This is a genomic window from Acidihalobacter yilgarnensis (assembly GCF_001753245.1).
Taxonomy (GTDB): domain Bacteria; phylum Pseudomonadota; class Gammaproteobacteria; order DSM-5130; family Acidihalobacteraceae; genus Acidihalobacter; species Acidihalobacter yilgarnensis.
Genome location: NZ_CP017415.1, coordinates 450,248 through 565,256 on the forward strand (window position 1 = coordinate 450,248; position 115,009 = coordinate 565,256).

Consider the following 115,009-nt stretch of genomic DNA (forward strand, 5'->3'; position numbering starts at 1 on the left):
CCAACATCCAGTCCAAGGTGCAGCAGGTGGTCAACCAGCTGCCCGGCGGCTCGCAGCTGCCGATCGTCAATGTGACCGTCGGCGATCCCACGGCCTTGATGTACATCGCCTTCTACGGCGACAAGTACAGTCAGCAGCAGATCACCGACTACCTATTGCGCGTGGTGCAGCCACAGCTTGCCTCGGTGGCGGGTGTCAGTCAGGCGCAGATCCTGCCGGCCGGTCACGGCAACGGCAATACCTTCGCCATGCGCGTATGGCTCAACCCGAGCGAGATGGCGGCCCTCGGCGTGACCGCTGCTGAAGTTACAAAGGCTTTGACCGCGAACGATTACATTTCCGCGGTAGGGCGCACGCACGGCAAGAACGTCGCGACGATGATCACCGCGACCACCAGCCTGCACGACGCGGCTTCTTTCCGTAACCTCGTGGTCAAGCAGTCCGGCAACACCCTGGTACGCCTCAAGGACGTGGCCAAGGTGCAGCTCGGTGCGGAGAACTACGACTCGGAGGCATTCTTCGACGGCAAGACCGGGTCCTTCATCGGTATCCAGCCCTCGCCCTCGGCCAATTCGCTTGATGTCGCACGCGGCGTGAAGGCGGCGCTCAAGCAGATCGACGCCCAGCTGCCGCCTGGCATGCATACCGCCATTCCCTACGATGCCAGCACCTACATCTCGACCTCGATCGACGAGGTGCTGATGACCGTAGGCATCACGCTCGGCGTGGTGGTGCTGGTGATTTTCCTGTCGCTGGGCTCGGTGCGCGCGGTGATGATTCCAGTGGTCGCCATACCGCTGGCGATCATCGGCGGCGGCTTCATCATGTGGGTGATGGGTTTTTCGGTGAACCTGCTCACGCTGCTCGCCATCGTGCTCGCCATCGGATTAGTGGTCGACGATGCCATCATCGTGGTCGAGAACGTGCATCGACATATCGACGAAGGCAAGACGCCCTACGAAGCCGCACTGATGACCGGCCGCGAACTGGGCGGGCCGATCGTGGTCATGTCCACGACGCTGATCGCGGTGTTCGCGCCGATCGGCTTCATGGGTGGCTTCACCGGAAGCCTGTTTTCCGAGTTCGCCTTCACCCTGGTGGCGACCGTGCTGGTGTCGATGATCGTGGCGCTGACGCTGTCGCCGATGCTCAGCGGCAAGGTGTTGCGACCGAGTAGCGATCACGGTCTGGTGCACTTCATCGATACGCGTTTCAACGCCTTCAGGGGGCTCTACGACCGTCTGTTGCACGGCAGTCTCACGTATGTGCCGGTCACGCTGTTGTTCGCTGCCGGTATTCTGGTGAGCATTTACTTCCTGTTCACGACGACACCCAAGGAGTTGGCGCCGCAGGAAGATCAGGGCGTGGTCTTCGCCATGGGCACGGCACAGCCGACGGCGACCGCAGGTTACCTGCGCCGCTACGGCATGATGATCCTGCACGACTTTTCGAGTCTGCCGGTGTTCTCCAAGAGCTTCATGGTGACCGGCTTCGTGCCCGGTGGCGGCGGCACCAACGGCCTGTTCGCCGGTATGCTGCTCAAGCCCTGGGGGCAGCGCAGCGAAACCGCGATGCAGGTCGTGCCGCAGGTGCAGCGGATGCTGGGCGGTATACCCGGCTTGCAGATCGCGGCCTTCCAGAAGCCAGCCCTGCCGGGTTCCGCAGGCGGCTTGCCGATCCAGTTCGTGGTGCAGTCGAGTTCGAGTTACCACAAGATTGACGAGGTCACTAACGAGCTGATCAAGCGTGCCTACGGCAGCGGCCTGTTCATGTACGTGACCAAAGATCTCAAGATCGACAACCCGGAGATCGTGCTCAAAATCCACCGCAACATCGCCGCCAGCCTCGGCTTGACCATGCAGGCGATCACCCAGGATCTGCAACCGCTGCTCGGCGGCAACCTGGTCAATCGCTTCGACATGCAGGGCCGCAGCTACGAGGTGATTCCACAGGTGCCGGACAAGTTCCGCGAGAACCCCTCGTTGCTCAAGCAGTACTATCTGCAGACGGCCTCGGGCAAGCTGGTGCCGGCCTCCACCGTGGTCTCGATTCAGCGTAGCGTGCAGCCAGAGTATCTGCCGCAGTTCCAGCAGCAGAACTCGGCGACCATACAGGCGATCCCGCGCCCCGGCGTGACCCAGGGCGAGGCGCTCGGCTTCCTGCGCACCACCGCCAAGCAAGTGTTCCCGGCCGGCTTCAGCGTTAACTACGCGAGTCAATCGCGCCAGTTCATGCAGGAGAAGGGCGGATTGATGGTGACCTTCGTGCTGGCGATACTGCTGATCTATCTGCTGCTCGCCGCCCAGTTCGAGAGCTTCCGCGATCCGCTGATCGTGCTGATCACGGTGCCGATGTCGATCAGCGGTGCGCTGATCTTCATGAGCCTGGGATTAGCCACGATCAATATCTATACCGAGGTGGGACTGATCACGCTGATCGGACTGATCGCCAAGCAGGGTATTCTGATCGTGCAGTTCGCCAACGATATCCAGCGCCAAGAGGGACTCAACAAGCGCGCGGCGGTCGAAAAGGCCTCCAGCATTCGACTGCGCCCGATCCTGATGACCACCGGTGCGATGGTCTTCGGCGTGGTGCCGTTGCTGATGGCAACCGGACCCGGTGCCGTGAGTCGTTTCGATATGGGCCTGGTGATCGCGGCCGGCCTGTCGATCGGCTCGCTGTTCTCGCTGTTCGTGGTGCCGGCGGTATACACGTTGCTGGCCAAGGACGTCACCGGGGAATATCGCGCTCGCCAAGAGGCGGGTGGTGACCCTGGCCCCTCGGCTTCGGCCTGAATCGACTGAGATGGCCACCTCCGGGCGGCCATTTTTTTTGGGTCGTCGGAGATCAGCGGTTGGGGTCGGCGCACACGCGATTCGGTAAATCGGCGTTTCCTATGCGCTTAGCCAACTGCGGTTGATGGTGCAGTGAGTGGAATCGGCGGGATGGGTTCACACGCCTAGAGCTGCAGTGTCCTTTATCGGGCTTGGGTGCAGGCGGGCGAACCCCGTTGCTCGGCCCATCCCTGCGCCTCACCCCTCCGGCGCTGATGCTCAAAATCACTCCTAGTGTCCTATGGCGTCTTCTGGCCAGGCGCTAGCGGTCATGGCGGTATGGTTTCACACGCCATCAACGACGGAGTGCTTGTGTGGCCCCGGTGCAGGCGTGCGAGTAACTTTCTTTGGACGAACAAAGAAAGTCACCCAAGAAATTCGCCCCGGATCGCCTTGGCCCTACGGGCGACCTCGCGTGAATACGTCTGGCCGGGGTCGCAGCCAAGCGCCATCCGGGCGCAGGCTGCTCGGCCCGGGTCCGCCGGGCCGAGCCCGTCCAGCCGCATCCCCGCGAGGCAAGGCGATAAGGGGGTAGGAAAAGACACAAGCGCAGCGCGTCACGGTCGCGCAGCGGCTTCGCCTTTGATCTTGATACCCGGTTACGCCTTGCCTCGCCCGTGCGCGCCGACGCGGTTTCGGGCGGCAGGACGCAGCGCGAGCAGGCTTCGCCCTGACGGCGATTGCCTGCGTGCCCCTCGGCGGTGTGTGCGGGCGCGGTCTGCCCGCAGAGACAAAGCGTTTCGGGCGCGTTTCTTTCGTCAATTTCTTTACGCAAATAAAGAAAAAATCGTCGGGGGCGACTATCGCGCAAGCCCCGGAGGGGTGAGGCGCATGGATGCGCCGAGCAAACCGGGTCGGGCGCGCCGCCGAGTCAGATCAAAGGCGAAAAACCGATTCGCGCCCGAAACCCTGCGCCGGGGCTTGGTAATTTTGGTGAGTGAGTTTTGTAGATGGAAAGAAAATGTTGGGTCGCAAGACTATGGCTATGAGCGTGGCGCTGAATCAATGCAACAATACGAGAACAGACCCCGAATCACGAGACCCCGAATCACGCTGCGTTTTTTCACGCTTGGCCATCGCTCAGCGGCGGAACTTATCAACCGCCCGCGGCTCTACTTTATTAACCCGCTGTCTATCGTGGTCATTCGCTTGGCGCGTAGGGGCGATGGTGCTCGATACCGTGGAATCTCACATGTAGGGAAACAGGCTCGGCTATTGCGGTGTGACCGCGCCAGTTCCTAATTTTTTTGCGTGAGTGGGTATTGGACCGCGGACGCAGCCATTCGATCTCAGCTGTGCGCAGAGGTGTACTTGTTGTCAGCTATAGGGTGTATTTGATGGCTTGATGTGATGTATAAGCCTTAATAAGACGAGCATGATTGTAGTTTAGACACCTGCTAGGTGTGGTTCAACGCACCCTTTTAGGGTGTCTACTTTTAGTTATGCACTACGGTGATTCGGGGTGTTTTCTATCAGCAGTCTGGTAGCCAAATCAAGCTGCAAACAACCCCAAATTCCGGCTCGCGCATCGTCGGGGCTTGGTGCATAGTGGCAAACAAGGGTGTCGCTTACAGGGAGGTTCCGCACATCATGCGTTCGCAGTCTTATCATCATTCCGTGCCTAACATCACGCTCAACCCGACCGCCCACCGTCTACGCCGCTGGGTTCCCTCCGCGCGTCGCGCTCCGGCGGCGGGTTAGCTCAAACGTTATGCATCAATAGGAAAGCGTGTGTGGAAGAAATAACGTTACACTCTATAGAAAGAGCATCTGAAGAAGCTGTAAAACTTTGGTCTCTTTCGAGTGCACAATACCCGTTTCAGAATAGGCTCATTCAAGAACATGCAAATGCAGCAATTATCGAAGTTATAAGTTCATTTGCGCTAAACGCACGTAGAGCCATGGAAGTCTTATCACCAAATGTAAAGTACCCACTCAACGCGGCAAGATGGAAATGGGAACCTACTACGAAAGGAGACAAAGTAGCGGATCTATGGGATGCCCTGAATAGAATTATCCATGCCCAGAAGTTGTATGTTGGGTTTGAGCGGTTGCCAGATAATGTTTCAGTTATTGATGGTGGCGCAATAATCGTTCCATATATTCGAGCGGAAACAGATCGTAAAGAATTGGCGTTTATTGATCCCTTTTCTTTAGCATATGCATTTTTGTATGGTGCATTACCAGCACTCATTGAGGCAAGAAATTCTCAATTCGAGGGTGTACCAAGTAATGCATAACAAGGCGCTCGTTCGGACGCAAACTACGCTGCGCTTCGTTTGCGCCACACAGCTTGGTCGTTAGGCACTCGGGCGATTCTTGGTGTTTTCTGTCAGCAGTTTGGTAGCCCAATTTGGCTGCAAAAACGCCCTTCAAATTCCGGGTCGCGCACCGTCGGGGCTTGGTGCATAGTGGCAGGGAAGGGCGTCATCCACAGTGAGGTACCGCACGTCATGCGTTCGGAGTTTTTGCATTACATCGTGCCTAACAACACGCTCAATCCGACCGCCCATCGGCTACGCCGCTGGGTTCCCTCCGCGCGCTGCGCTCCGGCGGCGGGTTAGCTTTAACGTTGGGCGGCAAGTGGGGTTGATGAGTGTCGCTAAGCAACAAATTGAGGATATTGTCCTGCAGGACAGAGGAATCGCTAAGTGCTCGTATACGCAAATGAAATCGAAATTGTTGGCAACAATCCAGCATTGCAAGTGTTGCGGGGTATCGCTGTTTGGCTATCCGAGAAGTTGGATGAGCGTTTTACTATTCGAGATGTCACTTTGCCAAACGAAAGAACGGGGGGGAATCCAAAGGTTTGGTTACGCATTGATAGAGCAATAGGTGACGATTTCAAACTTTACTCTTGGGTATTAAAGCACTCTGATTCACAGGTATCAGGTAGGCAGTGGGTAACGGAGCTTGGCCTCAAAGATGAGGATGGAGGGCCTTCTCACTTTTCATGTGTTGTGTATACCGAAGAACAAAGTATTTTGGTTTCAGAACCCGTGCAGGCTAGTCGCCCGAGAGTCGTTAGATTTATTTTTAACAATGTCCAAAATGAAACTGATGTGCAATTCGCCCTAGGCAGCATTGGTTCTGGAGTCAAGTGGGTTGGAAGCGATATCGATTCTTATCGCGGTTTGCTCGCCGATATCAATAATGAAACTCGCAGCTATCCATTAGTTCTTGTTAGTCCAGATAACGAAGGAAAATATGTCGTTGATCCGAAAAAACTTCAAGGCACATTATTTGGGTTAGCCCAAGTCGTGGGGGTTGATAAAGACTTTAATAGCTACGACATGGAAGAAGTGCTAGGTCGCGAATATTCGGCATGGGCTGGGGCATTAAATATCATCCGTACTCCGCATCGTGACGGCCGAGTATTCACACACCTTATCTTTCCCAGAGACTTTCCAGTTGATCTGGATACCCCGCATAAGAAGGAATGCTTTATTTTAGGGCGCGTAAGCCACAATACAAATATACCGAGACAACGAAACAGAATTAGGCCTGAGGGAGTTCGCGCGTTTGCTTCGAGGAAACGACTTGAAAAGAGAATTGCTGATTTGGCGGAAAAGCCAGATGATGCACTCCGTGATGAACTTGGAATGGTTTACGAAGAACTGTCGTCCCTGAATACTCAGCTTGAGCAATCACAACAGGAGAAGGAAAGTTTAGAATTCAGCTTGCTTGAAAGTGAGGAACTTATTCACGAACTCGAGAAAAAAGCCAAAACCAGCGCCTATCTTCACAGCCAACGAGGTGACACATCGGAAGCCCTACCTGCGGATGATGCTATATTCACGGAACTTATTGGTGTAGCTACCGATCCGAAAGGACCCACACCCGAGGAGTGTCTAGTCCTGCTTGCAAAGTTATATCCCCAGCGATTGGTGGTGTTGCCAACTGCTTTAGAAAGTGCGAGGGGAGTTAGTACGTTCTCTCAAAGTCGTCGGTTACTTGATATGTTGAACCGTCTTGTAACCGAATACTTGCCTAAATTTATAAAAAGTGGTGATACTGCCGCACGTACGACGTTCACCAATAATGAGTTCGCGGCGCGTGAATCAGATAAAGTTGTAAACAATAAGCAATTCTTGGCGTACAGAATATTTGCAGTTGAAGGAATGCAAGTTGAGATGCTCAAGCACCTCAAAGTAGGTGTTGCCGACGATCCAAAATCAACCATTCGAGTTCATTTCGAGATCGATCAAACATCGAAACGCGTGATAATCGGTCACTGTGGTTTACATTTGCCACTCCCTGGACGGTAACTGTCGGAGTGTTGCCGCCCAACAAGGCGCTCGTGTGGGACGCTGCGCGCTAACGCGCTTGCTCCCCACAGCTTAAACGTTGGGCCCCATCATTTTAGGGAGTATTTTGAATGACACTCACAAATGCATACGTGCAGGTTTATGGTCAGTTGCCTGAGATATTTCAGCGCATCTCGGAAGCCGCTGCCCCCGAGAAGTTCACAACTCAGCATCTGAAGGATTGGGGATATACATCATCCAATTTCCGTGCCGTAATTCCAATCTTAAAGGCGCTCGGTTTCCTGTCTGCGGATGGTACACCGACTACTCGATATCACGACTATCGGGGTGCTCACCCACGGCAGGTAATGGCAGAAGCAATCAAAGAAGCATACGGTGATCTTTTTACGATCAAAGCAAAGCCCACTACCGCTGACCGCGACCTAATTGAAGGAAAATTCAAAAGTTCCCATAACGCAAGTCCCAATACCGCAAAGCTAATGGCGGCAACGTTTTTCGCGTTGTTGGATCTCGCTGACATGAATGCGAAACCACCAGTTCCAGCCGAGGCGAAGGTCGTACCACAAGAGACACCAGCGCCAAAGGAAGCAGAGGAAGTATTGCCAAAGGTGCACGGCCGTCCATCCCTGCACTACAACATCCAAATACACTTACCTGCAACAAAAGACATCGAGGTATTCAACGCAATCTTCAAGTCATTGAAGGAGCACCTCCTTGACTAACTTCCGGAAGGATCTCCGTGACTACATGTTTCGCGGCCTGATGTTTGAATCAGAGGCGGGGCAATTCCAGGCTGCCGGTATTCAGGTCGGTGCAGATCATGGCCAAGCCGAAGAACGGTTGCTGTCGGAAGCGCTAACACCCTTTGGTGTTTCACGCCGAAATGGCGCTCTTGAAATGGCCCGCCTGTATGCCGTTCTTCATTGCTTCGAGAACGAAGTTCGCTCCCTAATCCGCGAAACGCTTGAAGAGAAAGAAGGACCGGAGTGGGCCAACAAACTTCCCGCCAAAGTAAAGCAGCATGCCGAGTCTCGACAAAAGACAGCGTTCTCGGATTCGTGGCTTGAAGGGGAGAAGTCCGACATCCTCGGCTTTGTCGATTTCGGCCAACTGGCGTCAATCATTCTCGAAAATTGGAAACACTTTGAAGCCCTGATGCCATCTCAGCATTGGCTCAAACAACGGATGGATGAATTGGAGAAGGCCCGCAATTTTATCGCCCACAACCGCACGCTTCTCCCAAGCGAATTCCAGCGCATTTACATGTATGTCGCCGACTGGAACAGGGTTATCGGACTTTAACCATGTTGCCCAACCCGTCATTCCAGCGGACCGTCAAAAAGCTGCGCTTTTCGCCGTCCGCTGAATTCAAACGTTAGGCCTACGCAATGGACCTGCCAGACACCATCACCATCCAAATCAATGACCAAACCGGACAGCCGGTGCCGGACATTATTGTTCAGCTTACAGTTAAGTCTGGAAACCGGAACGCGTACCAGATACTGAGCCCTAAGACTGGGAGTGACGGCCATGCCCAGATCACGAAGCCAGACTTCATCGGCCAGTTCGAAGATCATTGGGAAATGGGCCTTATGGATTACAACGGCACAGTTGAGTCAGCGAGCCCAGATGTTCAGGTGAGCCTATTCGATCCCTCCTGGCACATAGCAAACCCAGAGGCTTGTTTGGCTTGGCCGCTGTTCAAAAATGAGCAGGGGCACTGGGCATCGCGCCAGGCACAATACGAGCACCTCGTTTCATGCGCAAACCCTCACTACTTAGCCACGCCGAAGCCGGTAAACCTTGAAACAAACAACAAAATTTCTCTTACTGTGAGCAAGCCGTGAGGGAAGGCCTAACCAGCAGCCCAAGCCGACGCCGTACCGGCGCGGCTTACCTTGAACGTTAGGGCCACAAAGAATCAGGTGAAGGAGTGGTTTTGTGATAGTTACGGGAATTTTTCTTAAAGCCAATCAAGCTAGAATCATTACTTTATCTGGCTCACGCGCATCACATGAACTGCTAGCTGAGAAGTTTACGAAACTTGATCTGCCAAAGAATCCGACACAGGATGATGTAGAGGTGTTTGTGCAGGCATTTAGAGCTCATTGCACGAGCAACAGCATTGATAAGGTAATAATCAACAGGCGCGCCACTAACGGTCAAGGTGCTGGCGGTGCAGGAACTTTTCTCCTGGAGGGTGTTTTTCTAGCTACTTCGCAAGCTCCAGTGGAGTTTGTTCATTCAGCAACAATTCGCGCGACAGATCGGCGTGAACCTGATTTGAAAATCGAACGACCAAGCACCGTGGATTTGGGGAAAGCATACGATTTAGCATTTGAGGGCTTAAATTGAACCCAAAGAGCTTCAGCACTGACGATTTGCCCGAAGAGGCACAGCAAGCTCTTGCACAGTTCCCGGAGTTTGAAGCTCTCGAATACAATGCCTCAGGTGCTAATGGTGATGTATTGCTAGGGCATCATCGTGTCTTGAAACGGCGTGTTGCTCTTAAAATTTACTTTCACGAAGATAGTGAGATTGATCAAGAACCAGCCATTTTAGCAAGAGTAAATCATGAAAATGTTTTAAAGGTTTACGACGCGCGAAAACTCGAAGCTAATTGCTCGTTTTACATGACGCCCGCTGCCGATGAAGGAGATTTGGCGAAATTCCTAGATAAGTATTACCTGTCCACTAGTTTATCTCATAGCTTGCTATGCCAGCTTTTGTCGGGTTTGTCAGCATTACATGATCCAACAATTGGGATAGTTCACCGGGATCTGAAGCCTGAAAACTTATTGGTTAACAATGATAAGCTTGTAATCGCCGATTTTGGCTCAGCTCGAAAGTTCGATTCGGCAACAGGTCAAGCTCCTGCATCAAAGCACAGCATTCTTTTCAGACCCCCTGAAGCTTTTGGGTCTGGCGCATTTTTCGATAGAAGTTCGGATGTCTATCAATCCGGAATAATAGGATATATGCTTTTTGGCGGCAGTCTTAGCAACGACTTATTAACGCATTTAAGTCAAAGAGACATGAAAGCCTTTAGGGAAATCAATCAAAATGATGACTTCGCTACTTCGCAGTTTATCGACGGTTGCTTAGAACAGCGAATTAGCAAGCAACGTCTTCTCGACTGGTCTAGCATCCCTTGCTTCATACCCGCGCCATTGAAGCGAGTTTTGCGCAAAGCTGTCCAAAGTCATGGTGAAAGATATGATTCCGTTAGTGAGTTTCTGGCAGAACTAGCCAGGGTCAGAAATGGTATGCCTGAATGGATTCAAACCAAGGCAGGACCGAAGCTAGAGAATTGGAAAGGAACCGATTTCCTTCTAGAGCGCGATGGCGGGTTTTTTCAGGTAAAGAAAAAGAGGCACACGAGCAACAATTTTAGAGCAGATAAAAACTATACTCCTGGAAAGTTAGATGCAGTATTTAAACAACTTCGAGCTAATACTGGGCTCCCATAGCCCTAACAATGCCATTAACTCGTAAAATAGAAAAGGGGTCAGGTCTCGTATTGTAGCGTGCTGCGGTAATCCGCCCGAAAAGTAGTAGCGTTCAGAAGTGGAATTTTCCGATACTCACCGGTAAGGAGATTCCGCATGAAGAAATCGCGATACACGGACAGCCAGATCATCAGCATTCTCAAGCAGGCCGAGGCCGGCACGCCCGTGCCTGAGCTGTGCCGCGAGCACGACATGAGCAGCGCCACGTTCTACAAGTGGCGGGCCAAGTACGGCGGCATGGACGCTTCGCTGATGGCCCGCCTGAAGGAGCTGGAGGACGAGAACCGGCGGCTGAAGAAGATGTACGCCGAAGAGCGTCTGGTTTCGGAGATTCGCAAGGAAGCCCTTGAGGGAAAATGGTAAGGCCCTCTTCGCGCCGGGAGAGGGCCCAAGACTGTGTGGCGCAACGGGGTATCAGCATCGGCCTGGCCTGCCGTGCGTTTGGGATGGTAATCCGCCCGAAAAGTAGTAGCGTTCAGAAGTGGAATTTTCCGATACTCACCGGTAAGGAGATTCCGCATGAAGAAATCGCGATACACGGACAGCCAGATCATCAGCATTCTCAAGCAGGCCGAGGCCGGCACGCCCGTGCCTGAGCTGTGCCGCGAGCACGACATGAGCAGCGCCACGTTCTACAAGTGGCGGGCCAAGTACGGCGGCATGGACGCTTCGCTGATGGCCCGCCTGAAGGAGCTGGAGGACGAGAACCGGCGGCTGAAGAAGATGTACGCCGAAGAGCGTCTGGTTTCGGAGATTCGCAAGGAAGCCCTTGAGGGAAAATGGTAAGGCCCTCTTCGCGCCGGGAGAGGGCCCAAGACTGTGTGGCGCAACGGGGTATCAGCATCGGCCTGGCCTGCCGTGCGTTTGGGATCAGTCAGACATGCTATCGGTATCAAGCGAAGCTGTCGGAAGAGAACGCGCGCATCGCCGACTGGCTGGTTCGGCTGACGCACAAGCAGCGCAACTGGGGCTTTGGGCTGTGCTTTTTGCACTTGCGCAACGTCAAGGGCTTTGGCTGGAATCACAAGCGCGTGTACCGCATCTACCGGGCGCTGGAACTGAACCTGCGGATCAAGCCCAAGCGACGGATCGTGCGCGACAAGCCCGAGCCATTGGCCGTGCCCGAGGCGCTCAACCAGAGCTGGTCGATGGATTTTATGCACGACAGCTTACAGGATGGGCGCCCGTATCGGCTGTTCAACGTCATTGACGACTACAACCGCGAAGGATTGTGCATCGAGGCCGACTTCTCGCTACCGGCCGAACGGGTTGTGCGCGCACTGGATCGGGTCATCGAATGGCGCGGCAAGCCGCAGGCGATCCGCTGCGACAACGTGCTAACTGTAGAGTCAAGCGCTGAGGTACAGGCGAAAGCAGCCTAGGCCGTGCTGGACGTCCTTGAATGGCTGTATCCGCCGCTATCGAACGATGCCCGTGGGCTTCCACGATCGAAAAGATCCCCTGATCTAACCATAGTGAACACGAGGTCCGCCAAGCGGCCTCGACCGTGCTTAAAACAGCATGGGGTCCCGTGGAAGGCCCGAACATTATCTACGGGATCCTAATCGGTCCCAACGGCCCTACAGAGAGGGGTCGATCCACGGGGCAAACTCGTTTCGAAATAACAGCGGTACGTGGTTCGATGCTTGACCAGGCTGTAAGCGACCCGCGCCATCTTGGCCGCGACCGCCGTCAACGCTTTGCGTTTGCGATCGGCGTTGAGCGGGTCGGGTTGCACATAACGCTCGTACTTTTGCCGGAAGCTGTTCTCACGCATGCGCACGGCGATGGTGGCGGCGAACCAGAAGGCGAAGCGCAGTCTGGCGTTGCCGCGCTTGGACAACTTCTCCTGGCCACGGAACTGGCCTGATTGCGACTTGGACAAGTCCAGGCCGCAGTACTTGAGAAACTGCCGGTGATGGGAAAAACGGCGCAAATCGCCTGCCTCGGCCAAGATAGTGAGGGCGAGCACAGGCCCTATACCGGGAATGGATCGCAACGACTCGTAATCGGGGCGTCCCTGCAGCAGGCGATGCGCGGTCTCGGCCAGGGCCTCGCGTTGTTCGATCAGTTGCTGATAACGGCGCAGTTGGAGCCGAAACGTCTCGATGGCCACATCGTCGCCAGCGATCGGCAAGCCAACGCTGGTACACGCCGTATCGTACAGTTCCCGAATCCACGAGCGTTTGTTGACCTTGCGCCCAACCACGTTCCAGGCCTCGCGCTCGAACGCCTCAAAGGACAACGCACGCACTGAGGCCGCCGTCGGGAAACGGATCAGGAAGCGTGCAAACCACTCCGCCTGCGTGGAGTGGAAGTAGCGTTCGCTCTCCGGGAAATACAGCGGCAAATAGTGTGTCATCAGGCTGTGCTGGAGCCGCGTTCGGGCCAGACTGATCTGGTAGTGGGTTTTGGACAGCTCCTGCAGCCCATGGTGGCCGGCGATTAGCGGATCGACATAGCGCTGAGTAACGCCCTGCTTGAGCAGGGCGAGGATCACTGCGGCATCCTTCGGGTCGTTCTTATCCCACGAGTTGAACAGCGCCTCGCGGTAACGAGCGCCAGCGATCGAGGAAACCAGGCAGACATCGAAACCCTCCTTGAGCAAACGGTACGCCAGTGTCCGGTGGCAATCCCCGGTCGGTTCAAAGGCGATACGAACCGGAGCAGGGCACAAATGCAGCAGATCGACCAACCGCTGATGGTCTTCCTGCAAGCTGTTCATCCGGAAGCGCCGATGCTTGCCATCAGGCGTTTCGATGAGAACGGCATGGGTACGCTTGGCAATATCGATCGCCACCCAGGTGGCCGCTGGCGTAGCATCATTGCGGGTAGTCATCATCGCGAATCTCCTGTGGTGTGTGAGAACCCTCAGGATGCTCTTCTCGATGATGGCTGCCCAACGGCTCATGCTTCGATATGTACTACGGGCCAGAATACGTCAGCACGACCCTGGCCGCCTGGGCAGCCAAGCAACGGCATTGCGCTCAACTTCATCCAACCCGGCAAACCGCAGCAGAACGCCTATATCGAGCGCTACAATCGCACCGTGCGCTACGACTGGTTGAACCAATACCTGTTCGAGTCGATCCACGAGGTCCAAAACTTCGCCACCCGCTGGCTCTGGACCTACAACCACGAACGGCCAAACATGGCCCTCGGAGGCATCACCCCAAAACAGAAGCTCGCCCTGGTGGCTTAACCCTTCCATTTCTGAACATCGCTAATAATGGGGGGATTACCCTGCCTCAATGGTGACTTGCTCAGGTCTCGTTTTGTCACATGTAACTGGTAGACTACGAACAGCGTTACCAAGAACGGCTGGACCGTGTCTAGAGAACTGGTGGCGATTCACATCTCGGTTTCTTTTGACCCATACCCACCGGTCGGGCGGCAGTGCAGGCAACTGCCGGGACGCCGAGCTGCAGCGCGTGGTAAACGCGCGTGCCAGATGATCGGGCAGTGAATGAGGGTCAGCTTGCTGCTGACCCCGGTCAAGTGGCCACTTGTTCTTCTTATACCCGTCGCTGTGATCAGATTCTCACCAACAATACGACCCCGATGAAAATCGAGGCTGCGACGAGTATCGCGCGCCACGGCGTCACGAAGTACGGAGTCTCACCTGATGCTCGGTGCGATTTATAGCCATGGATCATGGCCGACACCAGATTTTCCCCGCGGACAAGGCGGTAGAAGACAATCGCGGTGAGGTGCAGCCCAATGAGGAGCAAAAGGAGATTGAAATTGGCGGCGTGCAAATGTGCGAAGCGCCGTCCGGTCTCGTAGGAAACCCACTGCGACAGGGGGCCTGAGGCGCCGCCGTCGTCATTGACCGCGAATAGGCCGAGGATGGTTTGCAGCAGCAAAAGGCTTAGCATGACGATAATGCTGAGTGCGCCCAGCGGATTGTGACCGAGCGATTCATCGCCATCGCGCTTGAGGAGCTTGCGGACATAGCGCCAAACGCCCGCGGGACCGCGAACGAAACTACTGAACCGGGCAGTCTGTCCGCCACAAAAACCCCACACGATCCGAAACGTCACAAGGCCGAGGACACCGTAGCCGGCGAGCAGGTGCCATCGCATGTGGTCGGTGTCCGCGGTCCACCAGCAGATCGCGAACAGGATCAGGACGCTCCAGTGCCAGATCCTCGTCGGCAGATCCCAGACCCGAACGCGCTTTCGAACTGCACTCTTCGTATTGGCCATGCATCACCACCAGCTGCTGCGCGTGCGGAAAACTCGATGGCAACTGTCGCAGGACTGACCGAGTTTCCTGGCATTGAATGCGAGCGCGTTAAGGTCGTGCTTGGCGGCGTCGCGTGTGAGGTTATCAGCACTGATTTTCATCCTCTGAGCGGCCCGGGCGAACGCGGTGGGTTTTTCCCAGATTTCCCGGCTCGCTTGGGTGGCGACTCCATGTCCTTTCCCACTGCCCGCAGGGAACCATGTGGGCAGAGCATTGGAGAGTGCGGCAATCTGCTTCGCGTACACTCCGATCCAGTGCCAATCCGGGTGCGAGCGATGCATCTCATCCCGCAGAAACTTGTCGTTCCTGCCGAGTGTTTTGAAGTGCGCCTTGCGTGCGTGGACGATTTGCGTGATGTCGGCGGCATTGGCGCCACCCGCCAGACTCATCAGCAGCGCGGCGCTTATGCATACGAGCGGAACGCGGCGGCGGCAGGAGCGAAAGCTGTTAAAACCCATGGAGATTAACCCTTGATGTGGAGTAGGCAGGCGGGCGGCATAGCCACCCGGTGAATTATCTTCGAAACGTCGTCCCAACGTTCAGACGCGGATGATATACGCGTCATTGGACTGGCATCGGCAAGATGCCGACGAGAGGTGTGCAATGACACGCGGGGAATCGACCTCAATGTCATCTGGTCTGTGGAGTCGAGTGCCGCATGATCGCAGTGACTGGCAGGCGCCTCCCCCGTATGCACGATGTGGTCTTCACCTTTCTGGGCGCGCTGCGGTGCAACGTGCGTAGCGGTGCGGCGTGCGCCAGCCGCTCGCCATGACCCTTGACGTTGCGGATCGTGATCGGCAGCCTCTGGCACCTCAGTGACGCGCGCAGGTTGTGGATCTGAGAGGTGCGTACGCGCATTCGGCTTGCCCGCCCACATCAGTGTTTCCAGGCGTTCATGGGAAACGGCCCGCGTGCCGCGACCGTGCAGGGCCTGCAGCCGTTCGATTTTTTTGGCGCGCAAGGCGATGGACCAGCCGTTGAGAAAAGCTTGATGGGTGAATGGATCGAGACCCAGGGGGCGATATAACGGTGCTTCGGATGGCCAGATGCGCGTCTGAGCAGCGCGCGGATGCGCAGCAGTATTGCCTCTCTCGTCGTTTGGACTGGGTGTAAAAGACCAGCGCCCAGACGGCATGAGCAAAATCGCCATAAACAAATGCATTAATTAGAAGAGAATTTCTGAATGTGGTTTCTTCAACCATGTCATCGCTAATGGACTTTTCAGGCGTAATGAGTGATTGATGAAAATCACAGAGGGATGCTGTGGGACGATACTATGCCATAGAAATTAGTTGTGAATTATTACCGGTCAGTAAGGAATTGTGACTCAATCCATTCATGTAAATTATTGCCCTGAGATCTGGGTGGGGTAATTGGGAAAATAATGCCATATAAAACAAGGTATATTAATGGTTTTGCAATAAGTCAGTAATAAATTTGAAACAATTGCACCTGAGAAAGGTTACGAATAGTGATTCGACGCCACTCATTTATTGCGATATGAGTGACTACGGCGCTATTTTAACCTGGATATAAAGCGGTCATGCCGAGAGCTGCCTCCGGTTTTCAGTGCTGCCTACGGAGTTTGTTGGCGAAATGAATCGCGTCGCACATTGAACCTCCATCATTGCCGCATGAGAATATGCGTCCCCTGAGTTCACGGGTTTCAACCCACAGCCGTCCGGTAGGTTCGCATGACACTCGTAACACGCAAGGTGGGTGATTTTGGAATATATCGATGCGGCTTAATAACTAGGCGGCTTCGGGTTGAATTAGGCTTTCAATGTCACCGTAATTCACGGTCCAGCCATAGCTTATACAGATGCTCCATGGCCTACTGAATCGCCGCTAGCTACTTGCGGATTTGGCCATTGAACCGCTTGATGCGGAAAGAGCATGAACGACCGGAAGTGATCCGGGCTGTGTCAAAACAAAAGACATCGCGCGATGATTCAATAAATTCCCCACCCAGGCGGAATAATATCAAATGATTCTGCGCCATCACTCCATAAGCACAGAAAATCAGACGGCGCTTGATATCAGGTGTGCCACTCAATATTCAGAATGCATGTTTTGACACAGCTTAGGACGATAGCCGCCTCGCAGAATACGCCTTCGAGATCACAACAGTGCAAACATGAGCGCTTGGAACGGCTGCTTTCACACGCGCGAACGCGGCCTCGATCTCGACGGTTTCGTCCGGTGTCGCGTTGGGGGACCGGGATGATGCCCTCGATCTGTACCACGTGCACGTCGACGGGATCGTCGGTGGCCAGCTCGCGCATCCGTTCGCGGACCACGCGTGCGGTCTCTTCGATCATCGGGCGATAACCGATTTCCCGAGGTCCGAAGGCGCGGGTATGACCTGTGGCGATGGCCAGACGCTTGTCGGTGCGGGGTGTGATCAATGCTTCGCCGCTTCGCCGAGTCCCGTTAGGGTTTGGTCGTGGACCCGCACCGTCCGGTACATCGCCTGTCCGTCAGCAAGGTATTGACCGATAATGACTTGCTAGGTCTGTAATGGCTCATCAAGGGTGTCGAGGGGCAGTCGAGCTGAGTCCGGCGCCCGCCCACCGTGGAATACCGCACATAAAACATGAGGAGTGAAATGGATACCGGAGCCCTGATCGAACGCCTGCCCAAGGTGGAGTTGCACGTACACATCGAGGGTACGCTCGAACCCGAGCAGTTGTTCGAATTCGCCCGTCGCAACGACGTGCGTGTACGCTATCCCGACGTGGAATCACTGCGCGCGGCTTACCGGTTTCACGACCTTCAGTCCTTTCTCGATTTGTACTACGAGGGCTGTGCGGTGCTGCTCACCGAGCAGGATTTCTACGAGCTGACGCTCGCCTATCTCCGGCGGGCGTCGGTGCAGGGCGTGGTCCATACCGAGATTTTCTTCGATCCGCAAAGCCACACCCACCGGGGTGTGGCCTTTTCTGCCGTGTTCAACGGCATCAGTCGGGCGCTGGCCGAGGGCGAACGCAGCCTCGGTATTACCTCCCGACTGATCCTGTGTTTCCTGCGCCACCTCGACGAGACCGATGCCTTCGATACCCTGCGCCAGGCCGAGCCTTACCTCGACCGCATCATCGCCGTGGGCCTCGACTCCAGCGAGGTGGGGCATCCGCCGTCTAAATTCGAGCGGGTGTTTGCCGCCGCGCGCGAGCACGGCCTGCTGATCGTCGCCCATGCCGGTGAAGAAGGGCCGCCAGAATACATTTGGGAGGCGCTGGACCTGCTCAAGGTTTCACGTATCGATCACGGCGTGCGCTGCCTGGAGGACGATGCTCTGGTCGCGCGGCTGGTGGCTGAGCGCGTGCCGCTGACCGTGTGCCCGCTATCCAACGTGCGCCTGGGCGGCTTTGCCGAGATGCGCGAGCACCCGCTCAAGCGCCTGCTCGACCACGGTCTGTGCGCGACGGTTAATTCCGACGACCCGGCCTATTTCGGCGGCTACATGACCGAGAATTTCGCCGCCACCGAGGCTGCCCTGCACCTGGGCGCGGAGGGTATCTTGACGCTAGGCCGCAACGCCGTCGAGGCGGCCTTTTTGGATGCGGCGACCCGCGAAACGCTGCTCGCACGCGTGGCGCAGGCGGCCGTTTGAGGTCATGAAATGAGTCTTACGCCCATCGTCTCCGGCGAATCGGACGATTTGGATATCACCCGCCTGTGCCACCGTTATGCCACCGGCGAGGCCACGCCCGAGCGGGTGCTGCGCGAGGTGCTCGCACGCATCGCCGACTGCCCGACGCGCCATATCTGGATCGAAAGATTGTCCGATGACGATTTGCTGCTGCGCGCGCGGGCGCTGGGCGCATTGACGGCTGCCGAGCGGAATGCCCTGCCACTCTACGGCGTGCCCTTCGCGGTCAAGGACAATATCGACGTGGCCAGCTATCCGACCACCGCGGCTTGTCCCGATTTCGCCTATGTGGCCACGCGTACCGCAACCGTGGTCGCGCGCCTGGAGGCCGCGGGTGCCATGCTGATCGGCAAGACCAACCTGGATCAGTTTGCCACGGGGTTGGTGGGGACGCGCTCGCCCTACGGCGCCTGCGACAATGCTATCGACCCCGCCTATGTGGCCGGCGGGTCGAGTTCTGGTTCCGCAGTTGCGGTGGCGCGTGGATTGGTCAGTTTTTCGCTCGGTACGGATACCGCCGGTTCCGGACGTGTGCCGGCTGCGTGCAACGGCGTGATTGGATTCAAGCCGACGCGGGGCCTGGTCAGCACCGCGGGGGTGGTGCCCGCCTGCCGTTCACTGGATTGCATTGCCGTATTCACGCATAGCGTGACGGATGCCGAGCGGGTTTTGAACGTCGCCCTAGGAGAGGATGCACGCGACCCGTACAGCCGCAGCCAGCATCCAAGACCCGCGCGCCCTGCGTTGACCGAGGGCGAATTCCGTTTTGGTGTGCCGGCTGCGGAGTTTCTGCGTTTTTATGGTGACACGGAATCCCGCGATCTCTTCGCTGCTGCGGTCGAGCACCTGGAAGCCCTGGGTGGTAGGCGGATCGAGATCGATTTTGCTTCCTTTCTGGCTGCCGGCAGTCTGCTCTACGACGGCCCTTGGGTGGCCGAGCGCCTGGCCGCGATCGGTCACTTCATGCATCAACACCCGGAAGCCCTGCTGCCGATCACGCGGCGGATACTGGAGGACGGTATGGCCTATGACGCCGCCGAAACCTTCACCGCGCAATACCGGCTTGCCGCCCTGCGTCGTTCGGCCGAAATGGAAATGGCGCGGGTCGACGTGCTGATCACGCCGACTATCGGCACCCAAGTCCTGCGCACCGCAGTCGAGGCCGAACCGATGGCCACCAACCGGCAGCTCGGCTATTACACCCAGTTCGTCAACTTACTCGACCAGTGCGCCATTGCCGTACCCGCCGGACAGCGCGCAGACGGCATGCCGTTCGGACTCTCATTAATCGCGCCCGGCATGGGCGACTGCGATCTGCTGACGTTGGCCGCGCGTTTTATGGGCGAGCTCCCGGCGCTTGCCGCTGCGAACGACATGCCCGACGAGATCCATCTGGCGGTGGTCGGTGCACACCTTAGCGGACAACCGCTCAATCATCAGCTGCTAACCTGCGGCGCCCATTTGCTGCGCCGTTGCCGAACCGCACCGGCCTACCGGCTGTATGCCTTGCGGGCGACGAAACCGCCCAAACCCGGCTTGGTGCGCAGTTTTCCCTCCGGTGCCGGCGAGTCCATCGAAGTCGAGGTTTGGGCCATGCCGGCGGATGCCTTCGGCGGGTTCATTCGTGAGATACCGCCGCCGCTGTGCATCGGCTCGGTGGAGTTGGAGAGTGGCGAGTGGGTCCAGGGTTTTCTCTGCGAGCCGCACGCCCTGGTTAACGGCGATGACATCACGGCTCACGGTGGCTGGCGAGCCTATTTGCGCGCGAAAGAAGCCTGAGTTAAAGCGCCTCGCCGTGGCTGCGTTGTGACTAGGTCGCATGGGGACACGGTCTTGGGTGGCTACTGATCGGCCAGCCCCGTTATTGCCAGATGAATTCCCGCGCACATCCCTCAAGAGATTGACGATGACAAACGAAACGCAACGCCAGATCATGAGTCGACTGCGTATCGACAGCCAGCGTCTGTGGAATTCACTTGAGGCGAATCTTTAGAGACATCGGTAGCTCGGGTGGGCCGCGCTGATTTTTACGCGCTTGGCACACTGGTTTAGAATGCGGTCACAGGCGCACGTACGATCCAGTCGTAACCGACGTCGTATGCGCAAATTCTCACGACCCGCCTGCGCAACCTTCCGTGCAGCGACGGGGCAGACTGTGAACAGCATGGACGATTGCATCATTGTGGGCGGCGGCCTGATCGGTATGCTTGCCGCTCGTGAACTCAGCGCCACGGGTTTGGCGGTGCGCCTGATCGAGCGCGGTGAGCTTGGCCATGAGGCCTCGTGGGCGGGTGGCGGCATCCTCTCTCCGCTGTATCCCTGGCGTTATCCAGCGGCCGTGACGCGACTCGCGCGCTACGGTCAGGCCCGCTATCCCGCGCTGGCCCGATGCCTATACGAAGAGAGCGGCGTCGATCCCGAATGGGAACCGAGTGGCCTGCTGGTGCCCAGCGCGTCGGAATACGACGCAGCGCGTGCCTGGGCCGAGCAGCAGCACGTTGAACTGGAGCACCTGGATGCCGACGGTATGCGGCGGTGCGAGCCGGCGCTGGCGCCAATGGGCGAGGGCGGTCTGTGGCTGCCCGGTATTGCGCAGATGCGCAACCCGCGCCTGGTGCGTGCATTGCGTGTAGGCCTTGCCGGCAGTCGCGTCGTGGTCGAAACGGGTAATCCCGTTCAGGGGCTGCGGGTGAACGCTGGACGCATCTGCGGCGTAGACACCGCGCGCGGTCCACGCGCAGCCGGGCAGGTTGTGGTCGCCGGAGGTGCCTGGAGTGCCGGCTTGTTAGCCGCACTAGGACCGCCCCCGCCGATCCGCCCGGTACGCGGGCAAATGGTTGTTTTTCGGGCAATGCCGGGTCAGCTGCAGCGTATCGTCCTACACGGTGACCGCTATCTCATCCCGCGTCGCGACGGACGCATTGTCGTCGGCAGCACGCTGGAGGAGGTTGGTTTCGACAAGTCCACCACGGGCGAGGCTTGCACCTCGCTGACGCAGGCTGCCTGCGCGCTGATGCCCGCATTGTCTGACCTGGCGGTCGAACACCAGTGGTCCGGCTTGCGCCCAGGTTCGCCCGAGGGCATTCCCGTCGTCGCCGAGCATCCGCGTGTGCGCGGGCTTTTCATCAATGCGGGGCATTATCGCAATGGCGTCATCATGGGCCTGGGTTCCGTGCGGGTGATGGTCGATCTTATGCTCGCGCGTCCGCCGGTGATCGATCCCACGCCCTACGATTACCCCGTGATGTGAGCGGTAGCGTAATGCGATTCATTATAGTTCTAGACCCCGTCTAAATATTGCGATAGCATTTCAGTATGACCAACTCCGTCCATCAGCCGAAGATCGAGCGTGCCGCGGTGATTGCACTACTGCGCGAGCACGGCATCACGCCGACGCAACAACGCGTGGAGATCGGCTGCTTGCTGTTCGGTGGTCATCAGCATATTTCCGCCGATCAGGTACTCACGCGTTTGAGCGGTGGCCGGCGTGGTGTGTCCAAGGCCACGGTGTACAATACGCTCGGGTTGTTCGCTGAGAAGGGCCTGCTACGCGAAGTAGTGGTCGACCCGACCAAGATGTTCTTCGATACGAATCTGGATCCGCATCACCACCTGTACCACATAGAATCCGGTGTGCTGGAGGACATAGAGGCAGCGGACGTTACCATCAACCGCATGCCGACCTTGCCCGATGCGTTCGATGTTGCCGGGGTGGACGTCATTATCCGCGTCAAGCCCGCAGCCCGCTGAATCCGCACCACGTTGGCGTTGAGCTTTGCTCTAGCTTTGTCTATCCTTACGCCCCTTGCCGTTGTAGCTCAGTTGGTAGAGCAACTGATTCGTAATCAGTAGGTCGGAGGTTCGACTCCTCTCAACGGCACCATAGAATTGCATATCGAAGCGAAGCCAGCCGAGTGCTGGCTTTTTTTATGCTCGGCGGTTGGGCCGGTATGGGTATCCAAGATGCGATACTGCCGGGAAAGGAGCCACCGATGCCAGATGTGCTGAATACCGAACACCCTTACGACAGGCTGACGCCGGATACGGTACTGGACGCGATGGAGGTGGCCGGCTGTCAGCCGACGGGGTCGGTGCTGGCGCTGAACAGCTATGAGAATCGTGTCTATCAGATCGGCGACGAGGCGGCCGGATTCCTGGTTGCCAAGTTCTATCGCCCCGGACGCTGGAGCGATGCGCAGATCCATGAGGAACATGATTTTGCGCGGACATTGGCGGAGCTGGAAATCCCGGTGGTTGCGCCGATCACGGATGCTCGGGGCGAGTCGCTGTTGTGCCATGCGGGGTTTCGCTTCGCATTGTTTCCCCGGCGGGGCGGCCGCGCACCAGAGCTGGATGACCCGGACACGCAGTATCGGCTGGGTCAGTTCATCGGGCGTCTCCATGCCGTGGGTGCCGCGCGGGCGTTCCGCGAGCGGCCGACATTGACGCCAACGCACTTTGGCCACGCGAGCGTTGATTATCTGTTGGCCCATGATGCGGTGCCGCGCGAATACGTCGGGCAGTATCACGACCTTGCAAATGAGCTGATGGCGGTGGTCGATGCGCAGTTTGCGGCGACGCCGTGTCGCGCGATCCGCTTACACGGCGATCTGCATGCCGGTAATGTGTTGTGGACCGACCATGGCGCGCATCTGGTAGACCTCGACGACAGCCGGATGGGGCCGGCGGTACAGGACATCTGGCTGCTGCTTAGTGGTGAGCGGGCTGACATGCAGCGCCAGCTTGGCGAAATTCTGGCCGGTTATGAGGAATTTTTTGAGTTCGACCGGCGCGAGCTGGCGTTGGTAGAGCCATTGCGTACGCTGCGACTGCTGCATTATGCGGCGTGGCTTGCGCGGCGCTGGATCGATCCTGCCTTTCCTCAGGCGTTTCCCTGGTTCGGTACGCTCAATTATTGGGAGGAGCAAATCCTCACCTTGCGCGAGCAGCGTCTGCGTCTGCAGGAACCGCCGCTGCGGGCCGCCTGAGTCTGCCGGTTTGGCATGTCTGCTGGTCCGATGTTCCCATGCGCCTGAGCGCGCATTACGGAGCCCGCGCGGTCCGCCCTTGTCCCTTTGCGTCGTCACCCCGTTCAGGTTTGCCAAGTGCGAGCAGTGCCTTGGCCGTGTCGGCAGGGAGGTGGTAGTCGATGTCGAGTCCTTCGCGTCGAAGCACGAGTTCGGGCTGGGTGGAAATGAGCGTGAAGCGATAGGTCTTGCCGTTGTCCAAGGTGATGGCAATGGGCTGTGCGGGTTTGCCGTCGGTAGGCGCTTTGGGTCCGGTGGTGACGCGGTAGGCTGAGGCGAGCGACCAATTCTGCAGCAGGCGCACGATCTGATCCGACATCAGGTGAGTAGGGCGGGGGGTGACGGTCCAGCCGCTTGGCGATTTGGCGCGGATGTTCAGATTGGGGAGGGCGAGGTCTCGGATGTGCGCGTCGGGTGGCAACAGATCGAGGCTGATCCAGCGCAAGGCGGGCGATTCAGGCAGATCGGCAAGGGCATTCTGGATGAGATATAGGTGTTTGCCGGCGAGCGCATAACGCAGGTTGTTGACGGGATTGAGGTTGCCGAGGCGGAGTGCATGGTCGTTGCCATAGTGGATCGTGACTCGGGGCGGGGCGAGGCCGTAGTGCTCAAGATCCAGGCCCTTCAGAGTGTAACGGCGTGGGCTGCGCGATTCGGGCAACGCGAGCAGGGATTGCACCAGCATGCGATTGGCACGGGCCTGCAGCGGGGCGACGATCCGCCAAATACCTGCTTTGCGGGCGAATTCCAGTTTCGGCTCGCCCTGGCGGGTGAGCGTGATATGCCGGATATCGGAAGCGTGCAGATCGGGGACGAGGACGTGTCCGGCGGGTGCAGTGGGTCGGCTGACTCGCCACACGGTGGCGGCAAGGAGCACGACTACAACCAACAGGCCGAGGTTGAGCAGCCCTCGTCGCTGACTACCTTCGTTGGCCATCATCAGCGTGCGGCGCGCCGTCGGCGCATCCAGATCAGCGTGCCAGCGAGTAGGAGCCCGATGGGAAGTAGGATCAGGAAGCCGGCGGCGATGGCATAGCCTTCACCGCGACTCAGCACCAGTCGGGTGTCGGGCGCGGACGGCAGGTGGATCTGCACAAGGTTGTCGTCGTGACTGAGCCAGTTGAGAGTGGCGGTTGCGAGATTGAGGTTGGCACCCAGTCCGATGAAGGCGTTGCTGGCGAAGGCGCTGGTGCCGAAGACGACGATGCGCTGCTGATGGCCATCCGCCAGATTGCGACTGAGGGCTTCGCCCAGTACCAGAGGACCTAGGGTGTCGCCGCGTGCGGCGTCGTACTTGACGTCGCCCTTGAGCGGGCCGGTTTCGCTCCAGCTCTTGGGCAGCGAGCGCAGCAGCGCGCTGGCTTGCCACGTCTTGCCGCCTGTGGGCTGGGCGATGGCGGCGGTGAAAGGCATCAGGGTCTGCACCTGCAGATGGTTGGTGATCGGCGACTGGCCATAGTCGAGGACCGGCACCACGGCTGGATTCTGGATGCCGATCATGGCGCGCAGTTCGGGATTGGCATCCACTACCGTGCCCGGCAGGAAATGCAGGTCTAGCGCTTGGGCGAGCGGTGCCAGGCCGTGCAGTGGGCCGGGGTCGTGCAGCCAGAGGAGGTCGCCGCCGTGGTCGATGTAGTGTGTGATGGCGGCGGTTTCGCCGGGCGTGAAGTCGGTCTCGGGGCCGGCGATGACCAGGACCGCGGTATTTTCCGGGATATTCGGGGTGCGCAGCAGGTTGAGCGGTTGGATGTGCAGACCGGTCTGCGCCAGGCTGTCAGCGAGTCGACTCAGGCCGTGACTGCTGCTATCCAACGGGCTGCGCTCCTTCTGTCCCTCGAGGAAGACGACCCAACGGTTGCCGGTCCGGGCGAGCTGCATGAGGGCGTTGGCAATGGTCTGTTGTCCCAGGTTGTCCACGACGCGGCTATGGTCACCGATCTCGATCACCATCTGGCCGGTGTGACTGACGCCGAATTGTTGCGCCCGCTTGGGTGAGAGATCGGGATTGACGAAGCTCAGGCTTACGTCGTGACCGGCATGGCGGTATTGCGCTAGCTGCCGGCGGATGCGTTCGTGCAGTGATGCGTCGTCGCTGACAAAGGCGATGAAGTGGATCGGCTTGCGAATGCCGGCGACCAGCTGGCGTGTAACCGGGGCGAGGCTGTTGCGATGGGTGTAGGTCCAGTCCTGATCGAAGCGATAGCGATGGCTTAGCCAGGCGAGCAGACCGACGGCGATCAAAAAAAGCGAGATGAAGATCAGGGAGTTGATCCTGAGGTGCCAGCGTGTGGTGCGGGAGATATGCATGCGATACCTCAGCGGGGCAGCCGCAGGCCGTCGAGCTGGCGGACGGTGAGAACCAGGAAGGTCAGGATGAACAACAGGTAGTAGGCGAGATCACTGCTCCTGAATTCTCCGCGCAAAAACGACAGGAAATGACTGAATTGCGAGAGGTAGATGAATAGCTGGCTGGCGGTGTTCTGCGAGGTGCCGGAGATGTACAGAACGACCAGGAACAGTAATAGGCCGAAGGTGCCGACCGCAGCCAGCGTCGGCTGCCCAGTGAGGCTGGAGATATAGAGCCCGGCAGCCGAGAAGGAGGCGAGTAATAACACCAGCCCAAGCACTGCCGCCGCCAGGTGTCCCCAGTCGAGATGGGTGCCGAGCGAAAGCGATAGTGGCATCAGCGAGACCATGAGAATCATCAGTAGCATGAAGCTCATGAGCCCGAGATATTTGCCGAGTACGATCTCGGTCACCGAGACTGGCGCCGAGGTGAGTAAAGGCAGGGTGCGACTTTGGAGCTCCTCGCTGAAGCTTCGCATGGTGAGCAACGGGGAGACTGCCAGCATGATGATACCGGACCACATGAACAGCGGCGAGACGACCAGTTCGGTCACGCCCGGTGCGCCGGAGATGCCGGTTAGCCGGGGTTCAATCGTATCGATGAAATTTTGCAGCGTGCTCAGGAAGATCAGGGCGAGGACAAACTGGACGATGGCGAGCACAACCCAAGCCAGTGGCGAGTAGAACATGCGCCTAAATTCGAGTCGGGCGATCGTCAGAATCATGCCGACAGCTCCTCAATATCCTCGTGTTCATGGTAGATCGTGTTCAGGAAGGCCTGTTCCAGGCTGGCGCGTTCGGGGTGAGTTCGCGAAGTCCCCAGTCGCGCGCGACTGCTTGCTCGGCGATACGTTCGGCGGGACTGTATTCGGCGGCATGTTCTATGCGAAAGCGCCCATCTGCCTGCGCCTGAACGGAGATGACGCCTTCGATTGCGTTCAGCTCGTGGGCGCTCGGCGGGGTGGAGAAGGCGACCTTCAGGGTGGTGCTGGGCCGTTGCTCGGCCAGATGCTGCAGGGTGTCGGTGAACACGGTATGTCCACGGTTGATGATCATGACGCGGTGGCAGGTGGCTTGCACCTCGGCAAGTATGTGCGTCGACAGGATTACGCCGTGTTCGCAGCACAGCTCACGGATCAAATCCCGGATTTCGCGGATCTGCAACGGATCGAGACCCACGGTGGGTTCGTCGAGAATGATCACGGCGGGTTGGTGGACGATGGCCTGGGCGATGCCGACCCGCTGTTGAAAACCCTTGGAGAGGATCGCGATCAGCGCGCGTCCGGCATCCTCTAGCCCTGTGCGCGACTTGGCCAATTCGACTGCTTCGGTCGTTTCCCTACGAGGGATGCCGTGTAGGCGCGCGGCATAGCGCAGGTATTCGTCGACGGTCAGGTCGTGATAGAGGGGGGGGTGCTCGGGCAGATAGCCGATGTGGCGCTTGGCCTTGCGCGGTGCGTCTAGCAGGTCGATGCCCTTAATGTGAATACGTCCGGCGCTGGGCGCGAGGTTGCCGCTGATCATGGACAGCGTGGTGGATTTGCCGGCACCGTTGGGGCCGAGCAGGCCAAGCACCTCGCCGGATCGTAATTCCAGGGAAATACCTTGCACCGCGCAGTGGTTACCGTAATAACGGGCGAGCCCGCGTGCCTCGATCAGGGGCGTGTCGGTCATGGGGCGGTGTGTTGTCCGTCGGTTGATTGATGATGCATGGCCATGTGACGTCCGTGCAGTAGGCGCTGAGCCTTTGTCCAAGAACACGGTGCGATGGTTCCCCAAGATCATTTTTAGGGCCATCGAATATGAATTCGTATTGCTTATGGTACGCGTGCCCACCCCATCGGGCAGGCTTACCCTACTCCGAGGGGGTGAGGGTGTGTCAATGGACGCTGATCGGTGCCTCCGATATAGTGAACATACTGGTTCAAAGGGGATTCGAACATGACTTTTTCGTTATCCATGCTGTATGGATATCTTCAGTTGCCGTGGTGGGGTTACGTGCTGGTCGCACTCGCGCTGACCCATGCGACGATCGTGACGGTGACGCTGTTTCTGCACCGCTGTCAGACCCATCGCGCACTCGACATGCACCCGTTGCTGCAACACTTCTTCCGTTTCTGGCTGTGGCTGACTACCGGCATGGTGACCCAGGAATGGGTGGCGATCCATCGTAAGCACCACGCCAAATGCGAGACCCTGGAAGATCCCCACAGCCCGCACGTCTACGGTATCAAGAAGGTTATGCTGGAAGGCGCTGAGTTGTATCACGCCGAGTCCATGCATCCGGAGACCATGGCGCACTACGGACACGGTACACCGGACGATTGGCTGGAGCGTCACGTCTACTCGCGACACAATCTCATGGGCGTCACGCTGATGGCGATCATCGATGCGGCGCTGTTCGGCGTTTACGGTATTGCCATCTGGGCGGTACAGATGATCTGGATACCGTTCTGGGCGGCAGGCGTGATCAATGGCCTGGGGCATTATCGTGGTTACCGCAACTACGAAACGACCGACGGCTCCACCAATGTTTCGCCGATCGGCATCATCATTGGTGGTGAGGAAATGCACAACAATCACCATGCCTTCCCCAGTTCAGCCAAATTTTCGATGCGGCCGTGGGAGTTCGATATCGGCTGGATGTACATCCGCATGTTGCAGGCCTTGCGCTTGGTGCGGATCAAAAAAGTGGCACCTCGCCCGCTGTTCGTGGCGAACAAGGATAAGCTGGACGTGGATACAGCCCGTGCAGTGGTCGTTGGCCGGCTGCACCTGATGGCCAATTATGCCCGCCAGGTCATGCTGCCGGTGTTGCAGGAAGAACTGCACAAGGCTGACGACTCCTGCCGTCGACTGCTCAAGCAGGGACGCCGGGCGCTGGTGCGCGAGGAATCCCGTATGGATGAGCGCGCGCGTATGCGTCTCGCCAGTGCGCTGGAGAGCTGTGAGTCATTGAACACGGTCTACCAGTTCCGGTTGCGTCTGCAAGCGCTGTGGAGCCGTACGCAGGCCACCGACAAGCTGCTGGGGTCTTTGCAGGAATGGTGCGTGCAGGCCGAGGCGAGCGGGATTCGCGCGTTGCAGGAGTTCGCCCGCGACCTGCGCGGGTACTCACTGGACAAGACCGCGGTTTCCCGTTAGCGGGGGAGACGATGAGGAACCAGGCCCGGCCCTGCGTGTTTGTGGGGACGGGCCTTTTTGCATGCGCAGAGCGAATGCGTGGAGACGGCAAATCGTACGAACCCGGGAACGCATAAGGCCCGGCAGTTGCCTGCCGGGCCTTATGCGTTCGATCCGACCTTGTCGGCCGGATGGATATGCTGTTACTTGATCTTGCCTTCCTTGTAAGACACATGCTTACGGACGACGGGATCGTATTTCATGATCTCCATCTTTTCTGGCATGTTCCGCTTGTTCTTGGTCGTGGTATAGAAGTGACCCGTCCCGGCGGAGGAGATCAGTCGAATCTTTTCGCGAGCACCCTTGGCCATCGTTCTGCTCCTTAAACCTTTTCACCGCGGTTGCGGATTTCCGACAGAACGGTTTCGATACCTTTCTTGTCGATGATGCGCATACCGTGCGAGGAGACGCGCAGGTTCACCCAGCGCTGTTCGCCCTCAACCCAAAAACGGTGGCTATGCAGATTGGGCAAAAAGCGGCGGCGGGTCTTGTTATGGGCGTGGGAAACATTGTTCCCACTAAGAGGGCGTTTGCCCGTCACCTGACAAACTCTGGCCATGCGCGACTCCAAAACTCAGTATTCCTAAGAGGGCCGGAATGTTATGCCATCGACCGTGCGATGGCAAGCTCGGCGCTCGCTGGCGGGGGCGTCGGTCGGCCGTTATAGTGATGGGCTGGCTGGGAGCGAGACAAATGGATCGTATTTTCATACAAGGTTTGAAGGTGGCCGCCGTCATTGGGGTGCATGAATGGGAGCGGCGCATCACGCAAACCCTGTGCGTGGACCTGAGTTTCGCGGCGGACGTCCGCCGCGCGGCGGCCAGTGATGCGCTGGAAGACACGGTTGACTATGCCGCAGTGGCGGCCCGTTTGCGTGCTCTGGGCGAGGAGGCGGCTTTCGGGTTGGTCGAAACCTTCGCGGAGCGCTGCGCCGAGCGCGTGATGACGGAATTCGATGTGTCGTGGGTGCGTGTCGGCGTGACCAAGGATGTGGCCTTGCCGGGGCGTACGGAGGTGGGCGTGGTGATCGAACGCGGCGTACCGCCCGAGTCTGCGCCGTGAGCACGCGCCGTCTTCGTTTTTTGGGCACTGGCGATTCCGAGTCGATGCGCTTCTGGAATACCAATCTGTTGCTTGAGAGCGAGGGGCGGCGCCTGCTGATCGATTGCGGCTACACAGTCAAATATGCCCTGCGCGATGTTGGTCTGACGCTGGCGGATATCGACGCGATTATGATCACCCATGTGCATGCCGATCATGCCTTCGGTCTTGAGCGCGCAGGGTACGAGACACGCTACACCCTTGGGCGACGCATTCCGCTGATCCTCGAACCGGACATCCTGCCGGCGCTGTGGGAGCACACGCTCAAGGGCAGCATGGGGTTGAGCAGCGACGGGGAAAACCGACTGGAGGACTTTTTTGACGTACAGCCAGTCGTTGGGCATTGCTTCGAGTTTGCCGGTTGTGCGCTGCGCACCTTCCCGACCGAACACACCCCCGGCATGGCCACCTATGGCTTGATCTTCGATGATGACGTGATCTTCACTGCCGACAGCAAGCCGTTGGACTGGTTAGCAGCGGATCGTAGCGCGCGGCGCATACTCCATGACTGCAGTCTGCAGTCATGGAATCCCGTACATGCGACGCTGGGCGAGTTGATTGAGGCTTATCCCCGCACGGTGCGTGAACGGTTACTTGCGATCCACTACGGCGACACGCTGGAGGCGCATCGGGGTCTGATCGAACGCGAGCTGGGCGGGGTGGCCGATCAAGGTGGGGAGATCGCCTGGGGATGAATGCCCAGTATCCGCGCGTGGCAGGCTATGTGATCGGCATCGGCAGCAATATCGATCCCGAAGCCAACGTGCCGCGGATACTCGATGCGCTGCTGCGGCATTTCGGCCACCTGAGCATGAGTCGGATTTTGCGCACACAGCCGGTCGACATGGCTTCGGCACGGGAGTTTTTCAATCTGGCGGTGTTTGTGGAGACGCAGATCGCGCCTGCCGCCCTCAAGAATATCTGCAACGGGATTGAATGTGCCTTGGGGCGTGATCGGGGTGATCCGTCACGGGCACTCAAGGACCGGGTGGCCGATCTCGATATTTTGTTCGCACTCGACCCCGGCGAGCCGCTACCAGCGCTCGCGCAAGTTGACGGCGTCTATTTTCAGCCGGTCGTCGCCGATATCTATGGCCTACTGGGTCTGCCGGTGACAGCAGGAGGGGTAGCGGGTGTGACGATTCGCCTGGGCGAGGTTTCAGCGGGCGAGGTGCCGGCCACCATCCACCGGGATGGACGTACCGGTCAGATAGTCGTTGTCGAGCAGCGCCCTTAGTGCGCGATAAACCGCTTCAGGACCACCTTCGCGGCCTAGTGGCGTTTCCGCGAGTACGCGGCGACGCATTTCCGGGGTATGGCTGTCCTTGAACAGGATCGGCCCTGGTTGCAGGCAGTTGACCTTGATCCGGGGCGCATAGCGCTTGGCGAAGGATTGGCTGAGGTTTTCGAGTCCGGCCTTGGTCGCGCAATAGAGGTCGAACTCGGGTTTGGGGCTCAAGGCGAAAATATCAGTGATGTGCACGATATCGGTGGGCGAGTCGTTGGCATCGGCACCCGCGTGGAGCAGCTCGACCAGGCCCGTATTGATCAGATAGGGTGCGAGCATATGGATCGCGCAGAAGGTCTCGAACATCGCAGCGGCGGCGCTGGGTTCGGGGGGGTGGGTGTGAAGGCCGAGGCGTTGTGCACGATCGCGCGTAGCGCTGGCGTACCTGCGCGCACGGCCTCAACCAGCCCGAGGACACCGTCCGTCCGGTCGAAGGCCGCCTGGATCGTGATGGCTCCGCGTGCGGCCAGGGCTTCGAGCGAAGCGTTCGGTCGATGGTAGTGCGCGATGACCGCGTGACCGTCGTCCAATAGGCGATTGGCTAGATGCAGGCCGACGCGGCGGCCCGCGCCGGTGACGAGTATGGGAAGGTTGTCGCTGGTGGCCACGATGCTGAGTCGGTCGCGTGTGTAGAATGACGAAAGCCAGACTGTACCTCATCCATGCGAACATGTGGCCGGCCGATGCGGGCCGATCCTGGAACCCACGATGAATCAGCACCAGACCGACCGATTGCCGACCCCGACGCCCGAGGCCGCCGCGCTCAGCGAGACGCTGGTTGCCGAGATTGCCGACGAGGTCGCTGCCAGCGGGAGTTGGATCGGTTTTGACCGCTACATGGCACGTGCCCTGTATGCGCCGGGCAAGGGGTATTACAGCGCGGGGCTTGCAAACTTTGGCGCGGCCGGCGATTTCGTCACTGCTCCGGAATTGGGCGAGCTTTTCGCGCGCACCTTGGCTCGGCAGGTCGCAACCGTATTCGCGGCACTGGGCGGTGGCGAGCTGTTGGAATTTGGCGCAGGCAGCGGTGCACTCGCCGCCGCGTTGCTGGACGAATTGGGGCGCCTGGGCGCACTGCCGACGCGTTATGCCATTCTGGAACTCAGTGCCGATCTGCGCGAACGGCAGCGCGAAGCCATCGCCGCGCGTGCGCCGGAGGCCTTGGCGCGCGTGACCTGGCTGACGCACTGGCCCGAGACGCCACTGCGTGGCGTCGTAATCGCGAACGAGGTACTGGATGCCATGCCGGTACGCAGCTTCGGTCTGGCCGGGGGGCGGGTCTGGGAGCATGGCGTTGAGCTTACTCACGAGGGGCTGGGCTGGGCATCGCGCCTAGCAGACTCCGAGTTCGAAGCCGCGGTGCGCCGTTGTCTATTCTTGCCGATCGATGAATACCCCGAGGGTTATCGCGGCGAGATCAATGACCAATTGTTGCCTTGGTTCGAGGGTTTGTCCGCATCGCTGGAGCAAGGCGTGGCGCTGCTGATCGATTACGGCGGTGTAGGCGCGGAAGTCTATCGGCCGGGACGTGTCGACGGCACGCTACGCGCTTATTATCGGCATCGGTTGCTGGATAGCCCGTTCTGGTGGCCCGGTCTGTGCGATCTGACCGCCGATGTCGACTTCACGGCAGCGGCCGTGGCCGCAGAAAACGCGGGTTTGCGCGTGGCTGGCTTCGCGCCTCAGTCGCAGATGTTGTTGACCGGCGGGCTGGAGGTTGTATTTGGCGAGGCCTTCGCGGCCGCGCCGGATGAGCGTGCGCGGTTAAGGCTGGCTCAGGAAGTTAAGCGTCTGACCTTGCCGGACGAAATGGGGGAGCGCTTTTGGGGATTGGCGCTCACGAGGGACTATGACGGTCCACTGCCGGGTTTCGAGGCGCGCGATTTTCGCTATCGATTGATGCGTGACTAGGATGGCAAGGTCGCCCATTGGGTGACCGGATTGATGGGGGGAGCATGCCGCTGACACATTTGTTGGCTCTGGCTGTGTTACAGGGACTGACCGAATTCCTGCCGATCTCAAGCTCGGCACACCTGATTTTGTTACCGCGCCTGCTGGACTGGCCGGATCAGGGGCTGGCATTCGACGTGGCTGTGCATCTCGGTACCTTGAGCGCGGTGGTGATCTACTTCCGGGGCGAGTTGTGGCGTATGGGCCGCGACTGGCTGGCCTCGCTCGCCGGACGGGGCACGACGTCGGAGGCGCGGCTCGCCTGGGCGGTACTGCTGGCGACGGTGCCGGTGGGACTTGCCGGCCTGCTGTTCAAGGGCTGGATCGAGCATGCGCTGCGCACGCCGCTGGTGATTGCAGCCGCGACGCTGGGCTTCGGGCTGCTGCTGGGGCTCTCGGATTGGGCTGGGCGGCGGCAACGCGACGAATACACCTTGGGCTGGCGCGGCGTGCTGGCGGTCGGTTTGGCTCAGGCGCTGGCGCTGATTCCGGGCACTTCGCGCTCAGGCGTCACCATGACCGCAGGTCTGGCGCTCGGGCTTACACGCGAGGCGGCGGCGCGCTTTTCATTCCTGCTTTCGATTCCAGTCATTGTCCTTGCCGGTGGTTTGGAGGTGCGCGATCTGGCGACAGCCGGGGTCGCGGTGGACTGGGCGACCCTATGGCTCGGGGCACTGGTTTCCGGGGCCAGCGCATTGGCTTGTATCCACATCTTCCTGCGACTGATCGCACGTCTGTCGATGTGGCCCTTCGTGTTCTATCGACTGGTACTCGGGTTGGCACTGCTCGTGATCTACAGTTCGTGAACGTTGTCGCCGGGGTGGATGCGCCAGACGCGATTGCGCCCCGAACGCTTGGCTCGATACAAGGCGTCATCGGCTGAGAGCATCAGTTTTTCGGGGTCGCTCAGATCGTCGGGCCAGCAGGCCATGCCGATGCTCATGGTCGGCGACATGGCGTCAAGCGGATCTTCCCAGGCGTGTGTCGCGATGTCGTGGCATAACCGGCCGGCGATCGAGAACGCCTCCTCGGGTTCGGTTTCGGGCAGCAGGCAGAGAAATTCCTCACCACCCCAACGTGCCAACCAGTCGCCCCGACGCATCAGCTGTCTCAGACGTAGGGCGACGGTTTGCAGGACGTGATCCCCCGTCGCATGGCCGTGCAGGTCATTGACGCGCTTGAATTCGTCGAGATCGCAGATCAGCAGAGCGTAGGGTCTGCCCGTACGCAGCGCATTGGCGTGCTCGCGCCCCAGGATGTCATGCATGGCGTGGCGATTGATGAGATCGGTCAGTGCGTCGTGCTCTGCCTGATAGCGCAGTCTTTCGAGTAGCGATTGCTCGGCGCTGATGTCGCGCAAGACCAGTACGCCGCCGTTGGGTGCGGGTGTCTGGTCGAGCGGTACCAATCGTAGCTCTACCCAACGGGGGGCGCTGATGAGCTTGAGTGGGCGCTCATGTCGATAGGGAAGCCCGGTACCGAGTTGATTGAGAAGATGAGTAATCCAGTGTGGGTCTTCGATTTTCAGGGTGGCGGATAATGCTTCGTCGATGCGTGCGCCGACGATCCAGCCGGTGATGTCGCGGGCGGTCGGATTCAGGTAACGGATGTGTCCTGCGAGGTCGAGCGATACCACGCCCTCTTGAAGGGCGCTGAGCACAGCTTCGTGGCGTTGCCGCTCGGCGCTGATGCGCGCCTCCATCTCGACCCGCTCGGTAATATCGCGAATCGTGCCGACACTGACCCGGCCCTCGTGTTCGTCGCCATGGGTGATGCTCACGTCGACCTCGACGTGGATGATGCGGCCATCCTTGCATAGCATGCGCTTGGTGTGGCGCGAAGAGTTGCACTGGCCGACTTCCAGGCTCTGTTTGACCTTGAGATTCATATCGCGGTCGTCGGGATGGACGGTGTCGATCAGGTGGCGGCCGATGGATTCCTCCACGCTGTAGCCGGTCAGTTGCTCCCAGGCGGGGCTCAGGTAGCACCAATACCCATTGCGATGGGTGCGAAAGACCACGTCGCGCAGATGGGCGGTAATGTCCGCAAGTTTTGGCTGCTCATCCAGCATCCGCGTATCGCCTTCTGCAGTTGGAAATGACCGTGAAGGGATGAGAATAGATCAAGTCGTTGGATATGTTCGATGTTGTGTGCGGTTATTCGGTGTTCGGCCGGGGCAGCAAGGTGATGGCTGCTGCGCGCGCGCGGTGCAGGTGTTCGGCCAGTTGGCTGCCCGCGTGGCCTTGAACGATCAGGGGTTGAACGGGCACGGCGCGTGCGGCGGCGAGGGCGGCACGCAGGAAATCAGGCTGCGGATAAGCCTTGGCTTCGAAACCCGGTCGTCCGCGGGCATCGGCCTCACAAGCGAGCAGGAACTGTTCGAACCGTTCGGGACGGCGGAAGGCGTCGACACCTTCGAGCAGTTTGAGAATGGTGTCGGCGCGCATCACCAGTACCTTGTGTACGTTGCCGTGTTCGCGTGCCGTCAGTCGCGCGAGGTCGCGGAAGTCGTTGGGTACCTTGAGGCGGGCGCAGAGCGCGGTGACCAGGCGCTCGCCGCGTGCCTCGTGTCCGCGGTGACTGGGCCATTCTCCGGGGGGCGTCAGGCCCTTGCCCAGGTCATGCACCAGTGCCGCGAAGCGGACCAACGGTTCCGACGACAAACGAGCGGCTTGCTGCAGCACCAGCATGGTGTGCACGCCGGTGTCGATCTCGGGGTGCCACTGTGGTGGTTGCGGTACGCCCCAGAGGCGATCCAGTTCGGGGACCAGCTTCGCCAGCGCACCGCAGGTGCGCAGGGTCTCGAAGAAGCTTTCGGGTGCGGGCGCGGCAAGCGCGCGTACCAGTTCCTGCCAGACGCGCTCGGGCACCAGGGCATCGACCTCGCCGGCGGCGGTCATGTCGCGCATTAGGGCGAGCGTCTCGTCGGCGATACGAAAGCCCAGCGGCACGAGGCGCGCGGCGAAGCGGGCCACGCGCAGAATGCGCACCGGATCCTCTGCGAAGGCAGGAGAGACGTGCCTGAGCACTCGCTGGTCGAGGTCTTGGCGTCCGCCGTAGGGATCGACGAGGCTGCCGTCTGCACGGCGTGCGATGGCGTTGATCGTCAGATCGCGCCGGCGCAGGTCTTCCTCCAGCGTCACATCCGGGGCCGCATGCACCGCAAAGCCGTGATAACCCGCGGCGGTCTTGCGCTCAGTCCGCGCCAGTGCATATTCCTCACCGGTATCCGGGTGCAGGAAGACGGGGAAGTCCTTGCCGACCTGCTTGAAACCCAGGCGCAGCATCTGCTCGGTGGTGCTCCCGACCACGACCCAGTCGCGCTCCTTGATCGGCAGGCCGAGCAGGCCGTCGCGCACGGCACCGCCCACCAGGTAAATTTCGTCGGGCATCGGGCGCGTCGCCATGAACGGCCTAATACTGGCTGAGATCACGCAGGCGGTCGTAGTGTCGCTGCGGGGTCTGGTTGCCGAGATATTGCGGGGCGATGCCCTCCAGTGCGGTGGGGCAATGCGCTACGTTGGGTGGGCATATGCTGTCGATGGCCAGCGAGCGGTAATTGTCCATCGTGAATAATTTGCCAGGCAGCCGCTCCAGGACCAATGCCTGGACGCGAGCGGCCCAGTCGGGGAGCCCTACAATGCGTCGACGCAGGCCCTTCACACGAGCCACGTAGATGACCAGCTCGCGCAGGGTATAGCGCTTGGGGCCGCACAGATCGATGCGCGCGCCATGATTGCGAGTGTCGCTGAGGGCCGTCGCGAAGGCGTCGGCGACGTCACCGACGTAGACCGGCTGCAAGCGGGCCTCCGGGCAGGCGAGCGGGAACACGGCAGGGATGGTGTCGAGCAGCATGGCGAAGTGACTGAGGAAGTCGCCGCCGGGTCCAAAGATCACCGAGGGCCGTAGACTGGTGACAGCGAGCGCGGGACCGCTGAGTGTGTGCACCAGGGTCTCGGCCTTGGCTTTGGTACGTAGGTAGTGGCTGGTGCCGGGCGTGTTTTCCGCGCCCAGGGCGCCCATATGGAGTAGGCGACTGACGCCCTTGCCCTGGCAGGCATTGACGACCTTGTTGGCGAGCTCGACGTGCGCGTGCTCGAACCCGCGTCCGTCGCGACCGCGCTCGTTGAGGATACCGACCAGATTGACGACGGCCTGGCAGCCCTCGAAAACGCGTGCGAGGCATTCGGGGTCATGCACATCGGCCTCGACGAGCTGTATACCGTCGAGCAGTTGCAGATCCCGATGGCGTTGCGGGTGCCGGGTGGGTATGCGTAGCTGGAGTCCGTGGGCACTGAGGCGTGCGGCGAGATGGCGTCCGACGAAGCCGGTACCGCCGAGTATGCAGACGCGGGTCAACTTCATGGGCTAAGTTCGTTCCTGATGGAAAGTTCGCTCGTGCAGGGTTTTAACCACTGTTTTATAGTGGAAACGCGCTCTGTTTTGGAGGGATGGCGCAGGCTAAATCATACCGGTATCCAGTCGGGCCTGCCAAAATGGTGTGCGGTGTGGATGAGGGTGTGGCCGCTGGCATGATTTGAGGGCGAGGCATGACGCGATCGGGAGCGGTCACGCACTGGCGACGGAGGTTGTTCTGGTGGGTGCGCGCGTTGTCGCTGGCGGTCTGTGTCGGTCCGCTTGTGGTCTTGGCGGCACCGGTTGGAGCGGCGCCGGTGATCGGAGCGATACGCTTCGAGGGTAACCGAGTGACACGCGATGTTGTGTTGCGCCAGCAGTTGCTCATTCGCGTCGGTGAGCCTCTGATGCCGTCAGCAGTCGAGACCTCGCGTCAAGCCATCATGAATCTGGGATTGTTCGTGCGGGTCCAAGATCGCGTATCACCAATGCCAGATGGCCGGGTGGCGGTGATCTTCACCGTCAAGGAAAAAACCTATACCTGGGTGCTGCCGCGTCTTGGTCGTACCGCCGACGGTGACATTAGTTATGGCGGGCAGTTGGAGTTCGACAACGTGTTCGGGCTGGATCAGCGACTCAAGCTGATTGCCGAACAGAAGCAAATTGCAGGTGGCGGCACCTCCGATCAGCAAAGCGTGGAGTACGCCGCCGCGCGCCTACCCGGTAGCGCCTACGGCTTCAGTGCAAAGCTCGGCGCTACCGAGCAGCGTGAACTGCTATACGCTCCCGATGGGGCGGAGGGCGTGTACCGCAACCGGGTGTCGACGCTAAATGTATCGCTGACGCGTTGGTTGAATCGAGATGGCCTCAACAGCGGTTGGAGCACCGGATTGGGTCTCGGGGTGAGCGAGATTGGCTACCGGTATCTCTCGGGGAGGCCGGGCCTTGCCGCCTCGGGCCGCGAGGTCGGTGTGAATACAAATATCGGCTACACGCGTGTGCGGCTGGGTCGCTACGGTTACCGGCAGGGTGTGGAGTACGGCTTGAGTCTGGGTGCGGGTGGGCGGCTCATCGGCAGTCATTACAGTCAGCTTGGCGTAGGCGGTTATTACCGTCGTTACCGACGGTCGGAAGGTGGGGCGGAAAACCTCAATTACCAACTGCGCTTCGGCTTCAGCAGTCGGACGTCGAGTCTGGGGCCGGCTTATACCCTGGGTGGCGCCGATACCTTGCGTGGCTACGTCCGCGATTCGCTGGAGGGCAACGCCTACGTGCTGGCCAACGTCGAATATCTGCACCCGATGTTCGGGCGCCCGCTGCTGCGTGGCGTGCTGTTTACCGATCTGGGTAATGCTTGGTATCGCGGAGACAGTGCCCCGTGGCGGCTTGATCCGGCGTTCGGAGTGGGGGTGCGCTGGCATATCGACTGGCTGGTAAACGTGGACCTGCGCGTGGATATGGCCTATGCGGTCGGCCAGAGGCGCTACCAGGTTTACGCGGGGTCGCGCTCGATGTTCTGAATTCAGCCGCCGGTCATGGACATGAAGCGCACGACCTTGGTCGGTTGCTCACGGAATTCGTGCCGTTCGGGTTTGAGGTCGATGGCCTGGCGCAGGGCGCCTTCCAGACCGGCATCGTCGATACCGGCACGTAGCAAGGGGCGCAGTTCCAGTTTGTCCTCCTGTCCGAGGCAGAGGTAGAGCGTACCTTCCACGGACAGGCGTACGCGGTTGCAAGTCTCGCAGAAGTGCTGAGAAATGGGTGTGATGAAGCCGATGCGCAGTCGGGTGCCGGCGACCTGGACGTAGCGGGCAGGACCGCCGCCAGGCATGACGCCAGGAATCAACTCGAAGCGTCGGGCAAGGCGCGCCTTGACGGTCTGGAGGTCGAGGTATTGATCGCCTGCATTGCGCCCGGTATCACCCATAGGCATGGTCTCGATGAAGCGCAGAGTGAAATCGTGGTCGATGCAGAACTGCACCATGTCCTCTATTTCGTCGTCGTTCACCCCGCGCATGGCCACCATGTTGATTTTGATGGGGCCGAATCCGGCGGTCTTCGCAGCCATCAGGCCGGAAAGGACCTTGTCCAGCTTGCCACCGGTGATTGACTTGAAGCGTTCCGGCTTCAGTGTGTCGAGGCTGACGTTGATGCGCGAAATACCAGCCTCGCGCAGCGCTACTGCAGACTTCGACAGGCGTGTGGCATTGGTGGACAGCGATAGATCCTCGATACCTGGGAGGTCCGCCAAGCGGCGGGCCAGGAGCGGCAGGTCTTTGCGAACCAAGGGCTCGCCGCCGGTCAGGCGTACGCGACGCACGCCCAGTCGTCCGAAGGCCGCGATAACGCGCTCGATTTCGTCGAAGTCGAGCCATTCCGCCGGTTCGCTGAAGTCTTTGAATCCACGTGGCATGCAGTAGCTGCAGCGGAGATCGCACTGGTCGGTGACCGATAGGCGGACGTATTCGATAGGGCGGTTGAAGCGATCGATCAAAGTCGTCATGGCGGGCAGTATACGCCCGGCGGCTGGGCTCGAATACTTGACAAAACTGCGGGTTATCGGGTTTTCGATGTGAACAATAAGTATTTTTTTTGTTCCATTAATTTTTTCGATTAGAAAATAAAAAAGACTAGTTTGAGTCTGGCCGCTGCGAGGGTCAGACTGCACTGTCTATGTTGTCGGACACAGTAGCCAGAGGTTCTGCATGAGCGCGATCCCCGAATTCGAAAACCACGAGAAACAGGAAGTCAAATACACCACCTGTTACATGTGTGCCTGCCGCTGCGGAATCAAGGTCACCGTGGAGGACAATCAGGTTCGCTTCATCCAGGGCAACCGCAACCATCCGATCAATAAAGGCGTGCTCTGTGCCAAGGGCAATGCCGGTATCATGAAGCAGAATTCGCCAGCCAAGCTGCGTTCCCCGTTGCTGCGTAAGCAGGGTAGCGAGCGCGGGAGCGGCGAATTTGAGGAAATCTCGATGGAGCGCGCGCTCGATATTCTGACCGAGCGCCTGCAGAAGATCCGCGAGACCGATCCCAAGAAGCTGGCCTATTTCACCGGTCGTGACCAGATGCAGGCACTGACCGGCCTGTGGGCCAGCCAGTTCGGCACCATCAACTGGGCGGCCCACGGTGGCTTCTGCTCGGTGAACATGGCCGCGGGTGGTCTGTACACGATGGGGCATGCCTTTTGGGAGTTCGGTGATCCCGATTGGGATCGCACGAAGTATTTCATGATGTGGGGCGTGGCCGAGGATCATGCCTCCAACCCGATCAAGATCGGTCTGGAAAAAATCAAGCGTCGTGGTGCCAAGTTCGTGGGCGTCAATCCCGTACGCACGGGTTACCAGGCGATCGCTGACGAATGGGTGCCGATACGTCCGGGTAGCGACGCGATGTTCGCCCTGTCGATGGCGCATGTGCTGCTCAAGCACGAGCAGTTCGACTGGGAATTTTTGATTCGCTATACCAACACCCCGTGGCTGGTGATCAATACCCCTGGCGAACAGGGTGATGGCCTGTTCGTCCGTGATGCCGATGGCAAGCCGATGGCCTGGGACATGGTCAGTGAGGCCTTCGTCGACGCCACGCGAGCAGACATTCAGCCGGCATTGTTCTGGGAAGGTAAGGGTCCGGATGGACGGCCTGTCAAGAGTGCGATGTCGCTTCTGGCCGAGAAATATCTCGACGAGCAATACGCCCCGAAGAATGCGGAGCAGGTGACGGGTATCCCGGCCGAGACCATCGAGCGTCTGGCGCTGGAGATGGCGCATGTCGCATTCAAGGAAACCATCGAGGTCGAGGCTGAGTGGACCGACTGGGCCGGGCGCAAGCACGACAAGTTCATTGGACGCCCCGTGTCCATGCACGCGATGCGCGGTATTTCGGCGCATTCCAACGGCTTCCAGGCTTGCCGCGCGATTCATCTGGTGCAGGTGCTGCTGGGCTCCATTGACTGCCCCGGCGGCCATCTGGCCAAGCCGCCTTACCCCAAGCACATCCCGCCGTCGATCAAGCCGGCCAAGGAAATGGCGCCGAATACGCCGCTCAAGAGCCCGCCACTGGGCTTCCCCAAGGCGCCGGAGGATCTGGTCATCGACGCCGACGGCAACCCGCTGCGCATCGACAAGGCATTCTCCTGGGATGCGCCGATTTCCAATCACGGTTTAATGCATATGGTCATCACCAATGCCGTGAAGGGCGATCCCTACCCGATCGACACGCTGATGTTCTTCATGGCGAACATGGCCTGGAATTCCAGCATGAATACCAAGGAGATGCAGGATCTGCTGCGCACACGCGGCGAGGATGGTGAATACAAAATCCCCTTCCTGGTCGTGTCCGATGCCTTCCACTCAGAGATGGTCAACTTCGCCGATCTGGTGATTCCGGACACCACCTACCTCGAGCGCTATGACACCATTTCGATGCTCGATCGTCCGATTTCTGAGGCGGATCTGGCCGCCGACGCGATCCGTCAGCCGATCATTAAGTCCGATCGGGACGTGATGGCCTGGCAGGAGGTTCAGGTCGAGTTGGCCGGTCGCCTCAAGTTCCCGGCCTTCACTAACTCGGACGGCACGCGCAAGTTCAAGGACTACAAGGATTTCATCGTCAACTACGAGAAGGAGCCGGGCATCGGTTTCCTGTCGGGTTGGCGTCTGGACGAAGATGGGAACGAAGTCCATCTTCGCGGCAAGCCGAATCCGAAGCAATGGGAACGCTATATCGAGAACCAGTCGTTCTTCGCCTATCACCTGCCGGAGCACACGCGCTACTACCGCTTTGCCAACAAGGATTACTTGGCGTTGGCCAAACATGCCGGCTGGGTGGGCTCGACAGACCCGATCATCATGGAGCTGTATTCCGAGACGTTGCAGAAATTCCGTCTTGCCGGGCAAGGGCTGTACGATGGTCCGCAGCCGAGCAAGCCGGAACACAAGGAGCGGATGGTGAAATATTTCTCGCCGCTGCCTGAGTACTACAAGCCGTTGGAGCAGTGTCGGATCGATGAGGATGAATACCCCTTCCACGCCGTCAACCAGCGCCCCATGTTCATGTACCACTCGTGGGATTCTCAGAACGCGTGGCTGAGGCAGATCATGTCGCAGAACTACTTGTTCATGAGCCGCCAGCGGGCCGTCGAGATGGGTATCGCGGACAAGTCCTGGGTCTGGCTGGAGTCGCACAATGGACGGGTTCGCGTGCAGGTCAAGCTGATGGAAGGCGTCGAGCGCAACACCGTGTGGACCTGGAATGCCATCGGCAAGCAGGCCGGCGCCTGGGGTCTCAAGCCTGAGGCCAACGAGGCGACCAAGGGCTTTCTGATGAACCACCTGATTCGTGAGCTGCTGCCGCGCAAGGGCGATGCGGTGGATAACATCACCAATTCAGATCCGGTGACCGGGCAGGCGGCCTGGTATGACCTGCGCGTGAAGATCACGCCGGCCGCACCGGGAGAGACCGGTAGCTGGCCGACCTTCGATACCATCAAGCGGCTGCCGAATGTGGCGGAATCACCGGATGTGCTGCGCTATCACTCGCACGAGCCAGTGGGCATACGGCGCGATCTTAGCGATGTGCTGACCCGCGGCCAGAAATAACGAAATAAGGAGCTAGGACCATGCGACTCGGTCTCGTCATCGATCTGGATACCTGCGTTGGCTGTCACGCCTGCGCGGTGGCCTGCAAACAGTGGAACACCTCGGGCACAACCGGCCCGCTGACCGACTACCGCCCGTATGGGGCCGACCCGAGCGGCGTCTGGTTCAATCGTATCCGCCATTACGAAGTGGGCGAGTATCCCAACAGCAAGACGATCAATTTTCCGATGTCCTGCATGCACTGCGAGGACGCAGACTGCGTGACGGTATGCCCGACAGGGGCGTCCTACAAGCGAAAGGAAGACGGGGTGGTCCTGATCGACCAGACCAAGTGCATGGGCTGCAACTACTGTTCGTGGGCCTGTCCCTACGGTGCCCGCGAGCTGGATCGCGAGTCCGGCACGATGAAAAAATGCACCCTGTGCATCGACCGTATTTACGACGAGACGCTCGCGGAGATAGACCGTCAGCCAGCCTGCGTGATCACCTGTCCGGCGCACGCACGCTTCTTCGGTGACTTCGACGACCAGAATTCCGAGGTCAGCCGCTTGGTGCGCGAGCGCGACGGAATGCAACTGATGCCCGAGTTGGGGTACAACCCGACCAACCGTTACCTGCCGCCGCGCATCAACACGCCGATCCCCACCGAGGATGTACGTCGCGACAGCCTCGCCGGCAAGGTCAAGGAATGGGTCAACAAGGCGGTGGCGCGCTGAGCCGCGCCGGTCCACTGCACGTAAGCTTGAGGTAAGTCACCATGCATCCGGCATTGTCAGTCATTTTTTTCACCGTCGTTTCCGGCGCGGGTTTCGGGCTGTATTCGCTCACCGCAATCCTGCAGCTATTTCGTCTCGGGCCGGCGATGGACCGCTCCGAGCTACTCACCGCGCTGATCACCGCCTTCGTGCTGATCGTGGCCGGCCTGATCTCTTCCACCGGCCATCTGGCCAATCCGAAGAACGCTTGGCGTTCCTTTATGCGGGTCAAGACCTCGTGGCTGTCGCGTGAGGCGGTGTTGGCCGTGATCTTCTTCCCCTTTGGCTTTCTCTACTTGCTGGGTGTTTACCTTTATGGCGCCCATGTCCCGGCGTTTTTCGGGCTGATGGGGTTGATTGGTATCGTGCTCGGTTTTATGACCGTCTTCGCGACGGGCATGATCTACGCGTGCCTCAAGACTATGCGCCAGTGGAACACCCCGCTGGTACCGGCCAATTACCTGCTCATGGGGTTGACGTTGGGTGCGTTGTTCCACTTGGCGATCGAGGCCTATTACGGGGCGAATCTTCAGTTCATCACCGGTGTGGCCGGTACGGCACTGGTCATGACCGGGGTGATGAAGGGCATCTACTACTACTGGATTATCAAGACCAGCGGGCCGAGCATCAATACCGCCACGACCTTCACGCGCGCGACGGTGCGCCTGTTGGATGTGGGGCATACGGCAGGTACCTTTCTGACGGAAGAATTCGGTTATCAGGTGGAGGCCGGTCGCCTGCTCATGCTGAAGGCGCTGGTATTCGGATTCGGGTTCATTTTGCCCTTGATCCTGATCGTAGCCGCGGCGGCGTCTCAGGGCGCTGGCTTTTTGCTGGCAACGTTGGCTGTATTGTCGTCACTTGCGGGTAAGGGCATTGAACGCTGGCTGTTCTTCGCGGAGGCGCGCCACGTGGTTAATCTGTACCACGGAGCACAGCACACCTAATTTTGGCTCCGTGTCGTATCACGCAAGACGCCCGCATACAGCGGGCGTCTTGCGTTTTAGCGTACATACCTACCGGATGTGAGTTGTCTCTGCATCTTGGCATCTGCGGGGCGCGTCGAGGCTGCGTTGTTCGATCGTAACGCTTTCGCTATGTGAGGTTTCGAGCTTTATAAGAGGGCGGCGGCGAGGTGTTCGTATGCCGCTTTTGACTGTAAGGGTACCTACCCGCAGGTGTCCTGGACGCTCTCGTACGCGATGTTTTCACGAGCCTGTGCGCAATGGCTGGGCCAGCATGACTGGGTCAGCGGTGGGGGCGCGATCCTAGTGTCGGTGGTGTCGCCACTGCAGCAACTGCTGGATCAGGGAGCCGACGCCGATCAGCATCACCACGATCATGACCAGAATGAAGGCGAGTCCAAGGTGGGCTAGGTTATGGATGTGTAGCCCCGTTGCGATGCTCAGGTCTGCCCAATGAGGCGCGAGCAGGCCAAAGAGCCCACCGGCGATGAAGACGATGCCACCCCAGCTCAGTGTGCGCCCTGCGGTGATCAGCGCAATGCGCCGTATCGCTTCTGCGGGCAGCCCGATGCGCTGCGCCGTCAGGCCGATGAGCGCACCCGAAATTGCCTGTACGAGGGTCGTGCCCAGGCCGAATAGGGCGCCTGGCAGCCAACCGAGTGCCGGACCTGGCATGGCAGGCGCGAGTACGGTGTAAATGATGAGTGCGAAGGCACCGACGCCCCAACCAGCGATAAATCCGTGTATCAGCGGCATCCACGGACGAGGTGTGCGTAACGCGTCTGTCGCGAGAGGTGTCTGGCGTGGACGCCATAAATGGAAATGATGGCCTCCGCGGACATAACGCCCACCTAGCCACATCGCCGTACCTACGATGAGGTAAACGTAGTAATTGAGGTGCGCGGATGCCGTGAACCAGTGGTCCAGTGTGAGATAGGCCAGTTCGCTGGCGAGCGCGCGCTGGACGGTGAACGCCAGTGAGAAGCTCAGGCCTGCGATGAGGCCGCGTCGCGTGGAGTAGCCGCCGATGGCATAGCTGTACGTGATCGGCCAGGTATGTTCGTCGGGTGTGATCCCGTGCACGATACCGAGCACGAATGCGGTGGTGAGCGCGGTGCCAAGGCCGAGGTCGGCGGAAGGTGCCCAGAGGTCGATCACGTGGCGATTCGTTAACTCAAAGTGTCCAGGTCAACCGGGATTGGGTGTCGGTTTGCGGCGTCGTCGTCGATGGGCGCCGTCCGTGCGTGGTTTGTCTTCGCTGACCTTGCCTGCATGTGGCGGCTTCGATTCGCTACGCCCTGGACCGCGAACCGGGTGGCGCTTGCGCTCGTGGCGTATCTGCGCCCTCGGTTCCTTCAGGAGCGCGGGCTCGACGACCTGCGATTGGATCTTCATCCCGATATAGGCCTCAATCTCCGGTAGATAGAAGGCGGTATCCTCGCAGGCGAAGCTAATGGCGTCGCCTTCTGCGCCGGCACGCGCGGTTCGTCCAATACGGTGGACGTAGTCTTCTGGAGATTGCGGAAGGTCGTAATTGAAGACATGGGAGACGTCAGGTATGTGCAGGCCGCGTGCCGCCACGTCGGTTGCCACCATGATTGACATTTCGCCGCTGGTGAAAGACTTGAGTAGGTTTTGGCGCTTGTTCTGCGGTACATCACCGGAGAGCAGGGCGGTTGGGTAGCCATTGTCCTCAAGGTATGCGGTGATTTCCTCAGCCGCACGCTTGGTGTTCGTGAAGACGATGCTGCGTTCCGGTTGTTCGCGCTCCAGCAGGCCGAGTAACAAGGGAATCTTTTCGCGGTTGGACGGGAAGTACACTTCCTGCCTCACGCGCTCGGCCGTGACCTGCTCCGGTTCGATACGCACGGTTTGCGGGTTGTTCATGTGTTCGTAGGCCAGTTCCATGACACGATACGACAGTGTGGCCGAAAACAGCATGGACAGGCGGTGTTCCGGGGTCGGCATGCGGCGGAGCAGGAAGCGGATGTCTTTGATGAAACCGAGATCGAACATGCGGTCCGCTTCGTCGAGCACCATAACCTGGAGTGCGCGCAGGTCGAAGACGTGCTGCTTGAAATAATCGATGATGCGTCCGGGCGTACCGATCAGTACGTCTACGCCTTCTTCCAGGCTGCGACGCTGCTTGTCGTAATCAACGCCACCGTAGATCAATCCCAGACGCAGGCCTGTATGGTGCCCCAGGGCTTCGGCATCCTTGTGGATCTGGATGGCGAGTTCACGCGTGGGCGCCAATACCAGCGCACGTGGCTGATTGGCCTTACGTGGCTCGGCGGACGGGTGGCTGAGCAGACGATTGAAGGTGGCGATGAGGAAGGCGGCGGTCTTTCCGGTGCCGGTCTGCGCTTGCCCCGCCGCGTCTGCCCCGCCCAAGGCGATGGGCATGATCGCGGCCTGGATCGGCGTCATCTTCGAAAAACCGCAGTCCAGAATGCCTTGGCGTACCGCGGGAACTAGCTCTAGGGAATCGAATGTATGCTCGGACAGGTGGGTGTCAGTCATAGTGGCCATTGGCAGCGGGCTTGAAATGGGTCAGGCACTCGGCCCACAATCGAGGTCATGCAGGATCGATGTCAGTTTGCTGGGTGCCGGAGCCTGCACCATATCCGTAAGCTGCGGTCTTGCCAAGTTATCTATTTCGGAGGTTAATGTGAGCGACAAGATACTTCATGTGTCTGACAGTGATTTCGAGTCGGAGGTTCTTAAATCCGACCAACCTGTATTGGTGGACTACTGGGCGGAGTGGTGTGGTCCCTGCAAGATGATTGCGCCGGTACTTGACGAGATCGCGGGCGAGTATGCGGGTAGGCTCAAGATCGCCAAGCTCAATATCGATGAAAATCCGGCAACCCCGCCAAAGTACGGCATCCGGGGAATCCCGACGCTGATGCTCTTCAAGTCCGGCAGCGTTGAGGCGACCAAGGTGGGTGCCGTTTCCAAGTCTCAGCTTACCGCGTTTTTGGACCAGAACATCTGACGCGCCTGTGTGCGGCGTCCGGTCTTTTCAAGGCTGGACGTCGTGTGTGCTGCGTGCTACATTCGGGCTGACGGACGCGCAATACTCTCATAAGGCCGTTCGCAGCGATCTCCCCGATTCGAATAAACATCGCATGGTGGTACGTTGGCGACAAGTCAACCGTACTGGCTTGAGAACTCTTCCTTTTTCTTTCCGACCCCTTCCGAGTACCGATGAATCTTACCGAACTGAAGCAGATGCCGGCCGCCGAGGTGGTGGAACTGGCCCGTAGCATGAATATCGAAGGCACAGCCCGTGCCCGCAAGCAAGACATCATCTTTTCCATGCTCAAGGCGCATGCCAAGAATGGGGAGGATATTCACGGCGACGGCGTGTTGGAAATCCTGCAGGATGGTTTCGGTTTCCTTCGAGGTGCCGACAGTTCCTATCTGGCGGGACCGGATGATATTTATGTGTCACCCAGCCAGATCCGCCGCTTCAATCTGCGTACTGGCGACACGATCTCCGGCAAGATTCGGCCACCCAAGGAGGGGGAGCGCTACTTTGCCTTGCTCAAGGTGGACCGTATCAACTTCGAGACGCCGGAAAGCGCTAAGCACAAGGTGTTGTTCGAAAATCTGACGCCGCTGCACGCGCAAAATCGCATGCGGATCGAGCGCGGCAACGGCAGTACCGAGGACATCACGGCGCGCGTTATCGATATCGTCGCGCCCTTCGGCAAGGGGCAGCGTGGCCTCATCGTTTCGCCGCCGAAGGCGGGCAAGACGATGATGATGCAAAACATCGCCCAGAGCATCGCCTCGAACTACCCGGACTGCTATCTCATCGTGCTGCTCATTGATGAGCGACCGGAGGAAGTGACCGAGATGTCGCGGATGGTACAGGGCGAGGTGATCTCGTCGACCTTCGACGAGCCGGCATCGCGTCACGTACAGGTCGCCGAGATGGTCATCGAGAAGGCCAAGCGTCTGGTCGAGCACAAGCGTGATGTCGTGATTCTGCTCGATTCGATCACCCGTCTGGCCCGCGCCTACAATACCGTGGTGCCTTCCTCTGGCAAGGTGCTTACCGGCGGTGTCGACGCCAATGCGCTGCATCGCCCGAAACGCTTTTTCGGCGCGGCTCGTAATATCGAGGAGGGCGGCAGTCTGACCATCATCGCGACCGCGCTGGTCGATACCGGTTCGAAGATGGATGAGGTTATCTACGAGGAGTTCAAGGGCACCGGCAACATGGAGGTGCACATGGATCGGCGCATCGCTGAGAAGCGGATATATCCGGCGATCAACATCAATCGTTCAGGTACTCGCCGCGAGGAGTTGTTGACCGATCCAGAGGAACTGCAGAAACTCTGGATCCTGCGTAAATTCCTGCACGGTATGGATGACCTTGACGCGATGGAATTCCTGCTTGGACGTTTACAGCAGACAAAGACCAATAACGAATTCTTCGATGCCATGAAGCGCTCCTGAGCTGACATTCTGTTCGCTCATCGGGTACTGACGACGAGGCCCCGCTTTGGCGGGGCCTCGTCGTATTCAGGCGTTTTTGGGTTCTTGTCCTTTTACGGAACGCGGTTCGATACCCCATATTTGGCTGGCGTATTCCCTGACCGTGCGGTCGATCGAGAAACGTCCCATGCGTGCGGTATTGAGAATGGCCTTGCGGCTCCAATCCTCTGGCTCACGATAGAGCCGATCGACCTCGTTTTGCGTCTCGATGTAGGCCGCGTAGTCTGCCAGCAGGAGATAGCGATCTTCGTGTAACAGACTGTCGACGATGGCTTGATGGCGGTGCGGTTCGTCCGGCGCGAAGAAATCGCTGGCGATCATGTCGAGGCAGCGGGCCAGCGACGGGTTTTCCCGATAGTGCTTGCGTGGATCGTAGCCGGCCTGTTGACGTGCTTCGACCTCGTCGGTGTGCAGACCGAAGATGAAGATGTTGTCCGCACCCACCTCGTCTCGAATTTCGATATTGGCGCCATCCAAGGTGCCAATAGTGAGCGCGCCATTGAGCGCAAGTTTCATGTTGCCCGTGCCGGAGGCTTCGGTGCCGGCGGTCGATATCTGCTCGGACAGGTCGGCGGCGGGAATGATGATCGTGGCGATGGAAACGCCGTAGTTGGGAACGAATACACATTTGAGGCGGTCGCCCACGATCGGGTCGTTGTTTACCACATCGGCAACATCGTTGATCAACCGGATGATCTGCTTGGCCATGATGTAGGCTGGCGCGGCCTTGCCGGCGAACAGTACTACGCGCGGCACACAGTCATCTGCTTGTCCATCGCGGATTCGGTTGTAGAGGCTGATGACGTGCAATAGCTTGAGCAACTGGCGTTTGTATTCATGGATGCGCTTGATCTGCACGTCGAACAGCGCTTCAGGCTTGACCCTGACCCCCGCCTCGGCAGCGATGTAGTCGGCGAGGCGTCGCTTATTCGCGAGCTTGACCTGACGAAACTCGGCACGTACTTCGGCGTTTTCGGCGAGTGCTGCGAGTGGCGCGATTTGATCGAGGTCGCGTATCCAGCCGTCGCCGATGTGTTTGCAGATCATGCGGCTGAGATCGGGGTTGGCCTGATGTAGCCAGAGCCGTGGGGTGACGCCGTTGGTTACGTTGACGAAGCGTTCGGGCATGATGCGATAGAAATCGCTGAACAGTGTATTGCGCAGCAGTTCGCTGTGCAGCGCGGCCACGCCGTTCGTGTGATGACTACCGACGACCGCGAGATGGGCCATGCGTACGCGACGGGCGCCAGCCTCGTCGATTAGCGAAACCCGCCGCAGCAGCTCTTGATCGCCGGGAAAACGATGTCGTACGTCGTTGAGAAAGCGGTGATTGATGTCGTAGATGATCTGCATGTGACGCGGCAGCACACGCGTCATCAGCTCGACTGGCCAAGTTTCCAACGCCTCCGGCATGAGGGTGTGATTGGTGTAGGCCAGAGTCTTGACCGTGATCCGCCAAGCGGCATTCCAAGGCAGGTCGTTGTCGTCCATCAGCAACCGCATCAGCTCAGCCACCGCAATTGCGGGGTGGGTGTCGTTGAGCTGGATCGCGACGTGGTTCGGTAGCGCTGAGAGAGTGTGTCCGTCTTCGCGATGACGGCCGAGGATATCCTGCAGGGAGGCGGAGACAAAGAAATATTCCTGCTTGAGCCGTAGCTCCCGCCCGGCCTGACTGGCGTCGTTGGGATAGAGCACGCGACTGATGTTCTCGGATTGGTTCTTTTGTTCGACGGCCCCGATGTAGTCGCCTTCGTTGAAGTACTCCAGCTCGAAGTCGCGCGAGGCCTTGGCCGCCCAGAGGCGCAGGTTGTTGACATTGCCGGGGCCGTAGCCGGGGATCGGGAGGTCGTAAGGCATCGCCATGACGGTTTCGCCGTCCTCCCAGAAGTGTTGGGCTTCTCCGTTTGCGCGGTAGTGCGTGATGAGGTGCCCGTAAAAGCGCACCGGATGCAGGCCTTCCGGGCGGGGCAGTTCCCAGGGATTACCGTAGCGCAACCAAGTATCGGGATGTTCGATCTGAATGCCGTCTCGGATTTCCTGGGCAAACATGCCGTATTCGTAGCGAATGCCGTAGCCGAAACCCGGCAGACACTGGGTGGCCAGTGAGTCAAGGATACAGGCGGCAAGCCGGCCAAGACCGCCGTTGCCCAAGGCCGCGTCGGCCTCAAGTTCGGCGATTTCGCCCAGATCCATACCGAATTCTGCCAGTGCCTCGCGAGTGGCATCGTAGATACCGAGGTTGAGCATGGCATTGATGAGGCCTCGCCCGATGAGGAATTCCATCGAGAGGTAATAGACGCGTTTGGCGCTGGCGTCCTGGTAGCCGCGGCGGGTAAATATCCAGCGTTCGAGCATGCGCTCGCGCACAGCCAGTGCGACGGCATGTAGCCAGTCGCGTTCGGTGGCGATGCGCGGGTCCTTACCGAGGCTGTGGATCAGGCGGCCCCTGATCGAGTCCCCCAGCGCCTTACAGTCGTTCTCCAGTGGCGTAAAGACACTTTCGTGGAGGATATCGTTCATCGGCGCGTTCCCCGTCTGTGAGGTGAATCCCCGAGTGATACCTTCAGCAAGAATCGCGCCCGCCGTTCAAGCCGGTATGAGCCTTCCCGAGGTGATCAGTTGCTTCGGGAGAGCGCGCGATGCCCGATGTCGGTGCGGTAATACTTGCCGGGCCAGGCAACGGCATCGGCCAGTGCGTAGGCCCGGGTCCGAGCCTCGCTCACAGTATCGCCCAAGCCGGTGGCGCACAATACCCGTCCGCCAGCACTGACGACGTGTTCCCCCATCAGGCGAGTGCCGGCATGGAACAGCTTGCGATCGTCGTCGTCCGCGGGCAGCGGGTCGAGGCGTTCGTCCTCAAGATAAGTTTCGGGGTAACCTTGGGCAGCGAGCACCACGCCGAGGGCGACACGGGGATCCCAGTTGGCGCTGGCCTGCTCAAGCTGTCCGTCAACTGCGGATTCGATCAGTGCATAGAGATCGCTGCGTAGACGCAGCATGATCGGCTGGGTTTCCGGGTCGCCGAACCGACAGTTGAATTCCAGTACCTTGGGGGTGCCTTCGGCGTCGATCATCACGCCGGCATAGAGGAAGCCCGTGTAAGGTGTGCCCTCGCTGGCCATGCCGATCACGGTGGGCTCGATAACCTCGCGCAGGATGCGCGCGTGGATCTCCGGCGTGACGACAGGGGCCGGCGAATAGGCGCCCATGCCGCCGGTATTGGGGCCGAGGTCACCGTCGTCGCGCGCCTTGTGGTCCTGTGAGGTGGCCATCGGTAGGACATGTACGCCATCGACCATACAGATGAAGCTGGCTTCCTCGCCACGCAGAAATTCTTCGATGACCACGCGGTGCCCGGCCTCGCCAAAGGCATTGCCGGCGAGCATTTCGTGTACCGCGGTGCGGGCCTCTTCCTGGGTTTGCGCCACGACCACACCCTTGCCGGCGGCCAGTCCATCGGCCTTGACTACGATTGGGGCACCGTGGTCGTGTATGAAATCGAGGGCAGGTGCGATTTCGGTGAAGCTGCCGTAACGCGCGGTTGGGATGCGGTGGCGGTGCAGAAAGTCCTTGCTGAAGGCCTTGGAGCCTTCGAGACGCGCGGCATCACGCGTCGGGCCAAAAATGCGGTGTCCTGCGTCGCGGAAGGTATCCACAATACCCGCGACCAGCGGCGCCTCGGGGCCGACCACGGTGAGGTGGATGCCGGCCTCGTCGGCGAAACGCAGCAGGCCGGGAATGTCGTTGGCGGCCAGCGGTACGTTACGTATGCCAGGTTCGCTGGCGGTACCTGCATTGCCCGGTGCGACGTAGACCGTTTCGACAGAGGCCGATTGGGCCAGTTTCCAGGCAAGGGCATGCTCGCGACCGCCGCCGCCGATGACCAGTACATTCATGCGTTACAGCCCTCGATCAGTTGACATGTATGAGCTCGGCGGCCGAGGGATCTTTTTTGTCCTCTCCGGCCGGCGGGCGCAAAGTGAATTCGAATACGTGCTCGCGTGAGGGCAGGCTGCGCGTGTCGTAGCCTGCCGGCAACTGGCTGGCGTGGAAAAACACGGTGCCGTAGGGCGAGTGTGGGTCGCGGGCGTCGGTGATGTGCAGGTGCGTGTCGATGTGCTTGAGATAGCGCAGAAAACCGAAGCCCTTTTCGTGGTCGTAGTGATAGCAGGTGCCGCGCAGGCGCGAGTCCAGTGTGCCCCAGGGACGCTCTGACTTGACCGGTAGCAGGCCGGGTATCAGGTAGCCGGAGACGAAAAGGTCTACCTCCTGGCGCAGATCGGAAGAGACGTTGCTGAAGGCGATAAGCTCGGTGCGGCAGCCGCGATTCTGCAGGGCACGAACCAAGTAGGCGAAGTCGCCGTCGCCGCTGGCAATGAGGACGCGATCGAGCCGTTCCCCCTGAAGCAGGGCGTCGACGGCCAGTTCAAGGTCCATGTTTGCCTTGCCGTAGCGCTCGCCGGCCTCGTCGGTATACCAGCGAACGTGTTTGACGATGACCTTGTAACCGATGTCGCGCAAGGCGGCGTGAAACTGGCGGGCACCGGTCCGATAACCGGCGTCGCGTTCGGCTCTTTGCGCGTCGTAGGCCAGATAGGCGTTCAGATGGACTGGATTGGCACCGTCGCGGCAGGCGAAGTCGCGCAGGATGTCGAACTGCATGCGATAGCCGCCGTTGAGGTGGATGTTGGAGACGTCAACGTAGACGCCGACGCGCAGTGGTGTGGTCGTCATTCGATTCTGTAGGGGGGTGTGAATGTCATGTTGTTGCGTGTTCCCTCATGTTGGCCGGCGATTTTATCACCGGCCCGGTTGCAATGCGCCCCGGCCGGACGGCCGGAAATGGCGTTTCGTCGGTCTCGGAGGCGCAGAAAATATTCCGATTGGTCGTCTGATGCCGGATTCGGCGTTCGATTGTCGCGAGAAAGGAGCTGTTCTGCGACGGTATGGGTCGATGATACGGTCGTATGGGTCAGTTTGTGCCCATTTGACCGGCGTCGGTCGGAGAGCCCTGTAGCGTAAATGCCGCATAATGTCGGCTTATCCATAATGGTTTGCGGTCCAGCGATGAATTCAGAAATAGAGCCGAATACGCTTCCCCTGTATGCCCGCTCCGCGTTGGGTGTGGTGACTACGCCCAACGCATTGGCCAGTCGGGTGGGCGCCGATATCCTCGGCCAGGGTGGTAACGCCATTGAGGCTGCGATCGCCATTGCGGCGGCCATTGCGGTGGTCTATCCGCACATGAATAGCATTGGCGGCGATGCCTTTTGGCTGGTGGCGGACGAGGCTGGTTCGGTGCGCGGGTTGGCGGGTGCCGGCCAAGCCGGTGCCGCGTACTCGCCGCAATACTATGCCGATGCGGGTATGAGTGCGTTGCCGGAACGCGGTGGCTTGGCGGCGGTGACGGTGGCCGGGGCCGTCGGTAGCTGGGGCGCTGCCTATGACATGAGTCGCGAAGCGTGGGGTGGGCGTCTGGAATGGGCTGCATTGCTGGAGCCGGCGAGGCGTTATGCCGAGACGGGTTTTCCGGTGAGCCGCAGTCATGCGGTGACGCTGGCCGAGCGCGCCGAGGCGCTGCGCAATCTGCCGGGGTTTGCCGAGGTTTTTCTCGCACCGGGCGGCTTGCCGGGTGAGGGTGACATCTTCAGGCAGCCTGCGTTGGCGCTGACGCTTGCCGAATTGCAGCGGGAGGGTAGCGATGCGTTCTATCGGGGCGCGCTGGCCGGGCGCCTCGCGAAGGGACTACGTGCAGCCGGCAGTCTGCTCGGCGCGGACGATCTGGCCGATTACCGGCCGTGCTGGGTTGATCCTCTGCGCTTGGCCTATGGTGACGGGGAGCTGATCAACTTGCCGCCGCCCACTCAGGGTGTGGCATCTCTGATGCTGTTGGGCCTGCTCGAACGGTCCGGGGTGGCGGATATGGATCCGGAAGGCGATGCCTATGTGCACCATGCCATCGAGGCCACCAAGCTGGCCTTCGCGCTGCGTGACCGTTATGTCGGCGATCCCCTGTTTGTGGATGTGCCGTTGGCCGATCTGCTCGATGCCGCCCATTTGGATCGGCTGGCCTTGCATATCGACCCCGATCGGGCGGTGGACTCACCCGTATCGCCAGGTCCTGGCGATACGGTCTGGTTCGGCGTCGTGGATGCCCAGGGGCGTTCGGTCAGTATGATTCAGAGTATCTACCACGAATTCGGCTGCGGCGTGGTCGTGGGCGATACCGGGGTGGTGTGGAATAACCGCGGTTGCAGTTTCTCGCTGAGCCCCGGTCACGCCAATGAACTTGCGCCCGGCAAGCGTCCCTTTCATACCCTCAATCCGGCGCTTTATGTCGAGAATGGTCGTGTGCGGTTGGTCTACGGCACCATGGGCGGGGATGGGCAGCCACAGACGCAGGCGGCGATCCTGACGCGTGCGCTGAACTTCGGTTACGCGCCGGATGAGGCCGTGGCCGCGCCGCGCTGGCTGTACGGCCGGACATGGGGGGAGACCACCGCAGGCGTACGCCTGGAACGCCGCTTCGCGCCGGAGGTCATGGCCGGGCTGCAACGGCGCGGTCATCGGGATGTGTCGTGGGTGCCGCGCCATGCAGGGATCATGGGGCACGCCGGCATGATTCGTATCGGACGACATGCCGACGGCCTCGATCTTGAGGCGGGTGCGGATCCGCGCAGCGACGGCGCGGCTTATGGCGCGACCGACCATTCCGCGACCGAGGAATCCTGACATGATGCTTTCGACTATTCCTTTGTTTCTGGGTCTGGGTGTGATTGCTGGCCTGCTTGCCGGGATGCTCGGTGTCGGGGCGGCATCGTGGTTGTGCCGGTGCTGCTGGCCACATTCGCCTATCTCAAGGTGGCGCCAGGGGTCATCACGCATCTGGCCATCGGTACCTCGTTGGCGACCATCGTCTTCACTTCGCTGTCGGCAGTGCGCGCGCAGCAGCGCAAGAAGGCCATCGACTGGCCGCTGGTTCGCGCACTCGCACCGGCGGTGGTCTTGGGCAGTTTCGTGAGTGGTTATGTCGCGGGCTGGATTCCGGGGCACTGGTTGCGCCTGGTATTCGGCGTATTCCTGATCCTCGCCTCGGTGCAGCTTCTGCTCAACTGGCGCCCAGCCGGCCGTCGTGGATTGCCGGCCAAGCCTGGGCTGTGGGCTGCAGGTATTGGCATCGGCACGGTATCCGCCCTGGTCGGGATCGGTGGCGGTACCCTGACGGTGCCTTTCCTGAGCTGGTGCAACGTGGAAATGAAGCGCGCAGTGGCGGCCTCATCTGCCCTTGGCTTTGTGCTGGCACTGTTCGGCGCCGCGGGTTTCGTCATTTCTGGGCTTGATGATACCGCCTTGCCACCATGGAGCCTGGGATATGTTTCATTGCCAGCATTGCTTGGGATCATCGCCACGGCGGTATTGTTCGCGCCTCTGGGCGTGCAACTGTCGCACCGGCTTCCAGTGACCGTGCTCAAGCGCATATTCGGCGTCCTCCTGCTGGCCGTTGCCATTCAGATTCTCTTTTTCAGATAGGCCGCGCTGCCAATGGATACGATCGACCACGAAATTCTGGCGCGGCTGGTCGAGGATGGGCGAGCCTCCTATGCTGAAATCGCACGTCGGTTGGGAATCTCAAGGGCCAATGTGCGCGAGCGGGTGCAGCGCCTGCGCGAGCAGGGGGTGATCGAGAATTTCACGGTGGTCGTCAATCCGGAATATCTCGACAAGCGTATCTCGGCCTTTCTGGACGTGCAGGCTTCGCCGGATTGGCTGCCGCGGCTTGCAGACGAATTGGCGGGTTGCGATGAAGTCGCGAGTTTGTATGTGATGAGCGATATGCTGAGCCTGCATGTGCACGTACTGACGGCTGATATGCAGGCGTTGGAGCACTTCACGCAAAGCCGCCTGTTCGCCCGCGAGGGCATACTCAGAGTCGAATGCAAACTGCTGCTCAGTCGCGTCAAGCACCGCCGGGGCGGCCCACGCTTGTGAGTGTCCGGTAGGGCCGTTAGTTCTATCCCGCGACAATCACGCGGTTGCGCCCTTGAGCCTTGGCGTCGTAGAGGGCCTCATCGGTGCGTTGTAGTAGCGCATGGGCATCCGTCATGGCGTCGGTCAGGGTGGCCACGCCGAAGCTCGCGGTCAACGGACTGTCGTGATGATCCCAGGGTTCGTCGAGGAACGCGCGCCGACATCGCTCGGCAAGGACCGCAGCATGATCGCCTGGCGTATCCGGCAGGACGATGGCGAACTCTTCCCCACCGTACCGTGCGGCCAAGTCCGTGGTGCGGATGGATTCGGTGATCAAACGGGCGGATTGACGCAGCGCTTGGTCGCCGGCAGGGTGTCCGAAGGCGTCGTTGTAGCGCTTGAAATGGTCGATATCGAGCAGAATTAATGACAGCGGGATATGCGAACGACGTGCGCGCGCGGTTTCCTTGTTCAGCACTTCGTCCAAGCTGCGGCGATTATGCAGGCCGGTCAGGGCATCGGTGATACTCAGATGCGCGAGATCGCGATAGGCCTCGCGCAGGGCAGTTTCGGATGTCTTGCGCGCTGTGATGTCCAGCAGCTCTCCGCTCAGGTAACGCGGTTGGCCGTCTGCATCCCGGATCACGGTGATGCCGACATAGGCCTCTACAATATGCCCGTCCTGGTGCAGATAACGTTTTTCCATTTCAAAGGCGTCGTGTTTGCCACGTACCAGTTTGCGGATTTCGGGTGCGGTCAGACCGCGGTCATCGGGGTGCGTGATGCGCTCGAAGGTGCTGTCGATCAATGCCTCGCGCGGGTAGCCGAGCATGCGGCAGAGCGTGGGATTGACGTCGAGGATATGGCTGTTAGCGACGTCGACGATGGCCTTGCCGATGATGGCGTGATTGAAGCTCATATCGAGCATGGATTGGCGCTCGACGAGATGGCGGGCCAGTTCGTCGCGCTTGCGGTCTCGGACATTGCGTTCGATAAAACGGCCGATCAGGCCGGCCATCAGTTCGACGAGCATGATCTGGTCAGCATCAAACGGCCGTTGTCGTGGGCGGCTATCGCTGAAGTTGAGGGTGCCGTAGAGGACTCCATCAACCGTAACCGGGGTGCTGATGTAGGTCGTCAGGGGCGCCTTGCCGCGGTAGACGGGATGACTTAGCGATAACTGTGGCGGGTCGGATGCGTCGGTATGGCAGAGGGTGCGACGCTCGCGCACCACAGCCTCGCAGCTGGTTTCGTGTAGGCTGAAACAGCCTCCGGGGCGAATGTCTGGCAGCGGACTTTGCAGATAAACGATCCGGTAATCGTCGCCGTCGATATGACTAATGATGCCCGTTTCCAGCTCGAGCAGGCGTCGGCCAGCCTCCAGGCAGGCCTCCGCAAAGGCATCCATGTCCTCGAAGTGGGCTACGACCAGCTGATGCAGGTCGAGCAGCCAGGCCTGTGAGGTTCCGCCTGACCCACGCGGTGGGTGGGCATTCATGCCGACATCCTAGCGTGTGCCGATCAGTGGCGGAAGTGCCGTACTCCGGTGAACACCATGGCCATGCCGTGGCTGTCGGCGGCCTCGATCACCTCTTCGTCGCGCATCGAACCGCCTGGCTGGATCACGGCGGTGATGCCGGCCTCCGCCGCCGCGTCGATACCGTCGCGGAACGGGAAGAATGCATCCGAGGCCATCACCGAGCCGGCCACCACGAGACCCTCGTCGGCGGCCTTGATGCCAGCGATACGTGCGGAATAGACGCGGCTCATCTGCCCCGCGCCTACGCCTACCGTTTGACGATCACGTGCGTAAACGATGGCATTGGATTTGACGAATTTGGCGACCTGCCAGGCGAACAGTAGATCGTCGAGCTCCTGCGGATTGGGCGAGCGCCGGGTGACGGGCTTGAGCGTCTCGGCGCTGATGGAGGCGATGTCGCGGTCCTGTACCAACAGGCCGCCATTGACGCGCTTGAAGTCGAGACCGGGTGTCGGTGCGTCCCACTGGCCGCAGGCCAGTAGCCGCACGTTCTTCTTTTCCGCTACGGCGCGCGCCGCCGCCGGGGTGATCTCCGGAGCGATGATGACCTCGACGAACTGGCGGCTGACGATGGCGCGAGCGGTGTCACCGTCCAGCGGACGATTGAAGGCAATGATGCCGCCATAGGCCGAAGTGGGGTCGGTTTGATAAGCGCGTTCATAGGCGGTCAGTAGATTGGGTGCGACGGACACGCCGCAGGGATTGGCGTGCTTGACGATCACGCAGGCGGGCGCATCGAACTGCTTGACGCATTCGAGCGCCGCGTCGGTGTCCGCGATGTTGTTGAATGACAGCGCCTTGCCTTGTAGCTGGCGGGCACTGGCGACGCTGGCCTCGGCGACGGTTCGCTCGCGGTAGAAGGCGGCACGCTGGTGCGGATTTTCGCCGTAGCGCAGGTCTTCGGATTTGTCGAACTGGAGGCTGAGGGTGTCCGCGAAGGGTTGGCGGTCGCCGTCGGCCGTGACGGCGCCTAGATAGTTGGCGACCATGCCGTCGTAGCGTGCGGTATGGGCGAAGGCCTTGGCGGCGAGCGCGAAACGGGTTCGCAGAAAGGTGCCGCCGTGTGCACGCAACTCGTCGATCAGGCCGGCATAATCCTCGGGATCGACAACTACGCCGACATCGGCGTGGTTCTTGGCTGCCGCGCGCACCATGGCCGGGCCGCCGATGTCGATCTGCTCGATGGCCTCGGGCAAGGTGCAGTCGGGGTTGGCGATCGTGGCTTCGAAGGGGTAGAGGTTGACCACGACCAGGTCGATGGTGCCGATGCCATGGGTCGCCATGACTTCATCGTCGATGCCGCGGCGTCCGAGGATGCCACCGTGAATCTTCGGGTGCAGCGTCTTGACGCGCCCATCCATCATTTCCGGGAGGCCGGTGTGTTCCGAGACGTCGAGGACTGGCAGCCCGGCGGCCTTGAGGGTGCGGGCAGTGCCGCCGGTGGAGAGCAGCTCGACGCCGAGTGCTACGAGGGCGCGGGCGAGGGCCTCAATGCCGGTTTTGTCGGAAACGCTGATGAGGGCTCGGCCGATGGGTCGGATATCTTGCATCGAAGGGTCCGCGGGTCGTGGAAAAGCCGCGCAGTATACCGGTGCGGCGAGCTTGGGTCTGCCTGTTGTGGGCCGTTTGTCGGGTGGCCCTCAGTGTGTCAGTTCAGGCCGTGATCCAGGAGTTTTTTGCGTAGCGTGCCGCGACTGATGCCCAGATATGAGGCAGCGCGGCATTGATTGCCCCGGCATTGAATCAGTACGGCCTCGAGCAGTGGACGTTCGACTTCGGCCAGTACTAGGCGGTAGAGGTCGCTGGGTTCGTGTCCGTCTAGGGCCTGGAAGTAATGTTCGAGCGAAATTCGTACTGCGTCCGAGAGCGGGGGGGCGCATGCGCAGCGGCCGTGTCGGCAAGTGATTGAGTGAATTTCTGCGATGGTGGTGCGTTCATGCGGCAAGCCCCCTTGATTGGCTGTTCTGGAAAAAGGACTCGAGCAGACGATACTGCACCGCGCTGCCCTCGGCGCTCAGGATGCGTGCGCGCCATTCAGGGATGTCTTTGCGCGCTGTTCTTATCATTGACGCCTTAAGATACCAGTCGATGTGCTTGCGCGCGACCCGATACCCGCGTGCTTCGCCATAAAAATGGTATAGCGCTTGCGCATGGTCAAGTAGCGTGTCGCGCGTTTCCCCGGCATCCGGCATTACGGCGGGCAACCCGGTCCGTAGATAGTGATCGATCTCACGGAAGATCCAGGGATTTCCCTGCGCAGCGCGCCCGATCATCAGCGCATCGGCGCCACTGGTCTCGAGGGCGATGCGAGCCCGCGCCGGACTGTCGATGTCGCCGTTGGCGATGACGGGGATGCCGACTGCGGACTTGACCGCACGGATGGTGTCGTACTCGGCCACGCCCTCGAAGCGGCAGGCGCGGGTGCGGCCATGCACGACAAGGGCGTGAATGCCGGCGGCCTCGGCAATGCGTGCGATTTCAACCGCATTGCGATGCTCAGGGGACCAACCGGTACGAATCTTCAGGGTGACCGGTATGTCAACGGCGTTCACTATGGCCTCAAGTATGCGTTGTACCAAGCTCTCGTCGCGCATCAATGCCGAACCTGCAGCCTTGTTGCAGACCTTTTTGGCTGGGCAACCCATGTTGATATCGATAATTTGGGCGCCCTCGGCGGCATTGATCCGTGCCGCCTGGGCCATCATCGCAGGGTCTGCACCGGCAATCTGGACGCTGCGTACACCGGTTTCGCCGGCGTGGTCGAGTCGGAGGCGGGTTTTCACGCTGCTGCGTAATTCGGGGCGCACGGTGACCATTTCGGAGACCGCCATGCCCGCGCCGAGGCGGCGGCACAGATTGCGAAACGGCCGGTCGGTCACGCCGGCCATGGGTGCAAGCATCAGCCGATTGGGAATGGAGTATGCGCCGATCTGCATGGGGGCCGGGGTCATCATCGTACGAGGAATCGGAAAAACATAGTTGAGCGGGGGGGATTGTAAAGCAGCCAGGCACTCAGTGGCGCGTCAATGGAAACTGAATTCGTAACTCACGGCCTGCGCCCCCGGATCTTTGAATGAGACGCTGATTGAGACAGGGGTGTCCGGTGGCATGAGGTGTGCTGGATTGATGTTCGGTGGCAGATATTGGGCGGGTTTGAATCGACCGATGGCGACGACCTGGCCTTGTAGGTTGGAGAAACTGATTTGCAGTGCGGGATAGGGCTGCGGAAACGGTGCGGTATTGTCGATGGTGGCAGTGAGCATCAGCGCATGCGCGATATTGGGATGCGTGAAGACATTGCGGCTGAGCAATTCGATACGGTTCAGTGCCCGCAAGGGCGGTAGGGTGCAGCCACGTAGCTCGCAAAGTCGGGTGAGCCAAGGACGAAGCATGGGTGTTTCGGCCAGTTGGTCACGGATGCTGAGTACGTACTGTCCTGCGAGAAGGGTGAGGAGGGCGAGAATGCCTAGGCTCCACAACAGCGTGGCTATCCAGCGCTTTCGGTGCGTTTTCGCGACGGTGTCGGCCGTGGCTTCGACGGGTGAGCAATCGCTGGGCTCGGGGTCGAGTGCGGGCTCCGTGGGGATGTCGTCGGGATAGCCGAGCGGGAGTTGAGGGTGTTTTTCGTCTTCGTCAGAGAGAGTTTCGCGGGCTTCGAATATGTGATTGCACTCACCGCAACGCACCCAGCCGTCCGCAGCTGCGAGCTGGTGGCGGCTGATTCGGTAGAGGGCATGGCATTGTGGGCATTCGACGTACATGGTGCCCTCAAGGATACGGCCTGCCGCCGAAGCGGCATAGCCCGTCACGCATCATGGTCTCGTCGACCCGACAGGCGCACCCAGCCGTCGTGTACGGCGGGTGGCTCCCAATCGATGCGACCGGCGTAGGCGTTCGCCGTGGCGTCCGCCTGTGTCGCCAGAATACCGGAGAGCAGTAGATGTCCGCCTGGTTTGACGCAGTCGCAGAGGACATCGGCTAGTGCAATCAGCGGACCGGACAGGATGTTCGCGATCACGAGGTCGGCCTGCCAGGTGCCACGCGCTTCGGGTTGCCCAATATGCAGGCAGGTATCGTCGATATCGTTGCGGCGGGCATTGTCGCGGGTGGCGGTCAGCGCCTGTGGGTCGATATCCACAGCCCAGGCTTCTTGCGCGCCGAGCTTGAGTGCGGCGATGGCGAGGATGCCGGAGCCGCAGCCGTAATCAAGCACGCTGCCACCGGGTTGGAGGTGGCCGTCTAGCCACTGCAGGCATAGGGAGGTTGTCGGATGGGTGCCGGTGCCGAAGGCAAGACCTGGGTCGAGCCGCAGATTGACGGCCTCGGGCTCCGGCGGTTCGCACCAGCTAGGACACACCCAGACTCGTTTGCCGAAGCGCATGGGTTTGAAGTCGTCCATCCATGCACGGATCCAGTCCTGATCGGGTAGAGCCTCCGTGCGTGGTTGTTGCGCGAGTGCGTATTCGGTCTGCAGCGCGACCGCCAGAGGCATGAGATCGGCCTCGGCGGTAAACAGTGCCGTGAGCATGATTTCGGGCCACAGCGGCGTCTCGCCGGGTCCGGGTTCAAGTACGGGTGCGTCACCCGCGTCGCCGAGCGTGACGGAAAGGGCGCCAGCGGCCATGAGGCGAGATTCGAGCGCCTCGGCGAGTTCCGCAGATGCGGTCAGTATCAGATTTTGCCAGGGCATGAGTTACGCAGTGACGCGGAGAGAGTGGTGGGTCGCTGAGTAACCGGCGACGACGAGTCTAGAGGCCCAGTTTCTTTTCCAGGTAATGGATATTGGTGCCCCCCTTGACGAAGGCTGCGTCCGAGATGATGTCCTGGTGCAAGGGAATATTCGTTTTGATCCCGTCAATCACGATTTCCTGCAGTGCGCCACGCATGCGGGCGAGGGCGGTTTCTCGGGTTTCGCCGTAGGCGATCAACTTACCGACGAGAGAGTCGTAGTTAGGCGGCACGCGGTAGCCATTATATATGTGCGAATCGACCCGGATGCCGGGGCCGCCGGGTGCGTGATACTGTGTGATCGTGCCGGGCGACGGTATGAAACTGCGCGGATCTTCGGCGTTGACCCGGCACTCGATCGCGTGTCCGCGGAACTGGATGTCCTTTTGGCGGAAGGGTAGCGGTTCGCCGGCGGCGATTAGCAGCTGCATGCGCACAATGTCGATCCCGGTGATCATTTCAGTGACCGGGTGCTCGACCTGCACTCGTGTGTTCATTTCGATGAAATAGAACTCGCCGTTCTCATACAGGAATTCGAAGGTGCCGGCGCCGCGGTAGCCAATTTTACGGCAGGCCTCGGCCAGTCTCTCGCCTAGACGGTTGCGTTCACGCTCGCTGATGCCTGGGGCAGGGGCTTCCTCCACGACTTTCTGATGGCGCCGCTGCATCGAGCAGTCGCGCTCGCCAAGGTGGACGGCGTTGCCGTGATGGTCGGCGAGCATCTGAAATTCAATGTGGCGTGGAGCCTCGAGGAATTTCTCCATATAAACAGTAGGGTTTCCGAAGGCGCTTTGCGCTTCCGCGCGGGTCATGGCGATGGCGTTGAGCAGGCTGGCCTCGGAATGCACGACCCGCATGCCGCGCCCGCCACCACCACCGGCAGCCTTGATGATGACCGGAAAACCGACCTCGCGACCCAGACGCAGATTGGTTTCTGCATCATCGTCGAGCGGACCTTCGGAGCCGGGCACGCAGGGAACGCCAGAGGCTCTCATGGCGTGCTTGGCAGAAACTTTGTCGCCCATCAGGCGGATCGTTTCGGCCTTGGGGCCGATGAAAATGAATCCGCTCGATTCGACGCGTTCGGCAAAATCGGCGTTTTCCGCGAGGAATCCGTAGCCGGGGTGGATGGCAACGGCATCGGTGACTTCGGCCGCGCTGATAATGGCTGGTATGTTGAGGTAACTCTCGGCGGAGGGCGCGGGTCCGATGCACACGGATTCGTCCGCTAGGCGTACGTGCTTGAGGTCGCGATCCGCCTCGGAGTGGACGGCTACGGTTTTGATGCCGAGTTCGCGACAGGCACGCAAGATACGCAGCGCGATTTCGCCGCGGTTGGCGATGACGACTTTCTTGAGCATGGTCGGGTGTTTTTCCGTTAGCCGATGACGAATAAAGGCTCGCCGTACTCTACCGGCTGCCCATTTTCCACCAAAACCGCCTTGACGACGCCGGCGTGCTCAGCTTCGATCTGGTTGAGCATCTTCATCGCTTCGATGATGCAGAGGGTATCGCCGACCGCAATGTTTTGCCCGATCTCGACGAAGGGTGCTGTGCCTGGCGAAGAGGCTCTGTAGAAGGTGCCGACCATGGGCGAAAGGACGCGCTGGCCGTCGGGGATTGCTGCACCGCCATCAGCTTCTTGGCTGGTTGGTGGCGCGATGATGGTGGCTGCCTGGGTGGGGGGCGGTGCGTAGCCAAGCGGAGGCGCTGCGATTTGCGTGGCCTGGCGGCTGATGCGTACCGATTCTTCCCCTTCCTTGATCTCGATCTCGGCGATGCCGGAGGATTCGAGCAGCTCGATGAGTTTTTTGACTTTGCGGATATCCATACTGAGGCCTTATCGTTTGCGTGGTTGTCCGAGCGCGTCGGTCGCCGCTTCTATTGCTAGGCGATAGCCGAGCGCACCGAAACCGCTGATGACGCCTTGGGCGATGTCCGAGAGGTAAGAGTGGTGGCGGAACGGTTCGCGCGCATGGACGTTGGACAGATGAATTTCGATGAACGGGATGCCGGTCGCGAGCAGGGCGTCGCGTAGCGCGACACTGGTATGCGTGTAGGCCGCCGGGTTGATCACGATAAAGTCCACGTGCTCCTTCGCGGCCTGATGGATGCGCTCGACCAGCCCGCCCTCGTGATTCGACTGAAAATGGGCGAGCTCATGCCCTAGCGCCATCGCTTGCTGGGTGGCGGCGTTCACGATGGCGTCAAGGTCTGTGTGACCGTAGACACCGGGCTCGCGCGTTCCGAGCAGGTTCAGGTTCGGGCCGTTAATGAGTAGTAATCGTGACATGTGCGGCGATGCTGGCACGTACGGCTTGATTAGCCAAAGATTGTGCCGAATTCGTCATGAACTGTCCAGTTCGCCGCAAAATAGCCGACGTTCGCGAGTGTTTTGCCGCCGAGCGGACGGCTTGGAAGGTGTTCCCCGCGTCTTAGCCGCCGGCTGCCTGTTCGACGTGCTTGACGAAGCTGTCGGGTGGCATGTAGCCGACGACCTGCAATTGACGCATCTCATGACCTTGGGCATCGAAGAAGATGATGCCAGGGGGGCCGAATAATCTGAAGTGCTTGAGCAGGGCTTTGTCGGCGTCGTCGTTGGCGGTGACGTCGGCCTGTAGCAGCACGAAGCCCGACAGTGCTTTCTGCACTTGCGGGTTCGTGAAGGTATAGGCTTCAAGTTCCTTGCAGGACACGCACCAGTCCGCATAGAAGTCGAGCATGACGGGTTTACCCTTGGCGGCAGCCAGGGCGCGGTTGAGGTCGGCGACGGTCTTGATGCGCTTGAAGGCGAGGCTGTGGGTCTCGGTGGCGGGCTGACCGCTACCTACGCCGCTCGTGGACAGGCCTTGGAGGGGCGTGAGTATGCTGCCGCCGCCGGCCGCGAGGCCGACGAAGACCAGAGCGCCCCAGAGTGCGAGCACGACACCCAAGGCCTTCCACAGCTTGTGCCAGCCGGAGACACCCGTGCGTACGGGGTCGAATGCGCCCAGGTAGACGCTGGCCGCCATCAGCAGCAGGCCGGTCAGTAGCGCGGTCGCCCAGTCGGGCAGGAAGCGCGAGAGCATCCAGATGGCGACGCCCAGCATCAGTACGCCGAAGGCGCCTTTGATTCCATCCATCCAGGGGCCGGCCTTGGGTAAGAAGCGCCCGCAGGCCGTGCACACGATTAGCAACGGCAGGCCCATGCCCATGCTCAGCGCGAACAGGCTCAAGCCGCCGAGCACGGCGTCACCGGTGTTGGCGATCACAATGAGAGTGGCGACCAGTGGCGCGGTGACGCAGGGGCCCACGATGAGCGCAGAGAGAAAGCCCATCACACCGACACCGATCAGCGAGCCGCCTTGTTGGCGGTTGCTGATTTCGGTGACCCGACTCTGGATGAAATTCGGCATCTGCAGGTCGTAGAAACCGAACATCGACAGCGAGAGCAGCACGAAGACCGCGGCGAAGGCCGATAGCACCCAGGGGTTCTGGAACCAGACCTGGATGCCGGCGCCGGTCAGACCTACGACTACGCCGGCGACCGTGTAGGTCAGCGCCATGGCGAGGACATATACCAGTGACAGCATGAAGGTGCGGCTGGGACTCGGGGTCTCGCGCTGGCCGACGATGATCCCCGACAGGATCGGAAACAGAGGGAAGATGCAGGGAGTGAAGGCTAGGCCCAGGCCGAGTAGAAAGAATAGCCCGAGGCTCATCCACAGTGGCTTGTGCAGCAGGAAGTTGGCCAGTCGGTCCTGCTCGTTGCTAGCAGACGTACCCTGCCCGGCGGCCAGCGGCGCCGACGCATCGGTCGTGGTTGATGCGCTGGCGTCGGAGGTCGTCGCGCCGCTGCCCGGCTGGAGGCTGAAGCCGACAGACTTGGTGATCGGCGCGTAGCAGATGCCCTTGTCGGCGCAGCCTTGGTAGCGGACCTTGAGTACGCCGGCGTCAGCTGCGCCCTGAGCGAGTGTGATCGGCAGGCGTACGTCGAAGGGGTGCTCGTAGACGACTTGTCTACCGAGGATTGGGTCGTCTACGGTTTTGCCTGGTGGCAGTTCGAACTTGCCGAGACTCAGACCCTTGCCCTGTTCGAGGGTGAATTTGATCTGGTCACGGTAGAGGTGATAGCCCGGTGCGACGTCCCAATGGGCGATGAGATTACCGTTGGCGCCGGTTTGCAGCGAGAACTTGAAGGCCTGATCGGGCTGCAGGAACTGGCCCTGAGCCTCGTTGTTGAGGTTGGCGGTCAGCGCTGCAAGTCCACCCTTGCCGCTGTCCCCAGCAGTGGCGGCGGCAGGGAGGGCAATCTTGAGGGTCTGGGTGAACGGCGGATAGCACACGCTCTTGTCGGCGCAGCCTTGTGCGGTCGCTTCCAGCGTCAGGGTATCGGGCGCGCCGGCGTCACGTGTGATCGGCAGGCGTACGGTGACGGGATGGGTAAATACCTCAACCTTGCCGAAGGTTTCGTCGAGTTTGACCTTGCCGGCCGGAATGCGCGGCGTGCCCAGCGTGATGCCGGGCGTGTCGCTCTTGAAGCTGAATTTGTCGCGATACAGATAATGCCCAGGGACAGTGTTCCAGCGAATGGCGACGCTGTCCGCAGACAACGCCGTGGCACTTGCCGGAAAGGCCTGTTCCGGCGGGAGTACGTTGCCGGCGGCATCCTGTTCGGCCAGCGCGGTGGCCGGCAGTAGGACGAGGGCGAGCAGAATCGGCAGGAGGCGTTTCATCATGATGTACGTGACTCGATCCAGTTGAGGTAGCCGGGCAGGCCGCGGCTGATGGGAGTGGCGATAATCTCGGGTAGTTCGTAGGGGTGGGCGTCGAGGATGGCGGCCTCCACCTGTGGGTAGCGCGCGTCCTGGGTCTTGATGACGAGCAGGTGCTCGGTGCCGCTGGTTTCGCGTCCTTCCCAGACGTAAAACGAGTGCATGGCCGGCAACACGTTGACGCAGGCGGCGAGTCCCTCGCGCACCAGTTTGGCGGCCAGGCGCTCGGCGCCTTCGATCTCGGGGTGGGTGGTCAGCACCAGCAGGGGGTCATTCACGGCGGCCGTCTCCCGGGATGTCGATAAGCGCCGCGCCGCCCGGTAGCAGCTTTGCGGTCGGGTTCGGCGCGAAGCGTACCACCACTTCGCTGTCGATGGGTGCATGTGGAGCGCTTGCCGATGGTTCGAGCGAGACTAACGTACCCGTGTAATGGACCCCGGAGGCGCGGATTACAAGCGGTTGGTCGAGGCGCAGCGTAGAGATTTGCGCGGGGCTCAGGCGTGCGCGTGCGACCCATTGCCGCGGGTCGGCCAACTCGAGCATCGGCGTGGCACGCAAGGCGTTTTGCACGGTTTCGCCGGTAGCGACCATCACGCGGGTGATGCGCCCGTCGATCGGTGCGCGTACGGTCGCGTGCGCCAGGTCGACCCGGGCTTCGGTGAGGCGGCTTTGGGCAATGGTGAGATCGGCCTCCGCGGATGCGGCGGCGATTTCCGCCAGCTTGAGGTCGTGCGCCGAGATCACGGTCTTTTCGTACAGCGTTCGGGCGCGCTGATACTCGCGCCGGGCTTCGTCGCGCGTTAGCCCGAGCTTGCGGGTTTCGGCTTCGATACCCTTGACGCGCGCGCGCATTGCCCGATCATCCAGGCGAATCAGCACTTCGCCGCGCCTGACCGACTGGCCCGGATGGACGGCGACTTGCGTGACGATACCGGAGGCGGGCGTGCTCAGAGTCAGTGGCGCGGCATAGCCGAGCACGGCGGCCACTTCGGCCGCCGAGGCGGGTATGGCGGCCAGCCCACCCAGTGCGATTGCCAGGCAGGCGGAACGGGTCGCGGCGAATCGCGTGAGGGTCGTCATGGCTTGTGCTCCGTCCGATCGGTCGGCTCCAGGCCCGCATCGCCGGTCAGGAGGGCGAGGGTTTCCCAGGCAAGCGCACGCTGGTAACGGTTGGCCAACGCGCGCGTGCGGGTGGCGCTCTGTTGCACCATGGCGTCCCCGAGGTCGGTCTTGAGTTGTAGGTCGTAGAGTGCGCGACTGCGGTCAAGATACAGATCGCGGTAGTCGGTCTGCACCGCCAATGCTTGCGCTTGTGCGTCCAAGGTAAGCAGGCGCTGCCAGGTTTCGAGCACCGCCTGGCGCAGGCGATATTCGTATCGTCCGAGCATCGCCTGCGTGCGAGCGACCTCGGCATTGGCGAGGGCGCTGTCGGCATCGACGCGGTCGCCGCTGTACAGCGGCACCTCGAGTACGAGCCCGGCACTGAAGGGGTCTCGGGTGCCAAAGTCGCGCGCGTATCGTGTGGCGCGTAGCTCGAGACCGAGCCGCGGGTTACCTTCGGCCCGGCGCTCGGCAAGCGTTGCGAGGGCATGCTTGACGCGGGCCCGTAAGGCGATCAGGGCTGGATTTTGACGCATGGCCTGCATTAGCAATACGTCATAGTCGGGCGGTTTGCGGTTGATGCCCTCTAGCTTGGGCGGGAGCAATTGTTCAGGTAGTACGTCGGGCGTGCCGATGGCTCCGGCCAGCAACGCGCGAGTGGCGCGTTGTGCCGCCTCGTCGGCATGCCGCCGGCTGCGCGATGCCTGATAGGCTTCTTCGCGGGCGAGCAGTTCGATATCGGAGAGTTGGCCGAGCTTATTGCGATCACGCGCGCGATCGAAATTCACATAAGCGACGGCCATGGCTTCGTTGGCCTCGGCGAAGTGCTGGTCGGCGAGCAGCACGTCGAAGAAGCGGCGCATGATTTCCAGCCGCTGGCGTGCGACGGCCTCGGCTTTGACATGGAAAGCGGCTTCGACGTCGGCTTCAGCGGCTTGCGCGCGCGATCGAGTGCGTCCGAAGTCATAGATCGGCTGACTCAGGATCAGCGCGGCATTGGAATCGTTGTGCTCTGGATAGGGGCTGTTCGGCGGCGGATTGATATAGCGCGCATCGAGCCGTGCGTCGAGCCGTGGATTGGACGCCGCGTGCGCGCGGCGGACCTCGGCCTGCGCGCGCGCATACGCGGCCTGCTCCATTGCGCGGTCGGGGTGGGCCGCGGAAGCGAGAGACCAAGCCACCTCCAGGCTCAGGGGGGTCGGCAACGCAGGCTCAGCCTGGGCGGTTAGCGTCGGCAGTAGCGAGAGGGCAAGCCAGATCGTCGCATGTGCGGCTGGCGTGGGCGGATAGGTGCGCATCAAGGCTTAACTGGACGCCTTGCGGCGCATTTCGCGCTTGTAGCGGATGAACGGCGTGTCCTTATAGTGGCCCTCCACGACGTAATGTCCCAGCCACATGAATTCTTGTGCGTCCGAGGTGGCGCCGGTATAGCGCGTAATCAGTTTGCCATCGAGATTGAAGAAGGCAATAACGGGGGTCGCTCGTACTTGAAATTCTTTGAAGGCGAAATCCTTCTGGGTCGTCTCGCGCCCCTGGAAATCCGCGACCGGCAAGCTACCTTGGATATCGACCGTGAAGATCAGAAAATGCTTGCGGTAATAATCTTGGATCTCGGGCTGGTTCAGAACGGTCGTTTTCATACGATGGCAAAAGGGGCATTCAGCCTGCTCGAAGAAGATCAGGACGCCCTGCTTGCCTTCTTGTCGTGCCGTGGCAAGTTCATCCTTGAAGTTGCCGAAGCTTTCTTGAAAGAAAAATTTTCCTGGATCCCGCGGCTCCGCGGCCTGGACGCCGACGGTGACGAGCAGCAGGCCGGCAAGCAGCGCCTGGCCGAGCATGCGCAATGGTTTCATGGTCGTTCTCCTTGTAGCCGGCGGTGTTGTTCGATCTGCCCTGGTGCCGGATATGGTCGCTCTATAAGCTTATAGACGCTTCCGGCGGTCTGAATATTTCAATGCACCTGCATTGAAATGCCCGGTGGCCGCCCCAATGCTTTCATTCCACCCGCCAGAGGCGGTGTCGCCGTCTCCTCATGTTCGAGCCTATGCGCATTTTCCCGCTTTTCGCACTCATCCTGATCGGGCTGCCTTTATTGGAGCTCTACCTGTTGATCAAGGTGGGTACCCTCATCGGCGCCTTGCCGACGGTGGCGTTGGTGGTGGGAACGGCGTTGCTCGGCGCGTTTTTGCTGCGTCGACAGGGACTGAGCAATTACCGCCGTATGCAGCAAAGCATGGCTCGTGGTGAGGTGCCTGCGCAGGAAATGATGGAGGGCGTGGTCATCCTCGTCGGGTCGGTGTTATTGCTGGTGCCCGGGCTGATTACCGACGTCATCGGACTTCTCTGTCTGCTTCCTCCCCTTAGACGGGCGATCATTGCCTTCTGGTTGCGGCGCGTACGTGTCGAGATGAAGGTCTCTGCCGGGGGCGGTGGCCCGGACAGAGGGCGGGTCTACGATGCCGAGTATCGGCATCTGCCGCCTGATGATGACCGTTGAATGAAGGTCGATGCGAGGCCTTGATTTTACGTTGGCCGCCACTATTATTAGCACTCTCCTTCGTGGAGTGCTAAATATCCACCACCAAGCTTCACTGTGGTTTCAATCTGAATATAAGGAGTCGTAGCACATGAACATTCGCCCCTTGCATGATCGTGTGGTCATCAAGCGTATGGAAGAAGAGCGCACCAGCCCCGGTGGCATCGTGATCCCTGATTCGGCCACCGAAAAACCTGTTCGCGGTGAAGTTCTGGCCGCAGGCAAGGGCAAGATTCTTGAGAATGGCGAAGTGCGCCCGCTGGACGTCAAGGTCGGTGACAAGGTGCTGTTCGGCAAATACGCCGGCACCGAGATCAAGATCGACGGCGAAGAGCTGCTCGTCATGCGCGAGGAAGATATCGTCGCGGTCGTCGAAGGCTGATCCGTCTTTACCGAATTCGATAACCTGAATCAAGACAGAGGTACTGGCAATGAGTGCAAAGGAAGTTAAATTTTCCGACGAGGCCCGCTCCCGCATGGTGCGTGGCGTCAACATCCTGGCCAATGCGGTCAAGGTGACCTTAGGTCCTAAGGGCCGCAACGTGGTGCTGGAACGTTCCTTCGGCGCCCCGACCGTGACCAAGGACGGCGTTTCCGTCGCGAAGGAAATCGAGCTTGAGGACAAGTTCGAAAATATGGGCGCGCAGATGGTGAAGGAAGTCTCTTCGCAGACCTCCGATATCGCCGGTGACGGCACCACGACCGCGACCGTTCTGGCCCAGGCGATCGTCCGCGAGGGCATGAAGTCGGTGACTGCGGGCATGAACCCAATGGACCTCAAGCGTGGCATCGACAAGGCCGTGGCGGCCACCGTGGAGGAGCTCAAGAATCTCTCCAAGCCCTGCACCGATAACAAGGCCATTGCGCAGGTCGGCACGATTTCCGCCAACTCCGACACCTCCATCGGCAATATTATTGCCGAGGCCATGGAAAAGGTCGGTAAGGAAGGCGTGATCACCGTCGAGGAAGGTTCCGGTCTCGAAAACGATCTGGACGTGGTTGAGGGTATGCAGTTCGACCGCGGCTATCTGTCGCCTTACTTCGTGAACAATCAGCAGAGCATGTCCGCCGAGCTGGACGATCCCTTCATCCTGCTGTACGACAAGAAGGTCTCGAACATCCGCGAGCTGCTGCCCGTGTTGGAAGGCGTGGCCAAGTCTGGCAAGCCGCTGCTGATTATCGCCGAAGACGTCGAGGGCGAAGCCCTGGCCACCCTGGTGGTCAACAGCATCCGCGGCATCGTCAAGGTTGCCGCAGTCAAGGCGCCTGGGTTCGGTGATCGTCGCAAGGCCATGCTGCAGGACATCGCCGTACTCACCGGCGGTCAGGTGATCTCCGAAGAGGTCGGCCTGTCTCTGGAGAAGGCCTCGCTGGAGGATCTGGGACGTGCCAAGAAAATCCAGGTGAGCAAGGAAAACACGACCATCATCGATGGTGTCGGCAGCTCCGAGGAAATCAAGGCGCGCGTCGATCAGATCCGTGCCCAGATCGAGGAAGCCTCTTCCGACTACGATCGCGAGAAGTTGCAGGAGCGTGTGGCCAAGCTGGCTGGCGGTGTAGCCGTGATCAAGGTCGGTGCCGCCACCGAGATGGAAATGAAGGAAAAGAAGGCGCGCGTCGAGGACGCCCTGCACGCCACGCGTGCGGCGGTCGAAGAAGGCGTTGTGCCCGGCGGTGGTACTGCGCTGGTGCGTGCGCTTAGTGCCCTGGTCTCGCTCAAGGGCGAGAATGCTGATCAGGATGCTGGCATCAGCATCGCCCGTCGTGCGTTGGAAGAGCCGTTGCGCCAGATCGTCGCCAATGCTGGCGAAGAGCCTTCGGTGATCCTGAACAACGTTCGGGCAGGCACGGGCAACTACGGCTACAACGCGGCCACCGGTGAGTATGGCGACATGGTTGAGATGGGTATCCTCGATCCGACCAAGGTCACCCGCTCTGCGCTGCAGAACGCGGCCTCCGTGGCCGGGTTGATCATTACCACCGAGGCGATGGTTGCCGAGCTGCCGAAGAAGGATGACGGCGCCCCGGCCGGCGGCGACATGGGTGGCATGGGTGGCATGGGTGGCATGGGCATGATGTAAGCCCGGCGCCTTTTTCGCCGATACTCTGGAGCCCCGCGAAAGCGGGGCTCTTTTTTTGTCCGCGAAATAAGCAGTCATGTGGTGCCTTGGTGCCAATGTGCATCCCGTTTTCCGGTCCTAAAGCCGATTGGTAAGCGAACCATCAGGCAGCGACTCGGGGCAAGTGGTGACCGAAAACCGGTGAGAGGGGATTCTCCACGGTGGGATATATGCATTCGTTATCGGACGGCGGCCACGGTAATCGGCTTGGTGAAGTGACGGGTGACGCATGCGGTTTTTTTCAGAAAGATCACTTAAGTGTTTGTATGGTAATAGACCTGTCCCGCGTGTTAGCTTTAATCCCCTAAGGGCGCCGGGGCGCAGCGCCTCGATAATTTCAACGGTATTGTAGGGAGCGGACATGGCCGAGCATGCCTGGGTAGTCCCCAAGGCGTTGAAGCAGGTGCGGATGTGGATTCACCCCGAAGGACAGGTGTTGGCGGGTATCTATCTGGTCGCTACCCATCCGGGAGAGTTGCCCGCGGAACTGCCGATTGATCTGCTCAATCAGCACACACCTTTTCTGGCCTGTCAGTGTCACGGTGGCGAGTTGCGCTTCTACAACAAGAATGCGCTGGTGCGCATGGAATACGAATCCCAGGCCGAGTGTGCAATGGCGACGGACGTGACTTTGCGTGGCGAGTTCGGGTTGATGGATGGCTCGGTCTTCGTGGGCGACATTCGAGAAAATCTACCGCCGGAGCGCCGGCGTTTGTTGGATTACCTCAACGTTCATATGGAACGATTTATTCGTGTTTTTCTGGGAGAGGATACGGTGGTGTTGATCAACAAGGCATACATCGTCCGTGCCATCCCGAGAGATTGAATTGGCGATGGTGATATGAGCCTGTTTCGTGACTTTCGGACCGAGCGCCGCATTGCCCAGATGTTGGCCATTAAACAGACCAGCTCGGTGGAGGGGGTTCAGGCGCTGCAGAAGCTGCGTGAGTGTGCAGGAGAGGCGATTCCCCGCTTGGTCCGATTGCTGGCATCCGGGGACGGCGTCAACAAGGCACAGCTTGTTCAAATACTGACGAGGCTTCTGGACGACGATACCCTCCCGCACTTCCATCGGGTACTGGCAGCAGGCGATCCACGCTTGGCTCAGGCAGCGGTGGAGATTCTGCGCGGGGGGCGTGGTTACGACCCCAATCATCTGCTGGACTTTCTAGCTGACCCCGCAGTACCCAAGGCGGCCTTGCTCGACATACTTTCGGCCCAGGGCAAATTGCTCGATGCGGCCGGCATACTGCGCCAGATCAGTTACCTCGATCCCAGTGAACGCAATGTTGCATTTCGATTGCTCTCGGAAATAGCGGAGCCATCGCTGATCCCTGAATTGGTGAGTCGTGCCAATGCCAAGGATTTGCAGATACGGCAGGGTGTGGCTCGGGTATTGGGCCGTTTCGATCACCCCATGGCACATGAGGCGTTGCGCCATTTGTTGGACGACCCGGGCAAGACTGTGCGACAGCTCGCGCTTGAGGCTTTGGCCACTCATCCCGGAGCATTGGATATCGAAACGCTGTTCCGGCTGTTGCGTGACAGCGACCTCTCCATCCAGGGTCGGGCGGTGGACGCGATCATTCAGATGCACGATCCGGAAACACTGACGTATCTGATCGACGTGCTACGCGACGAATCGGAGTATGTCCGGCGGGCGGGCGTGGAAATTCTCAACGAGACCGGCGATACCACCTCGATCAAAACGCTGCTCAGAGCCATCCGCGACGACGACTGGTGGGTACGCGCGCGCGCGGCGGACGCGCTGGCCCGGATCGGTGGTAGCCGGGTCATTCAGGCGGTCGTGTTACTACTGCGCGACGAGGATGAATTCATCCGCCGTGCGGCTGTGGAAATCATGAATTCGATCAAGGACGAGGCTTCGTTTCGGCACTTGATCGATGCGTTGGCTGATTCCGACTGGTGGGTCCGCGAGCGTGCCGTGGATGCGCTGGCTAAATTGGGTAACAAGGCCGCTGTTCCGGCGTTGCTGCCGTTGTTGGAGCGAGACGATGCGACGGCAGTCGCAGTACTGCGGGCATTGATGCGACTGGGTGGGCCGGAGCAGATCGGCGTCGTGTCCGCACTGCTCAATCGCCCGGAACCGTCGGTGCGCAGCGAGGCGATGCTGGTGTTGGTCGAACTGGCCGATGCTGAGCGCGCCACGGCGATCCACGGTCTGCTGGACAAGGCTGCACGCGCCGCACCGGAGGACGAAGTGCGCGACCTCGCGCGCGACTGCGCGACTCGCTTGGGCGAGCGTTTTGCTGCACCCGGCGCGGCGGCAGAGTCCTATGCCCGTATACCGGCCGGCGACGAGGCGGATGCGGACGAATCTGAATCCGAGGTGCCGGTAATCGACGGTCCCCCGATCAAGCTCAAATTGCTGCGTGCCGGGGAATTGTTGGGGGAGCGCTATCGTCACATACGCCGGATCGGGCGCGGCGCATTCGGGACGGTTACGCTGGCCGAGGATTTGGTCCGGGGCGAGGAGGTCATACTCAAATTTTTACATCCCCAGATGGCGGTGGACGACAACATGGTGCGACGCTTTCAACGCGAACACCATTTTGCCAAGCGTATCGAACACCGTAATGTCATCCGCATTTACGATTTTTTCATGCTGGGTGGACTGTATGTGATCAGCATGGAGTACTTCCCGTCAACGGCGCTGTCCGCGGAGGTTAAGGCACATGTGCCTCTGAGTCTTGAGCGTGGCCTGCATATCGCGCATGAAGTGGCCGCCGGGATGACTGCCGCCCACGCCATCGGTATCGTCCATCGCGACCTCAAGCCAGGCAATATTCTCACCAACGAACACAATCTGGTGAAAATTGTGGATTTTGGCGTGGCTGCGGCAGTGGATAGCGCCGATACGCGCCTGACGCGTACCGGCCTGTTGGTGGGTACGCCTCGCTACATGGCGCCCGAGCAGGTACTCGGCAAATCCATAGACGCCCGTACGGATGTCTATAGTCTCGGCGTTATCCTGTACGAGATGCTTGCCGGTGCCTCGCCTTATAGCGGCGAGGACAACGTCGCGGTGATGTATCAACACGTGCAGGGTGGCGCCACCCCCCTGCACGAGCGTAACCCGGATATTTCTCGTACCCTCAGCGCCTTCGTTACGCGCATGATGGCCGTTGAACCGGACAAGCGTTTCCGCAGCATGTCCGAAGTCAGGCGCACGCTGGAACCCTTCATGCACGATCATCGGCTGTGAGGCCGGCGAGGTGGCCGCATGGCACGTATTGATGCATTTCTGAAACTCGGGCGAGAGCAAGGGTGTTCGGATGTGCATCTGGCCGTGGGGGCGCCACCGCTGCTGCGGATGAACGGTGAAATCATGCCCATCCGCTTCAGGGAATTGGGCGATCGAGAATTGCTCGGGTACATCTTCGAAATTCTGAGCGAGAACCTCAAGACACGATACCGTTTGGGTGAGGACCTGGATTTTTCATATATGTCGGAGGGTGTGGGCCGCTTTCGCGCCAACGTCTTTCGCAAGGTGAACGGTATCGGCGCCACGTTCCGCTATATCCCGTCGCATGTGCCCAGCCTAAACGATCTGGGGTTGCCCCCAGTCGTGAATCGTTTGGCCGAACATCGCCAGGGCATGGTGTTGGTGACCGGCTCTACGGGAACGGGAAAATCCACCACATTGGCGGCTATGCTCGACCTGATCAATGGGCAGGATGCCCTCAACGTGATCACGCTTGAGGATCCGATCGAGTTCATTCATACCAGCCGGCGGGCCCAAATCGTACAGCGCGAGATCGGTACCCATGTGCCGGGATTTATCGAGGGACTGCGCTCGGCCCTGCGCGAGGACCCCGACGTGATTCTCGTCGGTGAGCTACGCGATCCGGAATCGATCATGATGGCCATGGTAGCGGCTGAAACCGGTCATCTCGTGCTGGCGACACTACACACCACCACAGCGGTCAAGACCATCGACCGTATCATCGATGCCTTGCCTATGGAGCAGCGCGAGCAGGGCAAGAGTTTTCTCGCAAACAATCTACGGGGCGTCATATCGCAAGTATTGGTGCGCTCGGCAGAGGGTGGCGGTCGCCGCGTGGTGGTGGAATCACTGGCCATGACACCCGCCGTCGGACAGATGTTGCTCAGCGACAAAACCCATCAGATTCCGTCCGTCATGCAGACTGGACGTGAGGCAGGCATGCAGCTCCTCGATCAGGCCTTGCTCGATGGTATTCAACGCAAATTGATCGATCCGGACGATGCCTATCTCTACGCGCAGGACAAGAAGGCCTTCCAACGATTTGTGACCGATGCCTCGTTGCTACCGCGAGTCGGCCTGGCGGGAGGGGGGATGTGAGCCGCGTCGACCGCTGGCTGAGCGAGTTACTCGAGCGCGGCGGCTCCGATATGCACCTGATCGCGAGCCAATGTCCGAGAATGCGTCTGGATGGCCAGCTTGAGATGGTGGCCGACAGCCCGCTGGCGAGCGATGAAGTCGAGACCATGGCGGGTGAATTGCTCGGCGAGCAGGCGCGCGCGCGCTTCGAACGTGACGATGGTGTCGATTTCGCCTATCAGATGGGGGATACGGCCCGTTTTCGCGTCAATCTCTTTCGGCATCTGGGCGGCCTTGGGCTGGTCATGCGCGCTATTCCACAGGCTCCGCAGTCTCTGGAGGCGCTGAAGTTGCCGACCGTACTGCGCAGTCTTTGTCAGCATAAACAGGGACTGGTCTTGGTCACCGGCAAGACCGGTTCCGGCAAGTCGACCACGCTTGCCGCCATGGTCGATTTCATTAACACCACGCGCCGCAGCCACATCCTCACCATCGAGGACCCCATCGAATTCATGCATCAGCGTAAGCGCAGCCTGATCAGCCAGCGCGAAATCGGTGAGCATACGCCCAGCTTTGCCGCGGCGCTGCGTTCGGCGCTGCGCGAGGATCCCGATGTGATTCTGGTCGGTGAACTACGCGATCACGAAACCATCGCACTTGCAGTGACGGCTGCGGAAACTGGGATCCTGGTGCTCGGGACTTTGCATACCCGTCGCGCCGATCTGACGGTTGACCGCCTGATCAACGTATTCCCGGCCGGTAAGCAATCGCAGGTACGTATCATGCTGTCGACCTCGTTGCGCGGGGTGGTCGCTCAGCAGCTTCTGCGCCGCGCCGACGATCAAGGACGGGTCGCCGCGACGGAAGTTTTGGTGAATACCTCGGCGGTTTCGAGCTTGATCCGCGATGGCAAGGTTGGACAGCTGGAGACGGCGATGCAGAGTGGGGCGCTGATGGGCATGCAGACCATGGATGGGGATCTGCGCCGTTTGCTAGATGCCGGCATGATCAGTGGTCATGAGGCTTACGCGCATAGCACCCACAAGGAAGTATTCCGCGCCTATCTGGGTGCCGGTGAGCCGCTCTAGGCAGGAAGACGGGTGCGTGGTTTTTTGTCACGCCCAAATTTTGACTCTGACCCCGGGCCCTGTCAGATGTTGACGTACATCCAGCCTTGGCGCAGTCGTCGCACCACCTCTTCTACGGCAGAGGGGGCGACACGCACGTGCCGAATCAGGTCAACCGGTACGCCGGCTGCCTCAAGATTGTGCATGGTGATGCCGCAGGCGACGAAGTGAAGATTGGGATACTTGCGCATCATTGCCCGGATACGCGCGGCGTAGTTCGAATTATCGTTGGCCTCCAGTAGCTTCAGGCCGCCGGCATTGGCCACCACTTCGACCTCGATGCCCTGATTGCCACCCTTGTTCAATAGGTAGCTGGCCTGTTGCAACGTGCCCGCGAATTTGAGTGGATTATCGGTGGCGACATGCAGGAGTACGCGAGGGGGTTCCCCGGGTAGCGCGTCGCCGGTATCGATCTGGATGGCGCCGAGTGCGGCGAGGTGATCCGTTAGCGAGGCGTCCTCGCGTGAGTGGACCAGCCACCCACCGGCGAAGCTGAGTAGCATCAATGCGAGTACCGTGCAGCAGGCCGCCAGCGAGCGACGCTGACCGAATCCGCGTCCGCTGGCGCTGGCCTGGGGTGCCGGAGGTGGAACGAAGTAGGCCTGCTGGACCAGATCCTTGACGCGGCGCAGCTCGCAGACCTGGTTACGCAGGTTGGCGTCTTCATACATGGCTTCGAGTAATTCGGCGCGATCATCCACATCGAGTTCATTGTCGATGTAGGCGTGCAGCCGAGGATCATCACGAAATCCGGCATTCATCACTTCACCCTTCTCAGTGAGGCACGTGTGGACGTCTCGGGTTGCTGTTGTACGTCCGCCAGCGCGACCAACAGCGCCTGACGGGCGCGGCTGAGTCTGCTCATAACGGTACCAATCGGTATATCCAAAATTCGCGCCACTTCGGCATAGGCGAAGCCGTTGAGGTCGACGAGAGTGATGACCTCGCGCTGCCCAAGCGGAAGCGTCTTGATGGCGGCGCGCACGCGGTCAACCACCTGTTGGCGCTGATTGATCGTTTCGGGGGTGTCATCGCAGGGGAATGCCTCTTCGTTCAGAGGCTGGTCCGGTCGCTGGCGGCGTAGATGGCTGCGCCAGCAGTTGTGCAGGATCGCATAAAGCCAGCTTTGCAGGCGTTCGGCCTCGCGCAGTTGGCCAGCCTTCTGCAGGCCCTTGGAGATGGCCTCTTGAGCCAGATCGTCGGCCAACGATGGATCGCAACACCAGGCATAGGCCATGCGATAGAGGCGGGGCCGTTCCTCGGCGATCCGCTTCTTGATCTGTCCGGATAGGCTGATGAGATCAAACATCCCTGGCGTTTCCATAGGTTTCGGCTTAACTCCAGATACAAGACGCCCAGTATACCGAACTTATTCCAATGGGCGGTTCGGCGGGAGGCGGCCAATTGTCGCGGCTGGGTGAGGCGCACTATCGGATGATGAAATGTTCGACAATAATAATATTAGAAAACAATTATTAATTATTTAATAATTTAATTCATTTGCATTGGTGGTTTTTTGTAATTTTTTTATTTTTTTAAGTACTTGAAATATAATAAATTAATTGTAATTGTTATTTTTTGTGAAGAAATTGTGGAATAAGTGTTAAGCAGCTAGCATCATGGTTAATTGAGGAATTCCTCACCCGCGTGCTTCGGGCGTGCGGGCCTATAAATGACAAGCATCGCTATTCAGAGGGAGATAACCATGATGAGTCGATTCGTTTCCAGAGCACTTCTGGCGCTGGTGTCGCTAGGTCTTTTGGCGGCAGGTCCGGCCTCGGCCGAGATGGCGATGCCACCGATCGATCAGAAGCCCTTCGCCACCCATCACATCGTGCTGCAGATCAGCGATCCGAATCCGATGAAGCAGACGCTGGTGCTCAACGTCGCGGCCAATCTGGCCAAGTACTACGGTCCAGACAAGGTCGACCTCGAAATCGTGGCCTTCGGTCCCGGCCTGCGTTTGTTGCTCAATGACAACGTCAACAGGAAGCGCGTTGAGGCGATGGCCAAGAACTACGGCATCAAGTTCGACGCTTGCCATAACACGCTGGAGAACTTCAGCAAGCAGCTCGGCTATACGCCGAAGCTGAATCCCGAGGCGGTGCTTGTGCCGGCCGGCGCAGCGCGCATCGTTGACCTGGTGCAGCACGGCTACATTCTGATCAAGCCTTGAACGGTCGAGCGCAGAGATTCGGATTCTTACCATCCATAAAAAACTGAGAGCAGGGGAACTGTCTATGAAAAATATTTCGAAGACTGTCTTCGTCAAGAGCGTACTGGCTGTAGCAATTGCCACATCCATGGGTTTGGCCGCCCAGTCCGCCGAGGCGGCCAACTGGCTTCAACTTTATAATACTTCGCCTCCAGGCGTTTCCACGCCGGCCAAGGTGTGGGGATTTGTTCAGCCTGATTACGCCACTACCACCGGCAACACGGTCAGCGGCCTACAAGGACCCGCCTCCGTGCGGGCCTTCAATGGCGTGGCACCCAATTTCAACCTGATTGGCCCGAATCTCAGTTCCACCAACAGCTTCAATCTCCTACGCGGACGTATCGGCGTGCGCGGCAGCCTGTCGCCGCTCGACAACAAGGTCGATTACTTCGTTCTGACCGAATTCGGCAACAACGGCATGACCTATTTCGCCGGGCAGCACCCGGTGATTTCGGATGCCTTCGTGACTTGGAACACAGATCCCAAGCTCGTGCGTTTCTCGCTGGGCCTGCAGAAGGTGCCGGGCAGTTGGGAGTCACGCGTCGGTATCAATACACTGCCGTTTGTGAATTACAGCACGGCCTCGTTGCAAAACACGTTGGAGCGTTTCATCAACCCGAATGTGTCGGTGTCCTCGGCCGGTAACGGCGGTTATCAGTTCATCCCGAGCAGCAGCAACGTGACGGGCTACGGCTCCTATCGCGATATCGGCCTCAAGGTATTCAACTGGTTCGATCGCGGTCCCTGGGAATATGCCTATGCCTTCATGGTGGGCAACGGTGGCCCGATTACCGCCACCAACAACAATAATGGCATGGATACCTACGGCATGCTCCGCGCCAGCTACATCTTCAGCGGCAAGGGCCCATATCGCAACGATGCCGGCGTCTGGGTGTGGTTCCACAACGGCCAGCGCAAGATCCAGCAGATCGGCACCTACAAGCTCAATCGCTGGGGTGTGGGTGGCGAATACGGCCGTCACCAGCGTCAGGCGGGTGGTTACATCATGCATGCAGGCTACATGCAGGCCAGCGGCTGGATTCTCGCGCCCGCGCCGTTCCAGTACGACGCGAACACTGCTGCGGGCTATACCGGGCAGCCGCAGGCACTGGGTGGCTATAACAATCTGACCCAGTGGACTATCTATCCGGGTAGTAACAACAAGGCTTGGGGAGCTTATGTCCAGGGTGGTTATTACGTGACACACAACGTGCAGCTTGAACTGCGCTACGACCAATACAATCGCCTGACCAACAACGCGGCGCTGCAGCGCGACTTCAAGACTTGGACGGTGGGTGCCCAGTATTTCCTGACCAAGAACACCCGTTTGACGTTGAATTACGCGATCCAGAAGCTGGATGTGCCGCATGCGAGCGCGATCACCAATGCGGTGCAGCGCAACAATGCGCAGGCGATCGCCAACTCGATGGGCAATCGAATCGACCTCGAATTGACCGCGGTGTTCTGAGCCGACGGATAATTTAAGCGATTTTTCTCCGGTGCGGTAATAACCGCCGTTGCCCCGGCCTTGTGCCGGGGCTTCTTTTTGCGCGCAATGATTGTGCGTATGGCTGGCGTGACGGCGCCTTCTCAAGGCGTTTGACGCTTGTCTCGTCGACGCGTGCCCAGTAGTCTCCTAGGATGTTACCCGAGCTGCCTTTCCCCAATGCCGTGGCGATTTTGCCGGAGCCGCTACAAGCACAATTTGCGCGCCAGTGGGCGCGTTATCGCGAGCGTCATGTCAGCGATGAACACATGCTGGCCGGATTGCCGGATAGCCTGCCGCTTGTGTGGGCGCTGAGTGACTTCGTAGCCGAAGGCTGCATCCAGTCGCAGGATCTGCTGCGCCGCTTGGTCGACGGTGATCGCCTGTCGACGAAGGGGGCGGCGGGCCATCTGCGCGCCCGCGTACAGAATGCGCTGTCGACGGCCGCCGACGAGACGACGTTCATGCGTCTGATCCGGCAATGCCGACGTGAAGAAATGGTGCGCATCGCCTGGCGCGACCTGGCCGGGCAGGCCAACCTGGACGAAATCCTGGACGATTTGTCCGAACTGGCGGACTCGCTGATCGAGTCTGCCTTGATCTATGCCGAAACCGCGCTCGAATCGCGCTTTGGCCGACCTGATGATGGTCAGCGCCTCATCGTATTGGCCTTGGGCAAACTCGGCGGCGGCGAGCTGAATTTTTCATCCGACGTGGATCTCATCTTTGCCTACGCCGCACCGGGCGAAACGAACGGTCGGCAGCCCATCGAGCATCAGGCGTATTTCACGCGTCTGGCTCAGCGCCTGATCCGTTATCTTTCGGAGGTAACGGCTGATGGTCAGGTTTGGCGGGTGGACATGCGCCTGCGTCCATTCGGCGACGATGGGCCGTTGGTGACGCATATCGCGGCGATGGAACATTACTACGCGGCCCACGGACGCGAGTGGGAACGGTATGCCTGGATCAAGGCGCGGGTGGCCGCGGGTGACCGCAAGGCGGGCGACCGCTTATTGGCGACGTTACGTCCCTTTGTCTACCGGCGTTATCTCGATTACGGCGTCTTCGAGTCGCTGCGCGAGATGAAAGAGATGATCAACCGCGAGGCACACAAGCGCGGCGAATATGTCGACCTCAAGCGTTCGCCTGGCGGTATCCGAGAGGTGGAATTCATCGGGCAGGCCTTCCAGCTGATTCGCGCGGGCCGCGACCCGGGCTTGCAGCATCGCGGTATCCGAGAGGTGCTCTCGCGTCTTAAGGCACGTGATCTGCTGCCAGACTGGGCTGAGCGAGAGCTGCAGGAAGCGTATGCGTTTTTGCGCCAGGCGGAAAATCGCCTACAGATGCAGGCCGACCAACAAACCCACCGCCTGCCGGATGAGCCGCTGGGGCGTCTGCGACTGGCCAGAGCCATGGGTTGTGCGGATTGGCCGGTTTTTCAGGCCATGCTCGGCGAGCGTATGCGTGGCGTACATGGGCATTTCGAGCGGATTTTCGCAGCCCCCCAGGCGGAAGTGGGAGATACGTCTTCGGGGGATCAACTGGCCCGTGCCTGGCGCGAAGGTGATGCGACCGGTCTGAGAGCGGGTCTTGTCGCCGTCGGCTACGACGATCCCGATGGTGCGGCCGAACACCTGATCGCGCTTGCGAAGGGGTCCGCCATGCGCACCCTGACCGAGACTGCGCGCCAGCGGCTCGCCCAACTCGTGCCGCTGCTAGTGCGTGCAGCCGCGATCCAGGATGCGCCCGCACAAACGCTGGCGCGTACCCTCGTACTGATGCAGGCTATGTCAGGGCGTTCGGTCTATCTTGCCTTGCTGGTGGAAAGCCCGCTGGCCCTGTCCCAGCTGGTGCGTTTGTGCGCTGCCAGCCCTTGGATCGCCGAGCAGCTGGCGCGCATGCCGCTCCTGCTTGACGAACTGCTCGATCCACGCAGCTTGTATGCCCCGTTGGATCGCGAGGGTTTGGCGCGGGAGCTGGCGACGGCACTGATTGAAGTGGCGGACGATGATGTGGAGCAGCTGATGGATCGGCTGCGCCAGTTCAAGGCGGCGCAGGTGCTCAAGGTGGCAGCGGCGGATGTCACCGGCACGCTACCGCTGATGCGCGTCAGCGATCAGCTCACCTGGGTCGCGGAGGTGATACTCGATCGCGTGCTGGCCGCTGCGCGTGCGCAGCTTTCGGCGCGCTACGGCCTGCCGTGGCAGAGCAGTGAGGATCGAGAGGCGGGTTTCGGTGTCGTCGCCTATGGCAAGCTCGGTGGCATCGAATTGGGTTATGGCTCTGACCTCGACGTGGTGTTCCTCTACGAGTCCGGTGCCGGCGAGCAGCTCACGCGTGGCGACAAGCCGATCGATAACGCGGTGTATTTCGCCCGCCTGGCGCAACGGGTGATCCACCTGCTGACCACCTACACCGCGGCCGGTACGTTGTACGAAATCGACACGCGATTGCGTCCCAGCGGCGCTTCTGGCCTGCTGGTCAGCTCGCTTGATGCCTTCGACTTGTACCAGCGGAGCGAGGCCTGGGTCTGGGAGCACCAGGCCTTGGTGCGCGCGCGTTTTATCGCCGGTGCGGAGTCGGTGGCGGCGCGTTTTTCAGCCATTCGTGAGGAGATTCTGTGTCGGCAACGGGCGGGTGAAACGCTGCGCCGAGAGGTACGTGAGATGCGCGCGCGCATGTGGCAGGCTTTGGGAAGCCGCGATTCGGCACGATTCGACCTGAAAAAGGACCCTGGCGGTATCGCGGATATCGAATTTCTGGTGCAATATAACGCGCTCTTGCACGCGCATGCCTATCCGGCGCTGGTCCGCTACACGGATAATATCCGCCTTTTGCAGGCCTTGGCCGACATGGGAATTATGGACCCCGCGGACGCTATCCTGCTGACGGACGCCTACAAGGCCTACCGAGACCGCACGCATGCCCTGACGCTACAGGCGGCGCCTGCCGTGGTACCGGCGGGTGAGTTTGCCGATATGCGGATGGTGGTTGGGCGGATATGGACGGCGCAGCTTGGAAATGACGATGCGACACCCGTTTGATGGGGAGTCGATTCAACGACGAACGATGCATATCACAGGAGAAATACGATGACGATGGCCGACCGCGACGGTCTGATCTGGCTCGACGGCGAGATGGTCCCCTGGCGCGAGGCCAAGGTGCACGTGCTGACCCACACCTTGCATTACGGCATGGGCGTGTTCGAGGGCGTGCGTGCCTATAGCACCGAGCGTGGTCCGGCGATTTTCCGGCTGGAAGATCACACCCGCCGCCTGTTCAACTCGGCGAAGATTCTCGGTATGGATATCCCCTTCGATCCGGCGGTGATCTCGAAGGCGCAGATCGACATCATTCGCGAGAACAAGCTCGACAGCGCCTACATTCGTCCCATGTGCTTCTACGGTTCAGAGAGCATGGGTCTGCACGCGACCAATCTCCAGGTGCATTGCATGGTTGCCGCCTGGCCCTGGGGCAGCTATCTCGGACAGGAGGGTTTGGATCGCGGTATTCGCGTCAAGGTGTCCTCATTCAGTCGCCACCACATCAACGTCACCATGTGCCGCGCCAAATCCAATGGCAGCTACATGAACTCGATGCTGGCGGTTCAGGACGCCACGGCCTGCGGCTTCGACGAAGCCTTGCTGTTGGACACCGAGGGCTATGTGGCTGAGGGTAGCGGCGAGAACGTGTTCATCGTGCACGACGGCACGCTTTACACCCCGGACCTGACCTCGGCGCTGGATGGCATCACCCGCCGCACTATCTTCACCTTCGCCGATGCGCTCGGTATCCCGGTGCGCGAGAAGCGCATCACGCGGGACGAGGTCTACATCGCGGACGAGGCCTTCTTCACCGGGACCGCCGCCGAGGTGACCCCGATCCGCGAGATCGACGGCCGTGCCATCGGCAGCGGTTCGCGTGGACCGATCACCGAACGCCTGCAGCGCCAGTATTTCGATGTGGTGCAGGGTCGCGATGCGGGTTACGATCATTGGCTGAGCTACGTCTGAACCGAACGAAGTCAATAGGGGCCCGATAAGATGCCGAATCCGCATACCGCCGACCACCAGGATCAGTACCGCACGCCGAATGCGTCACGCGCCGTCGCCGTGACTGACGCCGATCTGCCGTTGCACTGCCCGATGCCGGGCAGCGCTTTGTGGAGCTCACATCCGCGCGTTTATCTGCCTATTGAGGATATGGCGCCGGGGCAGGATGGCCTGAGACACGCGAGCTGCCCGTACTGCGGGACCGAATACGCCTACAAGGCGGGCTGAGGTTCTGGACGCGGGCGTGGGGGGGATGGCCGTCGCACCCCGGCAATGTCTCGTCGTCGGCCCGGCCTGGGTCGGCGACATGATCATGGCCCAGAGCCTGTTCAAGGTGCTCCGGGCGCGCTACCCCGAACTCATCATCGACGTGCTCGCTCCGGCCTGGACGGCACCGCTGATCGATCGCATGCCGGAGGTGCGGCGTGCGATCCCGCAACCGCTGGGGCATGGGCGCTTGGCCCTGGCTGAGCGATACCGGCTCGGCAGACGTCTGCGCACGGATGCCTACGACTGGGCACTGGTCCTGCCCAATAGCTTCAAATCCGCACTGATCCCCTGGTTCGCCGGTATTCCGCGCCGCACGGGGTTCCGCGGCGAATTCCGTTACGGCCTGCTCAACGATCTACACACGCTCGACAAGCGTGCGTTGCCGCGCACCGTGCAGCGCTTTGCGGTGCTGGGGCTGCCGCCGAAGGTGGCCGCCGCCTTCCAATCGTTGCCCGTACCCGTACTTCGCGCGGACGCTGTGGCCGCCGCAGAAGCGGCCGACCGCCTGGGGCTCGATACCCATCGGCCGGTACTGGCCCTGTGTCCCGGTGCCGAATATGGCCCGGCCAAGCGCTGGCCCACCGAATACTTCGCCGCCGTGGCACGCCACTACCGTACGCAGGGTTGGCAATCGTGGGTATTCGGTTCCGAACGCGACGCATCACTCGCTGAGGCGGTTTGCCGCGATGCTGGCCCTGATTGCATCAACCTTGCCGGGCGCACCACGTTGACCGAGGCCGCGGATCTGATGGCTACGTGCACGGCGGTGGTCAGCAACGATTCGGGCCTGATGCACCTGGCCGCCGCGCTCGGCCGCCCCTTGGTTGCGGTATACGGCTCCTCCGACCCCGGCTTCACGCCGCCGTTGGCCGCACCGGGTCGCGCACGCATCGAACGTCTCGGCCTGGATTGCAGCCCATGCTTTGCGCGCGAGTGCCCGCTGGGCCACCTGGAATGTCTGCGCGGCCTGCACCCTGAGCGGGTAGTGCGTGCGTTGGACGCCTTGATCGTGTGATGCGTGTGTTGCTCGTCAAGTTGTCCTCGCTGGGCGACGTGATCCATACATTGCCGGCGCTTACCGACGCATGGCACGCCGTGCCCGATATCCATTTCGATTGGGTGGTGGAGGAGGGCTTCGCGGAGATTCCCGGTTGGCACCCGGCGGTGGCACACGCGATTCCCGCCGCCCTGCGCCGCTGGCGACGCGATTGGCGCAGCACACGCGCTGAGCGCCACGCCTTTCGTGCGCGCCTGCGTGCGCAGCGCTACGACCGCGTAATCGACGCGCAGGGATTGATCAAGAGCGCTTTGGTCGCGCGTCAGGCCATTGGCCCCCGCTGGGGTCTCGATCGCGCCTCGGCACGCGAACCGTTGGCCGCCTGGACCTATCGACACCGGGTGCGCGTGCCGCGTGAACAACATGCCGTGAGCCGCACTCGCGCCCTGTTCGCTGCAGCACTGGACTACTCGATCCCCAACACCGTGGCCGATTACGGTCTGGCGCGCGAGCGCTTGCCTGTGCCGTCTACGGCACCGGGTGATCTACTGTTCCTTCACGGCACGACCTGGCCCAGCAAACACTGGCCCGAGGCCTATTGGTGCGAACTGATGGCACTGGCCGCGGCCGATGGCCTGCGCGTCCTATTGCCCTGGGGTGACGAGACCGAGCACGCGCGCGCCGAGCGCATCGCCGTGGCCGGCGCGGGTCATGGCTTCGTGTTGCCGCGCAGTGGCTTGGGCGAGCTGGCCGCACTGATCGCCTCGGCGCGTATCGTGATCGGTGTAGACACTGGGCTGGCGCATCTGGCCGCGGCGCTGGGTACCCCGTCGGTGACACTTTATGGCGCCACCCGTCCAGATCGCACCGGCACCTTTGGCGAGGCACAGATTCATCTGTCCGCCCGGTTTCCCTGCTCGCCCTGCCTGACGCGGGAATGCGGCTACCGGGGCGCATCGGTCGTGCGTCCCGCCTGTTACGAGGCGCTCGATCCGGCGCGGGTATGGGCACAGACACGCGAGACCATGAGCGGGTCAAGGGAGATGGCGCATGGCGCGTGAACTCGTATCGGCGGTCATCATCACCCAAAACGAGGCCGCGCGGATCGGTGCCTGCCTCGATTGCCTCGATTTCGCCGACGAGATCCTCATCGTCGATGCTGGCAGCACCGATGGCACATTGGCCATTGCCGAGGGTCGGGGAATCCGCGTGATCCATCACGACTGGGCTGGCTTCGGCCCGCAGAAGCGCTTCGCCGTCGAGCAGGCTGCGCACGACTGGGTGCTCTGCGTGGACGCAGACGAACGCGTGACCGACGCCCTGCGCGCGAGCATCGAGGACGTGCTGGCCGCGCCGCAGGCCATGGTCTGCCGCATCGCCCGCCGCAACCGCTTCATGGGACGTTGGCTGCGTCACGGCGAAGGCTACCCGGACCATGTCATCCGGTTGTTCCATCGCGGCCACGCCGAGTGGAGCGACGACCCGGTACACGAGACCGTGCTGACCGACGATCCTGTCATCACCCTCGTCGGCGATCTGCTGCATGAATCGGAGACCGGGGTCTGCGACTATGCCGCCAAACAGGTGCGTTATGCGCGTCTTCAGGGAGATCGACTGCGTGCGGCGGGTGCGCGCTCGTCGTGGCCGCGCGCATTGCTCAGCCCGATAACGCGCTTCATTAAATTTTATCTGATCCGGCTGGGCTTCCTCGACGGTCTGCCCGGTCTCGCGCATATTCTGCTAGGCTGTTTTGCCTCGTTTCTGAAACATCTGGACTTGCTTGCCGGGCGGCGGCGGACCGGTAGCGCCGACAAGGGATAGGATGGCCGAAAATCCAGCGACAAGCCCTGCCCAACGTGCCGCCGAAGTGCCGGCACGGCCGCGTATCCTCGTGGTCCGGCGCGACAATATCGGCGACTTGGTGTGTACGCTGCCGATGATCGCTGCGTTACGCCGCCGTTACCCAGAGGCCTACATCGCCGCGCTGGTCAACAGCTACAATCGCGACGTGCTCGACGGTCACCCCGATCTGGACGCAGTTTTTGCCTATACCAAGGCCAAGCATCGCGCGGATGGCGAGTCCGTGATCGGCGTCTACTGGCGGCGTCTCAAACTGATGCTGTATTTGCGCCGTCAGCGCTTCGATTATGCCATTCTCGGTGGCGCGCACTTTCTGCCGCGCGCGTTACGTCTCGCCCGCCCGCTGGGCGCGAAGCACATCCTGGGCTTTACCGAGCCGGGTCGGCGCGGTGGCGGCGCCATCGATGTCGCGGTGCCCTATGGCAGTGGTGCGGGGATGCATGAGGTCGAGGATATCTTTCGCTTGCTCGCGCCCTTGGGCATCGACGGCCCGCCGCCTGCGGCGCGTCTCGCAGCCGATGCTGCCCTTGCCGACAGTGTGCGTGCGCGCCTGCCGGCGGCCGCGGCGGGACGCCCGCTGATCGGACTGCACATCAGCGCCCGCAAGCCCTCCAACCGCTGGCCGGTCGAGCGCTTCGAGGCCGTGGCCCGCCATCTGCACGAGAGTCATGGCGCGCACTTCCTGCTCTTCTGGTCGCCCGGTGCGCCCGACGACCGTTTCCATCCCGGTGACGACGACAAGGCCGAACGCCTGACAAGCGCTCTGGGGTCGGAGCTGCTGACGCCCTGTCGAACCGAACGGCTCGCCGAGCTGATCGCAGGGCTTTCCTTGTGTGACGCCGTGCTGTGTAGCGACGGCGGTGCGATGCATATCGCCGCCGCGCTGGAAAAGCCGATCGTGTGTCTGTTCGGCGCCACCGATGCTGTGCGTTGGCACCCTTGGGCCGCGCCGCACCAGTTGTTGCAGACGCAGGCTCGCGATGTAGCCGACGTTGATGCCGAGGCCGTGATTACGGCGTTCAGCGAAATGATGACTCGCAAGGCAGTCGGTTGAACACCGATGTCGTAAGGCGTGAATGCATATGAATATTTTGCTGATCACCAACGAATTCAGTACCCGCAATGGCTGGGCAACCGTTGCCCTGGAGTTGATCACGCGGCTGCGCGAGCGGCACGGGGTAACGGTGCTGTCTGAGCGCGGCGACGCCGATAATCCTGGCTTCGACCTGATCGCCTCGAACGGCTTCAAGACACTGCGCGTCTTGCGACGCGATACCGCCGAGATCACGCAGCGCCTCGAGGGCCAACGATTCGACGTGATTGTATGCGCGATTGAGCCGCATCTGCCGTTGGCCGCGCGCTTGAAGCGCCGGTTGAGTGTGCCGCGCTTGGTCCTGATTGGGCAGGGCACCTACATCCATTACCCCTTTGTGCGCGGTCGTTGGCGCTGGTTCAACCGCTGGGCGGCGCGCTCGGTGGACATGCTGGTCGTGCCAAGCAGTTTCACCGCCGCCAAGGCACGTGCCTGGTATCAAGGCCCACTCGAAATCGTACCTTGGGGTGTGAATACCGATACGTACCACCCGGTGCCTGGGATCGAGAAGGAGCAGGCTTTTTTGTTCGTGGGGGCGCAAAAACCGCGTAAGGGCGTGGGGGATCTGTTGGAAGGTTTCGCGCGGCTGGTCACCGAATATCCCGAGGCTCGTCTCTATCTTGTCGGTCAGCCCAGCGAGCGTTATGCGCGTCGCCTGAGCGAGCTGAAAATCGAATCGCAGGTGATACAGACCGGTGTCGTCAGCCATGACGAGTTGCTGGGTTACTACGCGCGTTGCCTCTGCCACGTATTGCCTTCGGTGAACACGCCCGATGCCTTCGAGGGTTACGGGCTGGTTCATCTGGAGGCCAATGCCTGTGGCATTCCTTCCATTGGCTCGCAGGATACCGCGAACGAAGAAATCATCATCGACGGCGCCAGCGGGCTGCTGTGCAAGCCGCACGATCCCGAATCGGTATACCGCTGCATGCGGCGTATTCTCAACGACGACGGCGCCACGCGCCGGATGTTCGACGAGTCGTTGCGGCATGCTCATAGCTATACTTGGGCGCGGGTGATCGAGGCCTTTGAATCGAACATCCTGCGCGTTGGCGAGATTGCCGACGCGGCCGGTGCGGGTCAAGCGAGTCCGGCGAGGAACTGAAGCAGTTCATCCCCCAGGTGGGCGTAATCGCGCTGTGCGCGTACCGCTTCGCAACCCTGTGCGCCCATGCGCTGTAGCGCTTCGCGGCCCAGTATCTGAGCCCGTGCCACGCCTCCGGCAATCCCTGCCGGGGTGAAGTCGCAGTACAGCGCGCAATTCCGCTCGAAAACATCGTGATAATCCGGTAGCTCGGAGAGTAGGGCAGGCAGGCCGGCCGCATAATATTCGAAGGTCTTGGTCGGCGAGGAGCCGAGGTACAGGCGCTCGGGCGGAATTAGGCCGAGGCCGACGTCGGCCTCGGCGAGGCGCTGCAGCAGCTCCTTGCGGGGCACCGGTGGGTGGTAGTGGAAGCGTGGGTCATGCGGCAGGCGGAGGGCGTCACGACCGGGCGCGTCCAGCGGTGTGTACAGGTGCAGTTCGTAGTCGCCTTCGGCTTCGGCGAAGCCTGCCAGCACCGTATCCATGCGGCGCAATCGGTCGATGGTGCCGGCGTAAGCGAAGCGCAATGGCCCGTTGCGCGGCGGGCGCACGGGTATATCGGTGCTGGCGAAATCGAAGCCCAGCGGCAGCGGGTGGCTGGGTATGGCAAGTGTCGGGTGGAACAGTCGGCGGTGGGTGTCGGTGATCGGCAGATAGGCGTCGCAACGGGCCAGAAAACGCGCCTCGCTGCGTGCCCGCCAACGGTATTCGAGCGTCTTGCGCAGGCGTGCCCGGCCGATAACGCGCGATTGGTGGTAGCGCCGATAGGCATGCGGAAATGAATCCCAGAAAGCGATGCGCGGGCCGTGCGCGCCACGTACGCGCAGGATCGCGCTGAGTGCGGGGAAGAGATTGCGGACCACGATCCAATCGTAATGCTTCAGCTCGGCGAGCCCGCTCAGCGCGGTCGTGAGCCCGTGTCGGCGGCAGGCATGTGGCAGGGTGATCATCGTGTCTTCGCGCACGGGCTGCACGATCTCGCGGTCGAAGTAGACCCGATCGACCTCCATGTGCTCGGCTAGGTGGCGCCCGAAAATCGCTTCTACGGCGGAGTGATCGCTGCCGCGGTAGAGGTCGGTGACGAGCAGGATGCGCACGAGGGGGCGGGTTCAGGCGGTGGCCGCTGGGTGTTCGCCCAGTCGGGTCTCGACCGCGGCGGCCACTGCGTTGACGCCGATGCGCGTCATCGGCGCGGTGAGCGCACGTGCCGATGCATCCCAAGGGGCGGCGAGCACGCTGTGGCGATCGAGGTCGTAGATCGGGCCGGCGCCCGCGGGGTCGGAGGCGCCGAACAGGCAGACGGTGGGCGTGCCGACGGCGAAGGCGATGTGCATCGGTCCGGTGTCGCCACTGACCAGTACGTCGAGTCGCTCGATCAGCGCAGGCAGGTGATCGAGGCCGAGCGCGCCGGCGAGGTTGATGGCTACCGGGCCGATAGCCTCTGCGATCCGTTGGCAATGCGCCGCTTCGGCGGGCGAGCCGGTAAGAATCAGGCGCAATCCAGGATGACGCGCCGCGAGTGCGTGGCCCAGGGCGACGAAGGATTCGGCTGGCCAGGCGCGGTGCGGTTCCGAAGCGCCGGTCTGCAGTCCGATCAGCGGCGCTCCTGGTGTTACGCCATAGGCCGCAAGCAAGGTTTCGGCCGCTGCGCGTGCCTCGTTGGACACGGGTAGATACATGTGCGGGTCGTCGCTGTCTGCACCGGCCAGACGGGCCACCGCGAGACGCTGGCGCAGACCGTGGCCGAGATCGGCCCAGGCCTGGCGCGGCGAGGCGTTGCTGAGCAGGAAGCGGTTGCGGCTGGTGTTGGGTAGTTTGAAGATGAACGGGATACCGGCGAGGTAGAGTAGTGGCGTCATCTGCGGCTCGTTGCCGTGGAACACTGCGGCAACGTCGGGGCGGAGGCGGTGCAAGACGCGCAGGGTGCGCATGAAGTCGGCGTATCGGCCGCTGTAAAACAGGTGCTCGTCGATATCGGGATGGTCCTTTAGCAGACGGCCCGTGGCCGGATGCAGCAGCGCGACAAGGCGCGCATCGGGGTAGCGTATGCGCAATGCGTGCAGCCCAGCGCTACTCATGGCGGTATCGCCGACGGCTGTGGTCGATACCGCCAAGATGACGCGCACGGCCTCCGGGCGGAAGTCAGCCGTGTTTCGTGCGCGGCGATCCAGTGCGTGGGCGGCACGCAGGCCGAGATAGAGCAAATCAGTGAAGGGTTGTACCCGCATGCCTACGCCGCCCGACCGCGCTTCAGCGCCGCAGTGCCAGATAAAGCCCGGCGCGCATCGGTGAGCGGTAGGTGAAGAGTTGCCGGGCGAGCCAGCCGGCGGGGCGCTCCTTGGTGTCGATGCGGCGGATGGCGGCGACGTTGTCGTGGGGGCGGTTGGTGCCGCGGATCACGCTGAACTGGGACTCGAAGCCGAGTCCGGCGGCGAGCGACTGATATTCCGGCTCGAAGTAACCCCAGGGCCAGCATAGGTGGCGATCGGTGCCGCCGAGACGCGCGGTCAGGGTCGCGCGTGAGCGTTCCAGATCCTCGCGCAGGGCGGCGAGGCGTACTGCGGGATCGGGGTACAACTGGTCCCAGCGTACGTGGCCGTGGCTGTGGGAATGGAATTCCACTGTGCCGTCGGCGCTCATCATCTCGATTTCAGACCAGCGCAGCATGGCGCGGTCGGCCTCGTCGGCCTCGATGAGGCGCTTGCAGGTCCTGTGGTCTGGGCAGTCGGGCAGGTCGTCCAGGCCGCCGGCATATGGCCGCGGCGAACCGTCGCCTATCCAGCCGGTGACGGCGAAGATGATCGCGTGCAGCCCGAGGCGCTTGAGTACCGGATAGGCATGCACGTAGTTGTCGAGATAGCCGTCGTCGAAGGTGATCGCGACGCTGCGTGGCGGCAGTGCCTCGCGGCCTTTCATGAAGGCGAGCAGCTGATCGGCGGTGATGGTCCGGTAGCCACCGCGCGCGAGACGCGTCATGTGTGCTTCGAAGGTGGCGGGCGAGACGGTGACTAGACCCGGGCGCGGGGTGACGTGGTGGTACATGAGCACGGGCACGGCGCGGGCGGTCATCGGGTGGTTCTCTCGGGTCGTTGCAGCAGATCGTCGCACAGGCGTTCGGTCGCATCGAGCATGGCGTCGAGACTGAAGTGCGCATGGGCGTGTGCGCGGCCGCGTTCGCCCAGGGTTTTTGCCCAGCCGGGATCGGCGAATATGCGGTCAAGGGCGGCGGCCATCGCGTCGGCATCCTCGGTGGGGACCAGCAGGCCGGTGTCCTCCTGGCGGATCAGTTCCGGCACCCCCCCGACCTCGGTGGCGACCACCGGCAGGCCCATGCCCAGTGCCTGGGTGACGGCCTGCGGCACACCCTCGGAGCGTGAGCTGAGCAGCAGGGCGTCTGCGGCGCCCATCAGGTCGGGCACGTCGTCGCGGTGACCGAGGAAGTGCACGCGCCCGGTGAGCCCCAGCGTCTCGGCGCGCGCAGCGATCTCTTCGCGCATCGGACCGTCACCTGCGAGTACCAACTGCAGGTGGGGGCGTCGTTCGCCGAGGCGATGAATGGCCTCCAGCGCCAGCAAGTGGCGTTTGACGCCGCGTAGCACACCGACCATCAGTAGCAGCTCGTCGGTATCGTTCAGGCCGAGTGCCGCGCGCACTGAGTGGCGCGGCCGTGCGGGGCGGAAGCGGGCAAAGTCGATGCCAGTGGGGATGCTCACCACTTGCGCGGCAGGGAATCCGCATTCGTCCACCAGACGCGTGCGTACGGCCTCGCCGCAGGCGATGATGCGGTCGGGTAGGTAGTGTACGAAGTTGGTCCAGCCGCGGCGCAGCGGATTGTTGAGGTGACGCGTGCGCAGCAGCACGGGGCTGTGCGCCCAGCGCGCGGCGATGCCGCCGACCCAGCTGTCGATACCGCTGTGGGTGTTGACCACGTCAATACGCAATCGCCGCAGCTGCCGGGCGAGGCGTGCGGCGCTGGCAAGATCGGCCGCGCCGCGTAGCGGCAGGCGCAGCGTGGGGATGCCGGCAGCCTCGGCGGCGGTGTGCAGCTGCGCCTCGGCGCGGGTAGCCAGCCAGATATCGTGTCCGCGCGCGCGCATGCCGGTCATCTCGGCGAGGATGCGGCGTTCCTGACCGCCGAAGCCGTCGGACCATTCGGTGTGCAGGATACGCATTATGCCGCGCTCGCCTGGTCGAGTGCGGCCTCCAGCTCGGCCATTACCAGCGATGCGGGGAGGCGATCCAGACAGTCGCTGCGCTTGCTGCCGTCGCAGCCGTCCTGGCCGCAGGGTACACAGCCCCAGGCTTGCTGGATGACATGATGCCTGCCTGCCTGCTGTAGCCCCGAACGGGCTGGATAAGGATTCTCGGCGGTGTGGCCGTTGGGCCAGGGACCCCAGTCGAAGGCCCCAGAAGGGCCGAAGATCGCGACCACCGGGGTGCCGACGGCGGCAGCCATATGCATGGGGGCGGTGTCGACGCCGAAGAAGACATCGGCCTGGGCGCTCAGCGCGGCGGTCTGCTTGAGGCTCAGGCGGCCGCCGAGGTCGATGGGGTGCTCCCTGCTGCGCGCGAGGATGCCGTCGAGGCGTGCTCGCTCGCGTGCATCCGGTGCGCAGGTGAGCACCACCTGCACGCCGAGGCGGCCAATCAGCCGGTCGATGATCTCGGCCATGCCAGCATCGGTCCAGCACTTGAAAAACCAGCGCGAGGTCGGGTGGATGTGTACCAACGGCCGGCCGGGCATATGGCCGCCCTCGGCGAGTAGGTAGCGCACCGCTTCGCGGTCGGCATCATTCACCGTGAGCGACACGCTGATTGCGTTGATAGCCGCCTCGGCGCCGCCGAGATCGAGGTTGCGCAGCACCGTATGGCGCGGACCGGGACGCGGCGCGACCGGTTCGTTAATCAGCCAGCGTCGCCAGTGCTTGTCCTTGGCGGGATCGATCGGCGCACGTCGGCGCGGGGCGCCGGATAGCCGCGCCGCGATGGCGCCGCGGTCACCTTCCGTGGTGCTGATCGCCAGATCGAAGCGGCGTGCGCGCAAGGTTCGGAAGAAGGCCAGTTCATGGCGCAGCAGGGCACTGCGCGATTCGCCGAGCTGGCGGGTCGGATAGACGAACAGTTCGTCGAGACCGGGGTGGCCGGCGAGCATGGGCTCGGTGCCGGCCTTGACCAGGGCGCTGACGCGGTGACCGCCCGCGCGCAGGGCCGAGACTAGGGGGGCGGTTAGTAGCACGTCGCCGATGTTGCGGAATTTGATGACCAGAATGTTCATCAGTAGAAGCGCGGCCCGTCGTCGGGGCGGTCCTTGAAGCGGCGGTTGACCCACAGATATTGCTCAGGGAAGCGCCGTGCAAAGCCTTCGATCAAGCCGTTGATGCGCGTGGCGTCGGCGCCGACATCGTCGCTCGGGAAATCGTCGAGTACCGGCTGAAACTCCAGCAGGTAGCGTGAACTGCCGGGCAGGCGCGCACTGAAGAAGGGGACCACCGGCGCGCCGGTCAGTCGGGCGATGCGCGAGGTCGAGGTGTTGGTCGCCGCGGGGATGCCGAAGAAGGGTGCGAAGACGCTGCCCTTGTGGCCGTAGTTCTGATCCGAGGCATACCAGACCACGTGTTTCTCACGCAGGCTACGCAGCAGGCCGCGCGTATCGTGGCGAGGGATGGCCTTGCCGTAGCGCCGCGTGCGGCTGGCCGACATGGCGCGTTCGATCACCGGATTTTCATGTGGTCGATACATCACGTGCAGGTCCATGCGCGCGGCCAGCGGCTGGCCCGCGATTTCGAGGTCGGTGAAGTGCGCGCCGACCAGCATGACCCCCTGGCCCTGCGCGCGTGCGGCTTCGAAGTGCTCCAGCCCGGCCCATTCCACCTGGCGCAGGATTTTTTCCGTCGGCGCCCACCAGCTCATTGCAGTCTCGATCACGCCCATGCCGATCGAGGCGAAGTGTCGGCGCACCAGCACTTGCCGTTCACGCGCGTCGCGCTCGGGGAAGCACAGATCGATGTTGATGCGCGCGATGCGGCGGCGGCGCGGCGCCAGCCAGTAGGCGATGTTGCCCAGTGCCCGCCCGATCGCCAACGCTACCGGGAAGGGCAGCCAGGTGACCGCGCGCAGCGCGCCCAGCGCGGCCCACGTGGGCCAGTGTCGGGGGGCGAGCAATGAGGATTCGGCAGACGGAGTATCGGACACGTTCGATAAGCGCGCTAAATGGAGCATTCTACGGGGCAGGGCTCGGCCGTCACAAGCGGCGTCCATGCTAATATACGCCGCTTTCCGCATTGGACCCGCAAGCCGTGACCCGAATCGTCGCCGCCCGCCCGCTCCGCGCTGTTCCCGCCCGCTGCGCGGGATGCTCCGCATGACGCCCGCCATCCCCGCCTTCGAGCATGCCCGCGTGCTGGTCGTCGGCGACCTGATGCTGGATCGTTACTGGCATGGAGAGGCCACGCGGATTTCGCCCGAGGCGCCGGTGCCGGTGGTACACGTCGGTCCCAGCGAAGAGCGCCCCGGAGGCGCGGCCAATGTGGCGCTTAATCTGGCCGCCCTTGGCGCCAAGCCGCTACTGCTTGGATTGACCGGCGACGACGAGGCCGCCAATACGCTGGAGGGGTTGCTTACCCCGGCGGGTGTGTCGTGCCGCTTCGTGCGTCTGCCGCGTCACCCGACCATTACCAAACTGCGCGTGCTGAGCCGCCATCAGCAGCTCATTCGCCTGGATTTCGAGCAGGGTTTCACACCGGAGGATGCCGCGCGCATCGCCCAGGATATGGCCGATTGCCTCGACGAGATCGATGTCGTCGTGCTCTCGGATTACGGCAAGGGCACGCTGGCCGCGAGCCAGGTGCTGATTGCTCTGGCACGTAGCCATGGCAAGCCGGTGGTGGTCGATCCCAAGGGCAGCGACTTTGCGCGCTATCGGGGCGCTTCGGTGATTACCCCCAATCGCAAGGAATTCGAGGCGGTGGTGGGCCGTTGCATCGATGATGCGCAAATCATCGAGCGTGGCCATGCCCTGATCGAGCGAGAGCTGCTCGACGCCTTGCTGATCACGCGTAGCGAGGAGGGCATGACGCTGTTGCGTCACGACGAGCCGGCGATGAATCTGCCCACACTTGCCCGCGAGGTCTTCGACGTGACCGGCGCCGGCGATACCGTGGTCGCCGTGCTTGCCGGAGCGCTGGCCTGCGGGCAGCCTTGGCCGCAGGCCACGGCGCTCGCCAACCTCGCAGCCGGCCTCGTGGTCGGCAAGCTGGGTACGGCCACGGTCAGTGTCGCCGAGCTGCGTCGCGCCCTATTCACGCACGACGAGACCGCCTTCGGGGTGGTCGGCGAGACACGCTTGCTGGACGCGGTCGCAGAGGCACGTGCCCACGGCGAGCGTGTCGTGATGACCAATGGTTGCTTTGATATCCTGCATGCCGGCCATGTTGATTATCTGGTCCAGGCCCGCCGGCTCGGCGACCGCCTGATCGTAGCAGTGAACACTGACGACTCCGTGCAACGGCTCAAGGGGCCCTCGCGTCCGATTAATCCGCTGGAACACCGCATGGCTGTGCTGGCCGGACTGGGCGCGGTGGATTGGGTTGTGCCCTTCGACGAGGACACCCCGAGCGCCTGATTTGCGAGGTGTTGCCCGACGTGCTGGTCAAGGGTGGCGACTACCGCGCCGAAGACGTGGCGGGTTACGGCTGCGTGACCGCGGCCGGCGGGGAGGTGCGCACCATCGACTTCCGTTACGATTGTTCCACCAGCCGCATCATCGACGCCATCCTGCGCGGGCGCGGCGAAGACGCATCGAGGGATTCCAGCGAATGATTATCGTCACCGGCGGCGCCGGCTTCATCGGCAGCAACATCGTTCAGCAGCTCAACGCGCGCGGCGAGCGCGACATCCTGGTTGTCGACGACCTCAGCGACGGCACCCAATTCGTCAATCTTGCCGATCTGCAGATCGCCGATTATCTGGACAAGGACGACTTCCTCGCGCGCATCCGTGCTGGCGAAGATTTCGGCGCGCGCGCGATCTTCCACGAGGGCGCCTGTTCGGCGACCACCGAGTGGGACGGTCGCTTCATGATGGAGAACAACTACGCCTACTCCAAGGCGTTGCTGCACTACTGTCTGGATCGCGGGGTGGCCTATCTCTACGCGTCCTCCGCCTCGGTGTACGGTCTTGGACCCGATTTCGTCGAGCGCGTCGAATGCGAGCGTCCGTTGAACGTCTACGGCTACTCCAAGTTTCAGTTCGACCAGTACGTGCGCCGCTTGCTGCCGGCTGCCCGTAGCCAGGTGGCCGGCTTCCGCTACTTCAACGTCTACGGTCCGCGCGAACAGCACAAGGGTTCGATGGCGAGCGTCGCGTTTCACCTCAACAACCAGCTCCTTGAGGGCGGGCGCTGTCGCCTGTTCGAGGGTACCGAGGGTTACGGCGATGGCGAGCAGTGCCGCGATTTCGTCTATGTCGGCGACTGCGCCGATGTGAACCTCTGGTTCCTCGATCACCCCGAAGTATCCGGTATTTTCAACCTGGGCACCGGTCGCGCACAGACCTTCAACGACGTCGCGCGCGCCGTCATCGATTGGCACGGCAAGGGCGAGTTGCAGTACATCCCCTTCCCGGATCACCTCAAGGGACGCTACCAGAGCTACACACGGGCCGACATCGACGCCCTGCGCGCCGTCGGTTACGATGCACCCTTCAAGACCGTCGCGGCAGGGGTCAAGGCCTACCTGGACCGGCTGAACGCACCGCGCTGATGCGTCTGTTGTACGGCATCGTTCTGTACATGATCACGCCCTTCGTCCTGTTGCGCCTGCTTTGGCGTTCGCGCCGCAATCCAGGCTATCGCAAGCGGATCGGCGAGCGCTTCGCTCACATCGGGCCGCTACCGAAACGCCCACGCCTGTGGGTGCATGCGGTGTCGGTTGGCGAAGTGATCGCTGCCGCCCCCCTGATTCGCCGTCTGTTGCAGGCCCATCCGGACCACGCGCTGCTGGTCACCACCACCACGCCGACGGGTTCCGCACAGGTGCGGCGTTTGCTCGGCGACAGCGTCGAGCACGTTTACCTGCCCTACGATCTGCCGCACGTGGTCGCCCGTTTTCTCGACCGCACCCGGCCTCGGTTGGCGCTGTTAATGGAAACCGAGCTGTGGCCGAACCTGTTTGCCGCTTGCGGCCAGCGCCATATTCCGGTGATGGTGGCCAACGCCCGCCTGTCCGAGCGTTCGGCACGGGGCTACGCGCGGCTACGTCGACTGGTGCGGGAGACGTTGGCGCGCGTGACCCTGGTCGCCGCGCAGGACAGCGACAGCGCTCGCCGCTTCACCGCCCTTGGTGCGCGGCCTGTGCGCGTGCTGGGTAATCTCAAATACGATCTCGACGTGCCATCCGAGGTGATCACGCGCGGGCGCGCGCTGCGCGCCGGCCTCGGCGCTGCGCGCCCCGTTTGGATCGCTGCCAGCACGCATGCCGGCGAGGTCGAGGCTGCGCTCGCGGCCTTTGCCGATGTACGCGCACGTTTCGCCAGCGCGGTGTTGATCCTGGTGCCGCGCCACCCCGAACGCTTCGAAGATGCCTTCGTCCTGTGCGAGCGGGCGGGCTATCGTGTGGCCCGGCGCAGTCGCCAGGAGAATGGCGACGGTCACACCGACGTACTACTGGGCGATACCCTTGGCGAGCTGTTGTTGCTTTATGCGGCGTCCGATGTCGCCTTTGTTGGCGGTAGTTTGGTGCCGACGGGTGGGCACAATCCCCTGGAGCCGGCAGCGCTTGGCCTGCCGGTGCTCACCGGTCCGTACCGCAGCAACTTCGATGCGGTGTACGAGGCCCTGATTGAGGCCGGCGCAGCAGAAGTGGTCGAAGATGCCGAGGCGCTGGGGGCCGCGGTGGCGGATTTGCTGGCCGACGCGCCGCATCGCCGGCAGGCGGGCGCGGCGGGGCATGCGGTGGTATTGCGTAATCGGGGTGCGCTGGCGCGTACGCTGGAGGCGGTGGGCGAGGTGCTGGCGCAGGCGGGCCGTCGCGCCGCGAGCGGTGTATGATGCCGCACTCCGCCCCGGCAGGGATGGTTGGAGAAGTAATATTGGGGCGTCGCCGCTTGAGGCATGCCTCGGCGCGCGAGGCGCGATCGGTTGCCGTGCGTCATGAACGTGCGGTGGGGTGTGTGGCAATATAACGCGTTCGCGAGAGGCTGAGCCCTCCACCGCTGCAGGACGACGAGCCACAAGACAATGACAATGGCGCCGCTGGCGTCTGGTGGAGTTTATGGAGCGACAGACGAGTTACACCCGCGAGGCATTATTGCAGTGCGGTCACGGCGAGCTGTTTGGACCGGGCAACGCACAGTTGCCGCTGCCGCCAATGCTGATGTTCGACCGCATCACCCATATCAGTGAAGAGAGCGGCCCCCATGGCAAGGGCCAGGTGCTTGCCGAGCTTGATATCACCCCGGACCTTTGGTTCTTCGGCTGCCACTTCGAGGGCGATCCGGTAATGCCGGGTTGTCTGGGCCTCGATGCCATGTGGCAGCTGGTGGGCTTCTTCCTGGGCTGGTGCGGCGGGCCGGGACGTGGCCGAGCGCTGGGTGCGGGCGAGGTCAAGTTCAGCGGACAGGTCACCCCGGCGCACCATCGGGTGAGCTATGAAATCAATATCAAGCGACTGGTCAAGCGCAAGCTGTACATGGGCGTGGCCGATGCGGTCATGCGCGTGGACGGGCGCGACATCTATGAAGCCCACGATTTACGCGTTGGGCTGTTTACGTCGACCGAGGGGTTCTAGGACATGTCTACACGTCGTGTCGTAATCACTGGTATGGGCATTGTGTCGAGTATCGGCAACAACTGCGGGGAGGTGCTCGCCTCCTTGCGGGAAGGTCGATCCGGCATCGAATATTGCGAGGAATACGCGGAGCTTGGCTTCCGCTCGCACATTCACGGGTCGATCAAGCTCGACCCGGACGCGCTGATCGATCGCAAGCAACGACGCTTCATGGGCGACGGTGCCGCCTTCAACTATCTCGCCATGGTCGAGGCAGTGGCGCACTCGGGCCTGGAGGACGGCGACATCTCCAACCCACGCACGGGGCTGGTGATGGGCTCGGGTGGCACCTCCACCGCTAACCTGTTGCTCGCCACCGATACCCTGCGCGAGAAAGGTCTGCGCCGGGTCGGGCCGTACATGGTGACTCGCACCATGTCCAACACCAATGCCGCCTGCCTGGCTACCCCCTTCAAGATCAAGGGCGTGAACTATTCGATCAGCTCCGCTTGCGCCACCAGCGCGCACTGCGTCGGCCATGCCGCCGAACTGATCCAGATGGGCAAGCAGGACGTGGTCTTCGCTGGCGGCGGCGAAGAGCTGCACTGGACCATGAGCCTGCTGTTCGATGCCATGGGTGCCCTGTCGAGCAAGTACAACGATGCCCCGACCACGGCTTCTCGCCCGTTCGATACCGCGCGCGACGGCTTCGTGATTGCCGGCGGTGGCGGCGTGCTGGTGGTCGAGGCGCTCGAACATGCCAAGGCGCGCGGTGCCAATATCCTCGCCGAACTGGTCGGTTACGGCGCCACTTCCGACGGTTACGACATGGTGGCACCCTCGGGCGAGGGCGCGGTGCGCTGCATGCAGCAGGCGATGGACACCGTCGAGGGTGGCATTGATTACATCAACGCCCATGGCACCAGTACCCAGGCCGGCGACATGACGGAGATCGGTGCCATGCGTGAGGTCTTCGGCGACTCGCTGCCGCCGATCAGTTCGACCAAGTCGCTGACCGGGCACTCGCTGGGTGCGGCAGGGGTGAGTGAGGCGATCTACAGCCTCTTGATGATGCAACACGACTTCATCGCAGCCTCTGCGAACGTCGAGACCCTCGATCCTGCGGCGTCCGACGTACCCATCGTGCGCGAGCGCCGCGATGGCGTGCGTCTTGATCGCGTGATGTCCAATAGCTTCGGCTTTGGCGGCACGAACGCCACCCTGGTGTTGCAGCGCTACGAGGGCTGAGCGCCGGGAAATGGGGTAGCGGGGGCCGCTAGCCGGCGGCCCGCTACCCGTCCGCTCCCTCAATCCGTTCTAACGGATCAGCGCGGAGACGGCCTTGAACTGTGGGTGGGCCGCGTCGCCCAGCCACTCGAAAACCACCGATTCGGTATTGGTCACGACCACGCCCGCCTGCCTCAATCGAGCGAGCGCATTGGCCGCATTGGCCGGATCGCGCGAGCACACCGCGTCCTCCACCACGAATACTTGCCGGCCCAGCTCGGCCAGCTCCAGCGCAGTCTGCAGCACGCAGACATGCGCCTCGACGCCGGCGATCACGGCCTGACGTCGATCTTCGGTTTGCAGTTGCCACCAGTAGTCCGGCACGCCGCAACAGGAAAAACGGGTCTTTCCCACCACCGGGGTTTGCGCGGGCAGCAGCTCGACAAGTTGTTCGTCGGTGGCGCCGAGGCCGCGCGGGTATTGCTCGCTGAGCAGGGCGGGCACCTCCAGCAGGCTGGCTGCCCGTAGCAGGATGCCGGTGTTGCGCAGCACGCGCGCACGGTCATCCTCGGGCATGGCGCCGAGCAGTCGGGTTTGCAGGTCGATCAGCAGCAAGCGGCTGTTGCCGGCGCGGCACAGTGGCGTGGCTTCGGTCATGCGCTGGCGCGTCCTGTGCGCGCGGTGCCTCGTGGTCTCAGAACTTGAAGACTTGCGTCTTGTGCAGGCCGCGCAGGGGTTTGACGCTGGTCTCGAACAGATTGACCCGCGCATAACTGGTTTCGTCCATGCGCGTGATGAGCATGGCGTGCATCACCGGCGCCATGCCGACGATGGCACACAGCCGGCCGCCGACCGCCAGCCGTTGCTCGAAGGGCGCCAGCTGGGCGGCCTCGGGTAGCGAGCTGGTGATCACCATCACGTCGTAGCGCTCACGGATACCCCAGCCGTGGGCCGCATCGGCGACGCGCAGGGTGGCGTTGTTGAGTTCGAGCGCCTTGAGGCGGGCCTGTGCCGCGTGCTTGAAATCCGGTTCGATGTCCACGCTGTCGACCTGGGCCGACAGGCTGGCGAGGCAGGCGGTGAGATAGCCGCTGCCGGTGCCGATCTCCAGTGCCACCTCGTTGGGCCGAGGGTCGAGTGCCTGCAGCAGCCGGGCGATGATCTTGGGCTGCAGCATGAATTCGCCGTGACCGAGTGGCACCTCCAGATCGCCGTAGGCGAGGCCGCGATAGGCGTCGCCGACGAAGTCCTCGCGGGGCAGGTGGCTTACCACCTCCAGTACGCGATGATCCAGAACGTCCCAGGGGCGAATATGTTGTTCAACCATGATGAAGCGGAGTTGAGCGTAGTCCACGGTGTCCATAGCCTCGGCGGCGGAAAGGGCGATCGTCATTGCTGGGTGCCTGTGGTGATCACAAAGAACCCGAAGATTACGGGGAGATGTCGATACGGGCAAGCCCGGTGCGGTGTTAGGCTCTGATCCATCGCTAACGCCAGTGGGGTGACGCACGATGTTCGAGACAGCCGAGCTAGGCCGCAAGGTCGACAAGGATACCTTCGCCGCTGCCGTGCAGGATTTGCGATTGGGCTTGCTGGAGGCGCAGCGCCGCGCGCGCGAGGCCGGTGTGCCGGTGATCGTGTTGATCACCGGCGTGTCCGGTGCCGGCAAGGGGCAGGTGGTGAACCGCCTGCTCGAATGGCTGGACTCGCGCGGCGTGCAGGTGCAGGCCTATTGGGACGAGACCGACGAGGAACTGCAGCGCCCGCGCTGGTGGCGCTATTGGCGGACCCTACCGGCGGCGGGCAGTATCGGCGTGCTGTTCGGTGGCTGGTACACGCCGATACTGCTCGACCAGATCGCCGGGCGCGCCGACGCCCTCGCACTGGCTGCCGAGATCACACGCATCGTGGACACCGAACGCATGTTGGTGCGTGCCGGGGTGCTGGTGCTCAAGTTCTGGTGTCATCTACCGGAGAAGGAGCAGGGTAAACGCATTAAGAAGCGCCGCAAGGACCCAGAGAGCCACTGGCGCATGGCTCCTGAAACCGTGCGCTACGCCGATCATTACAAGGACTTCGTGCGCGTAGGCGCGCAGGTGCTGCGTGAGACCGACACCGGCGACGCGCCCTGGTATCTGATCGAGGCCACTGATCACCGCTATCGCGACCTGACCATCGGGCAGACCCTGCTCAAGGCGCTGCAGGCGCGCCTGGATGCGCCGCCTGCGAACGAAACGCTGAGTACCTCGCATGCCCCCGTACTGCCCGACGCACCCAGCGCACGCATCACCGTGCTCGATCATGTCGACACGGATCAGGCTCTGGCGCGCAAGGAATACCATAAGGAGATAGACCACTGGCAGGCCGAGGTAAACCGCCTGACCTGGAAGGCCTTCCGCGCGCGCCGCCCCTGCGCCGCCGTATTCGAGGGTTGGGACGCCGCCGGCAAGGGTGGCGCCATCCGGCGCCTGACTCAGTCGATGGATGCACGCTTGTACACCGTCGTGCCCAGTGGTGCGCCCACCGACGAAGAGGCCGCGCATCACTACCTCTGGCGTTTCTGGCGCCATATCCCGCGCGACGGCTATTGCACGGTGTTCGACCGCAGTTGGTACGGCCGCGTGCTGGTTGAGCGGGTGGAGAATTTTGCTGCGCCCATCGAGTGGGCGCGTGCCTACCACGAAATCAACGACTTCGAGTCCCAGCTCGTCGAACACGGTATCGTGCTCACCAAATTTTGGCTGCACATCGACAAGGACGAGCAGTTGCACCGCTTCCGTCAGCGTGAGCAGACACCCTACAAGCAGCACAAGATCACCCCGGATGACTGGCGCAACCGCGACCGCTGGGACGACTACAGGGCTGCGGTGAATGAGATGGTCGTGCGCACCAGCACCGAATACGCTCCTTGGGAAATCGTTCCGGCCAACGACAAACGCCTCGCGCGCGTCGTGGTGATCCGGGCCTTCGCCAAGTGCCTCAAGGCCGCGCTGGACGGCTGAGCGGAGTGCTTGCAAAGGTCGGTCATCTTCTATAGTTTGCCTGTCAGTCATACGAAGCTAGGGGTGCCCGCCGCTGTGGGCTGAGAAACACCCTTGGAACCTGAACCGGTTAGTCCCGGCGGAGGGAAGCTTCGGAACGCCCGCCCGCGGTCCTTCCGACACGCATGCCTTCGCCGCACCACGAGGAAACACACTCATGAGCGCGATCCCGCAAGGCTTTGTCGAGAAGACCAGCAAGCTGTCCGAGGAAGTCACCCGCCCGTTCCCGAACTCCCGCAAGGTCTACGTGCAGGGCTCGCGTGACGACCTGCGCGTCGGACTGCGCGAGGTCGAGCAGACCCCCACGCACACCGACACCGGCGTCGAGCAGAACCCGCCGATCCCGATCTACGACACCTCCGGCCCGTACACCGACCCCGAGGCGCACATCGACCTGATGCAGGGCCTCGCGCCGCTGCGCGAGGGCTGGGTTGCCGAGCGCGGCGATACCGTATTGCTCGACGGACCCACCTCCGAGTTCGGCCGTCGCCGGCAGGACGATGCCGCGCTCGCCAGCCTGCGCTTCGAGCACATCCGCGCGCCGCGCCGCGCCGCACCCGGCCGCAACGTCTCCCAGATGCACTATGCCCGCCAGGGTATCGTCACCCCCGAGATGGAATACGTCGCCATTCGCGAAAACGTGAAGCTGCAGGCCCTGCGCGCAGACCCGAGCTACGCGAAGCTGCTGCGCCAGCACGCCGGCGAGTCCTTCGGCGCCAGCCTGCCGGCCGAGATCACGCCCGAGTTCGTGCGCGACGAAGTCGCCCGTGGCCGCGCCATCATTCCCGCCAACATCAACCACCCCGAGTTGGAGCCCATGATCATCGGGCGCAATTTCCGGGTGAAGGTGAACACCAACATCGGCAACTCCGCCGTCACCTCCTCCATCGAGGAAGAGGTCGAGAAGATGGTGTGGTCCGCGCGTTGGGGCGGCGATACCCTGATGGACCTGTCCACCGGCAAGAACATCCACGAAACCCGCGAGTGGATCTTGCGCAACGCGCCCATGCCCATCGGCACCGTGCCGATCTACCAGGCGCTGGAGAAGGTCGACGGCAAGCCCGAAGACCTCACCTGGGAACTGTTCCGCGACACCCTGATCGAACAGGCCGAGCAGGGCGTGGACTACTTCACCATCCACGCCGGCGTGCGCCTTCAGTATGTCCCGCTCACCGCCGACCGCGTCACCGGCATCGTCTCGCGCGGTGGCTCCATCATGGCGAAGTGGTGCCTGTCGCATCACCAGGAAAACTTCCTCTACACCCACTTCGAAGACATCTGCGAGATCATGAAGGCCTACGACGTATCCTTCTCGCTCGGTGACGGCCTGCGCCCCGGCTGCCTCGCCGACGCCAACGACCGCGCCCAGTTTGCCGAGCTGGAAACCCTCGGCGAACTCACCAAGACCGCCTGGGCGCACGACGTGCAGGTCATGATCGAAGGCCCCGGCCACGTGCCGCTGCAGAAGATCAAAGAGAACATGGACAAGGAGCTGGTCGACTGCTTCGAGGCCCCGTTCTACACCCTCGGCCCGCTGGTCACCGACATCGCCCCCGGCTACGACCACATCACCTCCGGCATCGGCGCCGCCAACATCGGCTGGTACGGCACCGCCATGCTCTGCTACGTCACACCCAAGGAGCACCTCGGCCTGCCCAACAAGCAGGACGTGCGCGACGGCATCATCACCTACAAGATCGCCGCCCACGCCGCCGACGTCGCCAAGGGCTTCCCCGGCGCGCAGATGCGCGACAACGCCCTGTCTAAGGCCCGCTTCGAGTTCCGCTGGGAAGACCAGTTCAACCTCGGCCTCGACCCCGAACGAGCCCGCGAATACCACGACGAAACCATGCCCAAGCAGGCGCACAAGGTCGCGCACTTCTGTTCCATGTGCGGCCCGAACTTCTGCAGCATGAAAATCACGCAGGACGTGCGCGATTACGCGGCCAAACAGGGGCTCACGGAAGATGAGGCGCTGCGCAAGGGGATGGAAGAGAAGGCGGTCGAGTTCGTGAAGACCGGGGTGGAGATTTACAAGGCGGTCTGATCCCACAGGGCATGACTGTTCTTTGAAGAAGGGGGCAATGCCCCCTTCTTTTTTGCCTGGAAGTACGCCAATGGCGTATAAACTGCGAATGGAAATCGTTGAGACCCGTGTATCCAACAAGCAGATCACCGCCTTGGTCGACGATGAGGATTACGCGGAATTGCAGCAGGCGTTGATTCATCGGCCTGATCTTGGCGATCTGATCCCTGGTAGTGGCGGGTTGCGCAAGGTGCGCTGGGTCCAACGCGGCCGCGGAAAGCGCGATGGCATTCGGGTGATTTATTACTGGTACGACCCAGAACACATGATCTATATGCTTCTCGCCTATGCCAAGAACGAGCAGGAAAATCTGACACAGGATCAGATGAAGATACTGCGCAAACTGATACGAAGAGAAATTCGGACATGGATAAGGCATTGTTTGACGAATTGACAGAAAGTCTGAAGGAAGCCGGGAATATTTGCTACGGAGGTCAGGCGTCGCCACGCAGATTTGCGTTCGATGCATTGGACGTAAAGGCCATCCGTGAGCGTACGGGTCTTTCGCAGGGGCGATTTGCGCTTCTCATGGGCGTAAGCGTCAGAACGCTCCAAAACTGGGAACAGGGAAGGCGGCAACCCCAAGGGCCGGCGGAGTCGTTGCTAAGGATCGTGAAGAACGACCCACAAGGGGCGATGAATGCGCTACATGGGTAACGCTATTTCAAAGTGTGATGAGTGAGTCGGGATAGCCTTTTATTGTATATTGATGCTTGATAGCAAGGCGCAGCCCAGAATCCGGGCGTGTGTCGGCTGTTAATGATGCAACAATACGAGACCTCGCGCGCCATGCGCGGACTTGAAATGCAAGAGGGTATCTGACCCCGTTTCCACGTTTCCGGATGCTACAAAACGAGACCTGCCCCCGTTTTCCTGGTCCCTGTTTAGCAATGTGCCATGCACCAAGAGCTTTAAACTCATGACTGAAATATCGCGGGACAACCACGTAATTCGCGTTTCAGGTGATCTAAAGGATTTTCATTACCTGTTGGCTCAATTTCATCAAGGCATAGAGAAAGCAGCATATTCTGAATTGATTCTGGATATGTCGGAGTGTACGTCAGCGTTTCAGAATTCAATGCTTTCCGTTTGCGCTCAAGTAACCGCATACAGGGAAGCTGGCATCGATATAGAATTAATACCACCCAAGAATCCGAGGCTATTAAGTTTATTTCGCAATACAAACTGGGGTTACTTCCTAGATCCTCGAAAGTTTGATCAATCGCATTTTCGCGGACACTCACGAATCCCGGCCACCAGATATAAGACGCCTGATGAACAGCAAAACTCCGTCAACCGAATCGTAAATATTGTCCTTGGTGCTTTACCTGACTTACAAAGATCAAATTTAGCGGCATTTGAATGGTCTATTAATGAAATCACTGACAATGTTTTATTACACTCTGAATCTCCAATAGGTGGGTTGGTGCAGGTTTCTACGTTTGAAAAAAATACCAAAAGCATTCAATTTGTTGTAGCCGATGCGGGTGTTGGAATACCTCAAACACTTAAAGGTGGTCGACCTGACATTACATCAGACACGGATGCTCTCGATAAAGCCATTCGGGAAGGCGTCACCCGTGATGCGAAGATTGGCCAAGGGAATGGATTGTTCGGTACTTTCCGCGTATGTAGCAAATCTAATGGGTATTTTCAGGTTGACTCAGGACATGCTAGGTTGGAATTTAATTCTAAAAATGGCTTGTCAATATCAAATCAAAATATTCCATATTCTGGTACGTTAGTTGTCGCAACTATCGATTTTACTGATCCAGACTTGCTCGAAGACGCGCTCCAATTTGGCGGAAAACCGTACAAGCCGATTGATTACCTAGAGTTAGAATACGAGAAGTCGGATGGTATTCCTATCAATTTTATTCTCATAAATGAGTGTCAGGCATTTGGGAGTCGTGTTTCTGGTCGCCCACTTCGACAAAAGTTACACAACATATTGCGCATGTCTGGATCTCCCCAGATTGCGATAGATTTTGATGGTGTCCCGGTGGTGTCGAGCAGTTTTGCCGATGAGGCTTTTGGAAAATTATTTCTACAGCTTGGGCCGGTGCAGTTTATGCAGAAAGTTAAGCTGATTAACATGGCGGATACGGTTGAAGGACTTATTAACAAAGCTATTGCTCAACGAATGCAGTATGGGGCATCAGATATTGACCCATAGAGCAAGTGATTCGGGGGCAGGTCCAGAATTGTAACATTCGCTAACTCAGATATTAAACACGCCACATGGTTTCGGGCGCGAATCAAGTTCAACGTGATGGATTTTTCCAAGCGACGCGCCCGAAACGCCTTGTCTCTGCGGGTAGGCCTCGCCCGCACACGCCGTCCAGGTGAGGCCTGCTCGGGCGGCGTCCTTGCCGCCCGACCCCGCGTCATCGTGTGCGGGCGAGGCAAGGTGTAAACGGGATTAAAGATCAAAGGCGAAGCCGCGAAGTGTCGCGGTTGTGTGTTTTCTACCTTATCGCTTTGCCTCGCGGGGATGCGGCTGGACGGGGGCGGCCCCCGGAGGACTCGGGCCGAGCAGCCGGCGCCCGGACGGCGCTTGGCTGCGACCCCGGCCATACGTATTCACGCGAGGTTGCCTGTAGGGCCAAGGTGATCTGGGACGAATTTCTTGGGTGATTTTCTTTGTTCGTCCAAAGAAAGTCACTCGCACGCCCGCACTTAAACCCAATAAAGAACATCGCTGTTCAAGGCGTGTGAAACAAGCCTGCCATTCCGTATCGATTCTTCAGTAATCGGGATTAATCGCGAAACGTAAAACAGTAATTCAGTTGACTGCGTGAATCTCTTTGGTCAGAGATACTTCAGAGCGCCACGCTCACTCCTCGTCAGACTGATCCCGCCTATCCGCATTATCGGGCTGAGCAAGCAATCTGGGCACGACGTATAGAAGAACAACCGCCCCGGCAACGACAATGCCAAGCAGTATCAGAAAGCCGATGCCGTCGTTCATCTGTCCTCCCGAGGCCCGCCGGCGGCATAGATAGACACCATCGGCGGGCAAGCAAAGCATCGCAGCATTAGATGCTCGTCTGCAGCAGATCGAAAATCTGGGGTCAGGTCCAGAAATGTAACATTCGCTAACTCAGATATTAAACACGCCACATGGTTTCTGGCGCGAATCAAGTTCAACGTGATTGATTTTTCCAAGCGACGCGCCCGAAACGCCTTGTCTCTGCGGGTAAGCCTCGCCCGCACACGCCGTCCAGGCGAGGTCTGCTCGGGCGGCCCTTGCCGCCCGACCCCGCGTCATCGTGTGCGGGCGAGGCAAGGTGTAAACGGGATTAAAGATCAAAGGCGAAGCCGCGAAGTGTCGCGGTTGTGTGTTTTCTACCTTATCGCTTTGCCTCGCGGGGATGCGGCTGGACGGGGGCGGCCCCCGGAGGACTCGGGCCGAGCAGCCGGCGCCCGGACGGCGCTTGGCTGCGACCCCGGCCATACGTATTCACGCGAGGTTGCCTGTAGGGCCAAGGTGATCTGGGACGAATTTCTTGGGTGATTTTCTTTGTTCGTCCAAAGAAAGTCACTCGCACGCCCGCACTTAAACCCAATAAAGAACATCGCTGTTCAAGGCGTGTGAAACAAGCCTGCCATTCCGTATCGATTCTTCAGTAATCGGGATTAATCGCGAAACGTAAAACAGTAATTCAGTTGACTGCGTGAATCTCTTTGGTCAGAGATACTTCAGAGCGCCACGCTCACTCCTCGTCAGACTGATCCCGCCTATCCGCATTATCGGGCTGAGCAAGCAATCTGGGCACGACGTATAGAAGAACAACCGCCCCGGCAACGACAATGCCAAGCAGTATCAGAAAGCCGATGCCGTCGTTCATCTGTCCTCCCGAGGCCCGCCGGCGGCATAGATAGACACCATCGGCGGGCAAGCAAAGCATCGCAGCATTAGATGCTCGTCTGCAGCAGATTGCCTACGGCGGATGTGTTGCTGCCGGGCAGTCCGTTCGAAAAGGCTTGCAGAAAACCAGTCAGACTCGTGCTACTGGAATTGCTTCCCATCGCAGTGACCAGGCTTTGGAAGCTTTGTTGAAGGTTGGCCAGGCTGCTCGTCGATTGGCTGCTTGTGGTGCCTGATGTTGCCGAACTCGACGATGTGCCTGAAAGCTGCTGGATCAGGTTCTGCAATGCGGCCTGGAGATGATGTCCTCCATGATGATGCATGCCTTGCATACCGGGGTTGCCGGTCGTCTGAGCATTGGGGTCGGTGGTGCCATTCGTGCCACTCTGACCTTGCAGCGCCGCCATGAGGCTCTGGATGAAGCTGGCCAACGCCATTTGTGTCGCGGACTGGGAAGTCGCTCCGGATGTGCTTGCTGAATTATTGGTGGTCAGGGTGCTGCTAACGGCGGTGTTGGTCGATCCGCTAGTTTGGCCAACGCCGATCTGGGAAAGGGCTTGCAGAACCGAATTAACCAAACCACCGCCTTGCGAAGACTGGTTTTGCCCGCCGATTGTCAGGCCGGCTGGTGTTTGATTTGTATTCGATGCGGTGGTGTTGCGTAAATTGAGTTGTGCAAACAGGTTGTTTGAACCCGGTATGCTGGAAATCGTCATGTGTTTGTGCCTCTGATGATGGGCTTCGGCTTGCAGACGCTGCGCGGCTGATGGAGCAATGTGCGTGCCAGAGGCCAGTCATTGGCCATATACGTTCAACTGGACCTATGCGTACTCTTGGAAATGCCGACCAAGTTGGCGATATGCCTACGAATGGCTGCGGACCTGGCTACCCCATAGGGCGGAGACACGGATATCCGTGCTTTCTGTATTACAGTCAGGACCTTCGGTTGGCAGGATGTTGCCAGTGGTTGGCAAGCGAGTGCCTCCGGTCATGTCCGCGTTTGCCGCTTTGCCGTAGGCGGATGCAGCATAAGGTGAATCTGTCGGGCGACAAACTCAGTGGTCCCCGTGCTCAGCGCCGCCGTGTGCCGGCGCCAGTTTCGCGCAAAATTGCAGCGAACCATCACGACTGGAACGCGCCCATCGTCGCGGCCTACCAGACGGGGG

The 115,009-nt window shown here is 60.8% G+C and carries 104 protein-coding genes, 1 tRNA gene, 4 pseudogenes and 1 riboswitch (2 of these 110 cut by a window edge); of the genes and pseudogenes, 60 read left to right on the top strand and 49 right to left on the bottom strand.

Annotation, left to right across the window (positions count from 1 at the left end; genetic code table 11):
* The 10 genes and pseudogenes from BI364_RS02245 to BI364_RS02285 form a co-directional block, all read left to right on the top strand.
* Positions 1 to 2,795: the 3' portion of an efflux RND transporter permease subunit gene (locus BI364_RS02245; RefSeq protein WP_070077377.1), read on the top strand. It extends 316 nt beyond the left edge of the window; 2,795 of the gene's 3,111 nt are visible here — the last part of the coding sequence; its start codon lies beyond the left edge, outside the window; it ends in the stop codon at positions 2,793 to 2,795.
* Between the two features lie 1,772 nt (positions 2,796 to 4,567).
* The gene (locus BI364_RS17760; protein ID WP_156782593.1) at positions 4,568 to 5,074 is read left to right on the top strand and encodes a hypothetical protein; all 507 of its coding nucleotides are present in this window, start codon (positions 4,568 to 4,570) and stop codon (positions 5,072 to 5,074) included.
* A gap of 411 nt (positions 5,075 to 5,485) precedes the next feature.
* Positions 5,486 to 7,102, top strand: coding sequence for a hypothetical protein (locus tag BI364_RS18545; protein WP_233279565.1), 1,617 nt, complete (start codon positions 5,486 to 5,488; stop codon positions 7,100 to 7,102).
* Between the two features lie 110 nt (positions 7,103 to 7,212).
* Complete coding sequence (locus BI364_RS02255; RefSeq protein ID WP_156782594.1) at positions 7,213 to 7,824, top strand: DUF5343 domain-containing protein; 612 nt, start codon at positions 7,213 to 7,215, stop codon at positions 7,822 to 7,824.
* Entirely contained in the window at positions 7,817 to 8,404 is a 588-nt protein-coding gene (locus BI364_RS02260; protein ID WP_233279566.1) for a Swt1 family HEPN domain-containing protein, read from the top strand. The genes BI364_RS02255 and BI364_RS02260 overlap by 8 nt, the downstream gene beginning before the upstream one ends.
* Positions 8,405 to 8,490: 86 nt before the next feature.
* Entirely contained in the window at positions 8,491 to 8,949 is a 459-nt protein-coding gene (locus BI364_RS02265) for an Ig-like domain-containing protein (RefSeq protein WP_070077380.1), read from the top strand.
* 94 nt (positions 8,950 to 9,043) lie between these two features.
* Positions 9,044 to 9,457: a DUF3010 family protein gene (locus BI364_RS17185; RefSeq protein ID WP_083251106.1), complete on the top strand. Its 414-nt coding sequence runs from the start codon at positions 9,044 to 9,046 to the stop codon at positions 9,455 to 9,457.
* Positions 9,454 to 10,572: a protein kinase domain-containing protein gene (locus BI364_RS17190; protein ID WP_083251107.1), complete on the top strand. Its 1,119-nt coding sequence runs from the start codon at positions 9,454 to 9,456 to the stop codon at positions 10,570 to 10,572. Before BI364_RS17185 ends, BI364_RS17190 begins: the two co-directional genes overlap by 4 nt.
* A gap of 135 nt (positions 10,573 to 10,707) precedes the next feature.
* Positions 10,708 to 11,060, top strand: a pseudogene (locus BI364_RS02275) (transposase); the annotation flags it as partial.
* A 70-nt stretch (positions 11,061 to 11,130) separates the two neighbouring features.
* Positions 11,131 to 11,945, top strand: a pseudogene (locus tag BI364_RS02285) (IS3 family transposase); the annotation flags it as partial.
* A 227-nt stretch (positions 11,946 to 12,172) separates the two neighbouring features.
* On the opposite strand, the gene BI364_RS02290 reads toward BI364_RS02285, so the two are convergent.
* Positions 12,173 to 13,450 (bottom strand): IS110 family RNA-guided transposase, encoded by a 1,278-nt coding sequence (locus BI364_RS02290; RefSeq protein WP_070079827.1) that lies wholly within the window; start codon positions 13,448 to 13,450, stop codon positions 12,173 to 12,175.
* A gap of 89 nt (positions 13,451 to 13,539) precedes the next feature.
* Here BI364_RS02290 and BI364_RS02295 point away from each other — a divergent pair.
* Positions 13,540 to 13,813, top strand: a pseudogene (locus tag BI364_RS02295) (integrase core domain-containing protein); the annotation flags it as partial.
* Positions 13,814 to 14,144: 331 nt separating this feature from the next.
* Here the strand turns inward: BI364_RS02295 and BI364_RS02300 are convergent.
* The 4 genes from BI364_RS02300 to BI364_RS02315 all read right to left on the bottom strand — a co-directional run bounded on the left by BI364_RS02300 (position 14,145) and on the right by BI364_RS02315 (position 17,270).
* Positions 14,145 to 14,819, bottom strand: coding sequence for a cytochrome b/b6 domain-containing protein (locus BI364_RS02300; protein WP_070077384.1), 675 nt, complete (start codon positions 14,817 to 14,819; stop codon positions 14,145 to 14,147).
* 3 nt (positions 14,820 to 14,822) lie between these two features.
* Positions 14,823 to 15,317, bottom strand: a complete 495-nt coding sequence (locus BI364_RS02305) for a c-type cytochrome (RefSeq protein WP_070077385.1) — start codon at positions 15,315 to 15,317, stop codon at positions 14,823 to 14,825.
* A 5-nt stretch (positions 15,318 to 15,322) separates the two neighbouring features.
* Positions 15,323 to 16,012, bottom strand: coding sequence for a hypothetical protein (locus BI364_RS02310; RefSeq protein ID WP_156782595.1), 690 nt, complete (start codon positions 16,010 to 16,012; stop codon positions 15,323 to 15,325).
* An 889-nt stretch (positions 16,013 to 16,901) separates the two neighbouring features.
* A complete protein-coding gene (locus tag BI364_RS02315; protein ID WP_070077387.1) occupies positions 16,902 to 17,270 on the bottom strand; it encodes a ring-opening amidohydrolase in 369 nt (122 codons plus the stop codon).
* Between the two features lie 200 nt (positions 17,271 to 17,470).
* On the opposite strand from BI364_RS02315, the gene BI364_RS02320 reads away from it, so the two are divergent.
* The 6 genes from BI364_RS02320 to BI364_RS02345 all read left to right on the top strand — a co-directional run bounded on the left by BI364_RS02320 (position 17,471) and on the right by BI364_RS02345 (position 23,502).
* Entirely contained in the window at positions 17,471 to 18,475 is a 1,005-nt protein-coding gene (locus tag BI364_RS02320; RefSeq protein WP_070077388.1) for an adenosine deaminase, read from the top strand.
* Positions 18,476 to 18,484: 9 nt separating this feature from the next.
* Complete coding sequence (gene atzF / locus BI364_RS02325) at positions 18,485 to 20,293, top strand: allophanate hydrolase (protein WP_070077389.1); 1,809 nt, start codon at positions 18,485 to 18,487, stop codon at positions 20,291 to 20,293.
* A 385-nt stretch (positions 20,294 to 20,678) separates the two neighbouring features.
* Positions 20,679 to 21,764 (top strand): glycine oxidase ThiO, encoded by a 1,086-nt coding sequence (gene thiO / locus BI364_RS02330; RefSeq protein ID WP_070079828.1) that lies wholly within the window; start codon positions 20,679 to 20,681, stop codon positions 21,762 to 21,764.
* A 65-nt stretch (positions 21,765 to 21,829) separates the two neighbouring features.
* Positions 21,830 to 22,264 carry a Fur family transcriptional regulator gene (locus BI364_RS02335; protein ID WP_070077390.1) on the top strand — a complete coding sequence of 145 codons (435 nt, stop codon included), beginning with the start codon at positions 21,830 to 21,832 and terminating at the stop codon, positions 22,262 to 22,264.
* 57 nt (positions 22,265 to 22,321) lie between these two features.
* Positions 22,322 to 22,397: transfer RNA gene (locus BI364_RS02340), tRNA-Thr, on the top strand.
* A gap of 109 nt (positions 22,398 to 22,506) precedes the next feature.
* The gene (locus tag BI364_RS02345; protein WP_070079829.1) at positions 22,507 to 23,502 is read left to right on the top strand and encodes a serine/threonine protein kinase; all 996 of its coding nucleotides are present in this window, start codon (positions 22,507 to 22,509) and stop codon (positions 23,500 to 23,502) included.
* A gap of 55 nt (positions 23,503 to 23,557) precedes the next feature.
* Here the strand turns inward: BI364_RS02345 and BI364_RS02350 are convergent, their stop codons facing one another.
* Genes BI364_RS02350 through BI364_RS02365 form a run of 4 tightly spaced genes read right to left on the bottom strand, consistent with a single transcriptional unit; the run spans position 23,558 to position 27,561 of the window.
* Positions 23,558 to 24,481, bottom strand: a complete 924-nt coding sequence (locus BI364_RS02350) for a DUF4340 domain-containing protein (RefSeq protein ID WP_070077391.1) — start codon at positions 24,479 to 24,481, stop codon at positions 23,558 to 23,560.
* Positions 24,481 to 25,848 carry a GldG family protein gene (locus tag BI364_RS02355; protein ID WP_070077392.1) on the bottom strand — a complete coding sequence of 456 codons (1,368 nt, stop codon included), beginning with the start codon at positions 25,846 to 25,848 and terminating at the stop codon, positions 24,481 to 24,483. Before BI364_RS02355 ends, BI364_RS02350 begins: the two co-directional genes overlap by 1 nt.
* A gap of 8 nt (positions 25,849 to 25,856) precedes the next feature.
* Positions 25,857 to 26,612, bottom strand: coding sequence for an ABC transporter permease (locus tag BI364_RS02360; RefSeq protein ID WP_070077393.1), 756 nt, complete (start codon positions 26,610 to 26,612; stop codon positions 25,857 to 25,859).
* 43 nt (positions 26,613 to 26,655) lie between these two features.
* Positions 26,656 to 27,561: an ABC transporter ATP-binding protein gene (locus BI364_RS02365; protein WP_233279567.1), complete on the bottom strand. Its 906-nt coding sequence runs from the start codon at positions 27,559 to 27,561 to the stop codon at positions 26,656 to 26,658.
* Between the two features lie 285 nt (positions 27,562 to 27,846).
* Between BI364_RS02365 and BI364_RS02370 the strand changes: the two genes are divergently transcribed.
* A complete protein-coding gene (locus BI364_RS02370; protein ID WP_070077394.1) occupies positions 27,847 to 29,031 on the top strand; it encodes a DesA family fatty acid desaturase in 1,185 nt (394 codons plus the stop codon).
* A 182-nt stretch (positions 29,032 to 29,213) separates the two neighbouring features.
* Here BI364_RS02370 and rpmG read toward each other — a convergent pair whose 3' ends face one another.
* Together rpmG and rpmB are read right to left on the bottom strand one after the other, a co-directional pair.
* Positions 29,214 to 29,381 (bottom strand): 50S ribosomal protein L33, encoded by a 168-nt coding sequence (rpmG, locus tag BI364_RS02375; RefSeq protein ID WP_038092463.1) that lies wholly within the window; start codon positions 29,379 to 29,381, stop codon positions 29,214 to 29,216.
* A gap of 11 nt (positions 29,382 to 29,392) precedes the next feature.
* Positions 29,393 to 29,629 carry a 50S ribosomal protein L28 gene (gene rpmB, locus BI364_RS02380; RefSeq protein ID WP_070077395.1) on the bottom strand — a complete coding sequence of 79 codons (237 nt, stop codon included), beginning with the start codon at positions 29,627 to 29,629 and terminating at the stop codon, positions 29,393 to 29,395.
* Positions 29,630 to 29,763: 134 nt separating this feature from the next.
* Here rpmB and folB point away from each other — a divergent pair, with 134 nt between their 5' ends.
* The 3 genes from folB to BI364_RS02395 are packed head-to-tail and all read left to right on the top strand — an operon-like array spanning position 29,764 to position 31,408.
* Positions 29,764 to 30,132, top strand: coding sequence for a dihydroneopterin aldolase (folB, locus tag BI364_RS02385; protein ID WP_070077396.1), 369 nt, complete (start codon positions 29,764 to 29,766; stop codon positions 30,130 to 30,132).
* Positions 30,129 to 30,866: an MBL fold metallo-hydrolase gene (locus tag BI364_RS02390; RefSeq protein ID WP_083251108.1), complete on the top strand. Its 738-nt coding sequence runs from the start codon at positions 30,129 to 30,131 to the stop codon at positions 30,864 to 30,866. Before folB ends, BI364_RS02390 begins: the two co-directional genes overlap by 4 nt.
* On the top strand, positions 30,863 to 31,408 hold the full coding sequence (locus BI364_RS02395) for a 2-amino-4-hydroxy-6-hydroxymethyldihydropteridine diphosphokinase (protein WP_070077397.1): 546 nt from the start codon (positions 30,863 to 30,865) through the stop codon (positions 31,406 to 31,408). Before BI364_RS02390 ends, BI364_RS02395 begins: the two co-directional genes overlap by 4 nt.
* Here BI364_RS02395 and BI364_RS18860 read toward each other — a convergent pair.
* Positions 31,331 to 31,738, bottom strand: a complete 408-nt coding sequence (locus tag BI364_RS18860; RefSeq protein WP_197495800.1) for an SDR family oxidoreductase — start codon at positions 31,736 to 31,738, stop codon at positions 31,331 to 31,333. The two genes, BI364_RS02395 and BI364_RS18860, sit on opposite strands and share 78 nt — an antisense overlap.
* Positions 31,720 to 32,067, bottom strand: coding sequence for an SDR family NAD(P)-dependent oxidoreductase (locus BI364_RS18865; protein WP_197495801.1), 348 nt, complete (start codon positions 32,065 to 32,067; stop codon positions 31,720 to 31,722). The genes BI364_RS18860 and BI364_RS18865 overlap by 19 nt, the downstream gene beginning before the upstream one ends.
* Positions 32,068 to 32,167: 100 nt before the next feature.
* Here BI364_RS18865 and BI364_RS02405 point away from each other — a divergent pair, with 100 nt between their 5' ends.
* A complete protein-coding gene (locus BI364_RS02405) occupies positions 32,168 to 33,370 on the top strand; it encodes a class I SAM-dependent methyltransferase (RefSeq protein WP_070079831.1) in 1,203 nt (400 codons plus the stop codon).
* Between the two features lie 44 nt (positions 33,371 to 33,414).
* Positions 33,415 to 34,215, top strand: a complete 801-nt coding sequence (locus BI364_RS02410) for an undecaprenyl-diphosphate phosphatase (RefSeq protein WP_070077398.1) — start codon at positions 33,415 to 33,417, stop codon at positions 34,213 to 34,215.
* Here the strand turns inward: BI364_RS02410 and BI364_RS02415 are convergent.
* From BI364_RS02415 to BI364_RS02425, 3 genes are all read right to left on the bottom strand, one after another.
* Entirely contained in the window at positions 34,203 to 35,480 is a 1,278-nt protein-coding gene (locus BI364_RS02415) for a sensor domain-containing diguanylate cyclase (RefSeq protein WP_070077399.1), read from the bottom strand. The genes BI364_RS02410 and BI364_RS02415 overlap by 13 nt on opposite strands.
* Positions 35,481 to 35,565: 85 nt before the next feature.
* A complete protein-coding gene (locus BI364_RS02420) occupies positions 35,566 to 36,801 on the bottom strand; it encodes a multifunctional CCA addition/repair protein (RefSeq protein WP_070079832.1) in 1,236 nt (411 codons plus the stop codon).
* A gap of 22 nt (positions 36,802 to 36,823) precedes the next feature.
* Positions 36,824 to 37,774, bottom strand: coding sequence for a complex I NDUFA9 subunit family protein (locus BI364_RS02425; RefSeq protein WP_070077400.1), 951 nt, complete (start codon positions 37,772 to 37,774; stop codon positions 36,824 to 36,826).
* Between the two features lie 185 nt (positions 37,775 to 37,959).
* Between BI364_RS02425 and BI364_RS02430 the strand changes: the two genes are divergently transcribed.
* Positions 37,960 to 39,285, top strand: a complete 1,326-nt coding sequence (locus BI364_RS02430) for a POTRA domain-containing protein (protein ID WP_070077401.1) — start codon at positions 37,960 to 37,962, stop codon at positions 39,283 to 39,285.
* 2 nt (positions 39,286 to 39,287) lie between these two features.
* Here the strand turns inward: BI364_RS02430 and moaA are convergent, their stop codons facing one another.
* Positions 39,288 to 40,268, bottom strand: coding sequence for a GTP 3',8-cyclase MoaA (moaA, locus tag BI364_RS02435; RefSeq protein WP_070077402.1), 981 nt, complete (start codon positions 40,266 to 40,268; stop codon positions 39,288 to 39,290).
* Positions 40,269 to 40,470: 202 nt separating this feature from the next.
* On the opposite strand from moaA, the gene BI364_RS02440 reads away from it, so the two are divergent.
* Genes BI364_RS02440 through BI364_RS02450 form a run of 3 tightly spaced genes read left to right on the top strand, consistent with a single transcriptional unit; the run spans position 40,471 to position 45,073 of the window.
* Positions 40,471 to 43,371 carry a molybdopterin oxidoreductase family protein gene (locus BI364_RS02440; RefSeq protein ID WP_070077403.1) on the top strand — a complete coding sequence of 967 codons (2,901 nt, stop codon included), beginning with the start codon at positions 40,471 to 40,473 and terminating at the stop codon, positions 43,369 to 43,371.
* Positions 43,372 to 43,391: 20 nt separating this feature from the next.
* The gene (locus BI364_RS02445; RefSeq protein ID WP_070077404.1) at positions 43,392 to 44,087 is read left to right on the top strand and encodes a 4Fe-4S dicluster domain-containing protein; all 696 of its coding nucleotides are present in this window, start codon (positions 43,392 to 43,394) and stop codon (positions 44,085 to 44,087) included.
* A gap of 41 nt (positions 44,088 to 44,128) precedes the next feature.
* Positions 44,129 to 45,073 (top strand): dimethyl sulfoxide reductase anchor subunit family protein, encoded by a 945-nt coding sequence (locus BI364_RS02450; RefSeq protein WP_070077405.1) that lies wholly within the window; start codon positions 44,129 to 44,131, stop codon positions 45,071 to 45,073.
* 321 nt (positions 45,074 to 45,394) lie between these two features.
* Here BI364_RS02450 and BI364_RS02455 read toward each other — a convergent pair whose 3' ends face one another.
* Positions 45,395 to 46,249, bottom strand: a complete 855-nt coding sequence (locus BI364_RS02455) for a hypothetical protein (protein ID WP_070077406.1) — start codon at positions 46,247 to 46,249, stop codon at positions 45,395 to 45,397.
* A gap of 30 nt (positions 46,250 to 46,279) precedes the next feature.
* Positions 46,280 to 47,614: an ATP-dependent RNA helicase RhlB gene (gene rhlB, locus BI364_RS02460; RefSeq protein WP_083251109.1), complete on the bottom strand. Its 1,335-nt coding sequence runs from the start codon at positions 47,612 to 47,614 to the stop codon at positions 46,280 to 46,282.
* 148 nt (positions 47,615 to 47,762) lie between these two features.
* Between rhlB and trxA the strand changes: the two genes are divergently transcribed.
* Together trxA and rho are read left to right on the top strand one after the other, a co-directional pair.
* Positions 47,763 to 48,089, top strand: coding sequence for a thioredoxin TrxA (gene trxA / locus BI364_RS02465; protein WP_070079833.1), 327 nt, complete (start codon positions 47,763 to 47,765; stop codon positions 48,087 to 48,089).
* A gap of 212 nt (positions 48,090 to 48,301) precedes the next feature.
* Positions 48,302 to 49,561 (top strand): transcription termination factor Rho, encoded by a 1,260-nt coding sequence (gene rho / locus BI364_RS02470; RefSeq protein ID WP_070077407.1) that lies wholly within the window; start codon positions 48,302 to 48,304, stop codon positions 49,559 to 49,561.
* Between the two features lie 66 nt (positions 49,562 to 49,627).
* On the opposite strand, the gene BI364_RS02475 is transcribed toward rho, so the two are convergent.
* The 3 genes from BI364_RS02475 to BI364_RS02485 all read right to left on the bottom strand — a co-directional run bounded on the left by BI364_RS02475 (position 49,628) and on the right by BI364_RS02485 (position 54,334).
* On the bottom strand, positions 49,628 to 52,120 hold the full coding sequence (locus BI364_RS02475) for a glycogen/starch/alpha-glucan phosphorylase (protein WP_070077408.1): 2,493 nt from the start codon (positions 52,118 to 52,120) through the stop codon (positions 49,628 to 49,630).
* A 95-nt stretch (positions 52,121 to 52,215) separates the two neighbouring features.
* The gene (gene purD / locus BI364_RS02480; protein ID WP_070077409.1) at positions 52,216 to 53,496 is read right to left on the bottom strand and encodes a phosphoribosylamine--glycine ligase; all 1,281 of its coding nucleotides are present in this window, start codon (positions 53,494 to 53,496) and stop codon (positions 52,216 to 52,218) included.
* 16 nt (positions 53,497 to 53,512) lie between these two features.
* On the bottom strand, positions 53,513 to 54,334 hold the full coding sequence (locus tag BI364_RS02485) for a LabA-like NYN domain-containing protein (RefSeq protein ID WP_070077410.1): 822 nt from the start codon (positions 54,332 to 54,334) through the stop codon (positions 53,513 to 53,515).
* 333 nt (positions 54,335 to 54,667) lie between these two features.
* Between BI364_RS02485 and ggt the strand changes: the two genes are divergently transcribed.
* The 3 genes from ggt (at position 54,668) to BI364_RS02500 (ending at position 57,589) form a co-directional block, all read left to right on the top strand.
* A complete protein-coding gene (ggt, locus tag BI364_RS02490; protein ID WP_070077411.1) occupies positions 54,668 to 56,332 on the top strand; it encodes a gamma-glutamyltransferase in 1,665 nt (554 codons plus the stop codon).
* 87 nt (positions 56,333 to 56,419) lie between these two features.
* A complete protein-coding gene (locus BI364_RS02495) occupies positions 56,420 to 57,130 on the top strand; it encodes a sulfite exporter TauE/SafE family protein (RefSeq protein WP_197495802.1) in 711 nt (236 codons plus the stop codon).
* A 12-nt stretch (positions 57,131 to 57,142) separates the two neighbouring features.
* Positions 57,143 to 57,589, top strand: a complete 447-nt coding sequence (locus tag BI364_RS02500; RefSeq protein ID WP_070077412.1) for an Lrp/AsnC family transcriptional regulator — start codon at positions 57,143 to 57,145, stop codon at positions 57,587 to 57,589.
* 22 nt (positions 57,590 to 57,611) lie between these two features.
* On the opposite strand, the gene BI364_RS02505 is transcribed toward BI364_RS02500, so the two are convergent.
* The 14 genes from BI364_RS02505 to BI364_RS02570 all read right to left on the bottom strand — a co-directional run bounded on the left by BI364_RS02505 (position 57,612) and on the right by BI364_RS02570 (position 71,544).
* The gene (locus tag BI364_RS02505) at positions 57,612 to 59,066 is read right to left on the bottom strand and encodes a sensor domain-containing diguanylate cyclase (protein WP_070077413.1); all 1,455 of its coding nucleotides are present in this window, start codon (positions 59,064 to 59,066) and stop codon (positions 57,612 to 57,614) included.
* A gap of 23 nt (positions 59,067 to 59,089) precedes the next feature.
* Positions 59,090 to 60,658 (bottom strand): bifunctional phosphoribosylaminoimidazolecarboxamide formyltransferase/IMP cyclohydrolase, encoded by a 1,569-nt coding sequence (gene purH / locus BI364_RS02510; RefSeq protein WP_070077414.1) that lies wholly within the window; start codon positions 60,656 to 60,658, stop codon positions 59,090 to 59,092.
* A gap of 98 nt (positions 60,659 to 60,756) precedes the next feature.
* Positions 60,757 to 61,053, bottom strand: coding sequence for a helix-turn-helix domain-containing protein (locus BI364_RS02515; RefSeq protein WP_407639331.1), 297 nt, complete (start codon positions 61,051 to 61,053; stop codon positions 60,757 to 60,759).
* Complete coding sequence (gene dusB / locus BI364_RS02520) at positions 61,043 to 62,044, bottom strand: tRNA dihydrouridine synthase DusB (RefSeq protein WP_083251514.1); 1,002 nt, start codon at positions 62,042 to 62,044, stop codon at positions 61,043 to 61,045. The genes BI364_RS02515 and dusB overlap by 11 nt, the downstream gene beginning before the upstream one ends.
* An 87-nt stretch (positions 62,045 to 62,131) precedes the next feature.
* Complete coding sequence (locus tag BI364_RS02525) at positions 62,132 to 62,917, bottom strand: DUF3426 domain-containing protein (protein ID WP_070077416.1); 786 nt, start codon at positions 62,915 to 62,917, stop codon at positions 62,132 to 62,134.
* The gene (gene prmA, locus BI364_RS02530) at positions 62,914 to 63,798 is read right to left on the bottom strand and encodes a 50S ribosomal protein L11 methyltransferase (RefSeq protein WP_070077417.1); all 885 of its coding nucleotides are present in this window, start codon (positions 63,796 to 63,798) and stop codon (positions 62,914 to 62,916) included. The genes BI364_RS02525 and prmA overlap by 4 nt, the downstream gene beginning before the upstream one ends.
* 58 nt (positions 63,799 to 63,856) lie before the next feature.
* Entirely contained in the window at positions 63,857 to 65,197 is a 1,341-nt protein-coding gene (gene accC / locus BI364_RS02535; protein ID WP_070077418.1) for an acetyl-CoA carboxylase biotin carboxylase subunit, read from the bottom strand.
* A 17-nt stretch (positions 65,198 to 65,214) separates the two neighbouring features.
* Positions 65,215 to 65,667, bottom strand: a complete 453-nt coding sequence (gene accB, locus BI364_RS02540; protein ID WP_070077419.1) for an acetyl-CoA carboxylase biotin carboxyl carrier protein — start codon at positions 65,665 to 65,667, stop codon at positions 65,215 to 65,217.
* Between the two features lie 9 nt (positions 65,668 to 65,676).
* Complete coding sequence (gene aroQ / locus BI364_RS02545) at positions 65,677 to 66,129, bottom strand: type II 3-dehydroquinate dehydratase (protein ID WP_070077420.1); 453 nt, start codon at positions 66,127 to 66,129, stop codon at positions 65,677 to 65,679.
* A gap of 142 nt (positions 66,130 to 66,271) precedes the next feature.
* Positions 66,272 to 68,554: a protein-disulfide reductase DsbD gene (dsbD, locus tag BI364_RS02550; RefSeq protein ID WP_083251110.1), complete on the bottom strand. Its 2,283-nt coding sequence runs from the start codon at positions 68,552 to 68,554 to the stop codon at positions 66,272 to 66,274.
* Positions 68,551 to 68,868 (bottom strand): divalent-cation tolerance protein CutA, encoded by a 318-nt coding sequence (gene cutA / locus BI364_RS02555; RefSeq protein ID WP_070077422.1) that lies wholly within the window; start codon positions 68,866 to 68,868, stop codon positions 68,551 to 68,553. Before cutA ends, dsbD begins: the two co-directional genes overlap by 4 nt.
* Entirely contained in the window at positions 68,861 to 69,670 is an 810-nt protein-coding gene (locus BI364_RS02560) for an efflux RND transporter periplasmic adaptor subunit (protein WP_070077423.1), read from the bottom strand. The genes cutA and BI364_RS02560 overlap by 8 nt, the downstream gene beginning before the upstream one ends.
* Positions 69,667 to 70,989 carry a TolC family protein gene (locus tag BI364_RS02565; RefSeq protein WP_070077424.1) on the bottom strand — a complete coding sequence of 441 codons (1,323 nt, stop codon included), beginning with the start codon at positions 70,987 to 70,989 and terminating at the stop codon, positions 69,667 to 69,669. The genes BI364_RS02560 and BI364_RS02565 overlap by 4 nt, the downstream gene beginning before the upstream one ends.
* Positions 70,990 to 70,995: 6 nt before the next feature.
* Entirely contained in the window at positions 70,996 to 71,544 is a 549-nt protein-coding gene (locus tag BI364_RS02570) for a thioredoxin family protein (RefSeq protein WP_070077425.1), read from the bottom strand.
* A gap of 179 nt (positions 71,545 to 71,723) precedes the next feature.
* On the opposite strand from BI364_RS02570, the gene BI364_RS02575 reads away from it, so the two are divergent.
* From BI364_RS02575 to BI364_RS02605, 7 genes are all read left to right on the top strand, one after another.
* A complete protein-coding gene (locus BI364_RS02575) occupies positions 71,724 to 72,188 on the top strand; it encodes an FxsA family protein (protein WP_233279568.1) in 465 nt (154 codons plus the stop codon).
* A gap of 130 nt (positions 72,189 to 72,318) precedes the next feature.
* Positions 72,319 to 72,609 carry a co-chaperone GroES gene (groES, locus tag BI364_RS02580; protein WP_070077426.1) on the top strand — a complete coding sequence of 97 codons (291 nt, stop codon included), beginning with the start codon at positions 72,319 to 72,321 and terminating at the stop codon, positions 72,607 to 72,609.
* A gap of 49 nt (positions 72,610 to 72,658) precedes the next feature.
* Positions 72,659 to 74,308, top strand: a complete 1,650-nt coding sequence (gene groL / locus BI364_RS02585) for a chaperonin GroEL (RefSeq protein WP_070077427.1) — start codon at positions 72,659 to 72,661, stop codon at positions 74,306 to 74,308.
* 400 nt (positions 74,309 to 74,708) lie between these two features.
* Positions 74,709 to 75,173: a hypothetical protein gene (locus BI364_RS02590; protein WP_070077428.1), complete on the top strand. Its 465-nt coding sequence runs from the start codon at positions 74,709 to 74,711 to the stop codon at positions 75,171 to 75,173.
* Between the two features lie 15 nt (positions 75,174 to 75,188).
* A complete protein-coding gene (locus BI364_RS02595) occupies positions 75,189 to 77,573 on the top strand; it encodes a HEAT repeat domain-containing protein (protein WP_070077429.1) in 2,385 nt (794 codons plus the stop codon).
* A gap of 18 nt (positions 77,574 to 77,591) precedes the next feature.
* The gene (locus BI364_RS02600; RefSeq protein ID WP_070077430.1) at positions 77,592 to 78,692 is read left to right on the top strand and encodes a type IV pilus twitching motility protein PilT; all 1,101 of its coding nucleotides are present in this window, start codon (positions 77,592 to 77,594) and stop codon (positions 78,690 to 78,692) included.
* Positions 78,689 to 79,759 (top strand): type IV pilus twitching motility protein PilT, encoded by a 1,071-nt coding sequence (locus tag BI364_RS02605; RefSeq protein WP_070077431.1) that lies wholly within the window; start codon positions 78,689 to 78,691, stop codon positions 79,757 to 79,759. The genes BI364_RS02600 and BI364_RS02605 overlap by 4 nt, the downstream gene beginning before the upstream one ends.
* 62 nt (positions 79,760 to 79,821) lie before the next feature.
* Here the strand turns inward: BI364_RS02605 and BI364_RS02610 are convergent, their stop codons facing one another.
* Together BI364_RS02610 and BI364_RS02615 are read right to left on the bottom strand one after the other, a co-directional pair.
* Complete coding sequence (locus tag BI364_RS02610) at positions 79,822 to 80,559, bottom strand: hypothetical protein (protein ID WP_156782597.1); 738 nt, start codon at positions 80,557 to 80,559, stop codon at positions 79,822 to 79,824.
* Complete coding sequence (locus BI364_RS02615) at positions 80,559 to 81,107, bottom strand: RNA polymerase sigma factor (RefSeq protein WP_070077433.1); 549 nt, start codon at positions 81,105 to 81,107, stop codon at positions 80,559 to 80,561. Before BI364_RS02615 ends, BI364_RS02610 begins: the two co-directional genes overlap by 1 nt.
* Positions 81,108 to 81,503: 396 nt before the next feature.
* On the opposite strand from BI364_RS02615, the gene BI364_RS02620 reads away from it, so the two are divergent.
* The 10 genes from BI364_RS02620 to BI364_RS02665 all read left to right on the top strand — a co-directional run bounded on the left by BI364_RS02620 (position 81,504) and on the right by BI364_RS02665 (position 92,876).
* Positions 81,504 to 81,974 (top strand): DsrE family protein, encoded by a 471-nt coding sequence (locus tag BI364_RS02620; protein ID WP_083251112.1) that lies wholly within the window; start codon positions 81,504 to 81,506, stop codon positions 81,972 to 81,974.
* A gap of 64 nt (positions 81,975 to 82,038) precedes the next feature.
* Positions 82,039 to 83,481 carry a porin family protein gene (locus BI364_RS02625; RefSeq protein ID WP_070077434.1) on the top strand — a complete coding sequence of 481 codons (1,443 nt, stop codon included), beginning with the start codon at positions 82,039 to 82,041 and terminating at the stop codon, positions 83,479 to 83,481.
* A 173-nt stretch (positions 83,482 to 83,654) separates the two neighbouring features.
* Positions 83,655 to 86,543 (top strand): bifunctional [glutamate--ammonia ligase]-adenylyl-L-tyrosine phosphorylase/[glutamate--ammonia-ligase] adenylyltransferase, encoded by a 2,889-nt coding sequence (gene glnE / locus BI364_RS02630; protein ID WP_070077435.1) that lies wholly within the window; start codon positions 83,655 to 83,657, stop codon positions 86,541 to 86,543.
* Positions 86,544 to 86,591: 48 nt separating this feature from the next.
* Positions 86,592 to 87,512: a branched-chain amino acid transaminase gene (locus BI364_RS02635; protein WP_070077436.1), complete on the top strand. Its 921-nt coding sequence runs from the start codon at positions 86,592 to 86,594 to the stop codon at positions 87,510 to 87,512.
* 30 nt (positions 87,513 to 87,542) lie between these two features.
* On the top strand, positions 87,543 to 87,779 hold the full coding sequence (locus BI364_RS02640) for a zinc-finger domain-containing protein (RefSeq protein ID WP_070077437.1): 237 nt from the start codon (positions 87,543 to 87,545) through the stop codon (positions 87,777 to 87,779).
* A gap of 25 nt (positions 87,780 to 87,804) precedes the next feature.
* On the top strand, positions 87,805 to 88,836 hold the full coding sequence (gene waaF / locus BI364_RS02645; protein WP_070077438.1) for a lipopolysaccharide heptosyltransferase II: 1,032 nt from the start codon (positions 87,805 to 87,807) through the stop codon (positions 88,834 to 88,836).
* Positions 88,836 to 89,879 carry a lipopolysaccharide heptosyltransferase I gene (gene waaC, locus BI364_RS02650; protein ID WP_070077439.1) on the top strand — a complete coding sequence of 348 codons (1,044 nt, stop codon included), beginning with the start codon at positions 88,836 to 88,838 and terminating at the stop codon, positions 89,877 to 89,879. The genes waaF and waaC overlap by 1 nt, the downstream gene beginning before the upstream one ends.
* Positions 89,869 to 90,639 carry a glycosyltransferase family 2 protein gene (locus BI364_RS02655; protein ID WP_070077440.1) on the top strand — a complete coding sequence of 257 codons (771 nt, stop codon included), beginning with the start codon at positions 89,869 to 89,871 and terminating at the stop codon, positions 90,637 to 90,639. The genes waaC and BI364_RS02655 overlap by 11 nt, the downstream gene beginning before the upstream one ends.
* Position 90,640: 1 nt before the next feature.
* Positions 90,641 to 91,732 carry a glycosyltransferase family 9 protein gene (locus BI364_RS02660; protein WP_083251113.1) on the top strand — a complete coding sequence of 364 codons (1,092 nt, stop codon included), beginning with the start codon at positions 90,641 to 90,643 and terminating at the stop codon, positions 91,730 to 91,732.
* A 28-nt stretch (positions 91,733 to 91,760) separates the two neighbouring features.
* On the top strand, positions 91,761 to 92,876 hold the full coding sequence (locus BI364_RS02665) for a glycosyltransferase family 4 protein (RefSeq protein WP_070077441.1): 1,116 nt from the start codon (positions 91,761 to 91,763) through the stop codon (positions 92,874 to 92,876).
* On the opposite strand, the gene BI364_RS02670 is transcribed toward BI364_RS02665, so the two are convergent.
* The 6 genes from BI364_RS02670 to lpxL are packed head-to-tail and all read right to left on the bottom strand — an operon-like array spanning position 92,852 to position 99,047.
* Positions 92,852 to 93,952 (bottom strand): glycosyltransferase family protein, encoded by a 1,101-nt coding sequence (locus BI364_RS02670; RefSeq protein WP_070077442.1) that lies wholly within the window; start codon positions 93,950 to 93,952, stop codon positions 92,852 to 92,854. The genes BI364_RS02665 and BI364_RS02670 overlap by 25 nt on opposite strands.
* 12 nt (positions 93,953 to 93,964) lie before the next feature.
* Positions 93,965 to 95,083 (bottom strand): glycosyltransferase family 9 protein, encoded by a 1,119-nt coding sequence (locus BI364_RS02675; protein WP_070077443.1) that lies wholly within the window; start codon positions 95,081 to 95,083, stop codon positions 93,965 to 93,967.
* A gap of 22 nt (positions 95,084 to 95,105) precedes the next feature.
* Positions 95,106 to 95,963, bottom strand: a complete 858-nt coding sequence (locus BI364_RS02680; RefSeq protein WP_197495803.1) for a polysaccharide deacetylase family protein — start codon at positions 95,961 to 95,963, stop codon at positions 95,106 to 95,108.
* On the bottom strand, positions 95,921 to 97,027 hold the full coding sequence (locus tag BI364_RS02685; RefSeq protein ID WP_070077445.1) for a glycosyltransferase family 4 protein: 1,107 nt from the start codon (positions 97,025 to 97,027) through the stop codon (positions 95,921 to 95,923). Before BI364_RS02685 ends, BI364_RS02680 begins: the two co-directional genes overlap by 43 nt.
* Positions 97,027 to 98,130, bottom strand: coding sequence for a putative lipopolysaccharide heptosyltransferase III (rfaQ, locus tag BI364_RS02690; protein WP_070077446.1), 1,104 nt, complete (start codon positions 98,128 to 98,130; stop codon positions 97,027 to 97,029). Before rfaQ ends, BI364_RS02685 begins: the two co-directional genes overlap by 1 nt.
* Positions 98,130 to 99,047, bottom strand: coding sequence for an LpxL/LpxP family Kdo(2)-lipid IV(A) lauroyl/palmitoleoyl acyltransferase (lpxL, locus tag BI364_RS02695; protein ID WP_197495804.1), 918 nt, complete (start codon positions 99,045 to 99,047; stop codon positions 98,130 to 98,132). The genes rfaQ and lpxL overlap by 1 nt, the downstream gene beginning before the upstream one ends.
* A gap of 169 nt (positions 99,048 to 99,216) precedes the next feature.
* Here lpxL and hldE point away from each other — a divergent pair.
* From hldE to fabB, 5 genes and pseudogenes are all read left to right on the top strand, one after another.
* Positions 99,217 to 100,673 (top strand): annotated as a pseudogene (gene hldE / locus BI364_RS02700) (bifunctional D-glycero-beta-D-manno-heptose-7-phosphate kinase/D-glycero-beta-D-manno-heptose 1-phosphate adenylyltransferase HldE).
* Positions 100,670 to 101,614: an ADP-glyceromanno-heptose 6-epimerase gene (gene rfaD / locus BI364_RS02705; RefSeq protein ID WP_070077448.1), complete on the top strand. Its 945-nt coding sequence runs from the start codon at positions 100,670 to 100,672 to the stop codon at positions 101,612 to 101,614. Before hldE ends, rfaD begins: the two are co-directional and overlap by 4 nt.
* Entirely contained in the window at positions 101,614 to 102,900 is a 1,287-nt protein-coding gene (gene waaA, locus BI364_RS02710; protein ID WP_197495807.1) for a lipid IV(A) 3-deoxy-D-manno-octulosonic acid transferase, read from the top strand. The genes rfaD and waaA overlap by 1 nt, the downstream gene beginning before the upstream one ends.
* Before the next feature lie 223 nt (positions 102,901 to 103,123).
* Positions 103,124 to 103,639, top strand: coding sequence for a 3-hydroxyacyl-[acyl-carrier-protein] dehydratase FabA (gene fabA, locus BI364_RS02715; protein WP_070077449.1), 516 nt, complete (start codon positions 103,124 to 103,126; stop codon positions 103,637 to 103,639).
* A gap of 3 nt (positions 103,640 to 103,642) precedes the next feature.
* On the top strand, positions 103,643 to 104,866 hold the full coding sequence (gene fabB / locus BI364_RS02720) for a beta-ketoacyl-ACP synthase I (protein WP_070077450.1): 1,224 nt from the start codon (positions 103,643 to 103,645) through the stop codon (positions 104,864 to 104,866).
* A gap of 69 nt (positions 104,867 to 104,935) precedes the next feature.
* Here the strand turns inward: fabB and BI364_RS02725 are convergent, their stop codons facing one another.
* The gene (locus tag BI364_RS02725) at positions 104,936 to 105,502 is read right to left on the bottom strand and encodes an isochorismatase family protein (RefSeq protein WP_070077451.1); all 567 of its coding nucleotides are present in this window, start codon (positions 105,500 to 105,502) and stop codon (positions 104,936 to 104,938) included.
* 37 nt (positions 105,503 to 105,539) lie between these two features.
* Positions 105,540 to 106,199, bottom strand: coding sequence for a protein-L-isoaspartate O-methyltransferase family protein (locus tag BI364_RS02730; protein WP_070079839.1), 660 nt, complete (start codon positions 106,197 to 106,199; stop codon positions 105,540 to 105,542).
* Between the two features lie 157 nt (positions 106,200 to 106,356).
* Here BI364_RS02730 and pap point away from each other — a divergent pair, with 157 nt between their 5' ends.
* The 5 genes from pap to BI364_RS02755 all read left to right on the top strand — a co-directional run bounded on the left by pap (position 106,357) and on the right by BI364_RS02755 (position 112,148).
* Positions 106,357 to 107,847: a polyphosphate:AMP phosphotransferase gene (pap, locus tag BI364_RS02735; protein WP_070077452.1), complete on the top strand. Its 1,491-nt coding sequence runs from the start codon at positions 106,357 to 106,359 to the stop codon at positions 107,845 to 107,847.
* Between the two features lie 49 nt (positions 107,848 to 107,896).
* Positions 107,897 to 107,991: riboswitch (TPP riboswitch) on the top strand.
* Between the two features lie 52 nt (positions 107,992 to 108,043).
* On the top strand, positions 108,044 to 109,933 hold the full coding sequence (gene thiC / locus BI364_RS02740; RefSeq protein ID WP_070077453.1) for a phosphomethylpyrimidine synthase ThiC: 1,890 nt from the start codon (positions 108,044 to 108,046) through the stop codon (positions 109,931 to 109,933).
* Positions 109,934 to 110,003: 70 nt separating this feature from the next.
* Complete coding sequence (locus tag BI364_RS02745) at positions 110,004 to 110,366, top strand: type II toxin-antitoxin system RelE/ParE family toxin (RefSeq protein ID WP_233279570.1); 363 nt, start codon at positions 110,004 to 110,006, stop codon at positions 110,364 to 110,366.
* Positions 110,339 to 110,629: a NadS family protein gene (gene nadS / locus BI364_RS02750; protein ID WP_070077455.1), complete on the top strand. Its 291-nt coding sequence runs from the start codon at positions 110,339 to 110,341 to the stop codon at positions 110,627 to 110,629. The genes BI364_RS02745 and nadS overlap by 28 nt, the downstream gene beginning before the upstream one ends.
* A gap of 262 nt (positions 110,630 to 110,891) precedes the next feature.
* Positions 110,892 to 112,148, top strand: coding sequence for an STAS-like domain-containing protein (locus BI364_RS02755; RefSeq protein ID WP_070077456.1), 1,257 nt, complete (start codon positions 110,892 to 110,894; stop codon positions 112,146 to 112,148).
* Between the two features lie 660 nt (positions 112,149 to 112,808).
* On the opposite strand, the gene BI364_RS18870 is transcribed toward BI364_RS02755, so the two are convergent.
* The 3 genes from BI364_RS18870 to BI364_RS02770 all read right to left on the bottom strand — a co-directional run bounded on the left by BI364_RS18870 (position 112,809) and on the right by BI364_RS02770 (position 114,559).
* A complete protein-coding gene (locus tag BI364_RS18870; protein ID WP_267887966.1) occupies positions 112,809 to 112,943 on the bottom strand; it encodes a hypothetical protein in 135 nt (44 codons plus the stop codon).
* Between the two features lie 745 nt (positions 112,944 to 113,688).
* The gene (locus BI364_RS18875) at positions 113,689 to 113,823 is read right to left on the bottom strand and encodes a hypothetical protein (RefSeq protein WP_267887966.1); all 135 of its coding nucleotides are present in this window, start codon (positions 113,821 to 113,823) and stop codon (positions 113,689 to 113,691) included.
* Between the two features lie 67 nt (positions 113,824 to 113,890).
* Positions 113,891 to 114,559, bottom strand: coding sequence for a hypothetical protein (locus BI364_RS02770; protein ID WP_070077458.1), 669 nt, complete (start codon positions 114,557 to 114,559; stop codon positions 113,891 to 113,893).
* A 317-nt stretch (positions 114,560 to 114,876) separates the two neighbouring features.
* Here BI364_RS02770 and BI364_RS02775 point away from each other — a divergent pair, with 317 nt between their 5' ends.
* Positions 114,877 to 115,009, top strand: the 5' portion of a protein-coding gene (locus BI364_RS02775) for a hypothetical protein (protein ID WP_156782598.1). The gene runs 80 nt beyond the window's last position; the window shows 133 of its 213 coding nt (coding positions 1-133); it begins with the start codon at positions 114,877 to 114,879; its stop codon lies off the right edge, out of view.

Coding starts and splice junctions, on each gene's coding strand:
- BI364_RS02290 (WP_070079827.1), bottom strand. CDS start 13,450: ATGACTACCCGCAATGATGCTACGCCAGCGGCCACCTGGGTGGCGATC.
- BI364_RS02745 (WP_233279570.1), top strand. CDS start 110,004: ATGGCGTATAAACTGCGAATGGAAATCGTTGAGACCCGTGTATCCAAC.
- BI364_RS02370 (WP_070077394.1), top strand. CDS start 27,847: ATGCTGTATGGATATCTTCAGTTGCCGTGGTGGGGTTACGTGCTGGTC.
- fabB (WP_070077450.1), top strand. CDS start 103,643: ATGTCTACACGTCGTGTCGTAATCACTGGTATGGGCATTGTGTCGAGT.
- BI364_RS02355 (WP_070077392.1), bottom strand. CDS start 25,848: ATGCATATCTCCCGCACCACACGCTGGCACCTCAGGATCAACTCCCTG.
- aroQ (WP_070077420.1), bottom strand. CDS start 66,129: ATGTCACGATTACTACTCATTAACGGCCCGAACCTGAACCTGCTCGGA.
- BI364_RS02450 (WP_070077405.1), top strand. CDS start 44,129: ATGCATCCGGCATTGTCAGTCATTTTTTTCACCGTCGTTTCCGGCGCG.
- BI364_RS02485 (WP_070077410.1), bottom strand. CDS start 54,334: ATGACGACCACACCACTGCGCGTCGGCGTCTACGTTGACGTCTCCAAC.
- BI364_RS02475 (WP_070077408.1), bottom strand. CDS start 52,120: ATGAACGATATCCTCCACGAAAGTGTCTTTACGCCACTGGAGAACGAC.
- rhlB (WP_083251109.1), bottom strand. CDS start 47,614: ATGACTGACACCCACCTGTCCGAGCATACATTCGATTCCCTAGAGCTA.
- BI364_RS02310 (WP_156782595.1), bottom strand. CDS start 16,012: ATGGCGATTTTGCTCATGCCGTCTGGGCGCTGGTCTTTTACACCCAGT.
- BI364_RS02500 (WP_070077412.1), top strand. CDS start 57,143: ATGGATACGATCGACCACGAAATTCTGGCGCGGCTGGTCGAGGATGGG.
- BI364_RS02675 (WP_070077443.1), bottom strand. CDS start 95,083: ATGCGGGTACAACCCTTCACTGATTTGCTCTATCTCGGCCTGCGTGCC.
- BI364_RS02685 (WP_070077445.1), bottom strand. CDS start 97,027: ATGCGTATCCTGCACACCGAATGGTCCGACGGCTTCGGCGGTCAGGAA.
- folB (WP_070077396.1), top strand. CDS start 29,764: ATGGATCGTATTTTCATACAAGGTTTGAAGGTGGCCGCCGTCATTGGG.
- thiC (WP_070077453.1), top strand. CDS start 108,044: ATGAGCGCGATCCCGCAAGGCTTTGTCGAGAAGACCAGCAAGCTGTCC.
- purD (WP_070077409.1), bottom strand. CDS start 53,496: ATGAATGTACTGGTCATCGGCGGCGGCGGTCGCGAGCATGCCCTTGCC.
- thiO (WP_070079828.1), top strand. CDS start 20,679: ATGGACGATTGCATCATTGTGGGCGGCGGCCTGATCGGTATGCTTGCC.
- BI364_RS02365 (WP_233279567.1), bottom strand. CDS start 27,561: ATGACCGACACGCCCCTGATCGAGGCACGCGGGCTCGCCCGTTATTAC.
- BI364_RS02415 (WP_070077399.1), bottom strand. CDS start 35,480: ATGCTGGATGAGCAGCCAAAACTTGCGGACATTACCGCCCATCTGCGC.
- BI364_RS02335 (WP_070077390.1), top strand. CDS start 21,830: ATGACCAACTCCGTCCATCAGCCGAAGATCGAGCGTGCCGCGGTGATT.
- nadS (WP_070077455.1), top strand. CDS start 110,339: ATGGATAAGGCATTGTTTGACGAATTGACAGAAAGTCTGAAGGAAGCC.
- waaF (WP_070077438.1), top strand. CDS start 87,805: ATGGCCGTCGCACCCCGGCAATGTCTCGTCGTCGGCCCGGCCTGGGTC.
- BI364_RS02395 (WP_070077397.1), top strand. CDS start 30,863: ATGAATGCCCAGTATCCGCGCGTGGCAGGCTATGTGATCGGCATCGGC.
- BI364_RS02660 (WP_083251113.1), top strand. CDS start 90,641: ATGGCCGAAAATCCAGCGACAAGCCCTGCCCAACGTGCCGCCGAAGTG.
- BI364_RS02345 (WP_070079829.1), top strand. CDS start 22,507: ATGCCAGATGTGCTGAATACCGAACACCCTTACGACAGGCTGACGCCG.
- BI364_RS02320 (WP_070077388.1), top strand. CDS start 17,471: ATGGATACCGGAGCCCTGATCGAACGCCTGCCCAAGGTGGAGTTGCAC.
- BI364_RS02560 (WP_070077423.1), bottom strand. CDS start 69,670: ATGACGACCCTCACGCGATTCGCCGCGACCCGTTCCGCCTGCCTGGCA.
- BI364_RS02665 (WP_070077441.1), top strand. CDS start 91,761: ATGAATATTTTGCTGATCACCAACGAATTCAGTACCCGCAATGGCTGG.
- BI364_RS02565 (WP_070077424.1), bottom strand. CDS start 70,989: ATGCGCACCTATCCGCCCACGCCAGCCGCACATGCGACGATCTGGCTT.
- BI364_RS02430 (WP_070077401.1), top strand. CDS start 37,960: ATGACGCGATCGGGAGCGGTCACGCACTGGCGACGGAGGTTGTTCTGG.
- BI364_RS02625 (WP_070077434.1), top strand. CDS start 82,039: ATGAAAAATATTTCGAAGACTGTCTTCGTCAAGAGCGTACTGGCTGTA.
- BI364_RS18875 (WP_267887966.1), bottom strand. CDS start 113,823: ATGAACGACGGCATCGGCTTTCTGATACTGCTTGGCATTGTCGTTGCC.
- BI364_RS02305 (WP_070077385.1), bottom strand. CDS start 15,317: ATGGGTTTTAACAGCTTTCGCTCCTGCCGCCGCCGCGTTCCGCTCGTA.
- BI364_RS02590 (WP_070077428.1), top strand. CDS start 74,709: ATGGCCGAGCATGCCTGGGTAGTCCCCAAGGCGTTGAAGCAGGTGCGG.
- BI364_RS18860 (WP_197495800.1), bottom strand. CDS start 31,738: ATGCTCGCACCCTATCTGATCAATACGGGCCTGGTCGAGCTGCTCCAC.
- BI364_RS02350 (WP_070077391.1), bottom strand. CDS start 24,481: ATGATGGCCAACGAAGGTAGTCAGCGACGAGGGCTGCTCAACCTCGGC.
- ggt (WP_070077411.1), top strand. CDS start 54,668: ATGAATTCAGAAATAGAGCCGAATACGCTTCCCCTGTATGCCCGCTCC.
- BI364_RS02360 (WP_070077393.1), bottom strand. CDS start 26,612: ATGATTCTGACGATCGCCCGACTCGAATTTAGGCGCATGTTCTACTCG.
- dusB (WP_083251514.1), bottom strand. CDS start 62,044: ATGCAGATCGGCGCATACTCCATTCCCAATCGGCTGATGCTTGCACCC.
- BI364_RS02615 (WP_070077433.1), bottom strand. CDS start 81,107: ATGTTTGATCTCATCAGCCTATCCGGACAGATCAAGAAGCGGATCGCC.
- BI364_RS02655 (WP_070077440.1), top strand. CDS start 89,869: ATGGCGCGTGAACTCGTATCGGCGGTCATCATCACCCAAAACGAGGCC.
- BI364_RS02635 (WP_070077436.1), top strand. CDS start 86,592: ATGACGATGGCCGACCGCGACGGTCTGATCTGGCTCGACGGCGAGATG.
- waaA (WP_197495807.1), top strand. CDS start 101,614: ATGCGTCTGTTGTACGGCATCGTTCTGTACATGATCACGCCCTTCGTC.
- moaA (WP_070077402.1), bottom strand. CDS start 40,268: ATGACGACTTTGATCGATCGCTTCAACCGCCCTATCGAATACGTCCGC.
- BI364_RS02425 (WP_070077400.1), bottom strand. CDS start 37,774: ATGAAGTTGACCCGCGTCTGCATACTCGGCGGTACCGGCTTCGTCGGA.
- glnE (WP_070077435.1), top strand. CDS start 83,655: ATGTTACCCGAGCTGCCTTTCCCCAATGCCGTGGCGATTTTGCCGGAG.
- purH (WP_070077414.1), bottom strand. CDS start 60,658: ATGCAAGATATCCGACCCATCGGCCGAGCCCTCATCAGCGTTTCCGAC.
- rfaQ (WP_070077446.1), bottom strand. CDS start 98,130: ATGAACATTCTGGTCATCAAATTCCGCAACATCGGCGACGTGCTACTA.
- accC (WP_070077418.1), bottom strand. CDS start 65,197: ATGCTCAAGAAAGTCGTCATCGCCAACCGCGGCGAAATCGCGCTGCGT.
- BI364_RS02600 (WP_070077430.1), top strand. CDS start 77,592: ATGGCACGTATTGATGCATTTCTGAAACTCGGGCGAGAGCAAGGGTGT.
- accB (WP_070077419.1), bottom strand. CDS start 65,667: ATGGATATCCGCAAAGTCAAAAAACTCATCGAGCTGCTCGAATCCTCC.
- atzF (WP_070077389.1), top strand. CDS start 18,485: ATGAGTCTTACGCCCATCGTCTCCGGCGAATCGGACGATTTGGATATC.
- BI364_RS02440 (WP_070077403.1), top strand. CDS start 40,471: ATGAGCGCGATCCCCGAATTCGAAAACCACGAGAAACAGGAAGTCAAA.
- dsbD (WP_083251110.1), bottom strand. CDS start 68,554: ATGATGAAACGCCTCCTGCCGATTCTGCTCGCCCTCGTCCTACTGCCG.
- BI364_RS02755 (WP_070077456.1), top strand. CDS start 110,892: ATGACTGAAATATCGCGGGACAACCACGTAATTCGCGTTTCAGGTGAT.
- groL (WP_070077427.1), top strand. CDS start 72,659: ATGAGTGCAAAGGAAGTTAAATTTTCCGACGAGGCCCGCTCCCGCATG.
- BI364_RS02420 (WP_070079832.1), bottom strand. CDS start 36,801: ATGCCCGACGAAATTTACCTGGTGGGCGGTGCCGTGCGCGACGGCCTG.
- BI364_RS02445 (WP_070077404.1), top strand. CDS start 43,392: ATGCGACTCGGTCTCGTCATCGATCTGGATACCTGCGTTGGCTGTCAC.
- BI364_RS02620 (WP_083251112.1), top strand. CDS start 81,504: ATGATGAGTCGATTCGTTTCCAGAGCACTTCTGGCGCTGGTGTCGCTA.
- pap (WP_070077452.1), top strand. CDS start 106,357: ATGTTCGAGACAGCCGAGCTAGGCCGCAAGGTCGACAAGGATACCTTC.
- rpmG (WP_038092463.1), bottom strand. CDS start 29,381: ATGGCCAAGGGTGCTCGCGAAAAGATTCGACTGATCTCCTCCGCCGGG.
- BI364_RS18870 (WP_267887966.1), bottom strand. CDS start 112,943: ATGAACGACGGCATCGGCTTTCTGATACTGCTTGGCATTGTCGTTGCC.
- BI364_RS02725 (WP_070077451.1), bottom strand. CDS start 105,502: ATGACCGAAGCCACGCCACTGTGCCGCGCCGGCAACAGCCGCTTGCTG.
- BI364_RS02640 (WP_070077437.1), top strand. CDS start 87,543: ATGCCGAATCCGCATACCGCCGACCACCAGGATCAGTACCGCACGCCG.
- BI364_RS02505 (WP_070077413.1), bottom strand. CDS start 59,066: ATGAATGCCCACCCACCGCGTGGGTCAGGCGGAACCTCACAGGCCTGG.
- BI364_RS02575 (WP_233279568.1), top strand. CDS start 71,724: ATGTTCGAGCCTATGCGCATTTTCCCGCTTTTCGCACTCATCCTGATC.
- BI364_RS02610 (WP_156782597.1), bottom strand. CDS start 80,559: ATGAATGCCGGATTTCGTGATGATCCTCGGCTGCACGCCTACATCGAC.
- BI364_RS02410 (WP_070077398.1), top strand. CDS start 33,415: ATGCCGCTGACACATTTGTTGGCTCTGGCTGTGTTACAGGGACTGACC.
- BI364_RS02265 (WP_070077380.1), top strand. CDS start 8,491: ATGGACCTGCCAGACACCATCACCATCCAAATCAATGACCAAACCGGA.
- prmA (WP_070077417.1), bottom strand. CDS start 63,798: ATGCCCTGGCAAAATCTGATACTGACCGCATCTGCGGAACTCGCCGAG.
- BI364_RS02770 (WP_070077458.1), bottom strand. CDS start 114,559: ATGACGATTTCCAGCATACCGGGTTCAAACAACCTGTTTGCACAACTC.
- rpmB (WP_070077395.1), bottom strand. CDS start 29,629: ATGGCCAGAGTTTGTCAGGTGACGGGCAAACGCCCTCTTAGTGGGAAC.
- BI364_RS02255 (WP_156782594.1), top strand. CDS start 7,213: ATGACACTCACAAATGCATACGTGCAGGTTTATGGTCAGTTGCCTGAG.
- groES (WP_070077426.1), top strand. CDS start 72,319: ATGAACATTCGCCCCTTGCATGATCGTGTGGTCATCAAGCGTATGGAA.
- BI364_RS02570 (WP_070077425.1), bottom strand. CDS start 71,544: ATGAAACCATTGCGCATGCTCGGCCAGGCGCTGCTTGCCGGCCTGCTG.
- BI364_RS02300 (WP_070077384.1), bottom strand. CDS start 14,819: ATGGCCAATACGAAGAGTGCAGTTCGAAAGCGCGTTCGGGTCTGGGAT.
- rho (WP_070077407.1), top strand. CDS start 48,302: ATGAATCTTACCGAACTGAAGCAGATGCCGGCCGCCGAGGTGGTGGAA.
- fabA (WP_070077449.1), top strand. CDS start 103,124: ATGGAGCGACAGACGAGTTACACCCGCGAGGCATTATTGCAGTGCGGT.
- BI364_RS02595 (WP_070077429.1), top strand. CDS start 75,189: ATGAGCCTGTTTCGTGACTTTCGGACCGAGCGCCGCATTGCCCAGATG.
- waaC (WP_070077439.1), top strand. CDS start 88,836: ATGCGTGTGTTGCTCGTCAAGTTGTCCTCGCTGGGCGACGTGATCCAT.
- rfaD (WP_070077448.1), top strand. CDS start 100,670: ATGATTATCGTCACCGGCGGCGCCGGCTTCATCGGCAGCAACATCGTT.
- BI364_RS02405 (WP_070079831.1), top strand. CDS start 32,168: ATGAATCAGCACCAGACCGACCGATTGCCGACCCCGACGCCCGAGGCC.